The organism is Providencia sp. 2024EL-00732 (assembly GCF_044006275.1).
Classification (GTDB): Bacteria; Pseudomonadota; Gammaproteobacteria; order Enterobacterales; family Enterobacteriaceae; genus Providencia; species Providencia huashanensis.
Genome location: NZ_JBIPDG010000010.1, coordinates 1 through 115,343, shown reverse-complemented (window position 1 = coordinate 115,343; position 115,343 = coordinate 1). Strand labels below are relative to the sequence as shown.

The window sequence follows — 115,343 nt, the reverse complement described above, 5'->3', positions numbered from 1 at the left end:
AAGCCTGATTACTCGTATTTTCCATTGCATTCACCTGAGCGCCTTGTTATTGATCTAAAACAACGGGGCGAGATCATTGGGCTCCCCCTTAAAGTCCCCGCGGGTGATTTAGTTAAATTGGTGCGCTCGAGCCAACCGTCAGATAATCAACATAAAAGGGTCGTCTTGGAGTTGTCTCGGGCTGCAAAAACTAAAGTGCAACTTAAGCAAGTTTCTGGCCAATACCAATTAATATTTACCATTTATACCGGTAATTCAGCAAATTCAGCATCACTAAATCGGACGAGTAGTGCAGCGGCTCCAGTGGCAAATAGTGCGTCGGATAAACCATTAAAAATGAATAAGCCAGCCCCTGTTGCAACACCTGTTCCCGTTAATAATAAGCAACTGCCAAAAGGCTCTAAACAAGTTGTAATTGCGATTGATGCAGGGCACGGAGGAAAGGACCCCGGGGCAATTGGTAAAAATGGTTACAGAGAGAAAGATGTTACGCTCAGTGTTGCACGCAAGTTATATCAGCGCCTTGAGGCGGACCCAATGTTCAAGCCCGCAATGACGCGTGATGGCGACTACTTTATTTCAGTCAGCGGTCGCTCTGAGGTTGCACGTAAAAAAAGCGCTAACATGTTAGTGTCTATACATGCCGATTCTGCGCCGAATAGCCGTGCTCGTGGGGCTTCTGTATGGGTATTATCTAACCGGCGTGCAAACAGTGAATTAGGTAGCTGGTTAGAGCAACGTGAGAAACAATCGGAACTATTAGGTGGGGCAGGTGATGCGCTTAGTGGTGCTGATCCTTACTTAAGCCAAGCGGTTTTAGACCTGCAATTTGGTCATTCCCAACGAGTTGGTTATGATGTTGCGGTTAAAGTTATCGAACAACTACGGAAAGTTGGCAATATTCATAAAAAAACACCAGAACATGCAAGCCTTGGTGTACTTCGCTCTCCTGACATTCCATCAATTTTAGTTGAGACAGGGTTTATCAGTAATACAGCTGAAGAGCAATTGTTGAAATCCAATGAATATCAAGACAAAGTTGCTGAAGCTATTCATTTAGGGTTACGCCAATATTTCCTTGCGAATCCAATACAAGCGGCACCACGCTAAGGGGTTTTGGGTCATGGCAATACACATTCTCTCTCCTCAACTCGCAAACCAAATTGCCGCAGGTGAAGTGGTTGAAAGGCCTGCCTCAGTAGTGAAAGAGCTTGTTGAGAATAGCCTTGATGCTGGGGCTACACGGGTTGATATCGATATTGAACGTGGGGGAGAGAAACTGATCCGCATCCGTGATAATGGCTGTGGGATTAGCAAAGATGAGCTGATCCTCGCTTTAGCACGTCATGCAACCAGTAAAATCGCAACGTTAGATGACCTTGAAGCGATTATGAGTATGGGGTTCAGAGGGGAGGCTCTTGCTAGTATTAGCTCGGTTTCACGTTTGACCTTAACATCAAAACCAGCAGATCAAACAGAAGCATGGCAGTCTTACGCTGAAGGTCGGGATATGGAAGTGTTAGTTAAGCCCGCGGCCCACCCAAATGGCACAACCGTTGAGGTGTTAGATTTATTCTATAACACGCCAGCACGGCGCAAATTTATGCGTACAGAAAAAACGGAATTTGGCCATATCGATGAAATTGTTCGTCGTATTGCGTTATCTCGCCCTGATGTTGCTATTAACCTGACGCACAATGGCAAATTGGTGAAGCAATATCGTGCTGCCCATGATGAAACTCAACAAGAAAGGCGGCTTGGTACCATCTGTGGTACCGCTTTTATGCAAGGCGCATTGAGCTTATCTTGGGAACATAGTGACCTTGCTATTAAAGGCTGGGTGGTTTCACCATCGAATATGCCAGTTAGTGAAGCACAATATTGTTATGTGAACGGTAGAATGATGCGTGACCGGCTGATTAATCATGCAATACGTCAAGCTTATGAAGGGCACTTAGAAGAAAACCAGCAGCCTGCCTATGTCCTTTATTTGACCATTGACCCGAAACAGGTTGATGTTAATGTGCATCCGGCAAAACATGAAGTACGTTTCCATCAGGCTCGCTTAGTCCATGATTTTATTTATCAGGCTGTTCGTACTGTCCTACTAGAAGCAGCATCAATTGGTGAATTGCCTGGTATTGAACCTGCAAATGCAGAATTTGAAAACCGTACCTCAGCAGGGGATAATTATTTTTCTTCTGTATCTTCTTCAACGAAGCTTGCTGAAACTGAATATGACGCTCGGGAGCCACTGAAACCGTCGTACGAGTCGTACGGAAAGGAGAGCAGGGAAAAGCAAGTTGCAGAGCCTTTGCTATCACAGCCAAAAGCGACATATTCAGGGGCCATAAAGACAGAATCAAAAAACCTCGCACCGGCCTACGACAAAAAAGCAGGTAGCCTTTACCAAAGCTTAATGTCGATCCCTGTTGCCCCTGAAGATAAAAAAACGCTTTTTCCAGAAAGGCAAACTATAGATAACCCGCAAGTTACGTCACAATCTGTAGCAAAAAATGCGGATGACTACCTTTTTGGCAAAGTATTGACAATTTACGCAAAAAACTTTGCATTAATTGAGTCTTCATTAGGGTTAATCCTGCTATCCTTAACGGAAGCTAATTATTTATTGAAACTTGCGCAATTGTCACCTGCGGAAGGTGGTTTAAAGCCTCAACCATTGTTAATCCCTCTAAAATTGTCACTTAAAAGTGATGAAATAGAGGTTTTACAGCGGTACAAGGAACAATTGACAATATTTGGTATCGAAGCCACGATATTTCATGGAAAAGTAACAATTCATACGGTATCGTTACCACTAAGAACACAAAATTTATCACAGCTTTTTTCTGACTTGCTCGGTTTTTTATCGACAAAAGAAAGCGTAACCGATGAAGATATCGCACAATGGCTCGCTAAAGCGATTTCACAGGTGAAACCAGATGAAAGCTGGAGTTTAGCTCAGGCTGTCCAGTTGCTGGCTGATGTTGAGCGGGTTTGTCCGCAGTGGGTGAGAAATCCTCCATCAACATTATTACAATTAATTAATTTACAATCCGTGGTAGCTACACTAACAAATGAGTGATTTAGTAACTCAGAAAAAACCTGATGCAATATTCTTAATGGGTCCAACGGCCTCAGGTAAAACCGCTTTAGCGATAGAACTTCGCAAGCATCTGCCTGTGGAAATAATTAGTGTCGATTCGGCATTAATTTACCGTGGAATGGATATTGGTACAGCAAAACCAACGGCAGAAGAACTCAGCCAAGCTCCCCACCGTTTGATTGATATTCTCGATCCAGCTCTCCCGTATAGTGCTGCCGACTTTCGCCGTGACGCATTAAATGTAATGGGGGAAATTACAGCACAAGGTAAAATCCCATTATTAGTAGGCGGTACGATGCTGTATTTCAAAGCATTGTTGGAAGGGCTTTCACCATTACCTTCTGCAGATCCTGCTATTCGCTCAGAAATCGAACAAATTGCACAAAAACAAGGGTGGGATGAAATTCACCGTCGTTTGGCTGAGGTGGACCCGGTTGCGGCAGCAAGGATCCACCCTAATGATCCACAAAGATTATCCCGTGCTTTAGAGGTATATCTCATTTCGGGACAAACTTTGACTGAAATGACACAAACAGCCGGTGAAGAATTGCCTTATAATGTGTTTCAGTTTGCTATTGCGCCACAAGATCGTAAAATTTTACATGAGCGTATAGAACAACGTTTTCATCAGATGATAAACGCGGGCTTTGAAGATGAAGTGCGAGCGCTTTATCAACGAGGTGACTTACATGTCGATCTCCCTTCAATTCGTTGTGTGGGGTACCGGCAAATGTGGTCATACTTAGATGGCGAAATTAGCCATGATGAAATGATTTATCGGGGGGTCTGTGCAACTCGCCAATTGGCAAAACGCCAGATTACCTGGTTAAGAGGCTGGGAAAATATTCACTGGTTAGATAGTGAACAACCTCAGCAAGCGCTTGACACAGTTATGCAGGTTGTATGTGCATAGGACTGATGTTTGTGTACAATTAGAACGTTAAGCGCAATTTTTGAGTAGTTAATTTTGGAATCTTAAAGATTCTCTTTTAAAAACAACAAAATAAGGAAAACATAGAATGGCTAAGGGGCAATCTTTGCAAGATCCGTTCCTGAACGCATTACGTCGTGAAAGGGTTCCGGTCTCTATTTATCTCGTTAATGGCATCAAATTGCAGGGGCAAATTGAATCTTTTGACCAATTTGTCATTTTATTAAAAAACACAGTTAGTCAGATGGTTTATAAACACGCTATCTCTACTGTTGTCCCTGCTCGCCCTGTCTCCCACCATAGCGGTACTGGTGGCAGCACTGGTACTGGTAATGGTAATTACCATTCAGGTGCTCCGGCAGCGCAAGATGGCGAAGTAACTGAGTAAGTTTGTACGCTAAAAGACAAGGAAAGCATGGGTAGGGAGACTATACCTATGTTTTTCCTTTGCAATTATTGTTTAGCCTAAGAGGTTACACCTTGTTTGATAGGTATGAAGGCGGTGAACTAGCGGTATTAGTCCATGTCTTTTTTTCTCAAGAAAAAGACGTTGATAATCTGGCAGAATTCGAGTCACTTGTGACATCTGCTGGGGTAAAGCCAGTACAAATAGTTACGGGCAGTCGTAAAGCTCCTCATCCAAAGTTTTTTGTTGGTGAAGGAAAAGCAGAAGAAATAGCCCAAGCCGTTGAGGAAAGTGGTGCAGATGTGGTGTTGTTTAATCATACTCTAAGCCCTGCTCAAGAACGTAATCTCGAAAGGATTTGCCAATGTAAGGTGGTTGACCGTACAGGGGTAATTTTAGATATTTTTGCTCAACGCGCACGCACGCACGAAGGTAAACTTCAAGTTGAATTGGCTCAATTACGGCATTTATCGACTCGTTTAGTGAGAGGATGGACGCATCTTGAGCGACAAAAAGGCGGGATTGGCTTACGTGGTCCCGGTGAAACTCAACTTGAGACAGACCGGCGGTTATTACGGGACAAAATCAAACAAATTTTATCTCGTCTTAGCCGGGTGGAAAAACAGCGTGAACAAGGGCGTCAAGCGAGAAGCAAGGCGGATATTCCAACTATATCCCTTGTGGGTTATACCAACGCAGGTAAATCCAGCCTGTTTAACCGTATGACGGCCGCGGATGTTTATGCTGCTGATCAGCTATTTGCAACACTTGACCCAACGCTTCGCCGTATTGATGTAGAAGATGTTGGCGGCGTGGTTCTTGCAGATACTGTGGGTTTTATCCGTCATTTGCCACATGATTTGGTTGCGGCATTTAAAGCAACCCTGCAAGAAACACGTGAAGCAACGTTATTGCTGCACGTTATCGATGCAGCAGATAATCGTTTGGATGAAAATATCCATGCGGTTGAAAGCGTGTTGGAAGAAATAGAAGCGGATGAAATACCCGTACTTTTAGTGATGAACAAAGTGGATATGCTGGAAGATTTTATCCCGCGTATCGACAGAGATGAGGATAACAAACCTGTTCGTGTCTGGGTCTCAGCACAAACGGGTGATGGTATCCCGTTGCTGTTACAAGCATTGACGGAACGTCTTTCAGGTGAGATCGCACATGTTGAATTGCGTTTACCACCTAATGAAGGTCGTTTGCGAAGCCGTTTTTATCAACTCCAATCTATCGAACGTGAGTGGTTGGAAGAGGACGGCTCAATCGGCCTTGAGGTGCGTATGCCAATGGTGGATTGGCGACGTCTATGCAAACAAGAGCAGCAATTACCTGACTACGTTATATAATTGTATAGTTAGGCAATGGAATTGATATTAAGAGCCCTATCGCTCTTAGCCCTGAAAATCAATCATAAAGAATGGAGCTAAAACATGGCGTGGAATCAGCCCGGTAATGACGGACAAGACCGCGATCCGTGGGGAAGCGGCAATAAAGGCGGCAACTCTGGCGGGAACAAAGGTGGTCGGAAACGTGGGGCTTATGATCTCGACGATCTCTTTCGTAAACTAGGCAGTAAGCTTGGTGGAAATAAAGGCAGCGGTGGCGGTGATGGTGATAACAAACAATCATCACCAATTAGTGGCCGTTTAGGTATGTTAGCTCTTGCTGCCATCGTTGTTGTATGGGCCGGCTCAGGTTTCTACACCATTAAAGAAAGTGACCGTGGTGTAGTTTTACGTTTTGGTGAATATAGTGGCATTGTTGGGCCTGGTTTGAACTGGAAACCTACGTTTATTGATAGGGTTATACCTGTTAACGTAGAAACTGTTCGTGAACAAGCTACAAATGGCATGATGTTAACATCAGATGAAAACGTGATCCGCGTTGAAATGAACGTTCAGTATCGTGTTACCGACCCAGCACAATATTTATTTAGTGTAACGAACCCAGACAACAGTTTACGTCAGGCGTTAGATAGCGCAGTGCGTGGTGTTATTGGTCAGTCTGCGATGGAGCAAGTACTGACTACGAATCGTGCTTTTATCCGTGATGTCACACAAAAAGAGCTCGAAGCAACAATCGCACCATACAAAATGGGTATCACATTACTCGATGTCAACTTCCAAGCCGCGCGTCCACCAGAGGATGTTAAAGCAGCCTTTGATGACGTAATTGCAGCAAGGGAAGAAGAACAAAAAACAATTCGTGAAGCTCATGCTTATCGAAATGAAGTTCTTCCATTGGCAAAAGGTAATGCTCAAAAGCTGATTGAAGAAGCAGAAGCTTATAAAGCGAGTGTGGTCTTCAAAGCAGAGGGTGAGGTGGCAAGCTTTGCCAAAATGTTACCTGAATATCGTGCTGCGCCAGAGATAACTCGTGAGCGTCTCTATATTGATACGATGGAACGAGTTCTGAGCAATACACGTAAAATCATCGCGAATGATAAGAGCAACAGCATGCTAGTTCTGCCGCTTGATCAAATTATGCGTAATGGTAATGCAGCACAAGCACCAAAAGTGGCTCCATCAGCAAGAATGACGACACCAAGTAATAATTCGTCATCTTCAGGCGCAACTTCTACGCAGCCAAATAACGCTGTCCGTGGTGATGCAGTTAGAGTAGGGAGACAATAATCATGCGTAAATCGCTAATTGTTATCGTTATTGCCATTTTGGCAGTTGCATACGCATCTATCTTTATTGTGCCTCAAACGGATCGCGGTATTGTTTTGCGTTTTGGTAAGGTTCTGCGTGACTCTGAAAACAAGCCGATCATTTATGAGCCGGGTCTACATTTTAAAGTGCCATTTATTGAAACGGTTAAAATGTTAGACGCACGTATTCAGACGCTGGAAATTCAAGCTGACCGTTATTTGACGAGTGAAAACAAAGATTTAATGGTGGATTCATACCTGAAATGGCGCGTTACTGATTTCAGCCGTTACTATGTAGCGACGGGTGGCGGTAACCCATATCAAGCAGAAACACTATTAAAACGTAAGTTTAGTGACCGTTTACGTTCTGAGTTTGGTCGTTTAAGCGTTAAAGATATCATTACAGACTCTCGTGGTCGTTTAACTATTGATGTCCGTGATGCACTGAATAAAGGTTCTGCTACAGACGAAGCAACGAAAGATGCGGATGCAGCGATTGCTGATGCAGCAAAACGTGTAGAAGAAGAAACTAACCTGAAGCCACTGGTTGTTAATGCAAATAGTATGGCTGCATTAGGTATTGAAGTCGTTGACGTACGTATTAAACGTATTGAACTGCCAAATGAAGTTTCTGAAGCTATCTATGCTCGTATGCGTGCAGAGCGTGAAGCGGTAGCTCGTCAGCATCGTTCACAAGGTCAGGAAGAAGCGACTAAAATTCGTGCAGTTGCAGATAAAACTGTAACTGAAACCCTAGCAGAAGCTGAACGTACTGCTCTGACTTATCGAGGTGAAGGCGATGCAATGGCAACGAAACTGTTTGCTGATGCATTCAACCAAGACCCAGAGTTCTATGCATTTATTCGTAGCTTGCGTGCTTATGAGCAAAGCTTCAAGAGTGGTGAAGACGTGATGGTAATGAGTCCTGATACCGATTTCTTCCGCTTTATGAAAGCACCTACTAAGCTTCGCGCGACAGATTAATAAATAAGCTAAGTTGCGTGCAACCTAGCAAAATAACTGTTAAGCTATTAAAGAAAAGCCCGCTTCGGTGGGCTTTTTTTCGCCTGTCGTTTTAAGTGTAGGATTTTTCAGGGAAAATTTAAGCTGCTCAACTGATGATATTCACTTTGAGTTTACGGCAGAAATAAAAATACCATTTTACTTGCTTTCCAGAAAAAAATTTTTGTAATGCCAAAATATCACTGGAACAGTTCATTTTTGATGGTAGAATTCATTTTTAAGCAACCGAGTGTATTTCAAAATGGGTAAGAACGTTGTCGTACTGGGCACCCAATGGGGTGACGAAGGGAAGGGCAAGATCGTTGACTTGCTGACAGAGCGTGCTAAATATGTAGTTCGCTATCAGGGCGGCCATAATGCTGGCCATACTCTTGTTGTAAACGGTGAAAAAACCGTTCTCCACTTAATTCCATCCGGTATTCTTCGTGAAAATGTCATCAGTATTATTGCTAATGGTGTAGTTCTAGCGCCAGATGCATTAATGAAAGAAATGAAAGAATTGGAAGACCGCGGTGTTCCTGTTCGAGAACGCTTACGTCTTTCTGAAGCCTGCCCACTGATCCTGCCTTATCATATTGCATTAGATAATGCGCGCGAAAAAGCACGCGGTTCTAAAGCGATCGGTACAACGGGTCGTGGTATTGGTCCTGCTTATGAAGATAAAGTTGCACGTCGCGGTTTACGTGTTGGTGATTTGTTTGATAAAGCAACGTTTGCAGAAAAATTAAAAGAAATCGTTGAATATCATAATTTCCAACTGGTTCATTACTATAAAGAACCTGCTGTTGATTACCAGAAAACGTTAGATGATATTATGGCTGTTGCTGACATCTTGACTGGCATGGTAATTGATGTTTCTGATCTGCTCTATAAAGCCAATCAGAAGAATGAATTAGTGATGTTTGAAGGTGCGCAAGGTACATTACTGGATATCGACCACGGTACTTACCCTTATGTGACGTCTTCAAATACAACGGCTGGTGGTGTTGCGACAGGTTCAGGCTTAGGTCCGCGCTATGTTAACTACGTACTGGGTATCATTAAAGCTTACTCTACACGTGTTGGTGCTGGTCCATTCCCAACTGAACTATTTGATGAAGTGGGTGACTTCCTGCGTGAGAAAGGCCAAGAATTTGGTGCGACTACAGGTCGTAAACGTCGTACAGGTTGGTTAGATATCGTTGCTATTAACCGTGCGGTACAGATCAACTCATTGTCAGGTTTCTGCATGACTAAACTGGACGTGTTAGACGGTTTAGAAGAAGTTAAACTTTGTGTCGGTTACCGTCGTCCAGATGGCCAAATACTTGAAACTACGCCTTTGGCGGCAGACGAGTGGGATGGTTTAGAGCCAGTTTATGAATCAATGCCGGGTTGGAAAGAAACAACTTTTGGTGTGAAACAAAGAGAATTACTGCCACAAGCTGCTTTGAATTACATTAAACGTGTTGAAGACTTAACCGGTATTCCAGTTGATATTATTTCAACCGGTCCAGATCGTTCAGAAACAATGATCTTACGTGACCCATTTGACGTTGAGTAATAACACTGACAGCGCCTAATACAGGCGCTGTTTTTTTACTGCCTTATCCACATTTCCTGCCTTGTGATGTATCTTCTTTGATAAAGCATTCCAAATTTCACATAATATCCGCATAATGATTGATAAAATTGAATCTTCTGTATGTATTTTGTGCAATTAAGTGCATATTTGATTTGGGTAATACGCTAAACTGTATTTAAGTCTATATAATTTACTTACGTGCTCTATTTTATGCAGAAAGTAACGTTTCTGGGAGTAAAATAGAAAATATGCATTTTAAGGTAAGTCACATTTTTTAAGCCAAAAGCTTTTTTAGACTAATCGCTTTGTGGCCAAATGCGTTAAAGCCAAAATTTTGAGGTGATTGTGCAACTAACGAGTTTTACAGACTATGGATTACGAGCTCTGATTTATCTGGCTTCTCTCGGTGAGGGGAAGATGACCAGTATTACAGAGGTCACCGAAGTTTATGGTGTATCTCGTAACCATATGGTGAAAATTATTAATCAACTCAGTCACCTAGGTTATATAAAAGCCACCCGAGGTAAAAATGGCGGGATTACACTTGGGCAACCAGCTGAATCTATTCGTATAGGGGATGTGGTTAGGGCATTAGAGCCCCTAACACTTGTTAATTGTAGTGGTGAATTTTGCCACATAACACCTGCGTGTCGTTTGAAAGGTGTATTACACCAAGCAATACAGCAGTTTTTACAAGAACTTGATCAATATACGCTGGCGGACATGGTAAAAGATAACAGCCCGCTCTATCAATTACTGCTTGATTAATATTCGCAGTAGTTATGAATTCTGATGACAACGGAGGTAACGATGTCACAAGATCCTTTTCAGGAAAGAGAAGCAGAAAAATACGAGTCACCAATTCCAAGTCGAGAATATATTCTTGACCTTATCTCTAAACGTACAGCTCCTGCCAAACGCGAAGAAATCGCACAATTATTGAACTTATCAACTGAAGATGAACTAGAAGCTTTACGTCGCCGGTTAAGGGCGATGGAGCGTGATGGTCAACTGGTCTTTACACGCCGCCAGTGCTATGCGTTGCCAGAACGCCTAGATTTATTAAAAGGAAAGGTAATAGGCCACCGTGATGGTTATGGCTTCTTACGCGTTGATGGTAAAAAAGAAGACTATTATTTGTCTCAAGATGAAATGAAACGCGCTTTGCATGGCGATATCATTTTGGCTCAACCTTATGGGCAAGATCGCAAAGGGCGCACGGAAGTCCGTGTTGTCCGCGTGTTAGAACCCCGTAATAACCAAATTGTTGGCCGTTATTTTATTGAGTCAGGCATGGGGTTTGTTGTACCTGATGATAGCCGCCTTAGCTTTGATATTTTGGTCCCTAAAGACAAAATTAATGGCGCTCGTATGGGGAATGTTGTAGTTGTTGAGTTAGTCACTCGTCCACAACGCCGTTCTCAAGCTGTCGGTAATATTATTGAAGTACTGGGTGAAACGATGGGAACCGGAATGGCGGTTGAAATCGCATTACGCACCCATGAAATTCCACATTCTTGGCCACCTCAAGTTGAAAAACAAGTTGCTGACCTCAGTGAGCATGTCCCTGAGTCAGCCAAAAAAGGGCGCGTTGATTTACGCGACTTACCTTTAGTGACAATTGATGGTGAAGATGCCCGCGACTTTGATGATGCCGTTTATTGTGCACCGAAGAAAGGCGGAGGTTGGCGCTTATGGGTCGCAATTGCGGATGTTAGTTACTATGTTCGTCCGCAGACAGCTCTAGACACCGAAGCGCGTAGCCGCGGTAATTCGGTATACTTCCCATCTCAAGTAGTCCCTATGCTGCCTGAGGTGCTATCAAATGGTCTGTGCTCATTAAACCCAGGTGTTGACCGCTTGTGTATGGTGTGCGAAATGACGGTGTCTGCATCAGGAAAACTGTCTTCATACAAATTTTATGAAGCTGTTATGAGCTCTCATGCAAGGTTAACTTATACAAAAGTATGGAAAATCTTAGAAGGTGATGAAGAGCTACGTGAACACTATAAAGCACTCGTGCCACATATTGAGCATTTGCACCAACTATATAAAGCATTAGATTCCGCACGTATTGAGCGTGGTGCGATTTCTTTTGAATCTGAAGAAGCGAAATTTATTTTTAATGCTGAACGCCGCATTGAAAGTATCGAGCCGGTTGAGCGTAATGATGCACACAAATTGATTGAAGAGTGCATGATTTTAGCTAATATTGCGGCAGCTCGGTTTGTTGAGAAAAACGAAGAGCCCGCGTTATATCGCGTGCATGATCGCCCGAAAGAAGAGAGCGTGATGAATTTACGCTCTGTTTTCAGTGAATTAGGTTTAACTTTACCCGGCGGAATGAAACCTGAGCCAAAAGACTATGCTCAGGTCATGAATGAAGTGGCAGAGCGCCCTGATCATGAATTGCTGCAAACTATGATCCTGCGTTCAATGAAACAAGCTATTTATGACCCAGAAAATCGCGGTCACTTTGGTTTAGGTTTAAAATCGTACGCCCACTTTACGTCGCCAATACGCCGATACCCGGATTTAACATTACACCGTGGTATCAAGTATTTGCTGGCTAAAGAGCACGGTCATTCGGATAAACGCTGGACTGAAACGGGTGGCTGGCATTCTGATATGGACAGTATGCTACAATTAGGTGAGCATTGTTCGATGACTGAGCGCCGTGCTGATGAAGCAACTCGTGACGTCGCAGACTGGCTGAAATGTGACTTTATGCAGGATCAAGTTGGTCAAGTTTTCACAGGGTTAATTACCAGCGTGACCGGTTTTGGTTTCTTTGTTCGTCTGAATGATTTATTTATTGATGGCTTAGTGCATATTTCTACCTTGGATAACGATTACTATCGTTACGATGCTATTGGTCAACGTTTAATTGGTGAGTCATCGGGTACGACCTATCGTCTTGGTGATGAAGTGGAAATCCGTGTTGAAGCCGTGCACATGGATGAGCGTACAATTGATTTTGCTTTGATTTCAACAACTCGCAAGGCTAAAAACCCTGGTAAAACGACTCGGGACAGAATGAAGAAAGATGTCAAAAATGCGACGCGTTCAACCCGTAAAAAAGGGGATGCAAGCAAAGAGAAAAACTTCGAGCCTGATTCTGCATTCCGTCGTTCTGAGAAAAAAGCCAATAAAGGTGATGCTAAGCCAGATGTGAAAGGTAAAGGAAAGAGTAAAAAACCTTCCGATAAAACCAAGAAAATTACGGCTAAATTAAAAGCAAAACGTGTTGCAAAGAAAATACCAAAACAAGATGGATAGGTCTTTCTTAGCTGTAATACTTTGTTAATTAACGAAAGTGGCGTAAACGCGCCACTTTTACATTTTTATCAATACATAAGAAATTTATGAGCGAAATGATTTATGGCATTCACTCTGTGAAAGCCTTACTTGAGCGTTCACCGCAACGCATTAAAGAAGTGTATATTCTGAAAGGCCGCGAAGACCGTCGATTAATGCCACTCGTGCGTGAAATCGAAGCCTTAGGTGTTGTCGTTCAAGTTGCCAATCGTCAGTGGATGGATGGGAAAACTGAAGGGGCGGTTCACCAAGGTATTATTGCGAAAGTGTTGCCGGGTAAGCAGTATCAAGAAGGTGACTTGCCCGACTTACTCGACAATACTGAGTCGCCATTCTTATTGGTACTCGATGGCGTGACAGACCCTCATAACTTAGGGGCTTGTTTACGTAGTGCGGATGCGGCTGGTGTTCATGCAGTTATTGTACCGAAAGATAAGTCTGCTCAATTGAATGCAATAGCCAAAAAAGTTGCTTGTGGAGCGGCCGAAAATGTACCGCTTATCCGAGTTACAAATTTGGCAAGAACCTTGCGCTTGTTACAAGAGTACAATGTTTGGATTGTGGGGACAGCGGGAGAAACTGACCATAACTTGTATCAAAGCAAGCTAACGGGGGCTATTGCTCTAGTGATGGGAGCAGAGGGCGAAGGTATGCGCCGTTTAACTCGGGAGCATTGTGATGAGCTAATCAGTATCCCGATGGCAGGTTCAGTTTCGTCACTGAATGTCTCCGTTGCAACAGGGGTTTGCTTGTTTGAAGCCGTTCGCCAACGTCTGGCGGGTGTTAGCAAATAAATATTATGGTAATAACTGCATCCATCACTTGAGTTTTATCTCAGGGATGGGTATAGTTACGCGTCAATTTTTTAGCCGCACTCAATAAGTTCCTTGCCTCCGCGGGCCGCGGTTAACCCAGACAGGAGGCTAATAATCCGTAAGGAGCAACTACTAATGCGTCATTACGAAATCGTTTTTATGGTCCATCCTGACCAAAGCGAACAGGTTCCGGGCATGATCGAGCGTTACAGTGCTGTTATCACTAACGCACAAGGTCAGATCCACCGTCTGGAAGACTGGGGCCGTCGTCAACTGGCTTACCCAATCAACAAACTGCACAAAGCTCACTATGTTCTTCTGAACGTAGAAGCTCCACAGGAAGCGATTGATGAGCTGGAAACTAACTTCCGCTTCAACGATGCCGTTATCCGCAGCATGGTTATGCGCTTAAAACACGCAGTAACAGAAGCTTCTCCAATGGTTAAAGCTAAAGACGAACGTCGTGGCCGTGACCTATCTGATGAATATCAGGAAGAAGAAGCTGAAGAAGCTGGGGATTCTGAAGAGTAATTGCGCAGGTGACCACCAATCGTTTAGTGCTCACAGGCATAGTCTGTAAAGCATTGATTCGAAAAGTGAGTCCGTCAGGCATTCCTCACTGCCAGTTTGTTTTAGAACATCGTTCGAAGCAACAGGAAGCGGGGTTGTCAAGGCAAGCATGGTGCAGAATGCCCATTATCGCCAGCGGACAAACCTTACAAGCCCATACTCACAGTATAACGGTCGGCAGTTGGATTACAGTAAGCGGTTTCATTAGCACTCATCAAGGGCGCAATGGAATTAGCAAGATAGTCCTCCATGCCGAGCAGATTGATTTGATAGATTCTGGAGACTAGCCATATGGCACGTTATTTCCGTCGTCGCAAGTTCTGCCGTTTCACAGCGGAAGGCGTTCAAGAGATCGACTATAAAGATATCGCAACGCTGAAAAACTACATCACTGAAAGTGGTAAAATTGTACCAAGCCGTATTACCGGTACTCGTGCAAAATATCAGCGTCAGCTCGCTCGTGCTATCAAGCGCGCTCGCTACCTGTCTCTGTTACCATATACTGATCGTCATCAGTAATTGGTACAGTCCATTAACGACTTAAGAGGATAAGGTAATGCAAGTTATTCTGCTTGATAAAGTAGCTAACCTAGGTAGCCTAGGTGATCAGGTTAACGTTAAATCGGGCTATGCTCGTAACTTCTTAGTTCCACAGGGCAAAGCTGTTCCTGCAACTAAGAAAAACATCGAATTCTTCGAAGCTCGCCGCGCTGAACTGGAAGCTAAATTAGCTGACGTTCTAGCAGCAGCACAGGCTCGTGCAGCAGCAGTTACTGCGCTGGGTTCTGTAACTTTAGCTTCTAAAGCTGGTGACGAAGGTAAACTGTTCGGTTCAATCGGTACTCGTGATATCGCTGATGCAGTTACTGCAGCTGGCGTTGCAATCGCGAAAAGCGAAGTTCGCCTACCAAACGGCGTTCTGCGTACTACTGGTGACCACGAAGTTCACTTCCAGTTACACAGCGATGTTTTCGCAGAGCTGAACGTTATCATCGTTGCTGAGTAATCAAAAATGATGGTATGCACTGTTGATTTATCAGTGGTGCAATAAAAAACACCGGCATAGCCCGGTGTTTTTTGCTTTCTAGGGGATCTATTTCCCTATAACCTATATTCTAAGTAATTCATTGGAATTAGCTTTAATGTATTTAAACGCTAAACTTTATTGATTTGCTAAACATTGGTAGTCGAGTATTTCCCCCGCTGAACCTAAATTCAACTCTGTGATATCCAACCGATTTGCTAGCAACACCTTTGAGCCATCTTTCAGCTGTACCATCGCTAAACCATAATTTCCCATCTCGTCGTGATGTTTCACAACATAATCATACAGTTGATTGAATGGATTTTTTGCATCGTTAAATTCAGATTGAAGTTTTTTTGCTAAGTAATGATGGCCAACGAGCTCAGTTGGTAGAAAAGCCCAGTCTGTTGTTATCGTTGACGAAAATTGGTTTAGTTTCTGGTGGACTTCTTGTTTTAAACAGGCAAGGTGAATATGTAATTGGTCTTGTGAACGCCCATATTGCGAATTAACGGCAATAGCTAATAAATCATCAGGGATCTCTTTTTTTGATTGTTGCAATAAACTGGCCCGTTCTTGCCAAGCTAAAGCGAAATAGTTAGGCACATTTGCCGTTATTAATTGTTTTGCTTCAATCCCTTTAACCTTACTGGTAGGGATAACTAAGTTATGTAATGGCCCTTTTTTGTCTTTAAATAACACATACTGATTTTCCGTATCGACTTTTAGGCAAGGGGGAGTGATTGAGTGAGTTTGTTGTTGGGGAATGCATTGGCTATTAATGATATTCCAGAGTGCATTAGCATTGAGTTTAATCCAAGAAATATAACCAATAATGATGGCTAACAATAGGAAAAAAAGCCCTAAAAAAAGTTTAACCCATTTGTTTTTTAGCATAATAATTTGTTAATGTGTATATTTTAGGTTGAAAGAACTTTAAGTATACAGCAAAAGCAGGTAGGTGAGAGGGAAATAGTGGTTGGATGTCGCTTATCGGGCAGCTTAATGACAGTGAATTAAGCTGCCCATCGTTATTTACTATGGCGTACGGTAATAGCCACCGTCACTTAACCTAGCAAAGCTATAAGTTTTCCCATCAGATGCGGTAATTTCCAATAGTTGGACTTCGCCTTTTGCATTTGCTTTCAAACGAATTTTTTGCCCTTGGCGCAAATTACTTAATGGCTTTTCTGCGCCTTCAACGCGAGCCATGGTAAAGGCATCATTGGCTTGCAGGTTATTATCACGAAATAGTTGGGCGAGTGTTTTGCCTTTTTGTACGCGATAATTCTGCCATTTATTGGCTGATGGGCTCACCGTATTAGGTTCTTCACTTGGCGGTTGCGTGGTTGCCGTTGGTGGATCAACCGGTGCAGGGTCAATGGGTTCAGGCACTATTTCGGGCTCTGAGGGTAACGATTGTGGTGCGCTTTCTCCTTGGGTTTCAGGTTCTTGGGTTGGAGAGGGGATGACTGGGTCAGGTGTAATATCAGGTGTGGTTGGCGGTGGGACCACAATAGGTTGATTCTGTGCAGTTGTGTTTAACGGTTTATCTTCCGCGGGCCAAAGTAGGGCTACCACGACAATGAGAACTAAAGTAGCAATACCATAGCGGTGAAATTTTGAAAGTTTAAACATCACTCCTCCTTGATGAGGCAATGAGTAAATTTGTTCATATTTCCACGATATTAACACCATTTTATTGTATTTTAAGGGCCTGACTCGATTTTTCAGAGAACACTGAGTTAATTTATCGCTAATCAGCTGCTTTTATTATTTAGATCGATTGTTTGGGTTTACCCATAAGTGTCAGGCTGCTATCCTTGCTTTTTTCTCAAAACCATATGGGTGTTTTCATGGCAAACCAAAATTTCGATTCAGTAGAAGCACAAGCGAGTTATGGCATTGGTCTACAAGTTGGGCAGCAATTATTAGAGTCAGGCTTAGAAGGTTTAGTGCCAAATGCGATTTTGGCAGGGCTTGTTGATGCTTTAGAAGGCAATATGCCATCAGTGCCTGTTGAAACACTACATAAAGCACTGCGTGAAGTTCATGAACGCGCCGATGCTGTTCGTGTTGCACGTCAGGCTGCATTAGCAGAAGAAGGCCAACAATTCCTTGATGAGAACCAAAAACGTGAGGGTGTTTCAACCACTGAATCTGGTTTGCAATTCTCAGTAATTAACCAAGGTGATGGTGCAATTCCTTCACGCACAGACCGTGTTCGTGTTCACTATACGGGTCGTTTAATTGATGGCTCAGTATTTGATAGTTCAGTTCAACGTGGTCAGCCAGCAGAATTCCCAGTGAGTGGCGTGATCCCTGGGTGGATTGAGGCATTAACACTGATGCCTGTAGGGTCTAAATGGGAGTTGTATATCCCTCATCAATTAGCATATGGTGAGCGCGGTGCGGGTGCTTCTATCCCTCCATTTAGCACATTAGTGTTTGAAGTAGAATTATTGGAAATCTTATAATTTAAGTAAATTTGCTTAAGTTTTAGATAAATGCCTCATTGTTGGTTCAACGGTGAGGCTTTTTTTATAGCGTAAACTTTTCACGCTTGCTAATCTTGCTGTAAAGGGTGATTGAGAGGTGATTAAAATGCTACAACAAATTTGTGAACTAGCTCAAGAAGCAGGCTATGCCATTATGGAAACCTACAATGCACAAGAGCCTTTGCAGGTTGAACATAAAAGTGATAATTCCCCTGTAACAGAAGCGGATATTGCAGCTCATAAAGTCATTGCAGCAGGGCTCACTCGTATTGCTCCAGATATTCCACAACTTTCGGAAGAAGACCTTGTTGACTGGTCAGTTCGTCAACATTGGCAACGCTATTGGCTAATAGACCCACTTGATGGCACAAAAGAATTTATCAATCGCAATGGGGACTTTACCGTTAATATTGCATTGATTGAAAATGGAGTGCCTGTGATGGGGGTTGTGTATGCCCCCGCGAAAGGGCTGTTATATTACGCAGAGGGGAGCCAAGCATGGAAAGAAGAAGGTGGTCATAAACAGCGTATTCATGTTCAGGATATGAAACCCCCTGTCATTGTGATCAGCCGTTCCCATCAAGATAGCGAACTGATGGATTATTTAACCCAAATGGGCGAACACACTACGGTGGAAATTGGTTCCTCATTAAAGTTTTGTTTAGTTGCAGAAGGCAAGGCGCAGCTTTATCCACGCTTTGGGCCAACCAATATTTGGGATACTGCGGCAGGTCATGCTGTGGCTATTGGTGCGGGTGCGAAAGTGGTTGATTGGCATGGGAAAGTACTGGATTACACGCCAAGGGAATCATTTTTAAACCCAGGTTTTCGTGTTATTTTATTCTAGATAATTAAAACCAATAGTTGGCGCTTAAACATTCAAGTGCCAACTATTCGGAGTGCTAGTTGTCTAATTGCAGTACTTTAGCCGTTGCTGCCCGGATATCTAAACAGGCTTTTGCATCTTGTTTTAAATCAACCCCATAAGTTGGAATAATTTGTTTTAAGCGTGTTTCCCATCCCTCTGCTTTAAGTTGCTCATCGAAACAGGTTTTTAGTACGTTTATCGCAATAAAAGCAGCCGTTGACGCCCCCGGAGAAGCCCCCATTAATACAGAGAAGGATTTATCTGCACTGGTAATTAGTTCAGTACCGAATTCTAAAACCCCTTTCTTATCGTGATCTGGTTTTATAATTTGCACTCGTTGCCCTGCAACGACTTCTTTCCAATCTTCATGTTGAGCATCAGGGTAGAATTTTTGCAACATGGCAAACTGGTGAGCAGAAGTTTGTAGCACTTGCCCCACCAAATATTCAGCAAGTGACCAGTTATCTTTGGCGACCGCTAACATGGGTTCGATATTATTGAGATGAACCGATTCAAATAAATCGAGATAAGAACCATGTTTTAAAAACTTACTAGAAAAGCCTGCATAGGGCCCAAATAATAATGAACGTTTACCCCCAATTATACGGGTATCCAAATGAGGTACTGACATTGGTGGCGAGCCTTTATCCGCTTTCCCATAAACTTTAGCATGATGGCGCCCTGCAATTTGTTCGTTATCACAACGTAACCAGATACCACTGACAGGGAAACCACCAAACCCTTTACCTTCGGGGATGCCTGATTTCTGTAATAATTCAATAGCACGCCCACCGGCTCCTACAAAAACAAATTTTGCCGAAGTAACTTGTTTTTCATGAGTAATTAAATTTTTTACTTCTACATTCCAGCGACCATCTTTTGTTTGTTTAACATCAATGACTTCATGCTTATAGTGAAGAGAAAAACCGGTTTGTTCGCTAAGTTGTGCAATTAATAGGTGGGTGAGAGCGCCGTAATCGACATCGGCTCCTGTCGCGACACGAGTGACCGCAATTTTTTCATCGCTTTCACGCCCTTCCATTAATAATGGAGCCCAGTCATCGATCTGCTTGGGGTCATCACTGTACTCCATATTATGGTAGCAATGGTGAGCGGACATCTGGCGAAAGCGTTGCTGTAAAAATTTCACATTGTCTTCACCCCAAACGAAACTCATATGTGGGCAAGGGTGAATAAAATCGCGAGGGTTTTTTATTTTGCCTTTTGTGACAAGGTATGACCATAGTTGGCGCGATAAATCGAATTCGGTGTTAACCTCAAGTGCTTTACTTATATCTACAGTGCCATCGGGGTTAGGTGGCGTATAGTTCATTTCGCAGTTTGCCGCATGGCCGGTTCCTGCGTTATTCCAAGGATGAGAGCTTTCCTGAGCACAATCGTTTAATCTTTCAAAAATAGAAATTGTTAACGAAGGCTCTAACTCTTTGAGAAATGTAGCGAGGGTTGCGCTCATAATACCAGCGCCGATGAGGGCTATATCGACATTCTCTACAATAGGTTTATCCATTATGACCTCTAATTTTTAGTCGGGGTGAAGCAAAGCTGAGTATCTTCTTGATAGACAACATAAGCACGACGCCATGGTTCATCACCAATAAGCCGCCACTTATGACCCGTCCCAGTATTATCTTGCGCTAACAGAATATCACCTGGGTTAATGACAAACTTAGAGCCATCTTTAGTTTCAAACTCTAAAGTACCGGTAAGAGTGATGACATAACGAGGAACGGGGTCCTTATGCCAATCGAAAGATCCGCCTGAAACGGTTTCACGAAAAGAAAGTTCACTAACAGCTATAGGAAGAGTTTGGTTATCACCATCTGCATTAGGAACACGACCAAGCTCTAGAGTTCCTTCTTCAAATAGAGAATTTCCATCTTCTCCCGTCCACATACGAACACAGCGTATCATTTTGTTTAGCTCCTTAATGACGTACAGAAATGTATCACAACTATTCGATATTCATTAGATATAACAAGCAAAGCTCTTAAAAAGATAATATTTAAATTTGATATAGTTTTAAATTTAAAGTGTTTTAGGCTTCAGGTCAAAAATATTATCTGATTATCTAAATATAGCTTAATAACAACAGTGAAACTTAGTTTTTTACCATTAATATTAAATAAATTTAATTTTTAAATCTTAATTTGATTGTCTTTTTAGGATGGTGTTAAATATGTCTTGGATAGATTTTCTATGCTTAGAAAATATCTTTAAGTATATTTACATTAGGTTTTTCTATGGTTGGGTTGTGGTTTGATTATACAAAATATAATATTTTTGATGTTTTATATAAGAATTTTTATATCCATAATGTATTGTAAAAACCAAATGTTAACTGATTTTTAAAAGTTAGATAATGGATAAAATATCATATAAATCCTCATTGCGAAGTAATGAAACTAGTATTTTTGATAAGATAACTAATGCAATTTCATCTTTTCCTTTAATAATTAAAAATATAACTAATACTACACATTTTCCTAACAGAATAAACTTAAATGGGAGAATAGTAAAAAAATCCGAGAAGGTTGATGCTAATAAGGCATTAAAAGAAATTTTAGATATTGGGAAACATATCCATCGCGAAGCTATTGAGGTAACTCAATCTCCAATTCAAACTCAGCCTAATATTAATCATAAATTATCGTTGAAAGGTAACAAGGGGTTAATAGTTGGTAGCTTATTATTATTGGATCTGCAAAAAAATAATGCCATTCATCGTAGTGGTCATGAGGAGAATACAACAAATTTGATGGGGATGGAAAGGGGTGAAAGAAATTATAATGATACTATTCATTTTCATAGGAAAAGACGAAGTGTTTCCGAATCACTTAACCTAAAATTTGATATGAAAACAAATGCATACCTAGATCACTTAAGGGAAAGAGAAACTGGTTTTATAGGTAAAAAAAGTTATATTGGCTCATTGGTTTTTAAGTTAGAGGCTAAAGGCTGGCCATTAGATTTTAACTTATTAAAAAATAGATTTGAAAAGGACAAGTCACGTAGAATAAAAATAATAAATAAGTCTAAAAATATGTTAAAAGAAGCAGAGGCTAAAGCTTTTAGCCATAGGTTTAAAGCATTATTTGGACAGCCAATAAACTATTTAGGTCGAGAAAATAGTAGGTTAGTAAACAATGAAGGTAAAATAAAAAAATTAAAGCAGCATATCGCTAGGGAGGAAGCAAGGTTAACCAAAGAAACTGAAAATTTGTCTGTGCTTAATTTATTACTTCACCCTGATAACCCCAATTTTTCTACAGCTTGGATGGGGTTCTATAAAAAAATAGATTACTTGTATGCAGAAAAAAATAAAATTGATTTAGAATGTAAGGAATATAGCCAGCATTTGGAATCATTGCCTAAAAATAGTAACCCAATTGCCTTTAGGTATATTAGTTCTGAAAAATATAGTACAGAAGTAAAGCTAGCTAATGCAAGAAAAGAATATAAATTGCTCACTGCTAAAATTAATTCTATGGAAGCAGCGGCAAGTATTGAGATGTCTCAAAATGATTTAAAATCGCAACTTAGTCTAGAGACTCAAATGGAAAGAATAGCTGCTGAATTAAAAGTAACGCAGGTAAATGAATTGGAGCTAGAAAATAATGTTAAGAATGCTAAAGAAGAGTTAGATAAGCTAATATTATCTGGTTTATTAGTTAATGGCATAAGTATTGATTGTACTGATCTCGATAAAGTTTGGCAGGTTCATTTTTATCAGGGAGCTAACTTTAAAGGAAGTATTTCGTTTTCTAATACAATAAAAGAATTTAGCTTAAGGAAGGTTTTGCTGGGGGAAGCAGATCGTTCTATTTTTATTCATGTGGGAGGCTCTCAAAGTATTTTAAAAATAAATAGTAAAAATAATGATGCGAAGAATGAAACATTACTCAAATTATTAAATGATAAAAAAAGCCGATTAAATATTGCGGACTCAGTTATGTCAGAAATTGAGAATTCTGCATTTAAAAAAATAGATGACATTGATTTTATTGATGATTTTAAATTCAGTGTACATGGTAAAATTTTGCATGTTTTATCAAAATCATCTCAACAATTATCAAAAGAACCTAAGATCTATCAACATATTATTGAAGGGTTTATTAGTGGATTAATCAAGCCTAGTGTCGTTTTATTTGAGGGTAAAGTTGTTCCTGGTTTACTTTCTCTTGGAAGTGAACATCATAACCTAATTTTTTCACTTCCAGATAATGACCTTATTATTTCTAGTACATTCCACGAAAATAAGAAGTTAGCTAAATTTATTCATAAGCATTTAACTAAAATTGACCAAGAGGGGTTTAGCAAAAATAATTTAGAAAATATTAAACATATAGATAACCGACTAAATCAGAAGTGGCAGCATAGGTTAACCTTTATTGAAAGAAGCCCCAATATTCAGTTTAAAACTGAGCCTGAGATTGACCCTTATCGATTGCTACTAAAAAGTGGAGTTGAAAAAAATTTTTCTGATCTAAACGGTGTTATTTATACATCATATGAAAAAACAGCAAAATTAAGTAATGACGTCAAGAAAATGTTGATTGAGTCTGCTGAAGTTATCATGATGTTAACAACTACAGGGGTATCATCACCTTGGATTATATCCGCTGAATTTATGGCGGGCATTTCTTTAAAATTAGCAAACATATATTTAGATATGCAGCTAATTGAAAACTCAGATCGTGGTGCCGATATAGAGCAGGCAAAGAAAAATTTGATGGTTGGAAAAATATATTTATCACTTAATCTTGCTAAAGCACCAAGGTTGATGGTGCAGGTTATCGGCAAATGGTTAGATTTAATTAATACATTAGAAGGTATTGCGGCAGAAAGATTATTCAATCCATTAGCTAAATATTCAAAGTTTAGGGTAAATCGAGGAGGAGACGATTTAGCAACAACCGCATTTCGATATGCTAAATTAGATCAATTTAGTTTCCCTAACCTATTAAAGAAAAAACACCCTGATGGCTTATGTCATGGGTTATCTTTAGAGATCTTGCAACGGTTAGAAGAAAGCGTTGACCCACAAAAACACTTATTTTCTGTTGTTGCTAGCTTAAAAGAGGATTTAAAAAAGCCTGCTTCTTTCTCAGGGAAGGTATTTGATAGTATAGAGAGAAAACAAACTCAGCCTTCTTTATTTAAAACCCAGAAATATCATAGAGAACCGACTGTAAGATATAGGGGAGAGCACCATGATTTAGTCAAAAAATTAGAGGATGATGTGATGGAGCTAAATCCGGGTGATACTGCACTAATAAGGGCGTATATAAGAAAGTCAGATGGTTCAATTCTTTCTGAAGGGCACATAATTATGGTTCAACGTATATCTAACCAACAATTTGAGTTGTTTGATTCTAATAATGGTGTTTTTTCATACTCGACAGAAACGGGGTTCAAAAAAGCATTAATGAATTATTTTAATTTGGCTTATCGTGACCACGGTTTGTTAATCCCTGGAAGTTTTACTCGTTTTATCTTATAGCTATAGTAATAAAGGCTTTTAGCTCTTTATAAAAATTAATATTTTAGAATTGAATTCAATGCTAGGTGTTGTATTAACATAATAGTCTTACCATCAACAATTTCGCCAGTTTTGATAGCTTCTAACGCTTTAGGAAATGGCCATTCTAAGACTTCAATATCTTCACCTTCTTCAGCTAACCCGCCACCTGCATTGCTGCGGTTATTGTCGTTGTACTCAGCAATATAGAAATATAGCTTCTCGGTAACGGAACCGGGGCTCATAAATGCTTCGAAGACTTTTTCTATTTTGTCGACTTTAAAGCCAGTTTCTTCCTCTGCTTCGGCAATGATACGGGTTTCCGGTGAAGCATCGTCAAGCAAGCCTGCGGCAGCTTCAATCAGGAAATGCTGGTAACCATTTATGTACATAGGCATACGGAATTGGCGTATCAAGATAATGCTGTTTTTTATTTTATTATAGAGCAGAATGACTGCGCCATTGCCTCTATCATAGACTTCACGCTCTTGTTGTTGCCAGTTTCCATCTCTTCTTTGTAATTCATAGGTGTATTTTTTTAAGATATACCAATTATCGGAAAGCAGTTTTTCTTTGATATTACGTAGTTGGGGGTGTTTCAGTGACATTGGATGATCCAAAATAACAATTATATTTATGTCTAATCTAGCATTGTTAATATTGGTATAAAATAGGATTTTGGCGATGAAGTAATAGCATACTTCAGGTACAACCCTGAAGTATGCTAACGAAGGGATATGATGGGTTATTTAATGATCTGAATTTGTTTAACTTCAACTTCCCTTGAATTCCAATCTTTATCGATTTTACCGCGGATTTCGACTTTATCTTTTGGTGTGACATTAACACCATTCCAACGTTTTTCACTGATTTCAAGGTTGATGGTGCCTGTGCCATCAGTAAATTCATAATGTTTATAGTCAAGTTGTTTAACGATATTACCACGTAAAATAACCCAGCTATCATCAGACATCTCTAGTGCTTTTGCGACGGTTGTTTCTCCGCTATTAGGGCCAATAAAGCCCCCATTTTGATTGGTTTGCGTTGTATTATTAGTGACAGCACCCGGACCGTCAAAACCGCCATTTGCAGCAAAAACAGGGGCTGTTGCAAGAGCTGCAATTAATGTAATTAAAGGTAATTTTTTCATGATCAGTTTCTCCAAATAAGACGTAAACTTGTTTATATGGAAGTTATTAAAGCAGGTAAATCTTAACAGGATCTTAAGAAACTTAATTGATGCATTATATTTTTAATTTAATAAATAATAGCTAGTCATTTCATTACTGATGGGATAAATATAATAATATTCTGATACGGAGGGGTTATGCGTATTCTATTAATCGAAGATGACAGGCTAATTGGTGATGGGTTAAAAGTAGGGTTAACTCAACTGGGCTTTTCTGTTGATTGGTTTATGGATGGAAAACTGGGGCAACTTGCTCTTTTTGATGCTCCCTATGATGCCGTGGTACTTGACCTCTCATTACCGAATATTGATGGCATGGACATTTTGGCACATTGGCGCAAACAGGGGCGTGATGAACCGGTATTAATTTTGACAGCCAGAGATGCTCTGGAGCAGCGGGTACAAGGCTTACAACGTGGAGCGGATGATTATCTGTGCAAACCTTTTGCCTTAATGGAAGTTATGGCTCGTTTGCAGGCATTGATCCGCAGACGAAGTGGTCAGTTAACACCTAAATTGACTCATGGAGATGTGGAAATGGACCCGTCTGGGATGACGGTAACTGTTAAAGGGGAGCCTGTTCAACTTAAAGGGAAAGAATTGGCATTATTATCTCTATTTATGCATAACCCAAATAAAATTCTATCGCGAGGCTTAATAGAAGAGAAACTGTATAACTGGGAAGAGGAAGTATCGAGTAATTCAGTTGAGGTACATATTCACCATTTAAGACGCAAGTTAGGTAATACGTTTATTCGTACTGTTCATGGTGTCGGTTATCGATTAGGTGATGATGAATAATGAAAACATTTAGTCTTCGGCTAAAACTTACCTTAATGTTGCTGTTATTAGCATTGGTGACATGGGGTATCGCGAGTTCACTAGCTTGGTATCAAACGTATAAAACCATTAATGAGCTATTTGATACACAACAAATGGCATTTGCTAAACGTTTGTCTGTATTGCCTTCAGATCTTGAATTGTCTAAACCTTCATTAAAGAAAACAAAAAAATTATTGCGGAAAAATCGAGGCGATCAAGATGATGATGCATTAGCTTTTGCTATTTTTACGCTTAAGGGGCAGATGGTTTTAAATGATGGTGATAATGGGAAAAAGATTGTATTTAACTTTGCAAGGGAAGGCTTTTCTGATGGGAGAGTTACAGGAAGCGATGACTCGTGGCGCTTTGTTTGGTTAAAATCTCAAGATGGGCAATATGTTATCGTGGTTGGCCAAGAGTGGGAATATCGGCAAGAAATGGCAACGGATATCATGGTGGCGCAATTTATGCCTTGGTTGGTGGCATTGCCGTTGATGCTAGTCGTATTTCTATGGCTTTTAACCCGTGCTTTGCGGCCTTTAAAAGAAGTTGCAAACCAATTGCGCTATCGTCAGCCTGATGAATTAACACCTATTGAAGTATCACGTATTCCAACCGAAGCAAAGCCAATCATAGACTCAATGAATGGTTTGTTTGAGCGAATCAATAATATGTTTGCGCGTGAAAGGCAGTTTACATCTGATGCTGCCCACGAGCTGCGTAGTCCTCTCGCAGCCTTAAAAGTGCAAGCGGAGGTGGTACAAATTGCAGGGAATGATACTGATATTCGTCACCATGCAGTAGCAAACTTATCCGAAGGGATTGACCGTGCATCTCGTCTTGTTGACCAATTGCTCACATTATCGAGGTTAGAATCGATATCCCAACTTGAAGATATTACTGAATTATCTTGGTTATCTCTGATTGAAACTGCAATCAATGATATTCAGCCGGAGGCGCAGGCTCAAGGAACCACGGTGATCAGTATTATTAAAGGCGAACCGCCGACATTAAAAGGCCAAGCACTGTTATTGAGTGTACTGCTCAGAAACCTACTTCATAATGCAATACGCTATGGCAAAGCGAAAGGGCGAGTAACGCTAACGTTGTACGCAGACCACCTTGAAATTGAAGACGATGGTGATGGGGTGACCCCAGAAGTTTTACAACGCTTGGGAGAACGTTTTTATCGGCCTGCGGGGCAAGAAAAAACAGGGAGTGGTTTAGGGCTATCTATTGTTAAGCGAATTGCTCAATTGCATAACTTACAGGTTATTTTTGCTAACAGTGATAAAGGCGGTTTTTGCGTTAAAGTATATTGGTTGGTTTATTAAATTTATGTGAGTTACAGCGTCGCTAAGATATAACGCGTTATTATTAATTAGGTAGAATGGGGTAATGCAAAGAACACAACCACCTTGGTTATAAATTGTTTTTATTGGGAAGTTTTTAAAGCAATATGTGTTGGTTAATAAAACTATCAATAAACCATATAATAATGAGTAGTTATTAATGAAATGGTTATAATTATGCATATGGCATATTGAGGAATTTTAGAATAACTGACTATTTTTGTGTTCGCTGTTTTATGATTGCTAATGGGCTTATGTAGTGTGCACTTAAGGGACACTACATAAGATGTATGTCATGTTACTGATTTAAGCTGGAAACAAGTAAACTCATCACTTTTTCAATTTCTTGAGGGGGTAATTCACCATCTTTGAAAAATAATACTTTCCCTTGGTTATTCAATACGATAATTGCGGAGCTTTCAGGTTTTAACCCCCATGCATTTTTGACGACACCGTCACTATCAACAATAAATTGAGAGTAAGGAAACTCTTTTTTACTGTCTTCAACACTATTTTTAACAAATACACCTGTACCGAAAATAGCGTCATCCGCATTCACGATAGTCGTGGTTTGATAGGCATCGTGAGGGAGTTTGGCTTGTTTGATAGCTTCTATTAACGGTGCATTAAGTTCTTTCGCTGAAGAGCGGCCCGCAATATGTTGGATAGTGCGTACCTTGCCAATTAATTGCTGGCTTTTCCATGGCTGATTATCCAGTTTCCCTTCATCGTTTATGATGAGCTCCCCCTTGTCAGATACAGAAACGGCAGGAACTGTTTGGTTTAATTGAATATTAGCAGCAGTGGCGGCGGTTGATATTCCGAGTAAAAAAATCGACACTAAAAGATTTTTAATCATATATACCCCTTAAATTTTGCTTTAGCCTTGTTAGAGAGGTGAACCTAAGTACCAATTCTATAATTGATACTTATAGCATAGCTCATCGGATGAGTTTCAAAAGAGAATTTAACATTTTTTTAAAATTCAGAATAAAGACAAGGTTTGTAAGGATTTAACAGTTATTTGACACTGTCATGTTATGTCAGCAAATTGAATAAAACTGCAATTTTAGAACCAAAATGGAAATTTCTGGTCTATGATTATTGTACGGTATGAGTTATTGAATATCGTAAGAACAAAGGGGAGGCTAAGTTCTAATGAAAATTTTTAACCGTTATAACCCATTTAAGATTGCTCTTTACGTCAAAACGTTATTCCGTGGCAGGCTCTATATTAAGGATTTTGGGGCATTTGAGTTTAATTATGGGAAAATTTTACCACCTAAAGTCAGTGATAAGCGCCATTACAATGTGATGAGTGAGGTTAACAAACAGGTATTATTATTACAGGCGGAGTTAGGGTAGCGTTAATCAAACTTAGGTTTGGTTAACAATAGCGCCACTCAAGGTGGCGCATTGAAATGAAACGGCTTTGCAACTAAATATTAGTGTTCAGTATCTTTGGTTTGTCGTTTTGCATCAGCCGTTTCAGTCGTGTTTTTTCCCGGTTGTACAATTACTGGTGCTGGTATTGCCGTGAGGCGAGTTACCAGTAGTTGGTCGATTTTGTAGTTATCAATATCGACAACTTCAAACTTATAACCCGCATATTTAACGTAATCTGTACGCTTTGGCATCCTTCTTAACCGGTACATCATAAAGCCTGCGATGGTTTCATAGTTGCTAAAGTCAGGGAAATCATCGATATCTAAAATGCGCATGACATCTTCAATAGGGGTTCCCCCTTCAACTAACCAAGAGTTCTCATCACGTACCACAATTTGTTCTTCTTGCCCTGAGCCAACTAAATCGCCCATTAAAGTAATCATCACATCGTTGATAGTAATGATACCCATAACAAGCGCATATTCATTAAGAATAACGGCGAAATCGACAGCATTCGTTTTAAATGCTTCTAGTGTATCTGACAGGGAAAGGGTATCCGGTATCATTAGCGTATTACGAATATGTACACCGTCTTTTAAACTTAGACTTTGCCCATTCAATACGCGATTAAGTAGCTCTTTGGAATCAACGTAACCAATGACATGGTCAATACCTCCAGCACAAACGAGGAATTTAGAATGTGGTTGAGTTGAGATTTTATGTTTAATACTTTCTTCTGATTCGTCTTTATCAAAATAGATAATACTTTCACGTGGTGTCATCGCTGATGGCACAGTACGAGATTCAAGCTCAAAAACATTCTCAATTAATTCATGTTCTTGCTTACGTAATACCCCAGCGACCGCGCCTGCTTCAACGACGGCAAAGATATCATCAGAGGTGATATCTTCATTGCGCGATATAGGTAACTTGAATAGCTTGAAGATGAGGTTGGCAAGGCCATTAAAGAACCAGACAAAAGGGCTGAGAACCACCAAACAAAAGCGCATTGGATTGACAATACGGATGGCGATTGCTTCGGGTTTCACCATGCCAATACGTTTTGGTGTTAAATCCGCCACTAAAATAAATAAACTAGTCACAATGGTAAAAGAAATGATTGAAGCGATTTGTTGTGCCCAGTTAGGGGATAAAAACTGAATAAATACATCATACAATGCAGGTGAAAAAGCTGACTCGCCCACAATACCTGCAAGAATGGCAACGGCATTTAAGCCAATTTGCACGACGGTAAAAAACATACCAGGCATTTCTTGTAATTTGAGTACTCGGGCCGCGTTAATATTCCCTTCGTCTGCCATTAGCTTAAGTTTAATACGGCGGGAAGCCGCCAATGAAATTTCAGACAAAGAAAAGAATGCGCTAATTGCACATAATAAAAGAACGATCAATAAGCTGTTAATCATAGGTTTTCCTGACACCCTTCAACACTAAGATTGATTCATTTTTAATGATCTCAGTAGGTATCATCTCGGGTAGAAAATATATTCAATAAGTAAATATACAGTAGCGCACTATGCGCAAAATAATTGATATGTTCGATGAGTATAGCATCGGGTATATTTATCTGGCTAGATATTCATCATAAATCATGTTGTAGGGCGGTGTTTACTTTATTGCCTGAGCCGTGTACTCGATTATGCTCAGGTAATTTATTATCTATCTACAACATGATTTATCTAGAATGAAAAACAAATTAAAACTAATAATTTATGTTTTAATTATTTAATGAGGGGGGTAAGCAAACACCAATACCCCCTAAGCCACAATAACCATTTGGGTTTTTGTATAAATACTGCTGGTGGTAATCCTCTGCGAAATAGAAGGTTTCCAATGGCGTAATCTCAGTTGTAATCTGACGTACATCATTTTGTGCTTTCATTGCTGCTTGGTATGCTTGCAAGGTCTTCATTGCTTGCTGGTCTTGTTCATCGGAAACCGTATAGATGGCCGAGCGGTATTGGCTGCCAATATCGCCACCTTGGCGCATCCCCTGAGCAGGGTCGTGATTTTCCCAAAATAAGGTTAATAATTGGGTGTAATCGATCGTTTGTGGGTCAAAAACGACCCGGACGGCTTCCGCATGCCCTGTTAGCCCTGAACACACTTCCTCATAGGTTGGGTTTGGTGTTAACCCACCACAATATCCTGCTGAAGTGGAATAAACGCCAGATTGCTGCCAAAATAGACGCTCTACACCCCAGAAGCACCCCATAGCAAAATAAGCGATTTCCATATTCTTAGGAATAATCTCAATCGAATGATGGTTAACCGCATGATATGGTGAGTAAGTTATAGCGGTTGCTCTGCCGGGCAGAGGTTGTGCAATATTTGCAGAGTGAAATTTATTAAATGGCATAATGATTCCTATGTATATTGACCGCACAAAAAAACTAAAAATAGGGATAAAAACTTGTGTATCCGGCTAATTTTACTCAAAATAAATTGATATGAAGTATTTAGTCAATCGAATAACCACCTTAGGAGTAGGCGTGTCGAAATACCCACTAGCTTGTTTTCTCTGCCTAACTGCGGCACTACCAGTGGCACACGCAGCGAACCTTCGCCTTAATATTGAAGGGCTTGAAGGCCAACTTAATCAAAACGTGCGAGTACAACTTTCTAATATATCTCAAGATGAAGTTGTACCCAATGGTCGTTTTCGAGCCCGTGTTGAGAAAGCAATTCAAGAAGGTTTAAAGCCTTTAGGTTATTATCAACCTTCCGTTGAGTTTAGTTATGAAGAAAAAACCCCGCCTGCTCGTTCTGTATTGACTGCTAAAGTAACTCCTGGAGAACCCATTTTATTGAGAGGGGTGACAGTTGAATTACAAGGTGGTGCAAAAACCGACCCTGACTATGAAAAGATGGTTAAAAAATATACACCAAAACTGGGTATTATCCAAAATGATGGTGAATATGAAGATTTCAAAGGTCGTTTTAGCAGCCTAGCTATTCGTAAAGGTTATTTTGATGCAATGATGGAGAAAAGCCAATTAGGTATTTCTCTTGACCACCATGCTGCTTATTGGGATTTTGATTTTAATAGTGGGGAGCGTTATCGCTTTGGCGCCATTTCTTATCAAGGGTCGCAAATTCGTGAAGATTATTTGAATAATCTCGCTCCGTTTAAAAAAGGGGAATATTACACCTCCGAACAACTCGCTGAGTTTAACCGTCGGTTAGCAGAAACTGGCTGGTTCTCTTCTGCGATTGTCACTCCGGACATCGCAAAAGCGCGTGAGGCGGATTCCGATGTGTTACCTATGGAGGGTGTGATGGTCCCCCGCGCCAAAAACTTTATTGAACTTGGTGGCGGTTATGCAACTGATGTCGGCCCGCGCGTTAAAGCGACATGGAATAAACCTTGGGTCAATTCAAGGGGGCAAAGTTTTACATCAAGTATCAGCCTTTCTCAACCAGAGCAATTGATTGACGCTAGTTATAAAATTCCATTAAAAGCCAATCCTTTAGAGCAATACTATGCCGTTCAAGGCGGTTTTAAACGCACCGATTTAAATGATACACAATCAAATACTACGACTTTAAACGTATCTCGTAACTGGGACTACTCTTCCGGTTGGCAATATGGCGTGAATATGCGTTGGATGCTGAGTAACTTTACCCAAGCTGATGTCACTAATACGACAATGCTATTGTATCCAGGGGCTTATGTTAGTCGTATTCGTCAACGTGGTGGTGTGATGCCAAGTTGGGGGGATAGCCAACGTTATTCAATTGATTATTCGAATAAAATTTGGGGTTCAGATATCGACTTTGCTGTATTGCAAGCTAAAAATGTATGGATAAGAACCCCATGGGAGGGGCACCGTTTTGTGGTGCGAGGTAATATAGGTTGGATTGAAACCAATGATTTTGACAAAGTCCCGCCAGACTTGCGTTTCTTCGCTGGTGGTGATGGTAGTGTACGTGGCTATGGATATCAAAAAATCTCCCCAGAAGACAGTAAAGGTAAACTGACAGGGGCATCTAAGCTGGCTGTTGGCTCTGTTGAATACCAATATAATTTCACGGGTAATTGGTGGGGCGCCACTTTTATTGATAGCGGCGAAGCAGTAAATGATATTAAAAAGAGTGATTTTAAAACTGGCGCAGGTATAGGTGTTCGCTGGGTTTCTCCAGTAGGACCGATTAAATTTGACCTTGCAACACCAATCGGTGATTCAAATAACGACAAAATACAATTTTATATCGGTTTGGGGACTGAATTATGAGGTGGTTGAAATGGCTAAAATGGATAAGTCTTTCCATTTTATTAATTCTAGTTCTTATTATTGCGGCATTAAGTTGGGTAATTGGCACCCAATCCGGTCTTCATTTTGCTTTAAATTCAGCGACTCGCTTTGTTCCTGAATTAACGATTGATAAAATAGATGGTGATATCAGTAATTTAACGTTGACTGGCGTGAAGTATCAAATGCCAGGCATTGATGTTAATGCAGGGGAATTACATTTAGCATTACGCCTAGGCTGCCTGAAAAGCCGTGAATTATGTATTGATAACCTTAGCACTGATAATGTAATGGTAAATGTTGATACGGCGCAGTTACCGCCATCAGAAGAAGCACCTGCTTCAGAGCCACTAACTGAACTCAAAGCACCGCTAACCATTCGTTTAAACCAGCTTTCGTTAGTTTCAACTCACGTCAATGTTGATGGTATGGATATTGATTTAGCTAAATTTACCACAGGGGTAACGTGGGAAGATAAAGCTATCACAATTATTCCGACAGATATTATTGACTTGGCAATTCATTTACCTGAAACGCAACAAGATCAGGCGACGGAAGACAAACAACCCGACCCTGTGCCGATTAACGAGCAAAAATCGTTAGCAGATGAACTAAAAGAATTGTTCTCAAAACCGCTACTGGCTGAATTACCTGAAATAATTTTACCTGTTAATTTAAATGTTGAGGGGATTAATGCATCGAACTTTCAATTAACTGGTGGGGCTGACGTTAAGATTAACCAATTACATCTTAGCTTGTCTAATGAGGGGCAGCAGGTACTGGTTAAACAGTTAAAAGTTGATGCGCCACAAGGTAATGTGGCTTTATCTGGAACAGCAATGTTGAAAGATAAGTGGCCAGTATCTTTATCAATATTGGGAGAGAGCCGTTTAGAGGATTTAGATGGGCAAAAAATAGATTTGTCTTTAAAGGGCGGCTTAATTGATGAACTAAAATTGGCATTGAATCTGCAAGGCCCAATTAATGCGACGTTAGATGCAGAAACTGACTTATCACAAGCGGATTTGCCAATTTTATTAACACTAAAAAGCGATAAGCTGACATGGCCTTTAGTCGGTGATGCACAGTACCAGTTAGATGGCACACGCCTACGTTTAAATGGCCGCCCATCCGCTTATGATATGTCTTTGCGTTCTGCTATTACTGGGCAAGATCTTCCTCCATCAACCTTACTCTTAGACGCCAAAGGTAATGAAGAGCAAATTAACCTTACGCGTTTACGCTTATCCGCTTTACAAGGGAATGCGGACATCACAGGGGTGGCTGACTGGAGTAAAGCAATCAGTTGGAATGCGGTGCTAACCTTGTCAGGTATCAATACCGCTAAACAATATCCCGAGTGGCCAGCGAAGGTTGACGGTAAAATTGTTACGCGCGGTAGCCTATACGGTGGGAGCTGGCAATTGCAAGTCCCTGAAATTATGCTGGATGGTAATGTAAAAAATAACTTACTGAAAGCGCGTGGGCAGGCAAAAGGCAATGCAGCCGGTCAGTGGGACATCCCTAATTTTAATTTAGCACTAGGCAAAAATAATATTGATGTAAAAGGGACGCTTGCTGATAAATGGAATCTTGATGCAAAAATTAACGCACCTGGGCTTAATGGTCTACTACCCGGTTTAGGGGGGGTGATTGTTGGTGATGTGAAATTACGGGGTAATTTGCAAACGCCAGAAGCGTTAATTGACTTAACCGCTCGCGGTGTGAAATGGCAAAATGATCTCGCTATTGATAACGTGGTTATTAAGGGTAATGTTGCTACTGGTGAGCAGATAAAAGGCGATTTATCCGTTGTCTTACGCCAATTAAAGCAAGGTGATATGGTCATTAGTAACCTGAATCTTGACGCGAAAGGTAGTGAAAAGCAGCATACACTGAAGCTGAATGTTAAAGGTGAACCTGTCTCAGGGCAGTTATCACTCGCAGGGAGCTTTGACCGCCAAACAGAAGTGTGGAAAGGTAACCTGACCAATACGTTATTTGATACTGTTGTCGGTGAGTGGCGCTTGAATCAAGCCATGTCACTTAATTACGCTAATCAAACGCAAGAAGTGACAATTGGTCGTCATTGCTGGGTAAATCCAGATGCGCGTTTATGTGTGCCAAAACCAATTAAAGCAGGTAAAAGCGGCAGTGCTGACATTGTATTAGAACGCTTTGACTTAGCAATGATTAAACCGTTTATGCCTAAAGATACACGTGTTAGTGGTGTCTTTAGTGGCAAAGCAAACGCTATTTGGAAAGACGATGGCAGTATGCCGCAAGTGAAGTTAGATTTACGTGGCAATGACGTTAAAGCAACACAGTTTGTTGAAGGGACGCGCTTACCTATCGCATTTGATACCTTAACGTTAAGTGCAGGGCTCAAAAATGGTAAGGCAGACGTTAATTGGTTGTTTGGTTTGCAGAATAACGGCCAGATGCGCGGCAATATTCAAATTTCAGATATTGAAAAACGCCGTCTGTTAGCGGGTAATGTAGAAATCAATTCGATTACTTTAGATTTAATTAAACCGCTGCTTGGTCAAAAAGAAGTGGCTAATGGCCGCTTGAGTGCCAATTTACGGCTAGGGGGCTCAGCAAATAACCCATTATTAAATGGTAATTTATCGCTTTCTAGCTTAGAAGTTCGCTCAGCGATGATCCCATTTGATATTAAAAGTGGTCATTTAGGTATTAATTTTAATGGCACTAGCTCTGTGATGAATGGGCAAATCAATACACCGGAAGGTTATTTGAATATCGATGGTGATGCTGATTGGCGTAACATTGATGCGTGGCGAGCTAAAATAATGGCGCGTGGTAATAACTTACGGGTTTCTCTGCCACCAATGATTAAGATTGATGTACAGCCGGATATTGTGTTTGATGCATCGCCATCCTTATTAACCTTGAATGGTTCTGTGACAATCCCTTGGGCAAGAATTACTGTTCAGGAATTACCTGAATCTGCGGTTAGCGCATCATCTGATGTGGTTATGCTAGATAGTGATTTAAAACCAATAGAAGAAAAAGCGCCATCAATCCCAATTCAAACCAATCTAGATATTAAAATTGGTAATGATGTTCGGTTAGATGCGTTTGGTTTGAAAGCTCGTTTGACTGGCTTGTTGAAAGTGATTCAAAATAAGCATGGCCTCAGTTTGAATGGTCAAGTTGATATTCCTGCAGGGCGTTTCCGCGCTTATGGGCAAGACTTAATCGTCCGCAAAGGCCAAATACAGTTCTCTGGCCCTGCCGATCAGCCATTCTTAAATTTAGAAGCTATCCGTAACCCAGATAACACTGCTGATGATGTTATTGCGGGTGTTAAGGTAACAGGGCTTGCAGATAAGCCGAAGGTAGAAATATTCTCTGAACCTGCCAAAACGCAACAAGAAGCACTCTCTTATCTGTTAAGAGGGGAAGGGTTAGATAGTGGTGATGCAAATGGTTCACAAATGACATCAATGCTTATTGGCCTTGGTGTTGCACAAAGTGGGCAATTAGTTGGCAAGATTGGTGAAACATTTGGGGTATCTGATTTGGCTGTTGATACCCAAGGTGTGGGGGATAGCTCCCAAGTTGTGGTGAGTGGTAAGATCACTAATGATTTACAAGTGAAGTATGGTGTTGGTATCTTTGACTCATTGGCGACGTTAACGTTACGTTATCGATTGATGCCAAAACTGTATTTAGAAGCGGTGTCTGGTGTTAACCAGGCCTTGGATCTCCTTTACCAATTTGAGTTTTAGATTATGCGTGTAATTGTTTATGGCAGCTTAAGGCAAAAGCAAGGTAATCATCACTGGATGACTTATGCTCAACTGTTAGGGGAGCATAAGCTAGAAGGCTATGAACTGTATGATCTTGGGTTTTATCCTGCGGTGGTTAAGGGGGATGGGGTGATAGAGTGCGAGGTATATCGCATTAACCCATCTATCTTAACGGAGCTAGATGAGCTAAAGAAAAACTCCCAAGATTATGCGAGGGAGCTAATTTCGACGCCATATGGCAATGCTTGGATTTATCTATATAAACATTCTGTTGATGGTCTGCGCCGCATAAAAAGTGGTGACTGGCTTAAACGTAATGAAGAAGAATAAACGTTTAGCCATTTAGGCTTTGTAGTTTGTTAATAAAATAAAAAAGCTCTGGTATTTACCAGAGCTTTTAACAATCAATGACCCTAAGGGAAAATTATTTTTTTGCAGCGCGTTCGAAAGAAGAAATAATTTCTGCTTTAGCGGCTTCTACGTTATCCCAACCGTCAACTTTAACCCATTTACCTTTTTCTAAATCTTTGTAGTGTTCAAAGAAATGGGTAATTTGTGCTTTCAGTAGTTCAGGGATATCGTTCACATCTTTAATGTGGTCGTATTCTTTGCTTAATTTAGTGTGTGGAACAGCAACTAATTTAGCGTCTTCACCTGATTCGTCAGTCATTTTTAAAACCCCAACTGGGCGACAACGAATAACTGAACCCGGCTGTAATGGGTATGGAGTAGGGACTAACACATCAACTGGGTCGCCATCTAAAGACAGAGTATTGTTGATGTAACCGTAGTTGCATGGATAGAACATTGCTGTTGACATAAAACGGTCTACAAACAGCGCGCCAGATTCTTTATCAACTTCATATTTGATAGGGTCTGCGTTAGCTGGAATTTCGATGATAACGTAGATATCTTCTGGCAGATCTTTACCTGCCGGTACATTGTTCAGGCCCATTTAAGTGTATCCTTTGTGTGAATAATGAATTTACCTGCTGACTTTTAAGCTGCTGGTGGAAACGGTATTAATGACTTATTTCCATGCAAGTTAAATCTCAGGGTAGATAACGTGGGGACATTATAGCCGTAAAAGGGGGAAAAACTCACTAGTTGGAGAAAAAAAGGGGCAAAAAAGGCGGGAAGCCCCGCCTATTAGCTAGTTATATGAATTATTCGGTGTCAGGGAACTCACGCATGAATGATTCTGCTTTCTCCACCATTGACTCTGTTCCTACGAAGAAAGGAGCACGTTGGTGTAATTCACTAGGGATAATATCCAGGATGCGGTTAGCGCCATCGCTTGCTTTACCGCCGGCTTGTTCAGCTAAGAATGCAATAGGGTTGCACTCATACAGAAGACGCAGTTTACCATTTGGATGGCTTGCTGTACTTGGGTAAATATAAATCCCCCCTTTAAGCAAGTTACGGTGGAAGTCTGCGACTAAAGAGCCAATATAGCGGGTGGTATAAGGACGGTTTGTCGCTTTATCTTCTTCTTGGCAGTATTTAATGTACTTTTTAACACCTATTGGGAACTTGATGTAGTTACCTTCGTTGATAGAGTACATTTTACCTTCTGATGGGAACATGACTTTCTCATGAGAAAGGCAGAAAACACCTAAAGAAGGATCGTAGGTAAATGCATGGACGCCAACGCCAGTGGTGTATACCAACATAGTAGAAGAACCGTAAACAACATAACCGGCAGCAACTTGGCGATGACCTGGCTGTAGAAAATCCGCTTCAGTAACTGGTTGCCCAATTGGTGTAATACGGTGATAAATTGAGAAAATTGTCCCAACGGAAACGTTTACATCGATATTTGAAGAACCATCTAATGGGTCCATTAAAACGACATACTTTGCGTTTTCAGCACGATCTCCTTCGAAAATGACAATTTCGTCTTCTTCTTCAGAGGCGATACCGGCAACTTCTCCGCGGGCTTTTAAAGCCGCTTTCAGTTTTTCGTTTGCATACAGGTCTAGCTTCATCTGGACTTCGCCTTGAATATTCGAAACACCATTGGTGCCAAGAATATCTACCAGCCCAGCCTTGTTAATATCACGATGGATAATTTTAGCGCCCAGTTTGATTGCTGATAGTAATGATGTCAGCTCACCTGTTGCATGAGGAAAATCTTGTTGCTTTTCGACGATGAATTCGCCTAATGTTTTCATGACGAAGGTCCTGAATAAAATTGACAAAGGTTTTGCGGGGTATTGTACCCTCGCGCGCAGAGAGTTTAACTAAATAAAAAAAAGATTAATAGGTTAATGCATTTATAAACCTGCTATTGATGGGTAGAATAGTGACAAACCTCATGCTAATTGGATGAAAAAGAATGCACATACATATTTTAGGTATATGCGGTACCTTTATGGGTAGCTTAGCAATATTGGCTCGTTCTCTAGGCCATAAAGTCACGGGCTCTGATGCAAATGTGTATCCACCAATGAGCACTTTGCTTGAAAATCAAGGCATTGAACTCATTCAAGGTTATGACCCTTCACAACTCGACCCAGTACCGGATATGGTGGTTATTGGTAACGCCATGACGCGTGGTAACCCTTGTGTTGAAGCTGTATTAGAAAGAGGCTTACCTTACACTTCAGGTCCTCAGTGGCTACATGACCATGTATTACCAGAACGCTGGGTGCTCGCGGTGGCAGGGACGCATGGAAAAACCACTACCGCGGGTATGTTAGCGTGGGTGTTAGAAGATTGTGGTTATAAGCCTGGTTTCCTAATTGGTGGTGTCCCCGGTAACTTTGATGTGTCGGCAAAAATAGGGGAAAGCCCATTTTTTGTTATTGAGGCAGATGAATATGATTGTGCATTTTTTGATAAGCGTTCTAAATTTGTTCATTACAGCCCGAGAACGTTAGTCCTGAATAACCTTGAATTTGACCATGCGGATATTTTCGAAAGCCTTGAGGCGATACAAAAGCAATTCCACCATCTGGTTCGTATCGTTCCAGCCAGCGGCAAAATTTTCACACCAGATAATGACAATCACTTAAAACAAGTCATTGGTATGGGCTGTTGGAGTGAACAGGAGCTTGTTGGTGGTGAGCATGGTGAGTGGCAGGCAGTAAAATTGAATCATGATGGTAGCCATTTCGAGGTTTACTATCAACAAGAGAAAGTGGGTGAAGTCACTTGGTCACAAGTGGGCAATCACAATATTCAAAATGCATTGATGGCGATAGCCGCAGCACATCATGTCGGCGTCCCCGCCAAGGAAGCTTGCCTTGCTTTGGATAAGTTTATCAATGCACGTCGGCGGTTAGAGCTGCGTGGTGTTGAGAATGGTGTGAGTGTTTATGATGATTTTGCTCATCACCCAACCGCTATCTTGGCAACATTAGAAGCATTACGTAGCAAAGTGGGGGGGACTTCACGCATTATCGCCGTACTCGAACCTCGTTCGAACACCATGAAAATGGGGATTAACAAAAATGATATTGCGCCAGCCTTGGGCCGTGCAGATGAAGTCTTTTTATTCCAACCTGCTAATATTCCGTGGATGGTAACGGATATTGCAGAGAAATGCGTGCAACCTGCTCGTTGGAGCGCTGATATTGACGCTTTGACAAATATGGTCATTGAGACGGCTCAACCTGGCGACTATATTCTCGTGATGAGCAATGGCGGGTTTGGTGGCATTCATGGCAAATTGCTTGCGGGTTTAAAGGCGAAAGCCGAAATAGAATTAGATGAGTAATGGTTTAAACCGTATTTATCTGTAAATAAGCCCCCTATCATAGTTTGTGAGATAGGGGCTTTTGGTTAATACTAACGTTCGTTAAAACCCTATTTCTTGCCGCCATTGTTGAACGCCTCGCATACTACGTTCATATTTCCTCAGCGGTGTCATAACAGTATTAAAAAACTGAAAATAGCCTTCACATAACTTATTTTTCCCCATCGAATTGATATGCGCTGGGCATCCGCCTTGGCAAACCGCTTTTACCGTACAAGATTGGCATTCTCTGCGGGTGCTTTTATTTTGCCCAAAAGGTAGCTCTATAGAATTGAGGACGAGTTCACTCAAAGGTGTTTGTTCTAAGATGTTGCCAATGTGATGGCTACTATTGATTTGGTGGTCGCAGGCAAATATTTGCCCTTGAGCTTCCATGACCAAGTTAGTACCACAGCGTTCTGAGTGGACACAAGTCTGGCTAACATGGGTAAAATACTGGCTGTAAACGTGCTCAATGTTCATCACATGTACATTTCCAACGTGGCGTTGAGATTTCCAGTGTAAATAGATATCAGTTAAAAATTTTCCCCAATTATGAGCCGTCAATGTAAATTGATGTTCAAGCGCACTACCTTCGGTCATTAATGGTTGGAATTGAATAAATTTTACACCAAGCTGAATAAAGTGCTCATAGATGGTTTGTGCTTGATTGGCTACGGCATCATGTACAACCGTCAAGATGTTGAATTCAATATCAAACTCTTGTAGAAGCCTTATGCCCTTTAGGACGGCGTTGTAACTACCTTGCTGGCCTTTTTTGTCTAAACGATAGCGGTCATGTATTTCTTTTGGTCCATCTAAACTCACACCAATAATAAAATTATGCTGCTTTAAAAAGCGGCACCATGCAGGGGTGAGCAAGGTACCATTGGTTTGTAGACTATTAGAGATTTTCACATGCTTTGGTGCATATTTTTGCTGCAAATCAATGGCCTTTTTATAAAAATCTAACCCAGCAAGTAGGGGCTCTCCACCTTGCCACACAAAATTAATTTCTTTGCTGTAGGTTGGTTGAGAAGCAATATAATTACGGATAAAAGGTTCTAACATCTCTTTTATCATGGGTTTAGGTCTAGGTAATTGGTCTTCTGGATAATAACAATAATCACATTTCAGGTTACAACCCGCCCCAACAGGTTTAAGCAAAATATGAAAAGGGACAACCGCCCTTGTGGGCGGTGAAAACGAAGAAAGGCTATCATAAAAGGCGATTTTCATATTATTCCCCTGATTGATTCACTGAGGGAATAATACGTTTATGCGTTTTGGGGTCGATACCAATATAGTTACCTGTTTTTTCATCATAACCAATATAATCAATGGCTTCTCCTTTGGCTTCAATCACCATGCCAGTTTTAGCAAATTGTTCATATTGCTGACGAAGTTTCTCAAGGATCTTCGGATGTTGTGTTGCAACGTTTTGCGTTTCTAGCGGATCATTTTTTAAATTAAACAACTCCCATGGCGCCATTTCTGCTTTTGCCGAGTTTGGAACAAGGCGGCGTAGTTTCCAATCACCTTCAACCAAGGCTGCCTGATTATGTAATTCCATGGCAAATGAATAGCGGGTTTTAACGGGGATATCTTGGGTAAAATGTTGTTTAAAGCTAACTCCTCTAATGGGGACTGGGTTGATATTTTTAATTTTTTTATTGGGGTCAATATTGGCAAATTCATATAAGGTTGGCGCGATGTCATAAACGGCCATAGGGGTATTATCAATACTACCCGCTTTATGGATACCAAGGCCTTTGATAATGAAATTGGTATTAATGCCACCCTGTGCGCTAGTAGTTTTATGGTAATTGGCATACGGAGCATTGCTAACATTAGCCCAATGAGGGCCTGCTGAAATAAATGAATTTTTACGACCTAAGTTTTCGTAGCTATTATCAAATTGCGTCCAAAATGCAGGGTCGCCCTCGTAATAAAAGCCTTGAGCAGGGTTAGCTCCATTATCAGTGGCAAAAATAATGATGGTGTTTTTATCTCGCCCAGTTTCTTTTAGCGTCTGGAATACATTGCCAATTTGCTCATCCATATTAGCTATCATGGCGGCGTAGACTTGCATGGTTTTAGCGGCATAGCGTTTTTCTTCGGGGGTGAGTTGTTCCCATTCTTTATCTAAATCAAGGTGAGGCATCGGCGTTTTATCTGTAATAATCCCGATTTCTTTTAATCGGTTGATTCTCTGCCGGTAAATTTTCCCATAGCCTTCATCATATTGACCGTCAAAACGCTGGGTCCAGTCATCTGGTGCTTGTAGGGGGTCATGGGGAGCCGTGAAGGCTAAATAAGCAAAAATGGGCTGTTCACTGGGTGTTTCTTTGATCCATTTTTCAAGTTGTTGTGCATAAGCTTCGCTGGAGTAAAAATTCGCAGGTAAAGCGGTTTTCTTACCATTTAACGTGTAATAGGTATGGAAACTTTCAACGGTACCAAGAGGAACTGCATCATCAAAATGGCTAGTGCCACCTCCCATAAAGGCAAAAGCTTGGTTAAAACCCCTATCGGTTGGCTTGGAGCCAGAACTGTAGCCTAAGTGCCATTTCCCTGACATCAGTGTGTTATAGCCAGCATCTTGGAAACGCTCGGCCATGGTAACAACGCGATCAGTTAGCCGTAATTCATAGCCTGGTTCACCGACTGTATTTTCGTACCACCACATTCCACCGATACCAGCTTGCTGATTGGTGGCGCCAGTGAGTAGCATGGAGCGTGCAGGTGCAGACATCGGTGAGGTGTAATACTGGCTCATTCTGACACCTTGTTCTGCCATTGTTTGTAAATTAGGTGTCGGGATCTCACCGCCAAAAGGACTGATATCGGAATACCCCATATCGTCGGCGATAATGATTAAAATATTAGGTTTTTCAAGGGGGGCGCTGTAAGCAAAGTTTGATATTGCACTGCTTAATGCAACGGCTAATAGTGTTTTTTTGATCATTCCACGGCCTCAATTGTTAATAAATTGTTTCATTAACATTAGATATTGTTGCTATGGATGACTATCGTTCTTTGGAATTATATCTATGGTATAAATGAAAGCTTAATTAACACTCAAGGAAGGCATAGAAATAGGGCATTGTGTGACAGCTAAGCTCAACGTGATTGGGGCATTCATTTCTTTTTTGAGACTGCCCATATAACAATCTAATGAATCTGTAAAAAGATGGAATAAGCAACCTACAGCGACAGCCTTGAGCTTCCATGAAGGCATAAATAATAACACCACATAAGCAATAGCAGCCCAAAGGGAATGAAGAGGATGAAAGCCAATACCGCAACGCTCAGGGTCGAAAATTGGATCTGCTAATAGGTGGTCTAAATCGATAGCCATAGTCGCTATCATGATTAACGCTGCGATCTTCCAATTTTTTCGCCAAAATAAATAAGCAAATAGAATTGGCATCAAAAAATGGAAACCATAATGTACGAGGTTACGGAAAATGTCGAATAACACAGCGAAGTCCCAAAGCAGTTAGGGGGCAGAAAAAACAGAGGGAAATAAGACTTCCCTCTTGATATCAATGAATATCGATAAAATTATAATTCTTGTTCAAACAACGCTAAGATAGCTTCATACAGTTCTTGCGTTGTGAAGTTATTTGCAGGCGTAGAGAAAATCGTGTCATCTCCCGCGATACTGCCTAAAATCCCCTCCGCTTTCCCCAAAGAGTCTAGTAAACGTGCAATAAGTTGTGCGGCACCTGGGCTAGTTCTAATGACGACAACTGAAGGGTTATAGTCAATATCCAACACCAAATTTTTGAGAGGGCTGGTAGCAGTAGGAACACCGGGCTCTGTCGGTAGGCAATACACCATTTCCATTTTTGCATTACGGGTGCGAACCGCACCAAATTTTGTCAGCATTCTGGAAATTTTTGATTGATTGATGTTTTCGAAGCCTTCTTCTTGGAGAGCTGTGACAATTTCAGCTTGTGAGCTGAATTTCTCTTCTTTCAATAGGGCTTTAAAAGCCTTAACCAAGTCTTCTTGTTTAGACGGAGTGCGCATAATTAACCCATTCTTCGGCATTAAACTGAGTTGTATTATCCGTAAAAGTGCATTTTTATGCAACAAAATTGCGTTATGATGATTTTATAAACAGTATTCAATGTGCCCTTGAGTTAAAGAGCCATGGAGAGGTTAATGATAAACATTAATTTATCTTGTTTGCCCATAGTTAAGCGTCAGCATAATAGGCTAATGAACTTACGCAATAAATATTGTAAAATTGTTGTTAATAAAAATGATTTTGTTTGAATAATAAACAGTAAAAACAACTTATTGTGCGAAAATCAATAGTAAGAAAAACTATTTGTTAAAAAAGTGCCCGTTATCTCATTAACAGATAAGGAATTTGTTTAGAATACTGGCAATTAGTAGACAAGTTCTCTAGCGTTAAACTCTCTCTCTATCTGTTAACAAATTGTTTTTTATACGTAATGTGTTAAGTGTATAACAAATAAAGTGATATCTTTTTAAAGTACAAATTAAGGAGTTTCAGAATGAAAGTTGCAGTCCTAGGTGCAGCAGGTGGTATCGGTCAGGCTCTAGCCCTTCTTCTCAAAAACCAGCTCCCAGCAGGTTCAGAACTCTCCCTCTACGACATCGCACCAGTAACGCCAGGTGTTGCTGCTGACTTAAGCCACATCCCTACTGATGTTAAAGTAACAGGTTTTGCTGGTGAAGATGCAAAACCGGCGCTAAAAGGTGCAGATATTGTTCTTATTTCAGCGGGTGTTGCGCGTAAACCAGGCATGGATCGCTCTGACCTGTTTAATATTAACGCGGGTATTGTTCGTAATCTGGTCCAACAAATCGCTGAAACTTGCCCGAAAGCGTTAATTGGTATTATTACTAACCCTGTGAATACTACAGTTGCAATTGCAGCAGAAGTACTGAAAAAAGCAGGTGTTTATGACAAGAATCGTTTATTCGGTGTGACAACACTGGATATTATTCGTTCTAATACTTTTGTTGCTGAATTAAAAGGCAAAAATGTCAATGACATCGAAGTTCCTGTAATCGGCGGTCACTCAGGTGTGACAATTCTTCCTTTATTATCACAAATTGAAGGTGTTAGCTTCACTGACGAAGAAGTTGCAGCTCTGACTAAGCGTATCCAAAATGCAGGTACAGAAGTTGTTGAAGCTAAAGCCGGTGGCGGGTCAGCGACTCTGTCTATGGGCCAAGCAGCAGCACGCTTAGGCTTATCTTTAATTCGCGGCCTACAAGGCGAAAGCAATATTGTTGAATGTGTTTACACCGAAGGTGATGGTGAGCACGCACGCTTCTTCGCACAACCAGTTGTTTTAGGTAAAAATGGTATCGAAAAACACTTACCAGTGGGTAAATTAAGTGCGTTTGAAGAAAATGCGCTAAAAGAAATGTTAAGTGTATTAAAAGCAGACATTGAGTTAGGCGAAAAATTTATTAACGGCTAATGCCAATTAATTTTTTCTAACTAAAAAAAGGTTGAGTTCAAGTCTATAGAACTCAACCTTTTTATTTTTTGTCACGCCACGCCAGGGTATTCTTCACCTCATGTACTGACTCCAATGAAGATCTATGAGTACTTATTTCCCATAGTAATGGATGCAAAATAGACGCCAGCCAATATTGTATAGGGGCTAATTGTTTTACTCATTTATAATCGATGATGTAAGCAAGTGGTTTTTGGCTGCTTAATGATATGGGGCATCTTATTGTTAGTTAATGGGCTGTAGGGGAAATATTGAGATTGCAAATCGAGTGAAGAAATATAGATGACTTAATATAACGCCCCATCAATAAGGTTTTTGGGTTTAGATAAAAATTGTCTCAACTTAATCAATTAGTATTAATCAGTTAGTATAAGAATATAAAGCCACCGATAATAACTCATAACAATGGCTTTATATTCATTATTTTTTTTAGCTTTCTACTTGTGTTTTATCTCTGACTTTCCTTTCTAATAAGTTCCCCGAGATAGGGTCATAATACCGACTAGGCCAAATTTCAGAAGGATGGATACCTAAAAAATTGGCAATGATCCATTCCCCTTTAGGCCAAGGGCGTGATAGTGCATTCGCTAACGTAGAAGAGCTAAGACCTGCCTCTCTAGAAATAGCGGCCAGAGTTGTTCCACGCTTACGTAAAGCGGCGATGATGTCTGCTGGATGCCAGTCCGACTTCCGTAAAATCATTTTTTAGTCCTTTTTTCGCTCAGAATAATGTAGAGTTAATGGTACGAGTAACGGGAAACTGTGATACATTCAGTACAAACTCCCTGTTATTGGAAATAAAATAACAGAAATTTCCCAAAATAATTTCCAGTTTTTTCTAAAAACTTCATTTTATGAAACTGTCGGGGTTTTTGTGAAACTAAATAGAAAGTCAGTGTTAATAATTGTGAATTAGGATAAAACTTTGAAATTAAAACTAACTCTTTCGAGTTAGTAGTGGAAATGGCGTATTTAATGTTATCCGTTACTTGTATTAGTAATATATATAAATTACTCAATAAAATTAGTTAAATTATTAGCGAGTAAATCATTTAATTATCTGTTATTAAAAGAAATTAGAATACTAATAACAAATATTATTTGTATATTATTATTTGCAGTTATAAATAAAATGAATGAGTTAATGTTTTTAAGAAAATATAGATAGTTTTCAGCAACTAGAAATAAATTGTCATCATGACTAGGAGGGTCAGCATGTACAAGGAATGGCTAACTGCAAAGGAGTTGGTTGGGTTGCAAGGGCTTCCCATGACGACTCAAGGCATAAATGCGATGGCAAGGCGAGAAAATTGGGTCAGCCGTAAAAGGCGGGGGATTCAAGGAAAAGCGTTGGAATATCATATTAGTTCTTTGCCTATCGATATTTTTGAAAGCCAGTTTGTGAATGAAACTTCTGCACCTTATCAAGTCAAACGAAATGATAATTCGTTTATTTGGCAGGAGGCATATAACCAGCTTTCTAACGAGGAGCGTGACATTATTTTGACATTCATTATGCGTGAAGGGGCTTTAGCACTAATCGATTTAATTAATAATAAATAGTTTACAAATACTTAAGATGCAAATAATTAGTATATAAAAATAATATTATATTGAGTCTAAAATTTTTTAACAGTTGACGATTTGGTAAAGCTGCAACAGCAGGTTTCATAATATAAGCGTGAAAGTGAAAATATGAAAAAATTGTGGTTCACTGCAAAAGAATTAGCAGGGCTAGAAGGTCTCCCTACATCGCCTCAGGGGGTAAACCTAATGGCAAGACGAGAAGGCTGGAAGCATCGTCGCAAACGGGGCGTTCAAGGTAAGGCTGTTGAATATTATGTAGAGAGCTTACCTGATGAAATTCAAGGGCAACTCAGTTTATGTGAGCCATCGGTGACTTACCAAAGCCAAAGAATAGATGCACTGCAAATTTGGTCAGAAGCCTATTACCAATTGACGGAGGCTGAACGCAATAAAATTGTCAAACATATCTTGCGTTACGGCTTATCATCACTTCTTGCTCAAATTGGTGAAGAAGAGAAAGAGGAAAAATAACTCCTCTTTCTCGCATCGCATGAGTGAATCTTAGGAATGGCGTTGTATGGCAATGTGCGCTAGGCCAATTAATGCTTCTTTATAGATAGAATCATCAATAACATCTAGCATATCAATGGCTTTTTGTGCCTCTTCTTGTGCGCGGGCATAGGTATACTCAAGGGAGCCACAACGTTTCATCGTTGCGAGGACGGTATCTAATAAGTGGCGTCCATTGCCTTGCTCGATCGCTTGGCGGATCAAAGCAGATTCTTCTTCATTACCATGTTGCATGGCGTGAAGAAGAGGGAGCGTTGGTTTACCCTCATCAAGATCGTCACCTGTATTTTTACCTAATTGCGCATTATCTGCATCGTAATCCAAAAGATCATCAATGAGTTGAAATGCCGTACCAATATAACGACCATAATCTTGCAAGGCTTTTTCTTGCTCTGGCGTCGCATTGGCTAAAATAGCAGAAGCATGAGCTGCAGCTTCAAATAAACGCGCCGTTTTACTGTAGATCACTTGCATGTAGTTTTCTTCAGTAATATTGGGATCGTTACAGTTCATCAACTGTAATACTTCCCCTTCGGCGATCACATTAGTCGCTTCAGACATCAGCTTTAACACCCGCATTGAATCAAGATCTGTCATCATCTGGAAGGATCGAGTGTAAATAAAATCACCGACAAGAACACTTGCCGCATTACCAAAAACGGCATTAGCGGTTTGTTTTCCACGACGCATATCGGATTCATCGACAACATCATCATGCAATAACGTTGCGGTATGAATGAACTCGATCAAGGCTGCGACTTGGGTATGCTTATGACCAGAATAGCCGAGTGCTCGCCCTGCAAGCACAGCGATCATTGGCCGGATCCTTTTGCCACCACCACTGACAATGTAATAACCAAGTTGGTTAATTAGCGCAACATCTGAATTCAATTGACTGAGAATAGCCTCGTTTACCGCAGACATATCTTCAGTTGTTAGTTCAATAATAGATTCTAAATTCATCGTAATTTATTCATATTATTAGTTTTTGGTTCATTCCCTGAATAAAAAATCGGGAGACCGATATAACAGTTATGGTATTAGCATAACATTATTAATAATAAGATTATCAGGTGTGATGCAAAAAATGTTTAAATAAGTAACAATTGAAGCAATAAGCGTGAAATCAATGCTCAAAAACGGTTATTGAGAAAAAAGTCGTATTTTTTGTCATCTAACCGCATTATAGGCTTGTGTTCTGATGCTTTTTTGCGTAGAATTCGCGCCCTATTGTGAATATTTTATAGCGTGCTCTGGAATTGAGATATTTAACGGGTACGCGGAAAGCGGAGTTAATATGTACGCGGTTTTCCAAAGTGGTGGTAAACAACACCGAGTTAGCGAAGGTCAAACTGTCCGCCTAGAAAAGCTGGACATCGCAACAGGTGAAACTGTTGAATTTGATCAAGTTCTGATGGTTGCTAATGGCGATGAGATCCAAATCGGCGCTCCTGTCGTTGAAGGCGTTAAAGTGAAAGCGGAAGTTGTTGCACACGGCCGTGGCGAAAAAGTAAAAATCGTCAAGTTCCGTCGTCGTAAACATAGCCGTAAACAACAGGGTCATCGTCAGTGGTTCACTGATGTTAAGATCACTGTCATCGCTTAAGATTTAGGAGAGCAGATTAATGGCACACAAAAAGGCTGGTGGTTCGACTCGTAACGGTCGTGACTCAGAAGCAAAACGTTTAGGTGTTAAACGTTTTGGTGGTGAAGCTGTATTAGCAGGTAGCATCATCGTTCGTCAACGTGGTACTAAGTTCCACGCAGGTAACAACGTAGGTTGTGGCCGTGACCACACTCTATTCGCATTAGCGGATGGTAAAGTTAAATTTGAAGTTAAAGGTCCAAACAATCGTAAATTTATCAGCATCGAAGCTGAATAAGTTTTCTGATCTTTAATTCAGAATTAAAGCCCTGCAAAAAACTTTTGCGGGGCTTTTTATATTCAGGCATTTTGTTTCTAATGAAGTGCACTCGTATTAAAAAATACGCCATCTCTGAGTAAAACAGCCATCCAGCGTTATATGGCTCAGAAACGGAGAGAGAATTATGAAATTTGTAGATGAAGCCAAAATATTAGTCGTGGCAGGAGATGGTGGCAATGGTTGTGTCAGCTTCCGCCGTGAAAAATACATTCCGAAAGGGGGACCTGACGGAGGTGATGGTGGTGATGGTGGTGATGTTTACTTGCAAGCAGATGAAAACCTCAACACCCTGATCGACTATCGCTTTGAAAAATCATTTCGTGCAGAACGTGGGCAAAATGGTCAAAGTCGTGAGTGTACCGGTAAGCGTGGTCAAGATATCACGGTTAAAGTCCCTGTAGGAACGCGTGTACGCGATTTAGGCACTAATGAAATCCTTTGTGACATGACCCGCCATGAACAGCGCCATATGGTTGCTAAAGGCGGCTTTCATGGCCTTGGGAATACACGTTTTAAATCTTCAGTAAATCGAGCTCCACGTCAACGTACTATGGGGACGAAGGGCGAAACTCGCGAAATACTGTTAGAACTGATGCTATTAGCTGACGTAGGCATGTTGGGTATGCCAAACGCAGGTAAATCAACATTTATACGTTCTGTATCAGCCGCTAAGCCAAAAGTAGCTGATTATCCATTCACAACTTTAGTGCCAAGCCTAGGTGTGGTGCGTATGGATAACGAACAAAGTTTTGTGGTCGCGGATATTCCTGGGTTGATCGAAGGCGCTGCGGAAGGAGCAGGTCTTGGGATCCAATTCCTGAAACACTTAGAACGTTGTCGTGTTTTATTACACTTGATCGACATCTGTCCTATTGATGAATCAGATCCTGTCGAAAATGCCAAGATCATCATCAGTGAACTAGAAAAATACAGTGAAAAACTGGCTGCGAAGCCTCGCTGGTTAGTCTTTAATAAGATCGATATCTTAGGTGAAGAAGAATCCGCACAACGCGCAGCAGAAATTGCTAAAGCAATGGGTTGGGAAGATAAATATTACATGATATCAGCAGTTAACCATGAAGGTGTAAAAGCACTTTGTTGGGACATCATGGAATTTATGAATACTCAGCCACGCGATATGGCAACCACTGAAGATGCTCCGCAACCAGAAAAAGTCGAGTTCATGTGGGATGATTATCACAAAGAACAGCTTTCTGGTGCTGAAGATATTGACGATGACTGGGATGACGATTGGGATGAAGATGACGACGAAGGCGTCGAAATCATTTACCAGAAATAGTTATCGTTGAGACATAAAAAAGGCGCAAAGGCGCCTTTTTTAATTACCAAATTTTGATTGATCAATTTTTCTGGTACAGATCTTTATACAAACGGCTTTCGAAGCGCACTAACGGTACACGACGACTGCGTTGTTGGCTCTGTGGTACGGCATAAGCAGAAATAAACTGTACGAATGCTACGCGTTGCCCACTGGCTGTTGTAATAAAGCCGGCTAGGTTATAAACCCCCTGTAATGCACCTGTTTTGGCAGACACTTTTCCATTAACGCCCGCCTCATCAAAACCACCACGATAGCGTAATGTCCCATCATGACCTGCTAAGGGGAGCATAGAGATAAAATCGAGCTGTTGATCGTTTTTAGCGACAAACTGCAAAACTTCCATCATCGTTGCCGGGGTGATTAAATTATGGCGTGATAACCCTGAGCCATCGACCATGACAGTATTGCCAAGATCGATCCCCGCTTTTTGTTTCAAAACTTGCCTTACGGCATCAGACCCTGAGCGCCATGTTCCTGGAACACCATAATATTCGCGACCAATGGTACGAAAAACGGTGTCGGCAATCATGTTATCGGATTTCTTTAACATTACTTTCAATAAGTCATGTAAGGGCTTAGATTCTGTTTTGACTAACACTTGTGATTGAGCTGTTGGCTGAGTCCGTTTTTTTATATGACCGACTAATTCGATGCCTGCGGTAGTGAGCTCATTTTTGACAATTGCCCCTGAGTAGCTAGCTCCATTTTGCACCGCAAAAGCGAGAGGTAACGGGTCACTACGTTGAGTAAGGCAACCTGTTAAAGTATAGCGATTTAACTCACCGGGTACGACGTCAAGTTCGCAATAACGGGCTTCGGGAGAGCCTTTTGCCAATGTTTTGACTTCACTGAACATGTTAACAGGATAAAAACTAGCTGTTTTGATAAAGGCAAAATCACCTGCTTTTTCAGCAGGGTATAGGGATACAGAAAAACAATTGCGGTCGATAATAGCGGCAGCAGGTGGCGCACTGAAGCATTGGGTCATATCATTCCATACCCAGCCAGGTGCTTTATCGTGGCTGGTAAATGCGGAAATATCGACGATCAAATCCCCATCAATTTTTTCGATCCCTAGCTGTTTTAACGCATTTGCCATGTTCCGAATTTGCTGGCGAGTTAACGTTGGGTCACCACTGAAGCGGATGACTAAGTCACCTGTCAGTGTATTGTTGCTCAGTTTTGCACTCGTTTCAAAATTGGTAACAAAACGGTAATCTGGCCCCAATTGCAACAATGCTGCAAGTGCCGTCACCACTTTTTGGGTGCTCGCTGGAAGAGCCATTTGCTGGGCGTTATAATCAATTAATGGGGTATTACTTCCCACCGTTTGCGCGACCAGAGCAAGGTTAGTGCCGTCAGGTAGATACTGCTTGTATTCATCAATTGGGATCGCCAAAGCTTGGCTACTGGCTAGGGTGATCCCTAAAGTGATTATCCATTTTCTGGTTAAAGTTAATAATGACATATATTTCACGCATTAGGGTGGACATACAGCACATACTAAAGTGTAATGCCTAATAAAGTAAACGGTGACCCGCTATTAAGTCTCAGTTAAAATAGCGTACATTATGATAAGATAAATGAGTACATAAGTCTGATTGAGTTTTTTTTACCTAGAACACCCCCCTGTTATACAGAGGTGTTCGGTGTGCTGTTGTTACAAAATCAGGAAGATACTTATTTTTAGATAGGATTGAACCGAGGTATTTATTAATGAAACAGATCCCGATGACAGTACTTGGTGCGGACAAACTAAGAGAGGAACTGGAGTTCCTGAAATCTGTTCGCCGCCCAGAAATTATCGCCGCAATTGCTGATGCGCGGGAGCACGGTGATTTAAAAGAAAATGCAGAATATCATGCGGCTCGTGAGCAGCAGGGCTTCTGTGAAGGCCGTATCCAAGAAATCGAAGGTAAACTTTCTCACGCACAAGTGATTGATGTAACCAAAATGGTTAATAACGGTCGAGTGATCTTTGGCGCAACAGTGACAGTATTAAATGTTGATACCGACGAAGAGCTAACGTATCGTATTGTTGGTGATGATGAGGCTGATATTAAAGTTAATCTGATTTCAGTCAATTCACCAATAGCACGTGGTTTAGTCGGTAAAGAGGTTGACGATGTCGTCTCAATCAAAACCCCAGGTGGGGATGTAGAGTTCGAAATTCTTAAAGTTGAGTATATCTGATTCCTATTTTACTGAATTGGTTATATTATTTCCCCGGATTTAAAGAAAAAGGCCGCAGGCGGCCTTTTTCAACATATAAAACATGCTTTCAATGGCATTTTTATATAAATGATGGGTTATTATTTAGGTAAAATGATTTTGCGATCCGCCGAAGGGCGGTAAATAACAAGAATTTTACCAATGATTTGTACATTTACTGCACCAGTTTCGCGAACAATCGCATCAGCGATCAAATTTTTAGTATCACGGTCTTCGCCTGCGATTTTGACTTTGATAAGCTCATGATGCGCTAGTGAGAGTTCAATCTCAGCTAAGACACCTTCGGTTAAACCGTTGTTGCCAATCATAACGACAGGGTTTAAGTGATGAGCGAGACTTTTTAGGTGCTGAATTTGTTTTTTATTAAGATTCATCGATTTTTTGCTTGGTTAGTATTGAAAATGGCTTATTCTACCGCCATCTGATATCTATCACCATCAATTATATCTGTTCGATGGTAAAGAAGCAGCAACATAGGTGTAGATCTTTTAGTATAGTTGGAAGACACAATGGCCAATAAAAAACGTTCGGCAAGCTCAAGTCGCTGGTTGCAAGAACATTTTAGTGATAAATATGTTCAGCAAGCACAAAAAAAAGGGCTACGCTCACGTGCATGGTTTAAACTGGAGGAAATCCAGCAAGGTGATAAAATATTTAAACCAGGTATGACCGTTGTTGATTTAGGAGCAGCCCCTGGTGGTTGGTCACAATATGTTGTCAGCCAAATAGGTCATAATGGGCGTGTTATTGCTTGTGACTTATTACCGATGGACCCAATCGTTGGCGTTGATTTCCTTCAAGGGGATTTTCGTGACGAGGCAGTGCTCGCCGCTTTGCTAGAACGAGTAGGCGACAAAAAAGTACAGGTGGTCATGTCAGACATGGCCCCAAATATGAGTGGGACACCTGCGGTCGATATTCCTCGCTCTATGTATCTGGTTGAATTAGCATTGGATATGTGCCGTGCTGTATTGGCGCCTGGGGGGAGTTTCATTGTTAAAGTGTTTCAGGGAGAAGGCTTTGACGATTACCTTAGGGATATCCGCTCCCTGTTTACGAAAGTAAAAGTTCGTAAACCTGAATCTTCGCGGGCACGGTCACGTGAAGTATACATTGTAGCGACAGGGCTAAAACTATAGTACCCTGAGCGTTATTTGTTAACACAGTTGTAATATGAGGTTAATCCCTTGAGTGACATGGCGAAAAACCTGATTCTCTGGTTAGTCATCGCAGTTGTTCTGATGTCCTTGTTCCAGAGTTTTGGCCCAAGCGATTCGAATAGTCGCAGAGTTGATTATTCTACGTTTATCAATGAGTTAGCCCAGGATCAGGTACGTGAAGTTCGTATCACAGGTCGTGAACTGAACGTCAGAAAGGCTGATAATAGCCGCTATACAACTTATCTTCCTATGCAGGATGAGAAGCTGTTAGACACCATGCTGAATAAGCATGTGACTGTCGTTGGTGAACCACCAGAAGAACCTAGCTTACTGACATCTATTTTCATTTCCTGGTTCCCAATGCTTCTGTTGATTGGTGTCTGGATTTTCTTTATGCGCCAGATGCAAGGTGGCGGCGGCAAGGGGGCAATGTCATTCGGCAAAAGTAAAGCCCGCATGTTGACGGAAGATCAGATAAAAACAACATTTGCAGACGTTGCAGGGTGTGATGAAGCGAAAGAAGAAGTCGGTGAAATCGTAGAGTTTTTACGTGAACCTGCTCGCTTCCAGAAACTTGGCGGTAAAATTCCTAAAGGCGTCCTGATGGTAGGGCCTCCTGGTACAGGTAAAACATTACTTGCAAAGGCTATTGCGGGTGAAGCAAAAGTCCCATTCTTTACTATTTCCGGTTCAGACTTCGTGGAAATGTTTGTGGGGGTTGGTGCTTCTCGTGTTCGTGATATGTTCGAACAAGCGAAAAAAGCTGCGCCTTGTATCATCTTTATTGATGAAATCGATGCTGTCGGTCGCCAACGTGGTGCAGGTTTAGGTGGTGGTCACGATGAACGTGAACAAACCCTGAACCAGATGCTAGTTGAAATGGATGGTTTCGAAGGTAACGAAGGTATTATTGTTATTGCCGCAACTAACCGTGCAGACGTACTTGACCCAGCGTTATTACGTCCAGGTCGTTTTGACCGTCAGGTTGTTGTTGGCTTGCCAGATGTTCGTGGCCGTGAGCAAATTCTGAGAGTGCATATGCGTCGTGTTCCTATCGACCCAAGTGTTGATACTTTCATCCTTGCTCGTGCAACCCCTGGTTTTTCTGGAGCAGAATTAGCCAACCTAGTGAACGAGGCGGCATTGTTCGCAGCTCGCGCAAATATGCGTGTCGTTTCTATGGTCGAATTTGAAAAAGCTCGTGATAAAATTTGGATGGGTGCTGAGCGTCGTTCTCTGATGATGACTGAAGAACAAAAAGAATCAACGGCTTACCATGAAGGTGGCCATATGATTATCGGTCATTTAATGCCAGAGCATGACCCTGTTCACAAAGTCACAATCGTTCCACGTGGTCAAGCGCTGGGTGTGGCATTCTTCTTACCAGAAGGTGATGAAGTTAGCCGTAGCCGCTTAAAACTGGAAGGGATGATTGCGACAGCATATGCGGGTCGTATCGCAGAAGAACTGATTTACGGGCGAGATAAAGTCACCACGGGTGCCTCTTCTGATATTCAGTTTGCAACGAATACAGCGCGTAACATGGTGACTCAGTGGGGCTTCTCAGACCGTTTAGGTCCAATGCAATACTCAAAAGAAGAAGGCCCTGCATTTTTAGGTCGTTCTGCGGGTAATGGTTCAGGTATTTCTGATGAAACAGCGCGTATTGTTGATGAAGAAATTAAGAAAATCTTAGACCACTGCTACCAATTGGCTTATAAAACACTGGAAGACAATATTGATATTCTGCATGCAACGAAAGACGCATTGTTGAAATACGAAACTATCGATATGCCAATGATTGATGATTTAATGAATCGTCGTCCAGTACGTGAACCAGCAGGTTGGGATGAGGACAAAAAAGTCAGTAACGTGACTGGAACATTTGGCAAAGGTGCGTCAAATGGCGATAAAGTTGCTGATAAACCTCAAACTGAAGAACCAAAAAATAATGCTGAAGAGCCAAGCAACAATACTGATGAATCAAACCCATCAGACAATAACGATAACAAGCCACAATAAGTTATCGGAAAAGTAAGGTAATCGAGAGCCCCAGTTCGCTGGGGTTTTTTTCGTTAAGGAAAATAACAATGCAAATCAAAGCGAGAGGCAGTGTCCTTGATTTATCCACACCGCAAGTGATGGGGATTCTGAATGTTACTCCTGATTCGTTCTCAGATGGTGGCACTCATAATCGTTATCATGATGCATTAGAGCATGTAGCTAGGATGGTGCAAGAAGGGGCAACCATTATCGATATTGGTGGTGAGTCAACTCGTCCTGGGGCAGCTGAAGTTTCTGTTAGCGAAGAACTCGATAGGGTGATCCCTGTAGTAGAGGCTATTGCCCAACGTTTTGATGTGTGGATTTCTGTTGACACTTCGAAAGCGCAAGTGATGTCTGAAGCGGCAAAGGCAGGGATGCATATGATTAATGATATTCGCTCACTTCATGAGCCGGAAGCATTAGACGTTGCTGCTCAAACTGGGTTACCTGTGTGTATTATGCACATGCAAGGCCAGCCACGAACAATGCAAGCCGCCCCAAATTATGAGAATGTTGTGCGCGAAGTTAAAGACTATCTAGAGGCCGAAATTGCACGTTGTGTGAATGCTGGAATAGATAGGCAGCAAATTATCCTTGATCCAGGCTTTGGGTTTGGTAAAAACTTGTCGCATAATTATCAATTATTGGCAAACTTAGAACAATTTCATAATTTCGGACTACCGCTATTGGCAGGTATGTCACGTAAATCTATGATTGGGCAATTATTGAATGTTCCACCTCAAGAGCGTCTCGCAGGCAGCCTTACTTGCGCAGTTATTGCTGCAATGCAAGGAGCGCACATCATTCGAGTTCATGATGTCAAAGAAACAGTGCAAGCGATGCAAGTGGTACAGATGACTCTGTCAGAAAAGGAAAAGTAAGCGTATGAGTGAGCGTAAATATTTTGGTACCGATGGTATCCGTGGCAAAGTGGGTGATAGCCCAATTACTCCTGACTTCGTTTTAAAATTAGGTTGGGCAGCAGGGAAAGTCCTTGCGCGTCATGGCTCACGTAAAATTATTATCGGTAAGGATACGCGTATTTCTGGTTATATGCTGGAGTCTTCTCTAGAAGCTGGGCTAGCGGCCGCTGGGCTATCAGCATCTTTTACAGGGCCAATGCCGACGCCAGCGGTGGCTTATTTAACACGTACTTTCCGCGCTGAAGCGGGGATCGTTATTTCCGCTTCCCATAACCCTTATTATGATAATGGCATCAAATTCTTTTCAATTGATGGGACTAAGTTACCTGATGAAGTCGAAGAAGCCATTGAAGCTGAAATGGAAAAACCGATCACTTGTGTCGAATCAGCAGAATTGGGTCGCGCTAATCGGATTGTAGACGCTGCTGGGCGTTATATTGAGTTCTGTAAAGGGACGTTCCCAAATGAGCAAAGCTTATCCAGCCTAAAAATCGTTATTGACTGTGCTAATGGTGCGACTTATCACATTGCCCCCAATGTATTTCGTGAGTTAGGTGCGGAAGTCATTACTATTGGTTGTGACCCGAATGGGATCAACATCAATGAAGAATGCGGCGCTACTGATGTTCGACAACTACAACAAAAAGTATTAGAAGAAAAAGCAGACGTCGGCCTAGCGTTTGATGGTGATGGTGACCGTATTATCATGGTTGACCATATGGGCGAAAAAGTGGATGGCGACCAAATCTTATTTATTGTCGCTAGAGAAGCTCTACGCCAAGGTCAATTAAAAGGCGGGGTAATCGGTACATTAATGAGCAATATGGGCTTAGAAATAGCCCTGAAACAGTTAGGCATTCCATTTGAACGAGCTAAAGTGGGTGACCGCTATGTGCTCGAAAAATTACAGGAAAAAGGCTGGCGCATGGGCGCGGAAAACTCAGGCCATGTAATTTTACTGGATAAAACCACCACGGGTGACGGTATTGTTGCTGGCCTACAAGTTTTGAGCGCTATGGTACGTAACCATATGAGTTTGCATGACTTATGTAGTGGTATGAAATTATTACCTCAAGTGCTGGTTAATGTTCGGTTCAAAGGCACACACGACCCTCTACAAAATGAGGGGGTTATTGCTGCTAATGAAGAAGTTGAAAAGCAACTGGCAGGTAAAGGCCGCGTGTTACTCAGAAAATCGGGTACAGAGCCGTTAATTCGTGTCATGGTTGAAGGCGAAAATGAAGCGGATGTAACTGCAATGGCGAATCGTATTGCGGATGCAGTTAAAGCCGCAGGTTGATTGTAATAAATAAAGCTGAGCAATATTTCGAAAATTTGTTGTTTTTTTCCGCAAATAATCGATAGAGTTTAAAATAGACTTGCTTGTCGGCTCAGCTTTGGGTAGTATTCGCACCTGCTCAATCCTGTAAGAGTGTCCTTTTGCGGGGAATTGGGCGGGTGTGCAGTGATAAAGGTCATAGCATTAGGCTATGCACCGTAACTGAATAGGTAACTCAAATGTACATAGCTCTTTTAATTATTTTCCTGCTAGCAGCTATCGGGCTTATTGCTCTGATTATGTTACAGCAAGGTAAAGGTGCTGACATGGGTGCATCATTCGGTGCGGGTGCTTCTGCAACACTGTTTGGCTCATCGGGTTCAGGTAACTTCATGACTCGTATGACTGGAATCTTGGCTGCTGTGTTTTTCATCATCAGTTTAATACTTGGCAATATGACTGCAAATAAGTATGGAACTGGTAGTGGTAGTAAGTGGGAAAACATTAGTGAACCTGCGAAAGTCGAGCAACCAACAGACGTGCCGGCAGCACCAGCTACACCAACGAGCGATATTCCTCGTTAAGTGTTAAAGATTCCGAATGAAGGCAGTTATTGTCATCATTGAGTAGTAAGCTCAGAAATGAGTAAGAAGTTAAAAATTTGAGGTTATTGATTTTAAATTGATAACCTCGCCTCAGTGCCGAGGTGGTGAAATTGGTATACACGCTACCTTGAGGTGGTAGTGCCTACAAAACGGGCGTACGGGTTCAAGTCCCGTCCTCGGCACCATTATTTTGATAGCTTGTAGTTTACGAGTTATCAGTGTAGAATATGTCACGTTTTCGAACGCGGGATGGAGCAGCTTGGTAGCTCGTCGGGCTCATAACCCGAAGGTCGTCGGTTCAAATCCGGCTCCCGCAACCATTTCTTATTCAACATACCTTGTCAGTATCGTAGTCAGAGTTGTTGTCAGATGTAGCAATCAAGTGTAGTTATCTAATAGCTCCCAAAATTTCTCATCGATTTCTCTAGACTTTGCAGGTATAATAAGAATATGGTGAACCCGTGCACTACAGGGTCCAGTTGCATAAAGCCCCGAATTTCGGGGTTTTTTGTTATTTGACAATCGAATTAACTGGGCTTTTATAGCCCTTTTTTTATGTCTGGGGGTGGGCTTGTCCACATTAGAACAGCAATTAACAGAGATGATTTCAGCACCTGTGGAGGCGCTAGGCTTTGAATTTGTTGGCTTAGAGTTTGTCCGTGGTCGCACATCGACACTGCGTGTCTTCATTGATAGTGAAGAAGGCATCACTGTTGACGATTGTGCTGATGTCAGCCATCAGGTTAGTGCAGTATTGGATGTCGAAGATCCAATTTCTGTTATTTATAACCTTGAAATATCGTCACCTGGGCTTGAGCGCCCATTATTCACAGTCGCTCATTACGAGCGTTTTGTTGGTGAAGAGGTGGCGTTAACTTTGCGTATAGCAATGCAGAACCGCCGTAAATGGCAAGGAATTATCAAAGCCGTAGACGGTGAAATGATTACGGTTACTGTAGATGGTAAGGATGAGGTGTTCGCCCTCGGCAACATCCAGAAAGCTAACTTGGTACCCCACTTTTAATAAAGTTCAATGAGGCAACTAGGATGAATAAAGAAATTCTGGCTGTTGTAGAAGCGGTTTCTAACGAAAAATCCCTCCCTCGTGAAAAAATCTTCGAGGCTCTGGAAACGGCATTAGCGACGGCAACCAAAAAGAAATATGAGCAAGAAATCGATGTTCGTGTTGAGATTGACCGTAAATCCGGTGATTTTGATACGTTCCGTCGTTGGTTAATTGTCGATGAAGTGACAATGCCAACTCGCGAAATCACATTAGAAGCAGCGCAATACGAAGACCCTGCACTGCAACTAGGTGAGTATGTTGAAGATCAGATCGAATCTGTTGTGTTTGACCGCATTACAACACAAACTGCAAAACAAGTTATTGTTCAGAAAGTTCGTGAAGCTGAACGTGCTATGGTTGTTGACCAATTCCGTGAGCAACAAGGCGAAATTATCACTGCTCAAGTGAAGAAAGTTAACCGTGAAAACATCACGTTAGACTTAGGTAATAACGCTGAAGCGGTTATTCTGCGTGAAGATATGTTGCCACGTGAAAACTTCCGCCCAGGTGACCGCATACGCGGAGTCCTGTATGATGTCCGTCCTGAAGCTCGCGGCGCACAACTTTTTGTTACGCGTTCTCGCCCGGAAATGTTGGTTGAATTATTCCGCATTGAAGTGCCTGAAATTGGCGAAGAAATTATTGAAATTAAAGCCGCTGCGCGTGATCCAGGTTCTCGTGCAAAAATCGCTGTAAAAACTAACGATAAACGTATCGACCCAGTTGGTGCTTGTGTTGGTATGCGTGGTGCGCGAGTTCAAGCCGTTTCTAGTGAGTTAGGCGGCGAGAGAATCGATATTGTGTTATGGGATGATAACCCAGCTCAGTTCGTTATTAATGCAATGGCTCCGGCTGATGTTGCATCTATCGTCGTCGATGAAGACAAATGCACGATGGATGTTGCCGTAGAAAGCAGTAACTTGGCACAAGCAATAGGGCGTAACGGTCAAAACGTTCGTCTAGCTGCTCAGTTGCTGAAAAAACACCGTGGTGATGACAAATGGGAACTGAATGTCATGACCGCAGAAGAGCTAAATGCAAAACATCAGGCAGAAGCACATGCTTCTATTGATACATTCACCAAGCATCTTGATATTGATGAAGAGTTCGCCACTGCACTTGTTGAAGAAGGCTTCTCTACGTTAGAAGAACTGGCTTACGTGCCTATTAATGAACTTCTGGAAATTGACGGTCTTGATGAAGATACCGTTGAAGTTCTACGTGAAAGAGCGAAAGCTGCCCTCACCACAATTGAGTTGGCTCAAAAAGAGAGCCTAGGTGATAATCAGCCAGCAGAAGATTTGTTGAATCTTGACGGTATGGATCGTACTCTTGCCTATAACTTGGCTACTCGTGGAATCTGTACACTGGAAGATCTTGCTGAGCAGGGCATCGACGACCTGATTGATATTGAAGGTCTGGATGATGAGAAAGCAGGTACGCTCATCATGGCCGCACGTAATATTTGCTGGTTCGGTAACGATGCGTAAACACTGTAGCAGGAAGGAACGGCATGACAGAAACTGTAAAAACATTGGCAACGGAAATTCAAATCACAGTTGATCGCCTGGTACAGCAATTTGCTGAAGCAGGGATCAAAAAAAGTGAGAATGACTCTGTTAGCCAGTCAGAAAAAGAAGCTTTACTGAACCACCTAAACCGCGAACAAGGCGGGGCGGCGGGTCAGCCAAGTAAGTTAACACTACAACGTAAAACTCGTAGTACGTTGAGTGTTCCGGTCACCGGTGGCAAAAGCAAATCGGTAAATGTTGAAGTCCGCAAAAAACGCACTTATGTGAACCGTGACGCTGAAGAAGCGAAAGCGGAAGAGCAGGCACAGCGTGAAGCGGAAGAGCAGGCACAGCGCGAAGCTGAAGAACTGGCACAACGTGAAGCACAAGCTAAGCGATTAGCAGAAGAAGCTGCAAAACGCGAAGCAGAAGCAAACGCAAAACGTGATGCCGAAGATAAAGCAAAACGTGAAGCAGCAGATAAAGCTACGCGCGAAGCAGCGGAAAGAGAAAAAGTGAAACCAAGCGAAAATCATCAAAAAGCAGGCAAATCGTCTGAAACTAATGCCGACAAACAACGCCGTGAAGCTGAAGCTGCAGAGCTAAAACGCAAAGCTGAAGAAGAAACTCAACGTAAAGTTGAAGCAGAAGCGCGTCGTGTTGCTGAAGAAGCCCGTAAAATGGCTGAAGAAAATGGCGAAAAATGGACGGCTGAAACTAAAACTGAAGAAGACAGCGATTATCATACAACCACTTCTACGCACGCTCGTGCCGCTGAAGATGAAAATGATGCGAAAGAAGAAGGCCGTCGTTCTCGTAACCGTACCGCTAAAGCACCTCGCCAGAAAAAAGGTAACAAGCTTTCAGAGAAAGCTGATCGCGAAGAAGAGCGTGCAGCAGGTCGTTCAGGTCGTACTAAAGGTAAACAACGTAAAGGCAGTTCCTTACAGCAAAGCTTTACTAAGCCAGCTGCTGCGGTAAACCGCGATGTTATCATTGGTGAAACGATCACTGTAGGCGAACTTGCTAATAAAATGGCGGTTAAAGGCTCTCAAGTCATCAAAACAATGATGAAGATGGGCGCTATGGCGACTATCAACCAAGTGATTGACCAAGAAACTGCACAGCTTGTTGCAGAAGAAATGGGTCACAAAGTTATTCTGCGTCGTGAAAATGAGCTAGAAGAAGCGGTAATGAATGACCGTGATACAGGCTCTGCATTACAAGAACCACGCGCACCAGTTGTTACTATTATGGGTCACGTTGACCATGGTAAAACGTCTTTACTTGACTACATTCGTTCAACGAAAGTGGCATCAGGTGAAGCCGGTGGTATTACTCAGCATATCGGTGCGTACCACGTACAGACCGATAAAGGTATGATTACCTTCTTAGATACCCCAGGTCACGCCGCGTTTACCTCTATGCGTGCTCGTGGAGCTCAAGCAACAGATATCGTTATCCTTGTTGTTGCTGCCGATGATGGTGTTATGCCACAAACAATTGAAGCTATTCAGCATGCGAAAGCAGCGGGTGTACCAATTGTGGTTGCAGTCAACAAAATCGATAAGCCAGAAGCTGATCCAGACCGCGTCAGAAATGAGTTATCTCAATACGGTGTTATTTCCGAAGATTGGGGTGGTGATACTCAGTTCATTAGCGTATCAGCTAAGAAAGGTACAGGCATTGATGACCTACTGGATGCTATCTTACTGCAAGCTGAGGTTTTAGAACTGAAAGCAGTTTATGCAGGAATGGCAAGCGGTGTTGTTGTTGAATCCTACTTAGACAAAGGTCGTGGCCCAGTGGCAACTATCTTAGTTCAAGAAGGTACACTGAACAAAGGCGATATCGTCTTATGTGGGTTTGAATATGGCCGTATTCGTGCAATGCGTAACGAATTAGGTAAAGAAGTTCAATCTGCAGGCCCTTCTATGCCAGTTGAAATTTTGGGGCTATCAAGCGTCCCATCTGCTGGTGATGAAGCGACAGTAGTTCGTGATGAGAAAAAAGCCCGTGAAGTTGCTCTATATCGTCAAGGTAAATTCCGCGATGTTAAATTAGCGCGCCAGCAGAAATCTAAACTGGAAAATATGTTTGCGAACATGGAAGAAGGTAAAGTTTCTGAACTGAATATCGTGCTGAAAACTGACGTTCAAGGTACTTGTGAAGCGATCACTGACTCTCTGATGAAACTGTCAACTGATGAAGTTAAAATTAAAATCATCGGTTCTGGCGTTGGTGGTATCACTGAGACAGATGCAACATTGGCAGCGGCATCAAATGCTATCATTCTTGGCTTTAACGTCCGTGCAGATGCATCTGCGCGTCGTGTCATTGAAAGTGAAAGCGTTGATTTACGTTACTATTCCGTTATCTATAGCTTGATTGATGAAATCAAACAAGCAATGAGCGGTATGTTGGCACCTGAATACAAACAACAAATCATTGGTCTTGCAGAAGTCCGCGATGTATTTAAATCACCGAAATTTGGTGCTGTTGCAGGTTGTATGGTTACAGAAGGTACCATCAAGCGTAATAACCCAATTCGTGTACTGCGTGACAACGTGGTTATCTACGAAGGTGAGTTAGAGTCTCTGCGTCGCTTTAAAGATGATGTTGCTGAAGTTCGTAACGGCATGGAATGTGGTATCGGTGTTAAGAACTACAACGATGTTCGTGTCGGCGATATGATTGAAGTCTTCGAAGTTATTGAAGTTAAGCGTTCGATCGACGGTTAATTTTATAGATACCCGTAATATCACTTTGTTATAAAGCGAATCGGGTAAATATCTTCATACTTTATTTTCCATTGGGGGGCTTAGCCCCCCAATTTGTCAGGAGATAGAACAATGGCAAGAGAATTCAGTCGTTCTCAGCGCGTTGCACAAGAAATGCAAAAAGAAATTGCAATCATTTTGCAACGTGAAGTGAAGGATCCTCGCATTGGTATGGCAACGGTTTCTGGTGTTGAGCTGTCTAGGGACTTGGCATACGGTAAAGTATTCGTTACGTTTTTAAATATCTCTCATGAAGAACATGAGTCTGATATGGTAAAAGAAGGCATTAAAGCGCTGAATGAAGCTTCAGGTTTTATTCGTTCTTTATTAGGTAAAGCCATGCGCTTACGTGTTATTCCTGAACTGACATTCTCTTATGATAGTTCTTTGGTTGATGGTATGCGTATGTCTAACCTCGTTTCGAATGTCATTCGCGATGATGAAAAACGTCGTGCTGATGCAGATGATAAAGAGGAAAAATAATGGGGCGTCGTCGTAGCGGCCGTGATATCGACGGTGTAGTGCTGCTGGATAAACCTACGGATATTTCTTCTAATGATGCGCTGCAAAAAGTGCGGCGCTTTTTTAATGCTAATAAAGCTGGGCATACAGGGGCGCTTGATCCGTTAGCAACAGGTATGTTGCCCGTTTGCCTTGGTGAAGCAACGAAGTTTTCCCAATTTTTACTCGATTCAGATAAGCGTTATCGTGTAGTAGCTCGTTTAGGTCAACGTACTGATACATCGGATTCTCATGGCGAAATCATCAGCGAGCGTAACGTTGAGTTTACGCCGCAACAGTTAGATGACGCCTTAGCGTTTTTCCTAGGCGATACACTGCAAGTACCTTCGATGTATTCCGCATTAAAACACCAAGGTCGTCCATTGTATGAATATGCACGTAAAGGGATTACGGTTGAGCGTGAAGCCCGCCCAATTACTGTGTATGAACTACAGTTTATTCGTTTAGAAAATAATGAGTTAGAACTGGAAATTCATTGCTCGAAAGGGACTTATATTCGTACTATTGTTGATGATTTAGGCGAAATGTTAGACTGTGGCGCTCATGTGATTTATCTACGGCGTATTCAAGTCGCTAATTACCCATATGAGCGCATGGTAACATTAGAGCAATTAGCCGCTTTGCGGGCACAAGTAGATGCAGGAGAAGGTTCTTTTGAATCATTACTGGATAGCTTGTTATTGCCAATGGATACCGCAGTTGTTCATTTCCCAGCTATCAATATTACTGAAGAAACAGCGGCTTACTTTAAACAGGGTCAACCTGTTAGGGCGAATGTTGAAGGTCTCATTGAAGGGGACATGGTCCGAGTGACTTGCGGTGAAGAGCAGCGTTTTATCGGTATTGCTCTGATTAGCGAAGATGGCCGTGTGGCACCAAAGCGTTTGGTTGTGGAAAATGAACAATCCGCATAGTGGCGCTTATTGCTTTGCTGTTATAAGCAGCGTAGAATAGCGGCGCTTAATCTTGAGATGCTAAATTAGAGATTGGCTCTCATCACTTACATTAATCATTTTGGAGTTTATTATGTCTCTAAGTAATGAAGCGAAAGCTAAAATCGTTGCTGAGTTCGGCCGCGGTGAAAATGACACTGGTTCAAGCGAAGTACAAATCGCTCTGCTGACTGCACAAATCAACCATCTGCAAAGCCACTTTGCAGAGCACAAAAAAGATCACCACAGCCGTCGTGGTCTGTTGCGTATGGTTGCACAACGCCGTCGCTTACAAGCTTACTTGAAAGGTAAAGATATCGCACGCTACACTGCTCTGATTGAGCGTTTAGGTCTGCGCCGCTAATCTTACTCTAGATAATTCCAGTTGCGGCTAGGCGACCAATGAGTGAGTGGCTAGGAATGTACATCAGTATGTGACTAGTACGAGTGAGTGTAGTCAACAACGTTGCAACTTGAAGTATGACGAGTAGAGTCAGTTTCAGAGAAAAGGGGCCACAGGCCCCTTTTCTTCTAAAAGTTATTTTGAAAGTTGAAGTAATACTCGAATTGTTCTTAACTTAAATGTTAAGCTATGGTTTGTAATTAGTTGTTTTAATAATGCCTCTTCGCTACATCCGATTCGCGCGGCTAATGAGAACATTGATGACTTGAATATCAATCTTCTCATTAGTCGCGAGGCTGTAGGAAGAATAAGCCAATGCTATCCGAGATGCTCAGATAGCCTTACAAAAAGGGTAATATTGTGTTAAATCCTATTGTTCGTAAATTCCAATATGGTCAACATACCGTTACGATTGAAACGGGAATGATGGCGCGTCAAGCGACAGCCGCTGTTATGGTTAACATGGATGACACTGCGGTATTTGTTACTGCGGTTGCTCAGAAGAAAGTTAAAGAAGGTCAAGATTTCTTCCCTTTAACTGTTAACTATCAAGAACGTACATACGCAGCAGGCCGTATCCCAGGGAGTTTCTTCCGTCGTGAAGGTCGTCCTGGTGAAGGCGAAACGTTAATCGCACGCTTAATTGACCGTCCACTGCGCCCTCTGTTCCCAGAAGGTTTTTTAAACGAAATTCAAATCATTGCTACAGTTGTGTCTGTTAACCCACAAGTTAACCCTGACATCGTTGCGATGATCGGTGCATCTGCAGCTCTTGCGCTGTCTGGCACGCCATTTAATGGCCCAATCGGTGCTGCTCGTGTTGGTTTTATCAATGACCAATATGTTCTTAACCCAACAGCTGATGAGCTGAAAAACAGCCGTTTAGATTTAGTGGTTGCAGGTACCAATAACGCGGTCTTAATGGTTGAATCTGAAGCTGACTTGTTAAGCGAAGAACAAATGTTAGGTGCGGTCGTATTTGGCCACGAACAACAACAAATTGTTATTCAAAACATCAATGAGTTGGTCAAAGAAGCAGGTAAAGAAAAATGGGATTGGCAGCCAGAGCCAGTTAACCAAGCATTAAATGACCGCATTGCGGCATTAGCAGAAAGCCGTATGGGTGATGCTTACCGCATTACTGAGAAACAAGAACGTTACGCGCAAGTTGATTTAATCAAAGATGAAGTCATTGCTACATTAGTCGCTGAAGATGAAAACGTTGATGTTTCTGAAGTTGCTGATATTTTAGGTAACTTAGAAAAACAAGTTGTACGTAGCCGTGTTATCCGTGGTGAACCTCGTATTGACGGTCGTGAAAAAGACATGGTTCGTGCACTTGATGTGCGTACTGGTGTTCTGCCACGTACTCATGGGTCTGCATTGTTCACACGTGGTGAAACTCAGGCACTGGTAACTGCAACTTTAGGTACAGAGCGTGATGCACAGGTTATCGACCAGTTAATGGGCGAATACACTGACCGTTTCTTATTCCATTATAACTTCCCTCCATACTCTGTTGGTGAAACTGGTATGGTAGGTTCACCGAAACGTCGTGAAATTGGTCATGGTCGTTTAGCGAAACGTGGTGTGTTAGCTGTAATGCCAGATCACGCAGATTTCCCATATACTGTCCGTGTTGTATCTGAAATTACTGAATCTAACGGTTCATCATCTATGGCTTCTGTCTGTGGCGCTTCACTCGCATTAATGGATGCAGGTGTGCCAATTAAAGCTGCTGTTGCTGGTATTGCAATGGGGCTGGTGAAAGAAGGTGACGATTTTGTTGTCCTATCTGACATTTTAGGTGATGAAGACCACTTAGGTGATATGGACTTTAAAGTTGCCGGTAGCCGTGATGGTATCAGTGCACTGCAAATGGATATCAAAATCGAAGGGATTACCAGCGAAATTATGCAGGTTGCTCTGAACCAAGCGAAAGGCGCACGTTTGCACATCTTGGGGACGATGGAACAAGCTATTAATGGTCCTCGCGAAGAAATCTCTGAATTTGCACCACGTATCTATACGATTCGTATCAATCCAGACAAAATTAAAGATGTCATCGGTAAAGGTGGTTCTGTCATCCGTGCATTAACGGAAGAAACAGGCACTACGATTGAAATCGAAGATGATGGTACAGTGAAAATTGCTGCAACTGATGGTATCAAGGCGAAAGAAGCCATTCGCCGTATTGAAGATATTACTGCTGAAGTTGAAGTTGGTCGTATTTACCCAGGTAAAGTGACTCGTATCGTTGACTTTGGTGCATTCGTTGCTATTGGTGGCGGTAAAGAAGGTTTAGTACACATTTCTCAAATCGCAGATAAACGTGTTGAGAAAGTGACTGATTATCTGCAAATGGGTCAAGAAGTCCCAGTTAAGGTATTAGAAATCGACCGTCAAGGCCGTATCCGCCTTAGCATGAAAGAAGCGGTAGCAACTGAGGAACCAAGTTCGCAACCTCAGGACTCAGCAGAATAAGTTGACCTAGCTGCGCTCTATTTGTTTAGAGCGCTATCAGCCTAAATTTGCTGAAACCATAATTTGTTGTAAATGCGTGGTAATGTAAGGGCGGAGTATGTTGAACAGTATCTGTCTTCGGGTAAGAGATTATCGCACGTTACCGCGTGTGCTCTTGGCGCTTATCTTTTTTGTTATTATTGGATGTAGCAGCAAAGATTGGCGAAAGAACGAGGTTTTTGCCGTTCCACTTCAACCTTCATTGCAACAAGAAGTGATATTGGCTCGTATGGAACAAATCCTTGCGAGCCGGTCTTTAACCGATGACGAATACGCACAGCTTTTATATGAGCGCGGTGTGTTGTATGATAGTCTAGGTTTAAGGGCGCTGGCGCGTAATGATTTTTCAACTGCGTTAGCCATACGTCCTGATATTCCTGAAGTTTTTAATTTTTTAGGGATATATTTTACGCAGGCAGGGAACTATGATGCTGCCTATGAAGCGTTTGATTCTGTTTTAGAGCTTGATCCAACTTACAATTTCGCGCGGATGAATCGTGGCATCGCTTTATATTACGGTGAACGGTACAAACTAGCGCAGGATGATCTGCTGGCGTATTATCAGATAGATCCAAATGATCCTTTTCGTGTTTTATGGCTTTATCTTGTAGAAAAAGACATAGACCCGCGTACGGCACAAGATAATCTTGCTGCTCGTTACAACCAAGCGGAGAAAGGGCAATGGGGCTGGAATATCGTAGAATTCTATCTTGGCAATATCAATGAAACAACATTGATGGAGCGTTTGAAAGAAACGTCTACGGATAACACTTCGCTCGCTGAGCATCTCAGTGAAACTAACTTCTATTTAGGTAAGCATTACCTAAGTCTGGGGGATAAGAATAGCGCAGTTGCGTTATTCAAACTGACGGTAGCTAACAACGCTCACAGCTTTGTTGAACACCGCTATGCATTGTTGGAATTGGCGCTGTTAGGCCAAGAACAAGACGACCTTTTAGAATCGGGCCAGCAATAGCTGACGAACATTTCATGATTAATTTTTAAGTCATCATCCCTCGGGGTGACGGCCTATTTGTTCGTTTAATAAACACAATTTGAGCCAGTTCACATTTTAAATGAAAATGACCGAAATGATTTTCGCATGGTTATGTAAACTGGCTGCCATTATGTATGAGGCACCTTTACATGACTACTGAGACCGATATTTCTTTTGCTGATTTAGGTTTATCAGCATCTATTTTGACAGCACTGAACGACCTGGGATACGAAAAACCATCACCAATCCAGCAACAATGTATTCCATTGTTAATGGATGGTAACGATGTATTAGGTATGGCACAAACCGGTAGTGGTAAAACCGCTGCATTTAGTTTGCCATTACTGCAAAACATTGACCCAGATTTAAAAGCTCCGCAAATTTTAGTTCTGGCACCAACTCGTGAGTTGGCTGTTCAGGTAGCTGAAGCGATGAGCGATTTCTCTAAACATATGAGCCGCGTTAACGTCGTTGCTCTATACGGTGGCCAACGTTATGACGTGCAATTGCGCGCGTTACGCCAAGGTCCACAAATCGTTGTGGGTACACCTGGCCGTCTTCTTGACCATCTGAAGCGTGGTACTTTAGATCTTTCTAAATTAAAAGGCTTAGTCTTAGACGAAGCTGATGAAATGCTACGAATGGGCTTTATTGAAGATGTTGAAAACATCATGGGCCAAATTCCAGCAGAGCACCAAACCGCATTGTTCTCTGCGACAATGCCTGAGCCAATTCGCCGTATTACGCGTCGCTTTATGAAAGAACCTAAAGAGATTCGTATTCAGGCAAGCATTACCACACGTCCTGACATTGCTCAAAGCTACTGGACTGTTTACGGTATGCGTAAAAATGAAGCGTTGGTTCGTTTCTTAGAAGCAGAAGATTTTGATGCGGCGATTATTTTCGTCCGTACTAAAAATGCAACATTAGAAGTCGCAGAAGCATTAGAGCGTAACGGCTATAACAGCGCAGCGCTGAATGGTGACATGAACCAAGCTCTGCGTGAGCAGACATTAGAGCGCCTGAAAGATGGTCGTTTAGATATCTTGATTGCGACTGACGTGGCAGCTCGTGGTTTAGACGTTGAGCGTATTAGCTTAGTCGTTAACTATGATATCCCTATGGATGCTGAGTCTTATGTTCACCGTATTGGTCGTACTGGCCGTGCAGGTCGTGCGGGCCGTGCCTTACTGTTCGTTGAGAACCGTGAGCGTCGCCTGTTACGTAACGTTGAACGTACGATGAAACTGACTATTCCTGAAGTTGAACTGCCAAATGCAGATTTGTTAAGTCAACGTCGTCAGGAAAAATTTGCTGAAAAAATCCAGCAACAATTAGAAAGTAGCGATTTAGACCAATATCGTTCACTGTTAGCGAAAATGTCTCCATCAGAAGATGTTGATATGGAAACTCTAGCAGCAGCGTTACTGAAAATGGCTCAAGGCGAACGCGCCCTGATCCTACCACCAGATGCACCTCGTCGTCCGCGTCGTGAATTCAACGACCGTGATGATCGCCGTCGTGACCGCAATAGCAATGGTAATGGTTTTGACCGTGCAGAGCGTGGGGAGCGTGGCGGTCGTCGTGAGCGCCGTGATGTTGGCGATATGGAAATGTATCGTATCGAAGTTGGTCGCGATGACGGTGTGGAAGTTCGTCATATTGTTGGGGCGATTGCTAACGAAGCGGACATCAGTAGCCGTTATATTGGTAATATCAAACTGTTTGGTACTCACTCAACCATTGAGTTACCAAAAGGTATGCCAAGCGAAGTGTTAACTCACTTAAGCCGTGCACGTGTATTAAATAAACCAATGCAAATGCAACTGATTGGTGATGCACAACCGTTTGAGCGTCGTGGCGGTGGTGAGCGTCGTGGTGGTCCTCGTCGTGAAGGTGGTAGCGAGGGAGGTTTCGGTGCAGGTCGTCGCAATGACCGTGGTGGTGAGCGTCGTAGCAATGGTGGTGGTGAACGCCGTGGCGGTGGTAACCGTGGCAATGCAGCACCTCGCCAAGATGGTGCTAATGCGGCACCTCGTCGTCGTAGCAGCAGCCATAACGCGTAATAGCTAGGTTTTGGGGAGTTTAATCCCAATAAAACGAAACCCGTACTTTGAAGTGCGGGTTTTTTTATTAGTCATTTTTATTTAAGTATATAGTGGCGATAAAGCGTTTTTTCTAAATCTTGTGCTGTGCTAATAAAAAGTAGGATAACGACGTTATTTGTTTGCTTATCAAATTCATATAAACAGCGATATTGGTTAGTTATATCGATTCACTCTCGAATAAGTAGACCATTATCGGCTAACATTTGATTTGGGCGATAAGGTTTAGGATCTTCTGATGTTGCTTTTACGGATGATAAAAGTAGCTCATCAACAAACGCTGCAGCTTGAATACTACTCATAAAATTGATTTTTAAACGATTCTACATCCTGTAGTGACCATAATGCAGTTTCTGCGAGGGTGAGCGTATATGGTTGTTCCATCACAATTTCCTTTCATTATTTTCTTGCTGCACGTAATTTTTCTAGCGTTTCTTCTGGTGATAAGGTTCTTTTATTTTTAACATCATCTTTTGCTGCCATCACCAATTTTAGCAGTGCATTTGCTTGGCGCTCTCTTTCTCTTTCTTTTAGCTCTATTTCACGTTCCACACTAGTTTGAATAAAAAGCTCGGACTGCCCATTTTTTGTTACAAAAACGCTCCCCTTAAAGAGCTCAGGGTTACCAAGGCCTTCACGTGCTGCTTTTTGCGACATTGTATTAGATATATTTTGTTCCTATAAATGGTGAACACACAACACGGAATACAGAATAACGTATTGTGTGTTTTTTAAACTTATGTTTCTGTTTATAGAAAAATTGTTTTGATGTACAAATTTATTATTAATTTATACACCAAGTGCATGTGTGAGAAGTCGAAGAGCCATTTAGACCAAACCCAATGCCTCTTTTAGTGGTTTGAGGTAACGGCGGCTAACGGGGATGCGTTCGCCAGAGCTAAGCACTAACTCGGCTTGCCCACTATCGCCAAATAAAATTTCATTTAATTGGGTCATATTGACTAAGTATTGGCGATGGCAGCGCACTAGCGGTGTACGAGTTTCTAAGGTGCGTAATGTGAGTTCAGTAAAGCCTTCTTGCCCTTGTGTACTCATGACGTAGACGCCACTCAAACGAGAAGTTGCATACAATACTTCATCGAGTTTCATCAAATAAATACGGCTATGACCAGTACACGGAATAAATTTAAGTGGTTCATTATTACCCAGTAGCTCAAGGTTTTGTTTTTGTTTACCTTGACGGAGCCGGCTTAATGTTTTCTCCAATCTTTCTGGCTCAAGGGGTTTTAATAAATAATCAAAAGCATGTTCTTCAAAAGCCTGAATAGCAAATTCATTAAAAGCGGTTAGAAAGACAATATAGGGGCGGTCTTCAGGATCTAACATGCGCACCATTTCAAGGCCAGTTAAGCGCGGCATTTGGATATCGAGAAAGACCACATCAGGCTTTTTTTTATGGATTATCCCAATAGCTTCTATCGCATTGGCACATTCGCCAATGATTTCAATATCATCGTGTTCTTCGAGGAGGCAACGGACGTTTTCCCGCGCAAGTGGTTCATCATCAACAATTAATACATTCATAGGGTTACATTATCATTATTATGGTGCCGCCAAATACGGTAGGCGGATTTTCATTCGTGTGAATTTTTCTGGCTCATGCTCTACGCTAATGCCGTATTGTTCGCCATATTTTAAACGCAAACGTTTATCGACCAAGCCCATCCCTAAGCCATCACTTTGCTTCGCAGATTGGTAGAGCCCTGCGTTGTCTTCAATTTCAATATAGACGTGTTCGCTACCGATATAACTACGTATTGTAATATATCCCGTCTCTAATAACTGTGAGGTACCGTGTTTAATTGCGTTTTCAACAAGAGGTTGTAAGGTAAATGCAGGGAGTTCAACATGTTTAACTTCCTCTGGAATGTCGATGTAAATCTGTAAGTTTTCTTGAAAACGAGCTTTTTCTATTTGTAAGTAAGCATTGATATGTTCAATTTCTTCTCCCAAAGTGGCATTTTGTTCCGGACGTTTTAAGTTATTACGGAAAAAGGTCGAAATATATTGCACTAATTGCCCCGCTTGTTGGCTGTCTTTGCGGATCACGGCCTGCAACGTGTTGAGTACATTAAATAAAAAATGAGGGTTTACTTGGGCATGGAGCAATTTTACTTCTGATTGTAGCAGCGATTGTTTATTGCGTTCGTATTGCCCTGCCAAAATTTGAGCTGAAAACAAGCTGGCAATCCCTTCACCTAATGTACGGTTGATTGAGCTAAATAGGCTATTTTTGGCTTCATAGAGTTTTATGGTCCCAATCACTCGGTCATTTTCGCCTCGTAGGGGAATGACGAGTGCCGAGCCAAGTTTACAAGTTGGGCTGAGGGAACATTTATACGGTGTTTCATTCCCATCGGCATAGACAACCTCATTATTATCAATGGCTTGTCTTGATTGTGTCGATGAGATTGGTGTTCCAGGTCGGTGGTGGTCTGCCCCAATACCAATAAAGGCGAGTATTTTCTCGCGATCGGTAATGGCAACAGCTCCAATTTCCAGTTCTTGGTAAATAATTTTGGCAACTTTCATGCTGTTATCCGCATTAAAGCCTTTACGTAGAATACCTTCGGTCGTTAAGGCAATTTTAAGGGCCTGTGCGGAAAAAGCGGTGGTGTATTTTTCAACAATTGCGCGTCGGTCGAGTAGAATACGAATAAACATGGCTGCACCAATGGTGTTAGCGACTAACATCGGTGCGACAATACTTCTCACCAGCTCAAGGGCTTCATCGAAAGGGCGCGCAAGTAATAGAATAATCAGCATTTGTAGGACTTCAGCTACAAAAGTCGCACAACTGGCAGTAACTGGGTTAAAAATTTTATTAATTTCGCCACGTTTCATATAGTAACGATGGACTAAGCCACCAATGAGCCCCTCGACAATGGTCGAAACCATGCAAGCAAATGCACTCATCCCTCCTAATGAATAACGGTGTATTCCGCCAGTAAAACCAACGGCAAACCCGACAGCAGGGCCGCCAAGTAGCCCACCTAATACCGCACCAATTGCCCGAGTATTGGCAATGGAATCATTGATATGTAAGCCAAAATATGTCCCGATAATACAAAATACGGAAAAAATCAGGTAGCACATCACCTTGTGGGGTAAGCGGATAGTGACTTTCAATAAGGGAATGACGAGTGGGGTGCGGCTGAGCGCCCATGCGATAACAAGGTAGACGCACATTTGCTGGAGTAGGAGTAATATTAAATCAAATTCGTACATGCTCGTCATATTTCACATTGTGGGGGTGTTGACTTTGTCATCTCACCCTAGTCACATACTACTGTATGCTCCTAGGGTCTCGTTTCCTCGTCGCCTACCCACAATGCGAACTATTTAGAGCATGGCTCGTCATGTGCACGTTATGGGATGTTGACTTTGTCATCTCGCCCTAGTCACATACTACTGTATGCTCCTAGGGCCTCGTTTCCTCGTCGCCTACCCACAATGCGAACTATTTAGAGCATGGCTCGTCATGTGCACGTTATGGGGTGTTGACTTTGTCATCTCGCCCTAGTCACATACTACTGTATGCTCCTAGGGCCTCGTTTCCTCGTCGCCTACCCACAATGCGAACTATTTAGAGCATGGCTCGTTATATTTTACATTGCGGGAGTTATTCACTTTAGCGTCTATTTTTAGTCTTTATTTGGCGAGTGATTATACCGTAAGTCATTGGTTAAGTAATCGACATTTGAGTAAAGGACATTCATCATTATTTGACATAAGAAAAAAATCGATTCAATATTAGACAATGCCCTACCTTTTCGTGATCTTGCGCACGAATTTATTAACGCTGTATTTAATTTTCTTGTCATACTCTAGGGATGATAGTTTCCCCCGTTATTATTTAAGGTTCACATAAATAATGAAAAAAAGAACAATAGTACTGATTTTGCTGATGCTCATTTTAATAGCAGCAGCTGCACTTTTTCATTCCCATAATCAATATTTATTGTTGCAGGGAGAAGTGGATGCACCTGAAGTTATTGTCACCTCAAAAGCGAAGGGGCGAGTGGTTGAACGCCATGTCGAGCGTGGGGACGATGTCAAACAAGGGCAGCTTTTATTAACATTAGAAAGCCCTGAGTTGCAAGCGCAATACGAAGCCTCAAAAGCGGCAAGGGACCAAGCAAAAGCTCAGCTCGAACAATCGATTAACGGGACCCGAGCAGAGACTATTCGGGACCTTAAAGCCACATTAGCGCAAGCAAACTCACAATATCAAAATGCTTCTCGCGAATATGCGCGTTTGAGTAATTTAAAAAGCAAAGGGTATGTTTCAGCAAATGAACTTGATAATGCCCGTAAAGCTAAAGATGTTGCATATTCTCAAGTACAAGGTGCAAAAGCTCGGTTAGAAGAGGGGCAGAATGGGGATCGTGTTGAGTTACGAAAACAATACGAAGCAGCTCTGAATCAAGCAGAACAAAAACTTACAGAGCTACAAGTACAGGTTGATGACCTACAAGTTAGAGCGCCTGTTGACGGTGAAGTCGGCCCTATCCCAGCAGAAATAGGTGAACTATTCAATGCAGGCAGCCCGTTAATTTCATTAATTCGCTTACCTCAGGCTTATTTCATTTATAACTTGAGAGAAGATATTTTAGTCAATGTGAAAAAAGGCGATAAAGTTCAACTTGATGTGCCCGCATTAGGCAATAAGGTGATTGAGGCTGAGGTTCGTTATATTGCACCAAAAGGTGATTACGCAACAAAGCGTGCAACCCGTGCAACTGGTGACTTTGATTTAAAAACGTTTGAAATTCGTTTATATCCATTAGAGCCAATTGATGGGCTGCGGCCCGGTATGAGTGTGCTATGGCACTGGGATAAGTAAAAGGTGTTGCCATGAAATTAAAGTTCGCTTGGCAAGGCTTCGAGCATGCTTTTAGCCGTGAAACTAAAATGGCTATCCGTAGCCCTGTTTTTCACTGGTTGAGCTGGTTGTTTCCATTGATGTTGTTTACGTTGGTGAGTTCTAACTTTTCAGAAGGAACGCTGATGGATTTGCCTGTGTCAGTGGTAGATGACAACCATAGTCCAGTATCTCGGCAAATTATTCGCGACTTGAATTCAGGCCCTCACGCAGATGTAAAAACTATCGATGACAATCTGAATACATCCTTAAAAAGATTAGGCAGCTCAAAAGATTATGCATTACTGTACATCCCCCATGATTTTGAAGAGGATGTGTTAAGAGGGCGCCAACCTGAACTGCGTATGTACTACAACGCTTTATTTTACGCATCGGGAAGTTATGCAATTCAAGACTTTAGCGGCTTAGTTGCGGAGCTAAATGCAAAGTATCGCCAAGAACTGGCGAGGTCGATGGGGAAAGCACTACCGCCGTTGGCGCAAGTGACACTTTCTTATGACAGCTTGTTCAATCCGAGTGGTAGTTATATTTATTACCAGCAGTTTGCTGCGACTATTCATATGTTACAGCTGTTTGTCGTCACAGCGACTATTTATACTATGTCGCGAGGGAGCACTTTACAAAGCGTTAAACCTTTCGCTACTGCCCTATTAGGGAAGATGGCCCCGTATACGTTATTTTTCACGACATTGTTGGCAATTGAACTTGCTGCACTCGTGACCATTTTTGATGCTAAAGTGGTGGGTAACCCATTGTATATGCTGGTGGTAGGCTTCTTTTATGTGATAGCGGCACAAAGTATTGGGGTATTACTATTTAGCTTTACCTCTAGTGCTATTATGGCTTATAGCTTAATAGGGATGCTAGTGAGTATCGCTTTAGCGTTCTCAGGAATGGCTGTGCCTGAATTATCGATGATTTTACCCGCGCGAATTATTTCTAATATTGAACCCCTTACGCATACACTTAATGCAATGTTCGATATTTTCTTACGGGAAATTTCGTTTGGTCGAATTGTAGAAGTTTGTTTGTTTTTATTAATTTACCCTGTCGTAATTGCCTTTTTAGTTCGTAAACGCTTGGTTAAGCGGCTTGCAACTCAAGGAGGGGAAGTTTAATGGCGGTCTATTTTGCGACTTTCCGTAAAGTGCTACTGGGTATGTTAGAAAAGCCGATGTGGCTACTACTTTTAGTCTCATTGTGCGTGATGAGTTTGGTCTATGCAAAACCTGTTTTATGGGATTTGCCTGTTGCCGTGATTGATATGGACCATAGCACTGCTAGCCGCGAACTAATCCGTGATTTAGACGCGACGCCAAAAGTACAATTGCATGGTTATGATAACCTTGCGCAGGCTCGTCAGGATATGATCGCTAGAAAATTATTTGCGATAATTATCATTCCAACCGATTTTCAGCAGCATTTACTAAGTGGTAAAAGCATTACTGTCCCTGTCTATGGTGATGCGACTAACCGCCTCGCTAGCGGCCAAATTCAACAAGAGCTTTCAAAAGCATATCAAACTCTTTTAAACGCTTATAATACGCAATTACTAACAAAAGCAGGTTATAGCAAAGAACAAGCCAAAGTTATCATTACCCCAGTCCGCAGTGAAACTGAGCCGTTGTATAACCCCGGAGTCAGCTTTGCGGCCATTGTTTTCCCAGGTTTATTGGTGATGTTGTTACAGCACTCCTTGTTGATCGCTTGTGTGCGCGTCAGTATTGCGATCCGTTCAACACCGAAAGGTAAACCGCCTTTAGCCGTTTATTTGGGAGCATTATCTGCGTTAATACCCATTTGGTTGTTTTTATCTACGGTCTTTTTTGCACTTTGGCCATGGGTATTGGGCTTCCGGCAAGAAGCACCGCTGTACTTAATTTGGATATTTACCTTCCCGTTCCTATTAGCGGTTATTGGCCTAGGCAAGTTGGTAACAGAATGCTTGCGCAGTGTTGAAATGATCTATTTAACGTTAGCGTTTATCACTACGCCAGTGTTTTATATGTCAGGCACTATTTGGCCATTACAAGCGATGCCAGATTGGGTACGTATGATTGCTTCAGCATTGCCATCAACATGGGCCACAAACGCCATGGCAGGCCTTAACCAAATGGGATTGCCGTTTAGTGAGGTGTTGATGGATATCGTTATGATGCTAACACTTGGTGTAATTTATACGGTTATTGGTGTGTTTATTGGCATGCTAAGAGATGGAGAGTTACGCCATATTAGCCATATGTTTAACCGTTGGCGTAGGCATCGGCATTAATCGTTATTTTTGAGTAGGAAACCTATTGCTGAGTTAGGATCAACGGCTTTTGTTGCCATTTTTGCTTCTTGGCTTAAGGTTTCCCAGTCATCAGGAGGGCTTAGCATTGAGGCAAATACTTGATAGGCATCATTTTTGGAACTATATGAACGTAATGTACTGAAATCATTTACCCAACTAATAATGATGATTTTATCTTTTTCACTGCAACGAAAGAATAAACGGAACTGCTGTAAAAATTTAGCCCGAAACCAATGTTTGTGTTTCGTTCCTAAGGTATTGCCTTGGTAAAAAATTGGGTCAAGTGGGTTGACTGCAATTCGTTCTGTTATCACTTTATTAATTGCAGCGAGTAATTTTGTGGGAGCTTTCTTTTTATAGCCTATTGGGGCAGATTTTTTTAAGGTTTGTACTGTACTGACTAATGCAACTAACTGTTCTAAGAAACATGAGTGAAAAAAATTTTCCATCCGTTAATTTCTAACTTTCCCTGTGACTCCATGATTAACTATCAGTAAGTGGTGCATCTAAATCAATGTCGATATCCGCAGTAAGCTCATTGACCTTATTCCATAATGCTACAGGCACAGGATAAATGTGTCGTGGATTTTCTTTCATATCTTTTTCTAGGAAATTGAGAAACTATAGGGTCCTCATGGGCGTTTGTTTGCCTAGAAATAATGACATTACCATCTGCTAATAGCGAATATTCAATTATTTCACCAGGTTGTAAGTGTAAAGCATCATGTATGGCCGCAGGGATAGTTGTTTGACTGCGTTCGGTAAGGCGGGATTTTGCACGTAAAGAAACAGTGCTTGGGTTTATATCAATCATTTTATTTACTTCAAAAATTTCCAGCCTATCCTCAGTGTAATGCAAATGCATTGTGCAATGCATTTGCATTACACTGAGGATAGGCGGTTATGAGGTGGGTAATAGGCTTAAGGCACCATCGACAACCCTGCAATTTGTCGCCAGTAACCATTGCAATTTTGGTTGATAATATTCAACGGGATCTCCCCATTTTCATTGGCTTTAAACTGCTTGATTACCTCAAGGGTCTCAATGCCTTCAGGTGAAATGCGCACAATATCCACAAGGTCATGCATTGAATACAGGTCATTGCCGAGGTTATAGCAAGCGCCACTGAGTGTTTGAATACCATTTAAGGTAAATACTTGCTGCTGTTCTTGAGAAAGAACCTTGCGCCCTTGGGGGTAGTTAATACAGCAAGTCTCACATTCGTCTTTTTGCCGATTTTCTGAACGAGCCGTAAAACAGCGGGCAGAGTAGGCCAGAGGTAAATGACCGTAGCTCATCACTTCCACCTCAAATTTACCGTGGATACCAATATCATCACATTGATTGAGCAAATTAATTAGCCAATCACGAGATAGCTCTACAGGCATACACCAGCGCGTCATACCTTGGCGTAATAAAATATTTAAAGTTTGTGCGTTATAGCAATTTAACCCGTGCCCAGCGACAAAAGGAAGGTTTCTTTCGACTAACATGTTGACCACACCAAAATCATGGGCTTCAACGAGAAACTCACCATTATCAACTAACTTGCTGATTTCTTTAAGTTCGGAAGGGGCTTGAAGAAGGGCAAGGGTACTCAGAACAATTTGTTTGCCGCTCTTGGCCAGTTGTTGGGCGAGCTCTATCCAATCATTGGGTTTCATTTCTCGGCGCTTACTGCAAACCGTTTCTCCAAGGTAGATAATATCGGCTTCACTTTCGATTGCGCACTGATAAAATTCACTTAATGTGTGTTTTGGCCAGTAATAAAGAACCGATCCTAATGAGTACTGCATAATATTTACCTTTTCAATTACTGCCACTTGCGATGATAAGCACCCAAAGTCGTCTGGCTGCCTTCTGAAAGCCCACCTAATACTTTTAGCCATTTAGGGTCGGTGGTGAAGTTATCAGGGTTGGCTTTGTAACGGTCAATCGCTTGGCGCCAAATCCGTGTTACCTCCGTGACATAAGCAGGGCTGCGCTGGCGGCCTTCAATCTTAACCGAAGCAATACTAGCGGCCATGAGTTCTGGTAACAGTTCAATCGTGTTGAGGCTAGTTGGTTCTTCTAGGACGTGGTATTTTTGACCATCGACAAGGTAACGCCCCTTACACAAAGTAGGGTAGCCTGCATTTTCATGTTCTTGGTAGCGGTCGATTAAGACGTCATTCAGGCGAGACTCCATACCATTTTCTGTTTGCTGCCAACGAACAAAACGAGCTGGTGAGCAAGCGCCTACGGTGTTTGGTGATTCGCCCGTTAAGTAAGAAGATAAATAACAACGGCCTTCAGCCATGATGCATAAACTACCAAAAGCAAACACTTCAAGCGGCACAGGGCTATTTCTAGCGAGTTGTTTTACTTGATGAATAGATAAAACGCGTGGAAGGACAACACGATGTACTTGAAAGTTTCGCTGATAGAAGCGGATCGCTTCTGTATTGGTGGCTGAAGCCTGAACCGATACGTGTCTTTCGATATGCGGGTACTTGTTTGCTGCATACTCTAACATCGCGATATCGGCTAAGATTAACGCATCAGCCCCTAAATCCGCAGCAAGATCGACGGAGTTTTGCCAACGTTCATAACCGGTAGGGTGTGCAAATGTGTTAATCGCAATATGCAATTTGCGATTATGGTTATGAATGTAGCGCTCTGCTTCATGCAGCTTTTTTTCAGTGAAATTGAGCCCTGCGAAGTGGCGCGCATTGGTATCGTTTTTTAACCCAATATAAACAGCATCTGCGCCGTTATCGACAGCGGCTTTCAACGCAGGCAAATTCCCTGCTGGGCAGAGTAATTCCATTGGCCTATCCCTGTATAAAATTTAACAACGGACATTCTAGTCAAGGGAACTGTTATAGATTTTGATTTAGAGCAGAGAAATTGTTAATGGATATCAGTATTCGTTAATTAAGGCTGTGGGTGACTGAATTAGTGAGTGACTTTTTTGTGAGTTAGGGCACTAAAGAATAAAATGAGACCCGTTTCATAAATCTGGATATTAAGTCATTTTTGGTTATTTATTGATCATGATTCGTGGTAAAAGCCACCAATAGAAACTATCCATTTTGTTAAAAATAAATATGGGTGACATGGGCAAAAATTGATATAGGATCAGACCAATAAGGTGTTTTTTTGGCAAGATAACTCATCGTGAGCTAAATAGTGTATTGATGATCTCAATAATTGGGGTTATTAACTACAAATATTTTGTTTAACTAATTGAATATACAATATGTTACCCTAAATAATTCGAGCTGCTACTGTTGTTGAGTAGTTACCCGAAAACGGGCAGACAATTAAGACGGGAGTCAGTACTGTGCTAGGTAAAATTCGTTCTCAACTCATCACAAAAGGTCCTTCATTTTTGAAATTACCTTTAAAAGTGACCCCATTTGCTGTGCAACGCCATGTGCTTGAACAGCTACTAAGTTGGCAATTTCGTGAGTCAGTCAAAGAAGGGGAACTCGATTTTCTCGAGGATAAATGGCTAAAAGTTGAAGTTCGTGACTTATCATTGGTGTGGTTTATCAGTTTGCAAGATGGCCAATTAGCCGTTAAACAGAACGCACAAGCTGATGTCAGCGTTAGTGGTAATGCAAACGACCTTATTTTGATAGCGGCACGTAAAGAAGATCCCGATACTTTATTTTTCCAACGTCGCTTGGTGATTGAAGGGGACACCGAATTAGGTTTATACGTTAAAAACTTAATGGATGCTTTTGAATTGGAAAATATGCCGGCTCCGCTGCGTTTTGCTTTATTGCAATTGGCTGAGGTGATTAAAACGGTTCATGATAGCGAGGACGTAGAGCACAAATCGCCTGCGTTAACTTCATGTTAATTCGAGTTGAAATCCCAGTCGATGCAATGGGAATTGATAAGCTATTGCGTGAAACTTTTCCAACAGAAGCGGAAGCTAACCTTGTTCAGCACTTGCGAGAAGACGGCTTATTAACGCTTGGTGTTGTTGCGACCAATGACAACGGCGAAGTCATTGGTTATGTAGGCTTTACACCTGTTGATGTCAATGGTGAAGACGTACAATGGGTTGGGTTAGCTCCTTTAGCGGTTAGTAAAGCTCACCAAGGCCAAGGCATTGGTGAAAAATTGGTTTATGAAGGGTTAGATAGCCTGAATGAATTTGGTTATGGTGCTGTCGTCGTTTTAGGGGATGAGCGTTACTATTCACGTTTTGGTTTTGAACCAGCCTCAAAACAAGGAGTGAATTGCCAATGGCCTGAACAACAACCCCATTTCCTGATATGTGGGCTCGAAAATGGCGAAATAGGGGCTCATCAAGGCCTAGTGACTTATTCTTCACACTTCAGTAATTTATAGTTAGCTAAGTAATCAATGAGATTATCAGGCTGGTCAATGACCAGCCTTTCTTTTACCTTTTTATTCAACTTCTTAATTTGATATTCCACTTGTGAGGCAGTTGATCGTGAACCGACAAAACACGAGAAAGCTAATATAAGTGGCGTTTTCCCTTTCAATGCTTTTGCGCCTGTACCCGCTTTATGTTGTTCAAAACGGCGTTGCACATCTGTCGTGATACCACAATACAAGGCATTATTTTTCTCTCTTACTAAGTAAAGATACCAATTACTTTGCTGATCTTCGCTTTTTTTTGATGTGTTTTTTATCATTTTGTGCTGGCGTGTTGAGATAAAACAATAGGTTAACAACGAATATATTCGTTAAGAAAGATGTTTATAACATATTAAATTTTAAATGAAAAATGATATAAAACTGTCACAAATCCGTAACCTCAAGTTAGGTTTTGATTCAAATAATTTGAATAACTATAGCAAAATTAGCTAATTTTCATTCTGAGTTAAAGCGCATAATATGATCCATATCACAGAGGGACAGTAAAAATCCCAACTAAAAATCAAGTTTGTTAAAAGGAACATACCATGAAAAAATCAACATTATTCGCTGCTGCTTTAGCTTTAGGTGCTGTTTCATTTGGTTCAATGGCAGCTGATGAAGTTCAACATTCTAGCCAACCGGCTGCAGGTTATGTATCTGTAACAGGTGCTGTGAGCGTAAATGACCTTACCGCACAATTAGCCAAAAAAGCTGATGAAGCTGGTGCGACCTCATTCCGTGTCATTTCTGCTGGCGGTGAGAATTCAATGAGTGGTACAGCAGCTATCTATAAATAAATTTACTCGTCATACTTCGAGCCGTAGCGTTGTTGGCCGTGTTTATTCGCACTAGTCACATACTTATGTATGCCTCTAGCGCCTCGTTTACTTGCCGCCTAGCTACAACTTGAATTATTTAGAGTAAAGACTTAGGTGAGATAGCCTAAAAAGCCAAGTTAATTAGAACCATTTTCTAATTAGTTAGGCTATAGTAATAGCGAATTTACGCCTACGTTCAGAACATTTTAAGCAAGCTCACGGGGTTATCTCCAAGAGCTTGTTCTGAACGGGTTTATATGGAAACCGCTATGACCCCTGAACAAACCTTACAACACATCCAGCGCTATATCGCCCGCCAACACGTTTTTTCCTTATTTGCTCATCATCACAATGATATCTGGCCTGCCAGTTGTTATTATGCATTTGATGCGAAAACTATGTCGTTGATTTTAATGACTGATGCCAGTTCGAAGCATGGACAATTGATGGTAGCTAACCCACAAGTCGCTGGGACGATTTCGACACAATCGAAAACGGTCAATCAGATACAAGGTATTCAATTTATCGGTAAAATAGCAAGGTTGGAAAGTAAACCAGAACAACTAGCTAGAACAGAGTACTGCCGTCGTTTTCCTGTGGCATTGACAGCGAAACTGCCTATTTGGCAGCTTCACTTAGACAATGTCAAAATGGTGGATAATAAATTGGGATTTGGTACAAAATTACATTGGACCCGAGAAGCTTAGCGCAAATGGTGGATCACCTGATTTGCGCTGCCACGCCAAATTAAACGTGGGTCGTGCAAATTTTGCTCAAACTTACCGTCAATCAAGGTATTCACAAAACTGACCACCTTTTGTTGCTCAAGGGTAAGCTCATTCAATTTGTATCCCGTCCATACCCAAATGTCTTTATCTGGGCAGACTGTTTTTACTCGCTTCACTAGCTTGAGTATCGCTGGCAAATTGGCGGGATGTAGCGGGTCTCCACCGGACAGGGACAAGCCCTGCCGACGAATACGCGTGTCTTGCAAATCTTGAATGATTTGATCTTCCATTTCTTGGGTGAATGGTACGCCGGAATCCACCCGCCATGTGCTTTGGTTATAGCAACCGCGGCACTGATGCACACAGCCAGAAACAAACAGTGTACAGCGGGTACCTGGACCATTAACAACATCAACGGGGTAATATTGGTGGTAATTCATCATATTAACCTAATTGACCATTACCTAGATGCTTAATACGACGTTTCACCTCTTCTTGTTTCCCCGCATTGAAGGGCCTAGCATCTGGGCTACCTAAATAACCGCAAACTCGGCGAATAACAGAAACTCGGTTGGTGTCATGGTTTCCGCAAGCAGGGCAAGTAAACCCTTTACTGGTACAGGAAAACTCACCAGAGAAGCCGCATTCATAGCATTCATCTATTGGTGTGTTGGTTCCATAATAAGGGACGTGCTGATAGCTATAGTCCCACACATCTTCCAGCGCCCTAACATTATGTTGTAAGTTCGGGTATTCGCCGTAACAGATAAAACCGCCATTCGCGAGAGCAGGGTAAGGGGCTTCAAAGTCAATTTTGTCGTATGGGTTGACTTGTTTTTCAACATCTAAGTGGAAGCTGTTGGTGTAGTAGCCTTTATCTGTGACACCAGCAATAACCCCAAATTCAGCGGTGTCGATACGGCAAAAACGGTCACACAGGTTTTCACTTGGTGTGCTGTATAAGCTGAAACCGTAGCCTGTTTGAACTTTCCATTCATCAGTAGCTTGGCGTAAGCGGTTGACGATAGCCACTGCTTTTTCGCGCAGTTTTTCGCTGTCATACACATGCGTTTCTGAACCAAAGAGTGCATTGATTGTTTCATGTAACCCAATGTAACCTAAGGAAATTGATGCTCGTCCATGCTTAAATATTTCAGCAACATTATCATCAGCTTTTAACCTTACACCACAAGCACCTTCCATATAGAGGATTGGGGCAACGCGGGCTTTCACTGTTTCTAAGCGGGCAATACGAGTCATTAAGGCTTTTTTCGCGATAGCGAGGCGTTCATCCAGTAATGCCCAAAATGCATCTTCATTGCCTTGTGCTTCGATAGCAATACGAGGCAAGTTGAGGCTGATAACCCCTAAATTGTTGCGTCCATCATGAATTTGTTGCCCATTTTCTTCATATATACCCAGAAAACTGCGACAACCCATTGGTGTTTTAAATGAGCCAGTGACATCAACAACACGATCGTAATTAAGAATGTCGGGGTACATGCGCTTACTGGCGCATTCTAAAGCGAGTTGTTTGATATCGTAATTAGGGTCACTTAGCTTATGATTTAAGCCATCTTTAATCGCAAATACGAGTTTAGGGAAAACGGCTGTTTTACGGTTTTTACCTAACCCTGCAATACGATTTCTGAGGATAGATTGCTGAATTAATCGGGCTTCTTTTGATGTGCCAAGACCAAAACCAAAGGTGACAAATGGGGTTTGGCCATTCGCGGTGTGTAGTGTGTTAACTTCATATTCTAATGATTGGAAGGCGTCATAACATTCTTTATCGGTACGGCTTTGGGCATAGCCTTCTGCGTCTGCAATTCCCCATTCTTTGGCGACTTTTAGGTGTTTTTCGTAGCTGATTGCGACATATGGCGCTAAAATTTCGTCAATACGGTTAATTGTTGTACCGCCATAAATATGACTCGCAACTTGTGCAATGATTTGTGCTGTTACTGCTGTTGCGGTAGAAATAGATTTCGGGGGTTCTATTTCGGCATTTCCCATTTTAAAGCCGTTAGTTAACATGCCTTCAAGGTCAATTAACATACAGTTAAACATTGGAAAGAAAGGGGCATAGTCGAGGTCGTGATAGTGGATTTCGCCTTTTTCATGAGCAATCACGACATCACGAGGTAAAATATGTTGTTTAGCATAGTGCTTTGCGACGATCCCTGCGAGTAAATCACGCTGAGTTGGGATGACCTTACTGTCTTTATTTGCGTTTTCATTGAGTAACGAGACGTTACTTTGTTCTATAAGGCCTCGAATATCATGAGTCAGCTGGCTACGTTTTTCGCGTTCGCTGTCCCTATCGTGGCGATATTCAATATAAGCGCGTGCTAAGTCCTTATACGGCCCAGCCATCAATTGGTTTTCTACGGCGTCTTGGATCTCGGCAATATCCACTTGGTTTCGGCTGCAAAGTTGCTCTTTAACTATAGTTGCAACTTGAAGACAGTAATCGTCATCCTTAACATTTACTGCGGCAGCAGCACGTTTAACGGCTTCCTGAATTCGTGGAAGGTCAAAGTTGACCTGACAACCATCTCTTTTAATCACAACCGTTCCCACTGTCATTCTCCTTGCTAAGTTATCCACAGCGTTAATCAAAGTATTTTTGATCTTGATTATTACGACTCTTCTGTGGATAAAATGTGAATAAATACTACATATTGTGCCAATTGATATAATTAAAGCACAATATGTAGGATATTGCTTTTTTTTAGCAGCAATAAGTTTGATCCAAAACAAGGAAAAAAATTAATTGTATGAATATCAAAAGCGGGGAAGTTAAAAATAAATACTTATCATCAGGGAGTGCTAATTTAACTTAAATTATAGTTTTGTTCGCTAGACTTAAGAAAGGATAAGCTGTATCGGTATTATCAAAATAACACCCCATATAAAGATGATGGGGTGTTTAAAGCAAATTAGCGGTTACTTACGAACAGCAATAGCTTCGATTTCAATTTTGACATCTTTAGGTAGGCGGGCTACCTCGACGCAAGAACGAGCAGGGAATGGCGCATTGTGTTGTTTGAAAAATTCTTCATAGGTGGCATTCACTGTCGCAAAGTCATTTAAATCTTTTACAAACACCGTTGTTTTCACGATATTAGCTGCACTTAAGCCCGCTTTTTCTAAAATAGCTTTGACGTTAGCTAGGGATTGACGTGTTTGTGCGGCAATATCTTCCGGGACTTCACCTGTTTTAGGGTCAACAGGAATTTGGCCTGATGTCATCACTATACTGCCCAAATCTACGCCTTGAACGTAAGGACCGATCGCTGCTGGTGCATTTTCTGTATTGATTTCGAATGACATAATTACTCCGTTTCATCACGTAAAGAGAAGATACTCATGTTATTTCAACCTGCGGCTATATGTGCGGATTTGAATATAATTTGAGTATAACTGTATGGGTCATCAGGCGCTATTATAAACATGGATCACGCCTGAACAACACCGCAGTCTACGCTGAAATATCCTATTGGTTATTGATCACAGCGTCTCTATCGAATTCTTTTTCGCAAAACTGGCAAGTCAGAGCCACTTCTTTGTCGATTTTTTTCACACGAAAACTGCTGGATACCGGCTCATTATGGCTAATACAGTTACTGTTTGGGCAAATCAGTACGTTATCGATATAGTCAGGCAAGGTGAGTTCTAATTTTTCCACCACTTGGTAGTCTTCAATACGATTGACGGTGGCTTCAGGGGCATACATTGCTAATTGGTTAGCTTGTTCTGGAGTTAAAAAGGTATTTTCAATTTTAATAATATCTTTTTTGCCCAGATTGCTAGAAGGCAGGTTTAAGCCAATAGTGATACGCTCATCGGTTTTTGTCAGTTTAAATAATTTCAGGAGCTTGAAACCAATTTGAGCAGGAATATGGTCGATAACGGTGCCGTGGCTGATCGCTTCAACTTGTAATTTATGGTCGTGTGTCATGGTGATTTCCTCCTCAGATAGCTAATTCTTTATTTAAAACCAGTGATAACAATGCTTGTCGTGCATAAATCCCATTGCCAGCTTGTTGGAAATAGTAAGCGTAAGGTGTGCTATCGACATCGACAGTGATCTCATCGATTCGTGGCAGAGGGTGTAATACTTTTAAGTTCGGTTTCGCACAATGTAAATCAGCAGCATGAAGAATAAATTGGGCTTTAACATTGGCGTATTCTGATGGGTCCAGACGCTCTTTTTGTACGCGTGTCATGTACAGAATATCGAGCTCTGGCATGACCTCATCAATATTATTATGCAGGCTATAAGTTGCGCCTTTCTCTTCTAATATATGCAAAATATGATTTGGCATAGACAGAGCTTCAGGTGCAATAAAATAGAAGTGGTTGCCTTCAAATTTTGATAACGCTTGGGTCAGAGAATGCACTGTTCTGCCATATTTGAGGTCACCAACCATGGCGACTTGTAGATTTTCTAACCTACCTTGTGTTTCTTGAATAGTGAACAGGTCGAGTAAGGTTTGAGTAGGATGTTGATTCGAGCCATCCCCTGCATTGATGACAGGGATATGGCCTGCAAACTGGCTGGCTAGTCGAGATGCCCCTTCCTGTGGGTGGCGCATTACAATTGCATCAACATATTGGCTAATCACCGAAATGGTATCTGCCAGCGTTTCGCCTTTCTTGCCTAATGATGTATTGGTACTGTCAGAAAAACCAACAACCGAAGCGCCTAAGCGGTGAATAGCGGTTTCAAATGATAAACGTGTCCGCGTTGAAGCCTCAAAAAAACAACTTGCGATGACTTTATGTTTTAGAAGTTCAGGTTGTGGCTGTTTTTTCAGGGAAGCGGCGACGTTGAGTACGAGTTCAAGGTCTGAACGATCTAAATCATTAATTGAAATGATATCGCGTTGGTATAAAGGGTTCGGCATTGTTGTTCTCCTGTGTCAGCAAGACATGTTAGGTCTATAGGCCAAAAAAAAGCCCCTCAATTGAGGGGCTTTCTTGGAAATACGAAGGGGAAAAACAGGCTGTCCAAACCGCCTGAAGGCAGTGTGTTGGAGGTGTTCTCTGTAAAAAATACAGCAGCAGCGTTCATAGTTTCTCCCGGCAAATTGTGGCGCATTATACGCATCTCATTCTTTGACGCAAGCGTTTGCATAAAGAAAAATAAATTTTTTTAATTTTTGCATTTAGAGCGAAAACTCGCCTACTGAATAAAAGCGGAAAAATCAGCGAGATGAGGGTGGAGTTACTGATTGTAGTTATTGTTTTTGTATTACGGGTAATCTACCGCTAAGTTCCCTGCAATGTTAAATGAGTGCTCACCGTAGTCGCCGGTATCATTAGGCGCAACCCTGATTATAGTGGCATCGATATAATAACTTTTTTGATTTTTTATCATCGTAATATCAACGCTTTTATTCGGGAGAATAGGTGCTCCTTGCCAACTTAATTTCACACCAAACGCATGACTTGAAGTTTGAAATAGTGTATTTGAATTGGCGGCCGGTGCTGCGTTAAACGATAGCTTCGCGTTGACGGTAGCATTACAGTCAATATTGAGTGCGATTTTATGTGGTGCGGTTTCTTCGCCTATACGATTACTATGGCTAACAGATAATGAGCGATGGCTTGCGATTGTGTTGTCAGAAATATGACATATAGTGGGTGTCATTGAAAATGAGCCACTAATATGGATAGGTACATTTTGCGTTGCCGCTTGTGAAATAGAAATAGCGCTGAGGAGTAGCCCAAAAGAGATGAAAACTTTAAAAAAAATAACGGAATTCATAATGTCTCTCAAATGATAAATCATGCATTTTATCTATTTTCATATAAATTATTATTACGTGGCTGAGTAATGAATTAACCCAGCCACAATCATATAGAGGAGTAATAAATATTACTGATAGGTAATTGCTAAGTTAGCCGTAATGTCAAAGGTATGATTACCAAAGTCATTGGGACCATTAGCGGTTAAACGGGTTAGGCTGGTAGAAAATGAAATACCGTTCCCACCTTTTACCACTTTAAAGTCATCACTTTGACCAGGTTTAACTATAATATTGTTATATTTTAATTTTACACCGAATGCATCACTTGATGTTTTAAATGTTTCAGGTGAATTTGGTGCGTTATTTGCGACAAAAGTGAGTTTAGCATTAGCAGGGAATTGGCATGTGAAGCTTAAATAGCCAGAACTATGGAATGCAGTTTCATCGCCGACTTTTTCTAGTGTATTGATCGCACCAAAATCTGTTCTGTTTTCAAGCTTTGCATCATTACAAGGTTGGGTGACATTTGAGAAGGTGCCTTTAATATTAATTGGCATATTTTGAACAGCTGATAACGCAGGTAAAGAAACACACAGTAATAGCGCTAAACCACTTTTTTTTAGCAAGTGCATAATAAAAATCCTTTTATTGATTTTGAGAAGTATTTTATTTTAATGAAGTTATTAAAAATATTAAATAGACGATATTTAAATAAACATTTAATTTTGTTTTAAAAAATAATTCCCATTAAAAGACTCTTTTTAAACTGTAGTGGTTTATGTGTTTAATTATTTTAAGAGTAAATGCTTAGGTAATATTTTGATATAAATAATTTATATTTTAATAACTATGTTTGTTTACTTAAGTATTATATTTAATATTGCATTTGTATTTTTTGGTTAATAACCATTTTAATGTTAATGAATTTGTTATTAATGTTAATTTAAATGATGAACTGAATATATAATTATAATTTTGGTAATATCAAAATATTGAAAAATGAATAAAAGCTCATTGCGAGCTTTTATTGGGGGTTGCTCTTATTTTTGACTTAACTTAGTCGCTATTTTTTCTAGCTTGAACATTAATAATAAGGTGATGGCGACCAGTACAATGGTCAGTGCTGAGCCATCTGCGATATTACCACGGTCGGTTAAGCTAAAAATTGAGACGGGCAGGGTGGCCCAACCGGGGGGATATAACATCATCGTTGCGCCTAACTCCCCTAAAGATAGGGACAGGCTTAATGCTAATGCTGAGATCATCCAAGGCATCAAGAGTGGTAGAGTGACGTGACATAGTCGATACCAAGGTGAAGCACCTAAACTAAAGGCGACATTTTCAATATCAGGGGAAATGCGGGTTAGCCCAGTAGAAACATTGCTAAATGTGAAGGCTGAAATTAATACAAAGTGGGCACTGAATACAATCCAAAATGTCCCGTTCATTTGTAGATATCCTTGGCTAAATGCAACAAGGATACCAAGACCAATAGAGACTGAAGGTATTGCGCTTGGTAAGTAAAATGCGATACCGAGTAATTTTTGCCATTTCCCGCTCTGTCGTCTGAGCGCCAATGCGGCCCAAAGCCCACAAAATAGGGCAAATAGGCTGGCACAAAACCCAATAATTAAACTAGAAAGAATAGCATCCCAAGCTGGGCCACTGAATGCATTGACAAAATGCTCAAATGTAAACCCTGAAGGCAAGATACCATTCCATTGCTGGCTGAAACTCGACATTAAAATCATCACTAACGGTAGCAAAAATAATAATGAAAACAAGCTAATAGCAATCAAGGTTGCGATGGCTCGACCTTGTTTAGACCAAATCAACATAGTTAATTCCTTACTCCGAGGCGAGTTGTAGCCATTCTATAGAGAAAAAATAACCCGAGAGAAAGTAAGATGTTTACTAAAGCAATCATACAGGCAACCGCATAATCAGACTCTAGTATGGCTTTGCTGTACACCATCATAGGTAAGGTATTCACGCCTTTTGCGCCGATAAATAAAACGATCCCAAACTCATTGGTGGTTAATAGTAAGCAAAGACTGCCGCCAGCAAGTAAGGCGGGAAGTGCGGCTGGAAAAATCACTTGAGCAATAACACGAGCGGGGTGCGCACCTAAAATACTCGCAGCTTCTAATTGGCTTTTATCTATTTGCCGTAGAGCAGCCATCAATGGACGCATAATTAACGGCGTGAATACGGTGATCTCGGCTAAAATGACCCCATTGATAGAATATAGGAAATCAACTGGCGGTAGTTCGAAATCAAATAATGCCATTAACGTGCCATTTAGTAGCCCAGCGGAACCATAAATAAAAGTAAACGCGAGAGTAATCAAAAAGGTGGGTAATGCAATAAATGTATCAATAACTTGGGTAATAAAACGGCTACCAGGAAAGGGGATAAACACTAATATCAGGGAAAGTATGCTCCCTACGATAAGGCAGCCTAAGGTAGCAAAAAACGCGATTTGCAGGGTGTTCCATAGACCATTAATGAAACGTTTAGATTCAATTAGTTGCCAGAGTGCATCTAGCCCCCAGACACCAGTTTCATTTTGTAGTGCTTGTTGGGCGATTAACAATAACGGATAGAAAAAGAGTGTGGCTAACACCAGCAATGGCGGTATTATCCAATAAATGGGTTTTAGAGAGATACTTGACCGTTTTGGCACACTGATATATGACATGTCATTCCTCAATCAATACGGTATCAGTAGGCGAAAACCATAAGGTGAGTTTATCGCCTACTTTGGGCTGTGAAGCTAAGTGCGTTACCGCAACACTGACTGTTTCGCCCGCAACATCACAGACTAAATGAGTCAAGTCCCCCTGCCAGCGAATTGATCGTAAAACAGCCTGCAATTGATTGCTCGTTTCGTTTCTTGGCGTTAGCGTAATATGTTGTGGGCGGATGCATACCCATTTGTGTGTGCTTGCTCGCATACCGGGGGTATAAGCTTCCAGCAATGTACCACTACAGCTCACATTGACAATTGCTGGGTTGGCTGAAAAACCGAGGGCGGTAGTATTTAAAATATTGGCACGGCCTAAAAACTCAGCGGAAAAACGGTTTGGTGGGCGGTGATATAAGGCATTCTTTTCACCATGGGCGACGAGATAGCCCTCCTTCATGATACCAATTTTGTCGCCTAGGGCGAGGGCTTCTGTTTGATCGTGGGTGACATAAAGAATAGTTAATTCAGGTAGTTCACGGTGTAAGCGTGCAATTTCTTCTACCATATTATGGCGAATCTGTGCATCAAGCGCAGAGAGAGGTTCATCGAGTAATAAAACGCGAGGACGTACCGCAATCGCTCTAGCAATCGCCACCCGCTGTTGTTGCCCTCCCGATAATTGATGAGGGTAGCGAGTCGCATAATCTGTCATCCCAACAATCTTCAAAGCCTCGGTGACCCGTTCATTGATCAAGATTTTAGGTTGTTTCTGGGCGCGTAATCCAAACGCTACGTTATCCTCCACCTTCATATGAGGAAAGAGTGCATAGTTTTGTACCACCATCCCAAGCCCGCGTTGATAGGGAGGGAGGTGGGTGATATCGGTATCACCTAATAATATCCTTCCACTATCGGGTTGAGCAAACCCTGCAATAGCACGCAATACAGTGGTTTTTCCTGACCCTGATGGGCCAATTAGTACTAATATTTCTCCGGGGTCAATGGTTAGGCTTAACGGCTTAAGCACGACATTGTTATGATAGGAAACACGCAAGGACTCTAGTGTGATCCCTGAGTGTTCTGTTTGCTGCATTGCGGCAGTGAGTTTACGTTTCATTAGCATCACAAATTACTCACCATCAGTGACTTTTTGCCAACGTGAAATATCGCTGGAAAGTGAAACTTCGACTTCATCCCAATTTGGTTGCCATGTTTTAACACCTTCAAGCATTTTCACAGCTGTACGGTATTGTTCATCGGAAGGCGTGATATCGGAACGAACAGGCATTCCCCATGACAACTCACTCACACGGCCTTGTGATTGTTTATCTAACAAAAAGTTAATTAATTTTTTGCCATTTTCTGTTTCAGGCCCGTTTTGTACTAGGCCAACAACATAAGGCAAAACGAGCGCACTACGCTCCCCATTATCATCTTTTGGCCAGAAAATTTGTACATTTGGGTTGCGCGCCATTTGGGATAAATTCATTTGTAAATCGCCATTGGCAATATAAAGCTCACCTTTGTTAACTAGTGCGGTCAGTTTACCGGTAGAGGCGGATGGGCCTACGTTATTAGCTTGTAATTTACCGAGGTAATCAAACCCTGCATCTTTGCCATTAAAACTATGAAAAACTTGCAGCATGACAGCCGTACCGTCACCGGCTTGCCCTGGCGTAGAGTATTGCAGCTTATTTTTAAAACGCGGGTCGAGAAGAGAAGCCCAATTTTCTGGTGGTGATTTTAGTAACTTAGCATTATAGATAAAGGTTAAATAATTATTGACCAATGGCGTGTAATAGTGATTTGAAGTTGGAATACTGGCCGCAGCCTCTGGAGTAAATTTTGCTAACAGTTGAGTTTTAGCGGCGCGTTGGATAAACGGAGGAACAGTGATTAGCACATCGGCTTGTGGGTTGGTACGTTCTTTCGCTAAGCGTTCAACTATTGCACCAGAGCCACTTTCAACATATTGCACTTTGATGCCTGTTTGTTTGGTGAAAGCTGCAAATTGGTTTTTATACCAACTATTATTACCGTCATGTAGGCCATCAGCTGAGTAAACCGTGACAACATTATCGGCAAATACTGTTGTTGAACAAAAGGTTGCCATCAATAGGCAGGCTAAGTGAGTTTGTTTCATTGTCTTCTCCTGTTAGGGTAAAATGCACTCTGGTATATACCAGATTCTTTTACGCTAACGGGTTTATATGACAAAAAGATGAAACAGAGCTAAATAGTGAAAATATTTTACTGATGTTGGTTTTACAATGTATCGACTTCAATTCTCAGGCTGTCATGACGCCAATATTCCACATCGTAATCTAGAACTCTTCCGTATTGATCATAGTTCAAACGCTGCAGTAGTAATGCGGGACGACCCACCGCGACCCCGAGTGCATAAGCGGCTTGAGGAGGCATGGCTGTTGGGTAGAATGACAAGTGCATACTGGTATATATCAACCCGAAATGGGTTTCATATACCTCGGTTAAACTGCCATTGAGATCATGGCGTAGTAACTCGGGGACTCGGGCTGGTAGGCAATGATTTTCACAATAACAAACAGGCCTTTCATCGGCAAAGCGTAGGCGTGTGAGTAAGTATATTTGCTCGAAAGGTTGGAGCTGCAACGGACTCATGGCGTCAAGGGGGACAGTGACAACTCGGCCATCTAACAAGGTCGTTTTAGGCTGGCGGTTTTGCTCAAGGCAAAGTTTATGAAAATTAGTATTTTGTGTTGGGTCTAACCAAAGGCGTTCAGGAGTGACAAACCAGCCACGGCGTTCAGAACGATAAATTGCGCCGCTTGATTCTAATTGCGCCAAACTTTCACGGATAGTGACCCTCGTGGTACCAAAAATAGCACAAAGCTCGCGCTCAGAAGGGAGCTTATCGCCACTTTTTAGTTCCCCATTCTGAATTCTTTTTTGTAATTGAGCCTTAATTAGCAGGTACTGAGGCATTTCATCCGTTGATAATTTCATTGTTATTTCCGCTGATTATTTCTTCCACATTATACATAGTTATATGAATTTTTTGTTGCACGGGCACTTTTCCTTTGACCTTTTGATCTCCCTAAGACCATTATAATAGAAATCTGGTATAGACCAATAGGTGAATTGAATGACAACCAAAAATTATTTGCTGTTAACACCGGGTCCGCTAACTACCTCTAAAACGGTGAAGCAGGCCATGTTATTTGATAGTTGTACATGGGATGACGACTATAACTTAGAGGTAGTACAAAAGGTCCGCCAACAGCTAGTTGCCCTATCAACGGCGCAGTCAGGCTACTCATCGGTATTATTACAGGGCAGTGGCAGCTATGCGGTGGAAGCGGTTTTAGGAAGTGCGATACACCCAGAAGATAAATTATTGATTATCAGTAATGGTGCATACGGCGCACGGATGGCTGAAATGGCACAGCGTTTAGGGATTACACATCATCTCTATGATTGTGGTGAGGTGGTAAAGCCAGATATTGAATGGATAGAACAATTACTACAACAAGATAACCAGATCACACACATTGCGATGGTACATTGTGAAACGACGACGGGGATTTTAAACCCGATAGAGCAAGTCGCCGCGCTAGCGAAGCAGTATCAAAAACGCTATATCGTTGATGCCATGAGTAGCTTTGGCGGTATCCCAATGGATATTGGGCAACTAAATATTGATTTCTTGATAAGTTCGGCAAACAAATGTATTCAAGGAGTACCGGGCTTTGCATTTGTGATAGCACGCACTGAAGCACTTGAAAATTGTAAGGGGCGCTCTCGCTCATTATCTCTCGATTTGTATGCCCAGTGGCGTTGTATGGAGGATTTCCATGGTAAATGGCGTTTTACCTCACCAACGCATACGGTATTAGCCTTTGCTCAGGCTCTTAAAGAGCTTGAAGCTGAAGGGGGCATTGCCGCTCGTTTCCAACGTTATCGGCAAAATCAGCGAAAACTAGTCGCAGGTATGCGAGCTCTCGGATTTAAAACATTATTAGATGATAGCAACCATTCACCGATTATCACCGCATTTTACTCACCAAGTTCAGTTAATTACCAATTTAAAGAGTTCTATCAGCGATTAAAATCGCAAGGTTTTGTTATTTACCCAGGTAAGGTGTCACAGAGTGATTGTTTCCGTATTGGAAACATTGGCGAAGTGTATGAAACAGATATTGACGCATTATTGTTAGCGATAGAAAAAGCCATTTACTGGAAACAATAAGGAAGAATTATGAACCGCATTCAGGCTGTTATTCTGGATTGGGCAGGTACTACGGTGGATTTTGGATCTTTTGCCCCCACGCAAATTTTTATTGAAGCATTTAAGCGTGTGTTTGATATTGAGATCACCTTAGCACAAGCCCGTATTCCTATGGGGTTAGGTAAGTGGCAACATATTGAAGCACTTGGGAAATTACCTGAAATTGACACTTTATGGAAGGTGAAATTTGGGCGCTCAATGACCAGTGAAGATATCGATACAATCTATGCGGCATTTATGCCATTGCAGATTGCCAAAGTTGTCGACTTTGCAGCACCAATAGCTGGAGTTTCCGACACAATCACTACTTTACGCCAGCAAAATATTAAAATTGGTTCTTGTTCTGGTTACCCTCGCGCAGTAATGGAGAAATTAGTACCTGCAGCACAAAAACTCGGTTATCACCCTGATTACTGGGTCGCAAGTGATGATATCCCAGCGGGAGGGCGTCCGGGGCCTTGGATGGCATTGCAAAATGTGATTGAACTAGGCGTAGAAGCAGTATTTTCCTGTATAAAAGTTGATGACGCAGTGCCCGGTATTGAAGAAGGACGCAATGCAGGAATGTGGAGTGTTGGGTTGTCTGTTTCAGGTAATGAATTTGGCAAAACATGGGAGGAGTACCAAAGTATGCCAGAAGAGGCCGTTAGCCAACTGAAACAGCAGGCGGCTGATAAACTTTTTGCCGCAGGAGCTCATTATGTTATTGATACTTTAAACGATTTACCTTCAGTTATCGATTCCATTAACCAGCGTTTAGCAAAAGGTGAGCGCCCTTAACGCTTGATTATGGCACCATCGGCATGATATTCGTGCCGATGGTGATTGCCAATCTTAGAAGATATTTACCGGTAGTTCAGGGGCTAATGTTGCGACCATTACGGCTTTGATAGTATGTAAGCGGTTTTCTGCTTGGTCAAAGACGATACTATAAGGGGATTCAAAGACTTCTTCCGTGACTTCTAGCCCACCATACATATTGAACTCTTTCGCTAGCTGAGCCCCAAGCGTGGTATCTTCATTATGGAAAGCGGGTAAGCAGTGCAGGAACTTCACATTCGGGTTGCCTGTAAGCTTAATCACATCCATATTCACTTGGTACGGCTTTAATAAATTAATACGCTGTGCCCAAGCCTCTTTGGCTTCTCCCATCGAGACCCAAACATCAGTATAGATAAAGTCAGCTCCTTTAACGCCTTCAGCCACATCTTCAGTGAGCGTAATTTTTGCACCTGTTTTTTTCGCTATCTCTTGGCAAGCATTGACCAGCTCTTCTTCCGGCCAGCAGCTTTTCGGGGCGACTAAACGCAAATCTAAACCTGTGAGAGCCGCAGCTTCTAACATCGAGTTGCCCATGTTATTGCGTGCATCGCCTAAATAGGCAAATTTAATTTTTGAGAATGGCGTATTTGGTCGGTGTTCTTGAATGGTCAGCAGATCGGCTAATAACTGTGTGGGATGGAATTCGTTGGTTAATCCATTCCATACAGGCACTCCCGAGTGCGCGGCTAATACTTCTACGGTTGATTGAGCAAATCCCCGATATTGAATGCCGTCGTACATCCGCCCTAGCACCCGTGCGGTATCTTTCATGGTTTCTTTATGACCGATTTGGCTACCAGAAGGCCCTAAATAGGTCACTCTAGCGCCTTGGTCGAACGCACCAACTTCGAATGCGCAACGTGTGCGAGTAGAGTCTTTTTCAAAAATGAGGGCAAAGTTTTTACCTGCGAGGAGAGGGTGTTCTGTACCGGCTTTTTTTTCTGATTTTAACCAAGCTGAGAGTTTTAACAGTGAATGAATTTCGCTAGATGTAAAATCAAGTAGCCTTAAAAAATGCTTGCTATATAAGGGGTTCATAAATTACGGCCTTTTTATGTTGAATTAATATTCAATTTATATCCATAAAAATTCAAAATCAACCCCAAGTGAAAAAGAAATTATTTTTAAATGTATGGTTTCACTGTCAACCCTATGGGAGAATGGGGCGAGACTAGCGATAATGGAACAAGGGGTGTGGATATGGTAGATAAAGCTGAACTCGATGCGCAGTATGAAGAAACTCGTTTAATTATCGAGGAACTGTTAGAAGATGGTAGCGATCCTGATGCATTGTATGCAATTGAGCATCATTTCTCTGCGGACAACTTTGCGTTATTAGAAAAAGCAGCAGTTGAAGCATTCAAGCTAGGTTATGAAGTGACGGATGCGGAAGAGTTAGAAATTGAAACAGGTGAAACGTTGATGTGTTGCGATGTGATCAGCGAAAGCGCATTAAACGCAGAACTTATTGACGCACAAGTTGAACAGCTAATGAAGCTGGCGGAAAAAATGGGTGTCAACTATGATGGTTGGGGCACTTATTTTGAAGACCCAGACGCAGAATATGATGACGAAGACGGTGATGATATCGAGCCCGAAGATCGCGTTCATTAATTCTAACATCTAAGACTGTGATAATGAGCCTGCCTTTGAAAAATGACCAAAAGCAGGCATTTTAAAATAAAATAGTTGAACTGGATGTACAAAAGTTTATTTCAACAAGGCGTTTGTTATTCATGCCCTTAAAGATTGACTAATATTCAATAACCTATTCGATTTTTCGCCAAACATAATATGTTTGTCTGCAGTCTGAAATATATTAGCTATTACTCCCTACTAAATTATTTAGGATCTGCCGGGTATCCCGCGGTGCTGAGCGCTGTACGGAAAATACTTTCATCTATATGGCTGGTAATTAGCACTTTTTTTGTCGTTGGGTCCGTTTCTACCTGTGCATTAGCATCAATATCTAACACAATTTTGGTAATTGATTTAGCGCAGCCACCACAAGCCATTTTAGGTATTGTAAGGTTAATCATTTTCTAACTCCTATTATTAACATTTTGATAAATATACAGCTTTACCCTATTGGAAGGTCAATCAGTTTTTTACTGAATAATTTGCGAGTTGTCCTTTTTTAGTGACTGGAGTTTCAAGGTATTCGGCTGGATTCACTAAGTTTTCAATGATAGGGCAGTCAGGATCACTATTACCGTGGCAATGTTTTGTCAGTACTTCGAGAGTATTTGCGATACCTTGTAGATCATTAATTTTTCTTTTTAATTCATGAAGATGAGTAAGTGCCATATTTTTAACATCAGCACTAGCACGTTCTCTATTGCGCCATAAGCATAGTAGAACTGAAATCTGTTCAGTCGGGAAACCTAGGGCTCGGGCGCGACGAATGAGGTTTAGGCTATCAATATCTGTTTGACTATAATAGCGATACCCTGCATTAGTCCGTTTTGCTTTGGGGATTAACCCAGTCTGCTCATAATAGCGGATCATTTTTGCTGAGATGCCAGAAAGTTTAGCGGCTTGACCGATATTCATAATCTTATCTCCTCAATAGAATAGGTATTTTAGAAATAAAATACCTAGCTATTTTCTTTAGGTAGTTTGAGTGCTGCTAATATGTTTGGTTTTTGCGATGAAAAAGTACCGTAAAAAATATGTTCCCCAATGATGATAATGGGAGCAACACGTACACCTGTTCGAGCTTTAGCTTCAGCCATAATTTTGGGGTCGGTAAGGTCTCGTTCTTCAAAAGAGAGCTGTTCTTTAGCTAACCAATCCTTAAGTTGTTGACAGTCAGGGCAAGTTGGCGTGGTGTAAATCAATATTTGTTCTTTTGATGAGAGTGTCATAGCTAACTCCTTTCTACGAGTAAAGCCAGACTTTATAAAGTCTGGCGATTAAGTCCTTTATTGAGTTTGAGCCATACTATCTTTCATAGGGGCTTGGAAGCGTTTTAGACGTAAGGCATTACCTAATACGAATACGCTAGAAAGTGCCATTGCGGCGGCTGCTAAAATAGGTGAAAGCAAAGTTCCGTTAATTGGGTATAGCAAGCCTGCGGCTACTGGGATCAATAGCGCATTGTAAGCGAATGCCCAGAACAGATTCTGTTTTATGTTACGAATAGTTGCTTGGCTTAATGCAATGGCATCAACAACACCGCGTAGATCTCCTGACATCAATACGACATCTGCGGCTTCAATAGCGACATCTGTTCCTGTACCAATTGCTAATCCAACATCTGCTTCGGCTAATGCTGGGGCATCGTTGATACCATCACCAACAAATGCGACTTTATTACCATTGTTACGGAACTGTTTTAGGGCTGAAACTTTACCATCTGGCAATACTTCTGCGGCAACTTCATCAATCCCAAGCTGTTTAGCGATAGCTGCGGCAGTCGCTGCATTATCACCAGTGATCATGGCAACTTTTAAACCTAAAGCGTGTAACGCGTTAATAGCCTCTGGTGTTGTTTCTTTAATGGGATCAGCTACGGCGATAATTGCAGCTAAGCGACCATCAATAGCTGCGTACAATGGGCTTTTTCCTTGCTCTCCTAGTCGTAGCGCAGATTGCTGGAAGTGACTGACATCTAATCCGAGTTGTTTCATAAAGCGATCGGCGCCAACAGAGACTGCTCGACCATCTACTCTGGCTGAAATACCAAATCCTGGGACAGCTTCAAATTCTTCAATTGCCGCAAATGTCAGACCTTTTTCGTTTGCTGCGTTGACAATTGCTTCCGCAATCGGATGTTCAGAACGGGTTTCAATTGCAGCGACCAAGGATAAAACTTCATCATATTCAAAGCCATCTGCAGGGACTAGGTCAGTGAGCTCTGGACGTCCTTTTGTTAATGTCCCCGTCTTATCAAGAGCAACTACAGTGACATCGCGTAGAGCTTGCAATGCTTCGCCTTTGCGGAATAGAACACCTAATTCAGCCGCTCTTCCTGTTCCAACCATGATAGATGTCGGTGTTGCGAGGCCCATTGCACATGGACATGCGATAATGAGTACAGCAACAGCATTAATTAATGCGAAGGTCAGGGCTGGGTCTGGGCCAAATATTAGCCAAATAAAGAATGTGATCACGGCACCTGTCATAACGGCAGGTACAAACCACATCGTGACTTTATCAACTAACGCTTGAATAGGTAATTTTGACCCTTGTGCCTCTTCAACTAAACGAATTATCTGGGCTAATACAGTGTTTGAACCAATTTTAGTGACGCGAAAACTAAACGCGCCTGTTTTATTTATTGTGCCGCCAACAACTTCAGAACCTACTTCTTTAGATACAGGAACAGGTTCTCCTGTGATCATGCTTTCATCAACATAGGAAGCGCCTTCGATGACTTCACCATCTACAGGGATTTTTTCACCAGGGCGAACGAAAACAATATCATCCGTTATAACTTGATCCAGAGGGATCTCAATCATTTTTCCATCGCGTTCTACACGAGCCGTTTTAGCTTGTAACCCTACAAGGCGTTTAATCGCTTGGGAGGTTTTTCCTTTCGCTCGCGCTTCTAATGTGCGACCAAGTAGAATTAACGTTACGATAACGACAGCTGCTTCAAAATACACATTTGCGGTGCCAGCTGGGAGAACTTGGGGGATAAACGTTGCTACTACTGAATACCCATAAGCCGCGGCAGTACCTACAGCAACAAGTGAGTTCATATCAGGCGCAGCGCGTAATAGTGCTGGAACTCCTTTTTGGAAAAAGCGCAAACCAGGACCAAACAAAACAAGGGTTGCTAATATAAATTGGATATACCAATTGAGTTGCTGCCCAAGGTTTTCTGATACCCAGTGGTGAATACCTGGAATAAAGTGTGAACCCATTTCAATAATAAATACTGGTAAGGTAAATATAGCCGCAGTGAACAACGCACGACGTAGAGAGCGCTCTTCATTTTCACGGCGCTCATTGGCTTGGTCATTTGCATTGGTCGTTGTATCTGATAAACGGCGAGGTTTATAGCCAGCTTGAACAATGGCTTCTTCCAAAGTGGCGATAGTGACCACTTCAGATAAATGGCGAATACGGGCGCGTTCTGTTGCTAAGTTAACATTCGCTTCAATTACACCCGGTATTTGTAATAATGCTTTTTCAACGCGACCGACACACGATGCGCAGGTCATCTCTTCGATCGCCAGTTCGGTTGTTTCTTCCCGCACTTTATAACCTGAGCTTTCTATCGCGCGGATTGCTACGTCTGGATCAACATCACCTTTAAAGGTGATATCAGCACGTTCTGTTGCTAAATTCACCACAGCCGTATCAATATTTGTAACCGCTTTTAATGCCTTTTCAACACGACCAACGCAGGATGCACAGGTCATGCCTTCTACTGGCAAGCTCAGTCTATTGACTGAGGTATTAGAGATATTTGTTGTCATGGACCTACCCTCTTGAATGTCTTTATTGAGTAAAGACTAACGTTTACCTTAAGGGTAAGGTCAAGTGCTATTTTTTAATTTTTATTTATATTAATGATAATTTCCTTTATTTTTTTGTTTTATAATGAATTTTATTTGGTGATTAAATAGAAAGCTCACCAAACTACTTGTGCTTAGTGAGCTTCCTTATCGGATAAAATATACGTTATGTTGATTTCTTGGACGTTAATCTCCGTATCGTCATATAAAATACAGGGGTTAGCAATAAGCCGAAGAAGGTGACGCCTAACATGCCGAAAAATACCGCGATCCCCACTGCTTGTCTCATTTCAGAGCCTGCTCCAGTGGCTAGTACCAGTGGAATAACTCCAGCAATAAAGGCGAAAGATGTCATCAAAATAGGGCGCAATCTTAGGTGCGAAGCCTCCAATACAGCGGTTAGTGGATCTTTTTCTTGCTTCTCTTGCACTATTGCGAATTCAACAATCAAGATAGCATTCTTCGCCGCAAGACCGACCAGTACAATAAAGGCAATTTGTGTGAAAATATTATTATCCCCGCCGAGCAACCAGACTCCCGTAATTGCTGACAGTAGTGCCATTGGGGCTATTAGTAATACTGAGAATGGTAACGACCAACTGTTATATTGGGCAGCTAATATTAAGAAGGCAAATAGTACAGCTAATGGGAAAATATAGAGAGCAGAATTACCCGCTAATTGTTCTTGGTAAGTTAAATCTGTCCATTCAAAATCCATTCCTTCAGGTAAGGTATCACGTAAGATTTTCTCCATTGCGTTAGTTGCTTGACCAGAGGTATAGCCTGGAGCTGCATTGCCAGTAATATCAACGGAAGGATAGCCGTTATAATGGATCACGCGGTCTGGGCCATTTGTACGAGTAATAGTCACTAATGCACTTAAAGGGATCATTTCGCCATGTTTATTACGCACTTTGATCAGTTCAATATCTTTTGGGTCCATTCTAAATGGAGTATCAGCTTGAACAACAACACGATAGGTACGACCGAAGCGATTGAAGTCATTGACGTAGAGAGAACCTAAATTGATTTGTAAAGCATCGAAGATATCGGTCAGTGTTATTCCTTGAGACTTGGTTTTCTCACGGTCAATATCTACATCTATTTGTGGGGAATTAGTCTGAAAACTAGCCATCATTCCTGTTAACTCGGGTGATTGCATCGCTTTCATAAGGATTTGTTCTTGCACTTGTGCTAATGCATCAAAACCTAGGTCAGCCCTATCTTCGATTTGTACTTTAAAACCCCCCATTGAACCAAGTCCAGGCACAGGAGGTGGAGGAAATATACCAACAAATCCGTCAGGTATCTGGCTGAATTTGCCCATTAAGCGCTCTGCAATCGCATTTGCAGACAAGGAGGGGTCAGTTCGCTCATCAAAAGGCTTGAGCATGGCAAACATGAGGGCAGAGTTAGGCAAATTAACAGGCCCATTCACTGAGAGGCCAGGGAAAGCCACTACATTTTCAACTCCTGGTTCCATCAATGCAAGGCGTGACATTTCTTTGACAACGGCTTCTGTTCTATCGAGAGATGAACCGGATGGTAATTGAGCAACGCCAATCAAATAGTATTTATCTTGTGCGGGAACAAAACCATTAGGCACTACTTTGAAGCCTAATGCGGTTAGCCCAACAAACCCCAGATATAGCACTAGAACAATTAAGCTTCCTCGAATACAACGGCGTACGATTAGAACGTATTTGTTAGATAATGTATTGAAAAAAACATTAAATTTTGTAAAGAAACGACCAAATATTGCATTGATAATACGAGTAAGCCAATCTAACTTTGTATTTTTATCATGGGATTTGAGCAAAATCGCGCTAAGGGCAGGGGATAACGTTAGCGAGTTAATTGCTGAAATAATTGTCGAAATAACAATGGTTAATGAAAACTGACGATAAAATTCCCCTTGTAGGCCAGACAAAAATGCGGTGGGAATAAAAACGGCGGCTAGAACTGAGGTAATCGCAAGGATTGGGCCTGTAACCTCCTCCATTGCCTTAAATGCGGCTTCTTTTGGGGCTAAGCCCTCTGAAATATGCCTTTCAACGTTTTCGACGACGACAATAGCATCATCGACAACTATTCCTATTGAGATAACTAAACCAAATAAAGATAACGTATTTAGAGAAAAACCAAACAGGTACATAAAGGCAAATGTGCCGATTAAGGATACTGGTACAGCGACTAATGGAATAATAGAAGCACGCCAACTTTGTAAAAACAAAACAACAACCAGGACAACTAATATGGTGGCTTCAAGCAGTGTGATGGCGACAGATTTTAAAGAAGCACTGACAAATATGGTTGGGTCATAGGCGATTTTATAATCGATTCCTTCGATAAAGTTAGCTTGTAAACGCGCCATAGTTTCTCTGACTGATTCGGCAACCTCTAATGCATTTGCCCCTGGGCTCATCACAATTTGTAGCCCGACCGCATTTTGCCCATTCAGCAAACTACGAAGTGAATAATTATCGGCACCTAGCTCTAGCCTAGCGACATCTTTTAAATAGGTGGCTTGTCCATCTTCTCCTGAGTGAATAATAATATTGCCAAATTGTTCTTCAGTTGTGAGTCGTCCAAGGGCGTTTATACTAACTTGAAATGATGATGTTGCATTCGGTTGTTGCCCAATAGAGCCTGTAGCAACTTGGACATTTTGTTCTCGAATAGCGGCAACGACATCATTTGCGGTTAGCCCTAATGAGGCTATTTTTGTTGGGTCAATCCATGCTCGCATCGCATATTCACCTTCACCCCATACTAATGCGCTTGCCACTCCAGGTAGTCTTGCGATTTCATCACGGACATTGAGTAATGCATAGTTAGAAACAAACAGAGGTTCGTAGACATTATTAGGCGAATACATATGGACAACCATTAGTACGTCCGGTGAAGTTTTCTCTGTGGTAACGCCAATTTGCTGAACTTCTTGGGGTAAACGGGGAATAACGCGTGATACTAAGTTTTGTACTTGGATCTGCGCGATATCGGGGTCAACATCTTGTCTAAACGAGATTGTGAGCACCATTTTTCCATCGGTTGACATCTGTGAGCTCATATAGAGCATGCCCTCGACGCCATTTACTGCTTGCTCAATGGGGGAGGCAACGGTGTCTGCAATCACTTTTGGGGTGGCACCAGGATAACTCGCAATAACTTGAACTGTCGGCGGTGTTACCGATGGATATTCGCTTAGGGGAAGCTTATAAAAGCTTAATACCCCAGCTATCACTATAAATATTGATAAAACCATAGCGAAAATAGGGCGCTGTATAAAGAAATGAGGAAACTTCATTATTGTTTCTCCTCAACTTCATTGACGGTCAGATGTTTGTTGTTCGTGGTTGACTGAGTTGCTTCTGCTGCTAATGAGGGATGCATAGGAATAGGATTAGGCATGACTTCCATACCGGGTCTAATAAGGCCTTTAATAATAATTTTCTCACCAGCAGTTAAACCGTGATTAATGACTCGGAGGCCGCCAATCATGGCGCCTAGTTCCACAGGGCGATATTCTGCCTTATTATTTTTATCTAGAACGAGGACGTAGTTCTGCCCTTGATTAGAAGCAATCGCTTGGTCATCAATTAAAATTGAAGGTGTTTTTTCTCCTATAGGCAGTTGTGCACGAATAAACGTACCGGGTATCAATTTGCCATCTTTATTGGCGATAACCGCTCTGACTTTTACTGTGCCAGTCGTTCTCTCGATTTGATTGCCAATAAAATTAAGGGTGCCAGTATATTGCGTATGTTTTTCATTTGGTAACCGTATGGTCACTGGAGGTAAAGCTGTCGCGCTATTTTTTATTGTTGACGGCTGTAAACTTGTTAGTTTATGAAAGGTAGTTTCATCAATATCAAAGTAAGCATATATTGGGTCAATAGAAACAATCGTGGTTAAGCGAGTCGCCTCATTCGTATCCCCACCAGTCACTAAATTACCTTCAGTAATAAATGCTCTATCAACTCGACCCGCAATCGGTGAACGGATTTGGGTATAAGATAAATTTAATTTAGCGGACTCTACGGCTGCTTTGGCGGATTTTACTTGCGCATTATTAGCCGAAAGTATAGAAAGGGCATCGTCATAGTCTTTACGGGAAATCGCCCCTTTATTGACTAATCCTTTGAGGCGCTGGTAATTTCGCTGAGCTTGTATGGCTAAAGCTTCTGCTTGGCTTAATTTTCCTTCTGCATCAAGTAGTGCTATTTGAAAGGGTCGCGGATCTATATGAAAGAGTGAATCCCCTTTTTCAACCAGTTTCCCCTCTGGAATTTCTATCGAATTAATGCGTCCACCAACCCGAGGGCGTAAATCCACGATTTTGGGAGACGCTAAATAGCCTGTAAATTCAGAGGAAGGGACAATTTCTTGTTGAATAACTTCTGCTACAGGCACTTTGGGAAGTATGGTGGAACTTGCTGTTTCTGATTTGTTATCATTATTTGCGTCTTGAGCAATAACTAGACCACTTATGCCCATAGCTACAACAAATGTAGCGTATATCCCGATTTTTATTTTCATAATAAACCTTACCTAATTAATTGATCTCATTGTTAGCTTAAAACTTGAATAAGAAATATTTGGGCAGGGTAAAGGTTACAGTAGTTGTAAGGTCAACCGTTTTAATTTAATAAGGCTTTAATAGGATATTAAAAATCGAAAAGGAACCTTTAATTAATTCAATTATGATTAATTGACTAAAATATACTGTGCAAAAATAGAAATAAGCTATTGACCTTGTATCTACTTTAAGGTTTTTAATAATAATCATTAATTTAAATACATACTTAAATAAGGGTTAATGATGAAGAAGATGATAGTTTTATTAGCGTTAAGTTTATTTAGTTACCAGGGTTTGGCTTCCGGTAATAAGGTTAACTTTCAGCCGGTATCAAATAAAATAATTGAAAATAACTCCTCAACAGAACCTCACAGAAAAATATTAGTAACAAAGACTTTTGTTGGTGATGCTAGTTTGTCATCAATTGAAATGCAGGCTCAGCAAGAAGCTAAAAAGTTAGGAGCGAGCCGCTATAAAATTGTTGGCGCAAGCGGTGAAAATCAACTTCGAGGACATGTCACATTTTATCAGTAAAGCCATTCGGTTTTATTAAGGAGATGAGCGATGAGTCATCAAACCATTAGAGAAAATGTAATACAAGATATTCTTTTGTGGATCGATATGAATGTAGATAAACCACTACAGATAGCGGAAATCTCTGATAGAGCAGGATATTCAAAGTGGTATTTCCAACGTATTTTTAAAAATACGGTTGGTGTGAGTTTAGGACAATATCTTTTAATCAGCCGCTTGTTAAGGGTATCAACAGATTTGAAAGAAACCAATGATAAAATCATTGATATCGCTTTCAGGTATGGATTTGATGGTCAGCAAGGGCTAACACGAGCATTTAAGCGAGAATTGAAAGTGACCCCTGCTAAATATAGGAGAGAAACAATGCTAAGATATCATGCATAGTTTAGTGAATAGGTTTTAGAAGAAGGAATAGAATTAGCTAGTCATCTGGCTAATTCTATATACCAAAAGAACCAAAAAATACGATACTAATAAATTTAATTATATATTTTAATAATATAGTGGACAAATGAAAAAAATATGTTTTTTTCTTGACATTACAATGATGGTAAGGATTAGTATTATTGAAAGTTTACAATGGGCTGTATCCGTTTTTAGGTGGTCAATAATGAAAATAGGTGAATTATCAAAACTATTCAACATTCCAAGGGAGACTATACGTTTCTATGAAAAAGAGGGGTTAATTATTCCTCCTAATAGAAATGATAATAACTATCGAAGCTATAGTGAAAATCACATTGAGAGACTAAGGTTTATTAAAAACTGCCGTAGTCTTAATATGTCTCATCGCGAAATAAAAAAACTATTAGACTTAGTGGATAATAATAGTAATGATTGCCAATTAGTTGAATCTGTTATTAATACGCATTTAATTAATGTGAGAGAAAATATTGAAAAATTAATTAACTTAGAGAAGGAACTAATTATTTTACAAGAACATAGTGATGAAATAGGTTCTCGATATAAATGTGGGATCATAAAAAATCTATTATCTAAAGAATATTAGATAAATAAGGATAGCATATTGACTACCCTTATAAGCTTTATAATTACAACGCTTTTAACATACGAATTTCACAGTCGCTATGGCCTGTATTACCTAAAGGGGCATCAATAAATTCAAAACCTAACTTTTCGTATAGCTTAATTGCGGCTTGTAAGTCTTTGGTGGTTTCTAAATAGCAACGGGTATAACCTTGTTGTTTCGCAAACTCCAGTGACATCTGCACAATTTTTTTGGCTAAGCCTTTGCCACGTAATACGGAAGATAAATACATTTTCTGTAATTCCGCTGTTTCGTTATCGCCGCCTGCCAGTTGTGAAACACCGCCGCCACCGACAATTTCCCCATCCATTTCTACCACCCAATAAGCGCTACGGGGTTTGTTGTATACCTCAAATAAGGTATCTAAGATGGGGTCTGCAACGGCAAAGCCTTTATCTGCAGTTAAGCCATGTTCAGCAGAAACTTCACGGATCACCGCGGCAATCCCTGCATTATCTTGTTGTTCAATAAGTCGAACGTTATAGTTTTGTGTTGTCATGTGAAACTCTTGATTATTATTGTGTACAACTCAGTGTAGAGAGAACCAGAAGGGAACTTCAATCTGAGAACTGCGAACGCAGTCGTTTGATGATACTCGAATTATTCAGCAAGAAAAAGCCCTTATTAGTAAACCAATAAGGGCTTTCAAGTCGGCTAAATTAATGAACCGTTATAAAGAGGCAATTGTCACTTTTTGCGCTTCAATTTTCGCTTTCGCTTCAATATTAGCGGTTAAACGCTCACGCTCTTTTTCCACTACCGCAGCAGGTGCACGGCTTACAAAACCTTCATTTGCCAGTTTGTTTTCAATGGTTTCGATCTCTTTAATCACTTTTTCCAGCTCTTTATCTAAACGAGCCAGTTCGGCGTCTTTGTCTACTAGACCCGCCATTGGGATCAGTAACTCAGCACCACCAACTAATTTGGTGACAGATATAGGCGCTTCTTCACCTTCAGTTAATACTGAGATGCTTTCTAAGCGAGCCATTGACTTGATAAAGTTCTGGTTTTCATCGACACGACGTTTCGCATCGGCAGAAGCACCACGCAGCATTACATCGAGCGGTTTACCTGGGGAAATATTCATTTCAGCACGAATATTACGCACGGCGATAATCGCTTCTTTGATCCACTCAAGGTCACTCAGCGCGAGTTGATCCACTTTAGCCGCATCGAACTCAGGGAACGCTTGTAGCATGATAGTATCAGCGTCGATACCTTTCACTACTTTGACGCGTTGCCAGATGGTTTCAGTGATAAACGGAATGATAGGATGTGCAAGGCGCAGTAAGCCTTCTAATACCTCAATTAAAGTGAAACGAGCCGCACGAACTTGTGCTTCGTTACCTTTATGAACCGCAGGTTTAGACAGCTCTAAATACCAGTCACAGAACTCGTTCCATGTGAAATCATACAGAATACCCGCTGCGATATCGTAACGGTGAGTGTCTAACGCATCGCGGTAAGCTTTCACTGTCTGATTAAATTGTGCCATGATCCAGCGGTCAGCGAGTGAAAAGCTCATCTCTCCGCCGTTTTGGCCGCAATCTTGACCTTCCGTGTTCATCAACACGAAACGGCTCGCATTCCAGAGTTTATTACAGAAGTTACGGTAACCAGACAGGCGTTTCATATCCCAGTTGATATCACGACCTGTTGACGCTAATGCCGCTAAAGTAAAGCGCAGTGCATCGGTTCCGTGGGCTTCAATTCCTTCTGGATACTCTTTACGGGTGCGTTTAGCGATCTTTTCAGCCAATTGTGGCTGCATCATGTTGCCTGTGCGTTTTTCGAGTAAATCTTCCAGAGAAATACCGTCAATCATATCCAGTGGGTCAATAACGTTCCCTTTGGATTTCGACATTTTTTGGCCTTCTTCATCGCGGATCAGGCCTGTCATGTAAACAGTTTTAAATGGAACTTGTGGCTCGCCATTTTCATCTTTAATGAAATGCATGGTCATCATGATCATTCGGGCGATCCAGAAGAAAATAATATCAAACCCACTGACTAATACATCGGTTGGATGGAAAGTTTTCAGTGCATCTGTATTTTCTGGCCAGCCGAGGGTGGAGAATGTCCACAAGCCGGAAGAGAACCAAGTATCTAGAACGTCATCATCTTGACGTAGTGTGATATCTGCCCCTAAGTTGTTTTCACGGCGAACTTCGTCTTCGTCACGACCTACGTAGACGTTGCCTTTTTCGTCATACCACGCGGGGATGCGGTGACCCCACCACAATTGGCGAGAAATACACCAATCTTGGATATCACGCATCCACGAGAAATACATGTTTTCGTATTGGCGAGGAACGAACTGAATACGACCGTCTTCGACAGCTTTGATGGCATCACGGGCTAAAGGCTCAGTACGTACATACCATTGGTCAGTTAGCATTGGCTCAATAACGACACCACCACGATCGCCATAAGGGACGGTGAGGTCATGAGGTTTCACCTCAACGAGTAGGCCTAATTGCTCAAACTCTGCCACAATAGCTTTACGTGCTGCAAAGCGCTCCATGCCACGGTATGCTTCAGGCATTTCGCTGCTATAAGCGGTTGATGGGTTACCGTTAGTATCGAAAACTTCAGCTTCGCTACGTACGTTACCATCTAAATCCATCATGTTAATCATCGTTAACTGATGGCGCTTACCGACTTCGTAGTCATTAAAGTCATGAGCTGGGGTGATTTTCACGCAGCCCGTGCCTTTTTCCATATCGGCGTGCTCGTCACCAACAATAGGAATACGGCGGTTAACAATTGGTAGAATAATTTCTTTACCAATCAAATCTTTATAGCGAGGATCTTCTGGGTTAACAGCAACGCCAGTATCTCCCAACATGGTTTCAGGACGTGTAGTAGCAACGACTAAATAGTCTTTGCCTTCGGCGGTTTTTGCCCCGTCAGCTAATGGGTAACGCAGGTGCCACATAGAACCTTTAACTTCACGGTTTTCAACTTCTAAATCAGAAATTGCGGTGTGCAGTTTTGGGTCCCAGTTAACAAGGCGCTTACCACGGTAAATTAAGTTTTCTTTGTAGAGACGAACGAAAGCTTCTTTAACAGCTTTAGATAAGCCTTCATCCATGGTGAAGCGTTCGCGTTCCCAATCAACAGAGTCGCCTAGCCGACGCATTTGTTGAGAAATAGTGCCGCCAGATTCTGCTTTCCATTCCCAAATTTTGTCAATAAATGCATCACGGCCGTAATCGTGACGGTTTTTGCCTTCTTCTGCCGCAATTTTACGCTCAACGACCATTTGAGTCGCGATACCTGCGTGGTCAGTACCTGTTTGCCATAAGGTATTTTTACCTTGCATACGTTGGTAACGGATCATGGTATCCATGATGGTTTGTTGGAAGGCATGCCCCATATGCAGGCTACCAGTGACGTTCGGTGGTGGAATGACGACACAGAAGCTATCTTGGGTGGTATCCCCATTAGGTTTGAAATAACCGCTTTTCTCCCAGTGAGCATACAGTGATTGCTCAATTTCTGCGGGGTTATAGGTTTTATCGAGCGAAGGCTCATTCATTGGGCTATCTGGTTTCTTTTCCATTATCTTTTGTATTCAGTAAGTTGGCGGCGCCGCCATAGTCAAATTGAAGCCGACGCTACGGTATATTTTGTACCGCTCACGCGCCAACTGTTTTAAAGTTTCATCAATAGGTACGAAGTCTATCACTTCATGGAAAGCCGTGGCAAAATCTGCGAACTGATTTTGTAAATTAATCAGTATATCACGTGGCGTATTTCCCCGTTTGGCAGGCCAACAAATTTCAATAGGCGCACCATAACGAGGGCCTTCACCCGCTAAATTATGGGGAACAAACTGATGTGGGTCACGCTGCCACAAGGTTTCATCTATTTTTTCTGCCTGTTGCTGCGTTTCGCAAGCAATCAGAACTCGCTTCCCATTACGCCACAATTGAGCAGCAAGCTCGCAAGCTAGCCATTCATGGGCTTCAAGATCAGGAAGCGGTGAGGCTTGTGTTAGTTGGTAAAATGTACCTTTTTTCATATACCCATTATACCCGTCATACTTCAGTTTGTAGGGGTGTTGGCTACGCTCTTTCGCCTTAGTCACATACTTATGTATGCTCCTAAGGTCTCAGTCGCTTGCCGCCTACCTACAAACTGAATTATCTAGGGTATAGCTTAAATCGCTACCCTTCAATTTGCAGGGGTGTTAGCTATGTTTTTCGCCTTAGTCACCTACTTA

108 protein-coding genes, 2 tRNA genes and 1 pseudogene (1 of these 111 running past the window's edge) are annotated in these 115,343 nt (G+C 41.6%); 61 read left to right on the top strand and 50 right to left on the bottom strand.

The genetic code is table 11. The features are described from left to right. The 15 genes from amiB to rplI form a co-directional block, all read left to right on the top strand. A protein-coding gene (gene amiB, locus ACHB7C_RS15530) for an N-acetylmuramoyl-L-alanine amidase AmiB (protein WP_042845820.1) crosses the window boundary here: on the top strand, positions 1-1,110 show its 3' portion. It extends 177 nt beyond the left edge of the window; the window shows 1,110 of its 1,287 coding nt (coding positions 178-1,287); its start codon lies beyond the left edge, outside the window; it ends in the stop codon at positions 1,108-1,110. Between the two features lie 13 nt (positions 1,111-1,123). Next, complete coding sequence (mutL, locus tag ACHB7C_RS15525) at positions 1,124-3,085, top strand: DNA mismatch repair endonuclease MutL (RefSeq protein WP_210855480.1); 1,962 nt, start codon at positions 1,124-1,126, stop codon at positions 3,083-3,085. Next, the gene (gene miaA / locus ACHB7C_RS15520) at positions 3,078-4,019 is read left to right on the top strand and encodes a tRNA (adenosine(37)-N6)-dimethylallyltransferase MiaA (protein ID WP_042845818.1); all 942 of its coding nucleotides are present in this window, start codon (positions 3,078-3,080) and stop codon (positions 4,017-4,019) included. The genes mutL and miaA overlap by 8 nt, the downstream gene beginning before the upstream one ends. 106 nt (positions 4,020-4,125) lie before the next feature. After that, positions 4,126-4,425: an RNA chaperone Hfq gene (gene hfq, locus ACHB7C_RS15515; protein ID WP_042845817.1), complete on the top strand. Its 300-nt coding sequence runs from the start codon at positions 4,126-4,128 to the stop codon at positions 4,423-4,425. Positions 4,426-4,517: 92 nt separating this feature from the next. Next, the gene (gene hflX / locus ACHB7C_RS15510) at positions 4,518-5,798 is read left to right on the top strand and encodes a ribosome rescue GTPase HflX (protein WP_395347830.1); all 1,281 of its coding nucleotides are present in this window, start codon (positions 4,518-4,520) and stop codon (positions 5,796-5,798) included. Between the two features lie 84 nt (positions 5,799-5,882). Next, a complete protein-coding gene (gene hflK / locus ACHB7C_RS15505; RefSeq protein WP_042845813.1) occupies positions 5,883-7,085 on the top strand; it encodes an FtsH protease activity modulator HflK in 1,203 nt (400 codons plus the stop codon). Positions 7,086-7,087: 2 nt separating this feature from the next. After that, positions 7,088-8,089 (top strand): protease modulator HflC, encoded by a 1,002-nt coding sequence (hflC, locus tag ACHB7C_RS15500; RefSeq protein ID WP_042845811.1) that lies wholly within the window; start codon positions 7,088-7,090, stop codon positions 8,087-8,089. A 280-nt stretch (positions 8,090-8,369) separates the two neighbouring features. After that, on the top strand, positions 8,370-9,671 hold the full coding sequence (locus ACHB7C_RS15495) for an adenylosuccinate synthase (RefSeq protein ID WP_042845810.1): 1,302 nt from the start codon (positions 8,370-8,372) through the stop codon (positions 9,669-9,671). Positions 9,672-10,037: 366 nt separating this feature from the next. Continuing rightward, positions 10,038-10,460, top strand: coding sequence for a nitric oxide-sensing transcriptional repressor NsrR (gene nsrR, locus ACHB7C_RS15490; RefSeq protein WP_004907407.1), 423 nt, complete (start codon positions 10,038-10,040; stop codon positions 10,458-10,460). 42 nt (positions 10,461-10,502) lie between these two features. Continuing rightward, positions 10,503-12,971: a ribonuclease R gene (rnr, locus tag ACHB7C_RS15485; protein ID WP_129466638.1), complete on the top strand. Its 2,469-nt coding sequence runs from the start codon at positions 10,503-10,505 to the stop codon at positions 12,969-12,971. 86 nt (positions 12,972-13,057) lie between these two features. Next, positions 13,058-13,804, top strand: coding sequence for a 23S rRNA (guanosine(2251)-2'-O)-methyltransferase RlmB (gene rlmB, locus ACHB7C_RS15480; RefSeq protein WP_071548703.1), 747 nt, complete (start codon positions 13,058-13,060; stop codon positions 13,802-13,804). Positions 13,805-13,960: 156 nt separating this feature from the next. Beyond that, entirely contained in the window at positions 13,961-14,356 is a 396-nt protein-coding gene (gene rpsF, locus ACHB7C_RS15475; RefSeq protein ID WP_042845804.1) for a 30S ribosomal protein S6, read from the top strand. A gap of 8 nt (positions 14,357-14,364) precedes the next feature. Further along, complete coding sequence (gene priB / locus ACHB7C_RS15470; protein WP_042845802.1) at positions 14,365-14,682, top strand: primosomal replication protein N; 318 nt, start codon at positions 14,365-14,367, stop codon at positions 14,680-14,682. Between the two features lie 4 nt (positions 14,683-14,686). Continuing rightward, positions 14,687-14,914 carry a 30S ribosomal protein S18 gene (rpsR, locus tag ACHB7C_RS15465; protein WP_000135199.1) on the top strand — a complete coding sequence of 76 codons (228 nt, stop codon included), beginning with the start codon at positions 14,687-14,689 and terminating at the stop codon, positions 14,912-14,914. A 37-nt stretch (positions 14,915-14,951) separates the two neighbouring features. Next, on the top strand, positions 14,952-15,401 hold the full coding sequence (gene rplI, locus ACHB7C_RS15460; RefSeq protein ID WP_042845797.1) for a 50S ribosomal protein L9: 450 nt from the start codon (positions 14,952-14,954) through the stop codon (positions 15,399-15,401). A gap of 156 nt (positions 15,402-15,557) precedes the next feature. Here rplI and ACHB7C_RS15455 read toward each other — a convergent pair whose 3' ends face one another. Then, positions 15,558-16,316 carry a CDP-diacylglycerol diphosphatase gene (locus ACHB7C_RS15455; protein WP_042845795.1) on the bottom strand — a complete coding sequence of 253 codons (759 nt, stop codon included), beginning with the start codon at positions 16,314-16,316 and terminating at the stop codon, positions 15,558-15,560. Positions 16,317-16,457: 141 nt separating this feature from the next. Then, on the bottom strand, positions 16,458-17,057 hold the full coding sequence (locus tag ACHB7C_RS15450) for a LysM-like peptidoglycan-binding domain-containing protein (protein ID WP_042845792.1): 600 nt from the start codon (positions 17,055-17,057) through the stop codon (positions 16,458-16,460). Positions 17,058-17,275: 218 nt separating this feature from the next. On the opposite strand from ACHB7C_RS15450, the gene ACHB7C_RS15445 reads away from it, so the two are divergent. Both ACHB7C_RS15445 and cysQ read left to right on the top strand, forming a co-directional pair. Further along, on the top strand, positions 17,276-17,896 hold the full coding sequence (locus ACHB7C_RS15445; RefSeq protein WP_042845791.1) for a peptidylprolyl isomerase: 621 nt from the start codon (positions 17,276-17,278) through the stop codon (positions 17,894-17,896). Between the two features lie 127 nt (positions 17,897-18,023). Continuing rightward, positions 18,024-18,764 carry a 3'(2'),5'-bisphosphate nucleotidase CysQ gene (gene cysQ, locus ACHB7C_RS15440; RefSeq protein WP_042845789.1) on the top strand — a complete coding sequence of 247 codons (741 nt, stop codon included), beginning with the start codon at positions 18,024-18,026 and terminating at the stop codon, positions 18,762-18,764. Positions 18,765-18,819: 55 nt separating this feature from the next. On the opposite strand, the gene mqo is transcribed toward cysQ, so the two are convergent. Then, a complete protein-coding gene (gene mqo / locus ACHB7C_RS15435; RefSeq protein WP_131680921.1) occupies positions 18,820-20,313 on the bottom strand; it encodes a malate dehydrogenase (quinone) in 1,494 nt (497 codons plus the stop codon). A gap of 8 nt (positions 20,314-20,321) precedes the next feature. Further along, positions 20,322-20,717: a cupin domain-containing protein gene (locus ACHB7C_RS15430; protein WP_042845785.1), complete on the bottom strand. Its 396-nt coding sequence runs from the start codon at positions 20,715-20,717 to the stop codon at positions 20,322-20,324. 448 nt (positions 20,718-21,165) lie between these two features. On the opposite strand from ACHB7C_RS15430, the gene ACHB7C_RS15425 reads away from it, so the two are divergent. After that, positions 21,166-24,306, top strand: a complete 3,141-nt coding sequence (locus ACHB7C_RS15425) for a hypothetical protein (protein WP_272678269.1) — start codon at positions 21,166-21,168, stop codon at positions 24,304-24,306. Positions 24,307-24,341: 35 nt separating this feature from the next. Here ACHB7C_RS15425 and ACHB7C_RS15420 read toward each other — a convergent pair whose 3' ends face one another. Together ACHB7C_RS15420 and ACHB7C_RS15415 are read right to left on the bottom strand one after the other, a co-directional pair. Then, positions 24,342-24,932, bottom strand: a complete 591-nt coding sequence (locus ACHB7C_RS15420) for an NUDIX domain-containing protein (RefSeq protein ID WP_198860986.1) — start codon at positions 24,930-24,932, stop codon at positions 24,342-24,344. A 137-nt stretch (positions 24,933-25,069) separates the two neighbouring features. After that, a complete protein-coding gene (locus tag ACHB7C_RS15415; protein ID WP_042845781.1) occupies positions 25,070-25,474 on the bottom strand; it encodes a YgiW/YdeI family stress tolerance OB fold protein in 405 nt (134 codons plus the stop codon). A 177-nt stretch (positions 25,475-25,651) separates the two neighbouring features. Here ACHB7C_RS15415 and qseB point away from each other — a divergent pair, with 177 nt between their 5' ends. Further along, positions 25,652-26,314 carry a quorum sensing response regulator transcription factor QseB gene (qseB, locus tag ACHB7C_RS15410; RefSeq protein WP_042845780.1) on the top strand — a complete coding sequence of 221 codons (663 nt, stop codon included), beginning with the start codon at positions 25,652-25,654 and terminating at the stop codon, positions 26,312-26,314. Then, positions 26,314-27,669 (top strand): quorum sensing histidine kinase QseC, encoded by a 1,356-nt coding sequence (gene qseC / locus ACHB7C_RS15405; RefSeq protein ID WP_198860985.1) that lies wholly within the window; start codon positions 26,314-26,316, stop codon positions 27,667-27,669. The genes qseB and qseC overlap by 1 nt, the downstream gene beginning before the upstream one ends. A gap of 316 nt (positions 27,670-27,985) precedes the next feature. Here qseC and ACHB7C_RS15400 read toward each other — a convergent pair whose 3' ends face one another. Then, positions 27,986-28,546 carry a YtfJ family protein gene (locus tag ACHB7C_RS15400; protein ID WP_395347796.1) on the bottom strand — a complete coding sequence of 187 codons (561 nt, stop codon included), beginning with the start codon at positions 28,544-28,546 and terminating at the stop codon, positions 27,986-27,988. Between the two features lie 299 nt (positions 28,547-28,845). On the opposite strand from ACHB7C_RS15400, the gene ACHB7C_RS15395 reads away from it, so the two are divergent. Then, the gene (locus ACHB7C_RS15395) at positions 28,846-29,052 is read left to right on the top strand and encodes a DUF1107 domain-containing protein (RefSeq protein ID WP_042845777.1); all 207 of its coding nucleotides are present in this window, start codon (positions 28,846-28,848) and stop codon (positions 29,050-29,052) included. An 80-nt stretch (positions 29,053-29,132) separates the two neighbouring features. On the opposite strand, the gene ACHB7C_RS15390 is transcribed toward ACHB7C_RS15395, so the two are convergent. Both ACHB7C_RS15390 and msrA read right to left on the bottom strand, forming a co-directional pair. Then, positions 29,133-30,500 carry a hemolysin family protein gene (locus ACHB7C_RS15390; protein ID WP_042845776.1) on the bottom strand — a complete coding sequence of 456 codons (1,368 nt, stop codon included), beginning with the start codon at positions 30,498-30,500 and terminating at the stop codon, positions 29,133-29,135. 311 nt (positions 30,501-30,811) lie between these two features. Continuing rightward, positions 30,812-31,453 (bottom strand): peptide-methionine (S)-S-oxide reductase MsrA, encoded by a 642-nt coding sequence (gene msrA, locus ACHB7C_RS15385; protein ID WP_042845775.1) that lies wholly within the window; start codon positions 31,451-31,453, stop codon positions 30,812-30,814. Between the two features lie 133 nt (positions 31,454-31,586). On the opposite strand from msrA, the gene ACHB7C_RS15380 reads away from it, so the two are divergent. From ACHB7C_RS15380 to ACHB7C_RS15370, 3 genes are read left to right on the top strand one after another with little or no spacing between them, the layout of a single operon-like run. Then, positions 31,587-33,329, top strand: a complete 1,743-nt coding sequence (locus tag ACHB7C_RS15380; RefSeq protein ID WP_071548697.1) for an autotransporter assembly complex family protein — start codon at positions 31,587-31,589, stop codon at positions 33,327-33,329. Then, positions 33,326-37,102: a translocation/assembly module TamB domain-containing protein gene (locus tag ACHB7C_RS15375; RefSeq protein ID WP_181468824.1), complete on the top strand. Its 3,777-nt coding sequence runs from the start codon at positions 33,326-33,328 to the stop codon at positions 37,100-37,102. The genes ACHB7C_RS15380 and ACHB7C_RS15375 overlap by 4 nt, the downstream gene beginning before the upstream one ends. A gap of 3 nt (positions 37,103-37,105) precedes the next feature. Further along, positions 37,106-37,453, top strand: a complete 348-nt coding sequence (locus tag ACHB7C_RS15370; protein ID WP_042845772.1) for a gamma-glutamylcyclotransferase — start codon at positions 37,106-37,108, stop codon at positions 37,451-37,453. Between the two features lie 94 nt (positions 37,454-37,547). Here ACHB7C_RS15370 and ppa read toward each other — a convergent pair whose 3' ends face one another. Both ppa and fbp read right to left on the bottom strand, forming a co-directional pair. Continuing rightward, positions 37,548-38,078 (bottom strand): inorganic diphosphatase, encoded by a 531-nt coding sequence (ppa, locus tag ACHB7C_RS15365; RefSeq protein ID WP_042845770.1) that lies wholly within the window; start codon positions 38,076-38,078, stop codon positions 37,548-37,550. Positions 38,079-38,289: 211 nt separating this feature from the next. Next, a complete protein-coding gene (gene fbp / locus ACHB7C_RS15360) occupies positions 38,290-39,297 on the bottom strand; it encodes a class 1 fructose-bisphosphatase (protein WP_395347791.1) in 1,008 nt (335 codons plus the stop codon). Between the two features lie 164 nt (positions 39,298-39,461). Here fbp and mpl point away from each other — a divergent pair, with 164 nt between their 5' ends. Then, positions 39,462-40,844, top strand: a complete 1,383-nt coding sequence (gene mpl, locus ACHB7C_RS15355; RefSeq protein WP_042845766.1) for a UDP-N-acetylmuramate:L-alanyl-gamma-D-glutamyl-meso-diaminopimelate ligase — start codon at positions 39,462-39,464, stop codon at positions 40,842-40,844. Between the two features lie 81 nt (positions 40,845-40,925). On the opposite strand, the gene ACHB7C_RS15350 is transcribed toward mpl, so the two are convergent. The 4 genes from ACHB7C_RS15350 to argR form a co-directional block, all read right to left on the bottom strand. Then, positions 40,926-42,101: an anaerobic sulfatase maturase gene (locus ACHB7C_RS15350; protein ID WP_129466614.1), complete on the bottom strand. Its 1,176-nt coding sequence runs from the start codon at positions 42,099-42,101 to the stop codon at positions 40,926-40,928. Position 42,102: 1 nt separating this feature from the next. Further along, positions 42,103-43,827 carry an arylsulfatase gene (locus tag ACHB7C_RS15345; RefSeq protein ID WP_071548887.1) on the bottom strand — a complete coding sequence of 575 codons (1,725 nt, stop codon included), beginning with the start codon at positions 43,825-43,827 and terminating at the stop codon, positions 42,103-42,105. A 105-nt stretch (positions 43,828-43,932) separates the two neighbouring features. After that, positions 43,933-44,346 carry a DUF6122 family protein gene (locus ACHB7C_RS15340; protein ID WP_048605829.1) on the bottom strand — a complete coding sequence of 138 codons (414 nt, stop codon included), beginning with the start codon at positions 44,344-44,346 and terminating at the stop codon, positions 43,933-43,935. Positions 44,347-44,429: 83 nt separating this feature from the next. After that, positions 44,430-44,900, bottom strand: a complete 471-nt coding sequence (gene argR, locus ACHB7C_RS15335) for a transcriptional regulator ArgR (RefSeq protein ID WP_042845763.1) — start codon at positions 44,898-44,900, stop codon at positions 44,430-44,432. 494 nt (positions 44,901-45,394) lie between these two features. On the opposite strand from argR, the gene mdh reads away from it, so the two are divergent. Further along, a complete protein-coding gene (gene mdh / locus ACHB7C_RS15330) occupies positions 45,395-46,333 on the top strand; it encodes a malate dehydrogenase (protein ID WP_042845761.1) in 939 nt (312 codons plus the stop codon). A gap of 468 nt (positions 46,334-46,801) precedes the next feature. Here mdh and ACHB7C_RS15325 read toward each other — a convergent pair whose 3' ends face one another. Beyond that, positions 46,802-47,074 (bottom strand): helix-turn-helix transcriptional regulator, encoded by a 273-nt coding sequence (locus ACHB7C_RS15325; RefSeq protein ID WP_042845755.1) that lies wholly within the window; start codon positions 47,072-47,074, stop codon positions 46,802-46,804. A gap of 513 nt (positions 47,075-47,587) precedes the next feature. Between ACHB7C_RS15325 and ACHB7C_RS15320 the strand changes: the two genes are divergently transcribed. Continuing rightward, positions 47,588-47,935 (top strand): DNA-binding protein, encoded by a 348-nt coding sequence (locus ACHB7C_RS15320; protein ID WP_042845753.1) that lies wholly within the window; start codon positions 47,588-47,590, stop codon positions 47,933-47,935. A gap of 132 nt (positions 47,936-48,067) precedes the next feature. Next, positions 48,068-48,430, top strand: coding sequence for a DNA-binding protein (locus ACHB7C_RS15315; RefSeq protein WP_042845752.1), 363 nt, complete (start codon positions 48,068-48,070; stop codon positions 48,428-48,430). Positions 48,431-48,460: 30 nt separating this feature from the next. Here ACHB7C_RS15315 and ispB read toward each other — a convergent pair whose 3' ends face one another. After that, positions 48,461-49,432 (bottom strand): octaprenyl diphosphate synthase, encoded by a 972-nt coding sequence (gene ispB / locus ACHB7C_RS15310; protein ID WP_042845751.1) that lies wholly within the window; start codon positions 49,430-49,432, stop codon positions 48,461-48,463. A gap of 334 nt (positions 49,433-49,766) precedes the next feature. Here ispB and rplU point away from each other — a divergent pair, with 334 nt between their 5' ends. The 3 genes from rplU to cgtA all read left to right on the top strand — a co-directional run bounded on the left by rplU (position 49,767) and on the right by cgtA (position 51,694). Beyond that, positions 49,767-50,075 (top strand): 50S ribosomal protein L21, encoded by a 309-nt coding sequence (rplU, locus tag ACHB7C_RS15305; RefSeq protein ID WP_004905925.1) that lies wholly within the window; start codon positions 49,767-49,769, stop codon positions 50,073-50,075. A gap of 19 nt (positions 50,076-50,094) precedes the next feature. Continuing rightward, positions 50,095-50,352: a 50S ribosomal protein L27 gene (gene rpmA, locus ACHB7C_RS15300; protein WP_004905922.1), complete on the top strand. Its 258-nt coding sequence runs from the start codon at positions 50,095-50,097 to the stop codon at positions 50,350-50,352. Between the two features lie 166 nt (positions 50,353-50,518). Next, positions 50,519-51,694, top strand: coding sequence for an Obg family GTPase CgtA (cgtA, locus tag ACHB7C_RS15295; RefSeq protein ID WP_042845750.1), 1,176 nt, complete (start codon positions 50,519-50,521; stop codon positions 51,692-51,694). Positions 51,695-51,755: 61 nt separating this feature from the next. On the opposite strand, the gene dacB is transcribed toward cgtA, so the two are convergent. Next, positions 51,756-53,204: a serine-type D-Ala-D-Ala carboxypeptidase gene (dacB, locus tag ACHB7C_RS15290; RefSeq protein ID WP_042845749.1), complete on the bottom strand. Its 1,449-nt coding sequence runs from the start codon at positions 53,202-53,204 to the stop codon at positions 51,756-51,758. Between the two features lie 248 nt (positions 53,205-53,452). Here dacB and greA point away from each other — a divergent pair, with 248 nt between their 5' ends. Continuing rightward, positions 53,453-53,929, top strand: coding sequence for a transcription elongation factor GreA (gene greA / locus ACHB7C_RS15285; RefSeq protein WP_042845748.1), 477 nt, complete (start codon positions 53,453-53,455; stop codon positions 53,927-53,929). Between the two features lie 119 nt (positions 53,930-54,048). Here the strand turns inward: greA and yhbY are convergent, their stop codons facing one another. Then, complete coding sequence (gene yhbY, locus ACHB7C_RS15280; protein WP_004905914.1) at positions 54,049-54,342, bottom strand: ribosome assembly RNA-binding protein YhbY; 294 nt, start codon at positions 54,340-54,342, stop codon at positions 54,049-54,051. A 135-nt stretch (positions 54,343-54,477) separates the two neighbouring features. Here yhbY and rlmE point away from each other — a divergent pair, with 135 nt between their 5' ends. From rlmE to ACHB7C_RS15200, 16 genes are all read left to right on the top strand, one after another. Then, entirely contained in the window at positions 54,478-55,107 is a 630-nt protein-coding gene (gene rlmE / locus ACHB7C_RS15275) for a 23S rRNA (uridine(2552)-2'-O)-methyltransferase RlmE (protein WP_004905912.1), read from the top strand. A 57-nt stretch (positions 55,108-55,164) separates the two neighbouring features. Beyond that, positions 55,165-57,150: an ATP-dependent zinc metalloprotease FtsH gene (gene ftsH / locus ACHB7C_RS15270; protein ID WP_042845747.1), complete on the top strand. Its 1,986-nt coding sequence runs from the start codon at positions 55,165-55,167 to the stop codon at positions 57,148-57,150. A 68-nt stretch (positions 57,151-57,218) separates the two neighbouring features. Continuing rightward, entirely contained in the window at positions 57,219-58,055 is an 837-nt protein-coding gene (folP, locus tag ACHB7C_RS15265) for a dihydropteroate synthase (protein ID WP_071548692.1), read from the top strand. A gap of 4 nt (positions 58,056-58,059) precedes the next feature. Further along, positions 58,060-59,397, top strand: coding sequence for a phosphoglucosamine mutase (glmM, locus tag ACHB7C_RS15260; RefSeq protein WP_048605844.1), 1,338 nt, complete (start codon positions 58,060-58,062; stop codon positions 59,395-59,397). Between the two features lie 218 nt (positions 59,398-59,615). Continuing rightward, entirely contained in the window at positions 59,616-59,960 is a 345-nt protein-coding gene (gene secG, locus ACHB7C_RS15255; protein WP_042845742.1) for a preprotein translocase subunit SecG, read from the top strand. Positions 59,961-60,076: 116 nt separating this feature from the next. Continuing rightward, a tRNA-Leu gene (locus ACHB7C_RS15250) sits at positions 60,077-60,166 on the top strand. A gap of 58 nt (positions 60,167-60,224) precedes the next feature. After that, positions 60,225-60,301, top strand: a tRNA-Met gene (locus tag ACHB7C_RS15245). A 251-nt stretch (positions 60,302-60,552) separates the two neighbouring features. Beyond that, positions 60,553-61,005, top strand: coding sequence for a ribosome maturation factor RimP (rimP, locus tag ACHB7C_RS15240; RefSeq protein WP_042845961.1), 453 nt, complete (start codon positions 60,553-60,555; stop codon positions 61,003-61,005). A 23-nt stretch (positions 61,006-61,028) separates the two neighbouring features. Then, positions 61,029-62,537 carry a transcription termination factor NusA gene (gene nusA, locus ACHB7C_RS15235; protein ID WP_042845741.1) on the top strand — a complete coding sequence of 503 codons (1,509 nt, stop codon included), beginning with the start codon at positions 61,029-61,031 and terminating at the stop codon, positions 62,535-62,537. 23 nt (positions 62,538-62,560) lie between these two features. Next, positions 62,561-65,299, top strand: coding sequence for a translation initiation factor IF-2 (gene infB / locus ACHB7C_RS15230; protein WP_042845740.1), 2,739 nt, complete (start codon positions 62,561-62,563; stop codon positions 65,297-65,299). Between the two features lie 111 nt (positions 65,300-65,410). Then, entirely contained in the window at positions 65,411-65,821 is a 411-nt protein-coding gene (gene rbfA / locus ACHB7C_RS15225) for a 30S ribosome-binding factor RbfA (protein ID WP_042845738.1), read from the top strand. Continuing rightward, on the top strand, positions 65,821-66,774 hold the full coding sequence (truB, locus tag ACHB7C_RS15220) for a tRNA pseudouridine(55) synthase TruB (RefSeq protein WP_395347781.1): 954 nt from the start codon (positions 65,821-65,823) through the stop codon (positions 66,772-66,774). Before rbfA ends, truB begins: the two co-directional genes overlap by 1 nt. A gap of 112 nt (positions 66,775-66,886) precedes the next feature. Beyond that, positions 66,887-67,156 carry a 30S ribosomal protein S15 gene (gene rpsO, locus ACHB7C_RS15215; RefSeq protein WP_004905890.1) on the top strand — a complete coding sequence of 90 codons (270 nt, stop codon included), beginning with the start codon at positions 66,887-66,889 and terminating at the stop codon, positions 67,154-67,156. A 399-nt stretch (positions 67,157-67,555) separates the two neighbouring features. Beyond that, positions 67,556-69,679, top strand: coding sequence for a polyribonucleotide nucleotidyltransferase (pnp, locus tag ACHB7C_RS15210; RefSeq protein ID WP_272692679.1), 2,124 nt, complete (start codon positions 67,556-67,558; stop codon positions 69,677-69,679). Between the two features lie 97 nt (positions 69,680-69,776). After that, the gene (gene nlpI, locus ACHB7C_RS15205) at positions 69,777-70,694 is read left to right on the top strand and encodes a lipoprotein NlpI (protein ID WP_225833090.1); all 918 of its coding nucleotides are present in this window, start codon (positions 69,777-69,779) and stop codon (positions 70,692-70,694) included. A 170-nt stretch (positions 70,695-70,864) separates the two neighbouring features. After that, entirely contained in the window at positions 70,865-72,781 is a 1,917-nt protein-coding gene (locus tag ACHB7C_RS15200; protein WP_395347777.1) for a DEAD/DEAH family ATP-dependent RNA helicase, read from the top strand. 209 nt (positions 72,782-72,990) lie between these two features. Here ACHB7C_RS15200 and ACHB7C_RS15195 read toward each other — a convergent pair whose 3' ends face one another. The 4 genes from ACHB7C_RS15195 to ACHB7C_RS15180 form a co-directional block, all read right to left on the bottom strand. Beyond that, positions 72,991-73,122: a hypothetical protein gene (locus ACHB7C_RS15195; RefSeq protein WP_264403010.1), complete on the bottom strand. Its 132-nt coding sequence runs from the start codon at positions 73,120-73,122 to the stop codon at positions 72,991-72,993. Between the two features lie 97 nt (positions 73,123-73,219). After that, positions 73,220-73,489, bottom strand: coding sequence for a hypothetical protein (locus tag ACHB7C_RS15190; RefSeq protein WP_395347861.1), 270 nt, complete (start codon positions 73,487-73,489; stop codon positions 73,220-73,222). A 159-nt stretch (positions 73,490-73,648) separates the two neighbouring features. After that, the gene (gene btsR / locus ACHB7C_RS15185; protein ID WP_042845734.1) at positions 73,649-74,365 is read right to left on the bottom strand and encodes a two-component system response regulator BtsR; all 717 of its coding nucleotides are present in this window, start codon (positions 74,363-74,365) and stop codon (positions 73,649-73,651) included. Positions 74,366-74,383: 18 nt separating this feature from the next. Next, positions 74,384-76,069, bottom strand: a complete 1,686-nt coding sequence (locus ACHB7C_RS15180; RefSeq protein ID WP_048605862.1) for a sensor histidine kinase — start codon at positions 76,067-76,069, stop codon at positions 74,384-74,386. A 646-nt stretch (positions 76,070-76,715) separates the two neighbouring features. Between ACHB7C_RS15180 and ACHB7C_RS15175 the strand changes: the two genes are divergently transcribed. Genes ACHB7C_RS15175 through ACHB7C_RS15165 form a run of 3 tightly spaced genes read left to right on the top strand, consistent with a single transcriptional unit; the run spans position 76,716 to position 79,998 of the window. Next, positions 76,716-77,687 (top strand): HlyD family secretion protein, encoded by a 972-nt coding sequence (locus ACHB7C_RS15175; protein ID WP_042845733.1) that lies wholly within the window; start codon positions 76,716-76,718, stop codon positions 77,685-77,687. An 11-nt stretch (positions 77,688-77,698) separates the two neighbouring features. Next, positions 77,699-78,844 carry an ABC transporter permease gene (locus tag ACHB7C_RS15170; protein ID WP_042845732.1) on the top strand — a complete coding sequence of 382 codons (1,146 nt, stop codon included), beginning with the start codon at positions 77,699-77,701 and terminating at the stop codon, positions 78,842-78,844. Further along, the gene (locus ACHB7C_RS15165; protein ID WP_129466607.1) at positions 78,844-79,998 is read left to right on the top strand and encodes an ABC transporter permease; all 1,155 of its coding nucleotides are present in this window, start codon (positions 78,844-78,846) and stop codon (positions 79,996-79,998) included. Before ACHB7C_RS15170 ends, ACHB7C_RS15165 begins: the two co-directional genes overlap by 1 nt. Here the strand turns inward: ACHB7C_RS15165 and ACHB7C_RS15160 are convergent. From ACHB7C_RS15160 to ACHB7C_RS15145, 4 genes and pseudogenes are all read right to left on the bottom strand, one after another. Then, the gene (locus ACHB7C_RS15160; RefSeq protein ID WP_395347772.1) at positions 79,995-80,468 is read right to left on the bottom strand and encodes a type II toxin-antitoxin system YhaV family toxin; all 474 of its coding nucleotides are present in this window, start codon (positions 80,466-80,468) and stop codon (positions 79,995-79,997) included. The two genes, ACHB7C_RS15165 and ACHB7C_RS15160, sit on opposite strands and share 4 nt — an antisense overlap. A 34-nt stretch (positions 80,469-80,502) precedes the next feature. After that, positions 80,503-80,833: pseudogene (locus ACHB7C_RS15155) on the bottom strand (type II toxin-antitoxin system PrlF family antitoxin). A 107-nt stretch (positions 80,834-80,940) separates the two neighbouring features. Continuing rightward, positions 80,941-81,816: a U32 family peptidase gene (locus tag ACHB7C_RS15150; RefSeq protein WP_042845730.1), complete on the bottom strand. Its 876-nt coding sequence runs from the start codon at positions 81,814-81,816 to the stop codon at positions 80,941-80,943. Positions 81,817-81,833: 17 nt separating this feature from the next. Next, on the bottom strand, positions 81,834-82,829 hold the full coding sequence (locus tag ACHB7C_RS15145) for a peptidase U32 family protein (protein ID WP_042845728.1): 996 nt from the start codon (positions 82,827-82,829) through the stop codon (positions 81,834-81,836). 516 nt (positions 82,830-83,345) lie between these two features. Between ACHB7C_RS15145 and ACHB7C_RS15140 the strand changes: the two genes are divergently transcribed. Then, positions 83,346-83,870: an SCP2 domain-containing protein gene (locus tag ACHB7C_RS15140; protein ID WP_042845726.1), complete on the top strand. Its 525-nt coding sequence runs from the start codon at positions 83,346-83,348 to the stop codon at positions 83,868-83,870. Further along, on the top strand, positions 83,864-84,367 hold the full coding sequence (locus tag ACHB7C_RS15135) for a GNAT family N-acetyltransferase (protein WP_048605868.1): 504 nt from the start codon (positions 83,864-83,866) through the stop codon (positions 84,365-84,367). Before ACHB7C_RS15140 ends, ACHB7C_RS15135 begins: the two co-directional genes overlap by 7 nt. On the opposite strand, the gene ACHB7C_RS15130 is transcribed toward ACHB7C_RS15135, so the two are convergent. Continuing rightward, positions 84,340-84,678, bottom strand: coding sequence for a GIY-YIG nuclease family protein (locus tag ACHB7C_RS15130; RefSeq protein WP_048605870.1), 339 nt, complete (start codon positions 84,676-84,678; stop codon positions 84,340-84,342). The two genes, ACHB7C_RS15135 and ACHB7C_RS15130, sit on opposite strands and share 28 nt — an antisense overlap. A 270-nt stretch (positions 84,679-84,948) precedes the next feature. Between ACHB7C_RS15130 and ACHB7C_RS15125 the strand changes: the two genes are divergently transcribed. Together ACHB7C_RS15125 and ACHB7C_RS15120 are read left to right on the top strand one after the other, a co-directional pair. Then, positions 84,949-85,200 carry a DUF1471 domain-containing protein gene (locus ACHB7C_RS15125; RefSeq protein WP_042845722.1) on the top strand — a complete coding sequence of 84 codons (252 nt, stop codon included), beginning with the start codon at positions 84,949-84,951 and terminating at the stop codon, positions 85,198-85,200. Positions 85,201-85,478: 278 nt separating this feature from the next. Further along, on the top strand, positions 85,479-85,928 hold the full coding sequence (locus ACHB7C_RS15120; RefSeq protein ID WP_181468820.1) for a YhbP family protein: 450 nt from the start codon (positions 85,479-85,481) through the stop codon (positions 85,926-85,928). Here the strand turns inward: ACHB7C_RS15120 and nrdG are convergent. The 12 genes from nrdG to phnR all read right to left on the bottom strand — a co-directional run bounded on the left by nrdG (position 85,925) and on the right by phnR (position 97,382). Continuing rightward, positions 85,925-86,389, bottom strand: a complete 465-nt coding sequence (nrdG, locus tag ACHB7C_RS15115) for an anaerobic ribonucleoside-triphosphate reductase-activating protein (RefSeq protein ID WP_042845954.1) — start codon at positions 86,387-86,389, stop codon at positions 85,925-85,927. The two genes, ACHB7C_RS15120 and nrdG, sit on opposite strands and share 4 nt — an antisense overlap. A 4-nt stretch (positions 86,390-86,393) precedes the next feature. Next, entirely contained in the window at positions 86,394-88,538 is a 2,145-nt protein-coding gene (nrdD, locus tag ACHB7C_RS15110) for an anaerobic ribonucleoside-triphosphate reductase (protein ID WP_208291996.1), read from the bottom strand. Positions 88,539-88,898: 360 nt separating this feature from the next. Continuing rightward, positions 88,899-89,285 carry a 2-iminobutanoate/2-iminopropanoate deaminase gene (gene ridA / locus ACHB7C_RS15105; protein WP_042845718.1) on the bottom strand — a complete coding sequence of 129 codons (387 nt, stop codon included), beginning with the start codon at positions 89,283-89,285 and terminating at the stop codon, positions 88,899-88,901. Between the two features lie 163 nt (positions 89,286-89,448). Continuing rightward, positions 89,449-89,913, bottom strand: coding sequence for an aspartate carbamoyltransferase regulatory subunit (gene pyrI, locus ACHB7C_RS15100; protein WP_042845717.1), 465 nt, complete (start codon positions 89,911-89,913; stop codon positions 89,449-89,451). Positions 89,914-89,926: 13 nt separating this feature from the next. Then, positions 89,927-90,862, bottom strand: a complete 936-nt coding sequence (gene pyrB, locus ACHB7C_RS15095) for an aspartate carbamoyltransferase (RefSeq protein ID WP_042845716.1) — start codon at positions 90,860-90,862, stop codon at positions 89,927-89,929. A 347-nt stretch (positions 90,863-91,209) separates the two neighbouring features. Next, positions 91,210-91,725, bottom strand: a complete 516-nt coding sequence (locus ACHB7C_RS15090; protein WP_166685220.1) for a fimbrial protein — start codon at positions 91,723-91,725, stop codon at positions 91,210-91,212. 111 nt (positions 91,726-91,836) lie between these two features. Beyond that, positions 91,837-92,340 carry a fimbrial protein gene (locus tag ACHB7C_RS15085; RefSeq protein WP_129466602.1) on the bottom strand — a complete coding sequence of 168 codons (504 nt, stop codon included), beginning with the start codon at positions 92,338-92,340 and terminating at the stop codon, positions 91,837-91,839. A 408-nt stretch (positions 92,341-92,748) separates the two neighbouring features. Beyond that, positions 92,749-93,546, bottom strand: a complete 798-nt coding sequence (gene phnV / locus ACHB7C_RS15080) for a 2-aminoethylphosphonate ABC transport system, membrane component PhnV (RefSeq protein ID WP_166685219.1) — start codon at positions 93,544-93,546, stop codon at positions 92,749-92,751. Between the two features lie 2 nt (positions 93,547-93,548). Beyond that, positions 93,549-94,409: a 2-aminoethylphosphonate ABC transporter permease subunit gene (gene phnU / locus ACHB7C_RS15075; RefSeq protein ID WP_042845711.1), complete on the bottom strand. Its 861-nt coding sequence runs from the start codon at positions 94,407-94,409 to the stop codon at positions 93,549-93,551. 1 nt (position 94,410) lies between these two features. Then, complete coding sequence (gene phnT, locus ACHB7C_RS15070; protein ID WP_395347859.1) at positions 94,411-95,520, bottom strand: 2-aminoethylphosphonate ABC transport system ATP-binding subunit PhnT; 1,110 nt, start codon at positions 95,518-95,520, stop codon at positions 94,411-94,413. Positions 95,521-95,526: 6 nt separating this feature from the next. Then, positions 95,527-96,540, bottom strand: a complete 1,014-nt coding sequence (gene phnS / locus ACHB7C_RS15065) for a 2-aminoethylphosphonate ABC transporter substrate-binding protein (RefSeq protein ID WP_210855231.1) — start codon at positions 96,538-96,540, stop codon at positions 95,527-95,529. 122 nt (positions 96,541-96,662) lie between these two features. Then, complete coding sequence (phnR, locus tag ACHB7C_RS15060) at positions 96,663-97,382, bottom strand: phosphonate utilization transcriptional regulator PhnR (RefSeq protein ID WP_042845704.1); 720 nt, start codon at positions 97,380-97,382, stop codon at positions 96,663-96,665. A 139-nt stretch (positions 97,383-97,521) separates the two neighbouring features. Between phnR and phnW the strand changes: the two genes are divergently transcribed. Beyond that, the gene (phnW, locus tag ACHB7C_RS15055) at positions 97,522-98,625 is read left to right on the top strand and encodes a 2-aminoethylphosphonate--pyruvate transaminase (RefSeq protein ID WP_395347765.1); all 1,104 of its coding nucleotides are present in this window, start codon (positions 97,522-97,524) and stop codon (positions 98,623-98,625) included. Positions 98,626-98,634: 9 nt separating this feature from the next. Beyond that, positions 98,635-99,444, top strand: a complete 810-nt coding sequence (phnX, locus tag ACHB7C_RS15050) for a phosphonoacetaldehyde hydrolase (protein WP_042845701.1) — start codon at positions 98,635-98,637, stop codon at positions 99,442-99,444. A 54-nt stretch (positions 99,445-99,498) separates the two neighbouring features. Here phnX and argF read toward each other — a convergent pair whose 3' ends face one another. Further along, positions 99,499-100,524 (bottom strand): ornithine carbamoyltransferase, encoded by a 1,026-nt coding sequence (gene argF, locus ACHB7C_RS15045; RefSeq protein ID WP_210855233.1) that lies wholly within the window; start codon positions 100,522-100,524, stop codon positions 99,499-99,501. A gap of 162 nt (positions 100,525-100,686) precedes the next feature. On the opposite strand from argF, the gene rraB reads away from it, so the two are divergent. Continuing rightward, positions 100,687-101,100: a ribonuclease E inhibitor RraB gene (gene rraB / locus ACHB7C_RS15040; RefSeq protein WP_042845698.1), complete on the top strand. Its 414-nt coding sequence runs from the start codon at positions 100,687-100,689 to the stop codon at positions 101,098-101,100. Positions 101,101-101,327: 227 nt separating this feature from the next. Here rraB and ACHB7C_RS15035 read toward each other — a convergent pair whose 3' ends face one another. From ACHB7C_RS15035 to ACHB7C_RS15010, 6 genes are all read right to left on the bottom strand, one after another. Beyond that, complete coding sequence (locus tag ACHB7C_RS15035) at positions 101,328-101,525, bottom strand: heavy-metal-associated domain-containing protein (RefSeq protein ID WP_034782721.1); 198 nt, start codon at positions 101,523-101,525, stop codon at positions 101,328-101,330. A 61-nt stretch (positions 101,526-101,586) separates the two neighbouring features. Continuing rightward, positions 101,587-102,039: a Cu(I)-responsive transcriptional regulator gene (cueR, locus tag ACHB7C_RS15030; RefSeq protein ID WP_042845696.1), complete on the bottom strand. Its 453-nt coding sequence runs from the start codon at positions 102,037-102,039 to the stop codon at positions 101,587-101,589. A 44-nt stretch (positions 102,040-102,083) separates the two neighbouring features. Then, the gene (locus ACHB7C_RS15025) at positions 102,084-102,353 is read right to left on the bottom strand and encodes a glutaredoxin family protein (RefSeq protein ID WP_042845694.1); all 270 of its coding nucleotides are present in this window, start codon (positions 102,351-102,353) and stop codon (positions 102,084-102,086) included. Between the two features lie 57 nt (positions 102,354-102,410). Further along, the gene (locus ACHB7C_RS15020; RefSeq protein WP_042845693.1) at positions 102,411-104,915 is read right to left on the bottom strand and encodes a heavy metal translocating P-type ATPase; all 2,505 of its coding nucleotides are present in this window, start codon (positions 104,913-104,915) and stop codon (positions 102,411-102,413) included. Positions 104,916-105,120: 205 nt separating this feature from the next. Then, positions 105,121-108,261 (bottom strand): efflux RND transporter permease subunit, encoded by a 3,141-nt coding sequence (locus ACHB7C_RS15015; RefSeq protein WP_166685216.1) that lies wholly within the window; start codon positions 108,259-108,261, stop codon positions 105,121-105,123. Further along, complete coding sequence (locus ACHB7C_RS15010) at positions 108,261-109,493, bottom strand: efflux RND transporter periplasmic adaptor subunit (protein WP_395347760.1); 1,233 nt, start codon at positions 109,491-109,493, stop codon at positions 108,261-108,263. Before ACHB7C_RS15010 ends, ACHB7C_RS15015 begins: the two co-directional genes overlap by 1 nt. Before the next feature lie 283 nt (positions 109,494-109,776). On the opposite strand from ACHB7C_RS15010, the gene ACHB7C_RS15005 reads away from it, so the two are divergent. The 3 genes from ACHB7C_RS15005 to ACHB7C_RS14995 all read left to right on the top strand — a co-directional run bounded on the left by ACHB7C_RS15005 (position 109,777) and on the right by ACHB7C_RS14995 (position 111,076). Continuing rightward, positions 109,777-110,067, top strand: coding sequence for a DUF1471 domain-containing protein (locus ACHB7C_RS15005; protein WP_226619061.1), 291 nt, complete (start codon positions 109,777-109,779; stop codon positions 110,065-110,067). A 30-nt stretch (positions 110,068-110,097) separates the two neighbouring features. Beyond that, complete coding sequence (locus tag ACHB7C_RS15000; protein WP_042845689.1) at positions 110,098-110,451, top strand: helix-turn-helix domain-containing protein; 354 nt, start codon at positions 110,098-110,100, stop codon at positions 110,449-110,451. A 226-nt stretch (positions 110,452-110,677) separates the two neighbouring features. Further along, complete coding sequence (locus ACHB7C_RS14995) at positions 110,678-111,076, top strand: MerR family transcriptional regulator (RefSeq protein WP_042845688.1); 399 nt, start codon at positions 110,678-110,680, stop codon at positions 111,074-111,076. Between the two features lie 43 nt (positions 111,077-111,119). On the opposite strand, the gene ACHB7C_RS14990 is transcribed toward ACHB7C_RS14995, so the two are convergent. The 3 genes from ACHB7C_RS14990 to ACHB7C_RS14980 form a co-directional block, all read right to left on the bottom strand. Further along, positions 111,120-111,614, bottom strand: coding sequence for a GNAT family N-acetyltransferase (locus ACHB7C_RS14990; protein ID WP_042845687.1), 495 nt, complete (start codon positions 111,612-111,614; stop codon positions 111,120-111,122). 171 nt (positions 111,615-111,785) lie between these two features. Further along, positions 111,786-114,656 carry a valine--tRNA ligase gene (locus ACHB7C_RS14985; RefSeq protein ID WP_198861468.1) on the bottom strand — a complete coding sequence of 957 codons (2,871 nt, stop codon included), beginning with the start codon at positions 114,654-114,656 and terminating at the stop codon, positions 111,786-111,788. 36 nt (positions 114,657-114,692) lie between these two features. After that, the gene (locus ACHB7C_RS14980) at positions 114,693-115,142 is read right to left on the bottom strand and encodes a DNA polymerase III subunit chi (protein WP_034782118.1); all 450 of its coding nucleotides are present in this window, start codon (positions 115,140-115,142) and stop codon (positions 114,693-114,695) included. Positions 115,143-115,343 lie beyond the last annotated feature (201 nt).

Bases quoted from the DNA above. Each gene is read 5' to 3' on its own strand.
- mutL (WP_210855480.1), top strand. From the start codon at position 1,124: ATGGCAATACACATTCTCTCTCCTCAACTCGCAAACCAAATTGCCGCA.
- miaA (WP_042845818.1), top strand. From the start codon at position 3,078: ATGAGTGATTTAGTAACTCAGAAAAAACCTGATGCAATATTCTTAATG.
- hfq (WP_042845817.1), top strand. From the start codon at position 4,126: ATGGCTAAGGGGCAATCTTTGCAAGATCCGTTCCTGAACGCATTACGT.
- hflK (WP_042845813.1), top strand. From the start codon at position 5,883: ATGGCGTGGAATCAGCCCGGTAATGACGGACAAGACCGCGATCCGTGG.
- hflC (WP_042845811.1), top strand. From the start codon at position 7,088: ATGCGTAAATCGCTAATTGTTATCGTTATTGCCATTTTGGCAGTTGCA.
- ACHB7C_RS15495 (WP_042845810.1), top strand. From the start codon at position 8,370: ATGGGTAAGAACGTTGTCGTACTGGGCACCCAATGGGGTGACGAAGGG.
- rnr (WP_129466638.1), top strand. From the start codon at position 10,503: ATGTCACAAGATCCTTTTCAGGAAAGAGAAGCAGAAAAATACGAGTCA.
- rlmB (WP_071548703.1), top strand. From the start codon at position 13,058: ATGAGCGAAATGATTTATGGCATTCACTCTGTGAAAGCCTTACTTGAG.
- rpsF (WP_042845804.1), top strand. From the start codon at position 13,961: ATGCGTCATTACGAAATCGTTTTTATGGTCCATCCTGACCAAAGCGAA.
- rpsR (WP_000135199.1), top strand. From the start codon at position 14,687: ATGGCACGTTATTTCCGTCGTCGCAAGTTCTGCCGTTTCACAGCGGAA.
- rplI (WP_042845797.1), top strand. From the start codon at position 14,952: ATGCAAGTTATTCTGCTTGATAAAGTAGCTAACCTAGGTAGCCTAGGT.
- ACHB7C_RS15455 (WP_042845795.1), bottom strand. From the start codon at position 16,316: ATGCTAAAAAACAAATGGGTTAAACTTTTTTTAGGGCTTTTTTTCCTA.
- ACHB7C_RS15450 (WP_042845792.1), bottom strand. From the start codon at position 17,057: ATGTTTAAACTTTCAAAATTTCACCGCTATGGTATTGCTACTTTAGTT.
- ACHB7C_RS15445 (WP_042845791.1), top strand. From the start codon at position 17,276: ATGGCAAACCAAAATTTCGATTCAGTAGAAGCACAAGCGAGTTATGGC.
- cysQ (WP_042845789.1), top strand. From the start codon at position 18,024: ATGCTACAACAAATTTGTGAACTAGCTCAAGAAGCAGGCTATGCCATT.
- mqo (WP_131680921.1), bottom strand. From the start codon at position 20,313: ATGGATAAACCTATTGTAGAGAATGTCGATATAGCCCTCATCGGCGCT.
- ACHB7C_RS15430 (WP_042845785.1), bottom strand. From the start codon at position 20,717: ATGATACGCTGTGTTCGTATGTGGACGGGAGAAGATGGAAATTCTCTA.
- ACHB7C_RS15425 (WP_272678269.1), top strand. From the start codon at position 21,166: ATGGATAAAATATCATATAAATCCTCATTGCGAAGTAATGAAACTAGT.
- ACHB7C_RS15420 (WP_198860986.1), bottom strand. From the start codon at position 24,932: ATGTCACTGAAACACCCCCAACTACGTAATATCAAAGAAAAACTGCTT.
- ACHB7C_RS15415 (WP_042845781.1), bottom strand. From the start codon at position 25,474: ATGAAAAAATTACCTTTAATTACATTAATTGCAGCTCTTGCAACAGCC.
- qseB (WP_042845780.1), top strand. From the start codon at position 25,652: ATGCGTATTCTATTAATCGAAGATGACAGGCTAATTGGTGATGGGTTA.
- qseC (WP_198860985.1), top strand. From the start codon at position 26,314: ATGAAAACATTTAGTCTTCGGCTAAAACTTACCTTAATGTTGCTGTTA.
- ACHB7C_RS15400 (WP_395347796.1), bottom strand. From the start codon at position 28,546: ATGATTAAAAATCTTTTAGTGTCGATTTTTTTACTCGGAATATCAACC.
- ACHB7C_RS15395 (WP_042845777.1), top strand. From the start codon at position 28,846: ATGAAAATTTTTAACCGTTATAACCCATTTAAGATTGCTCTTTACGTC.
- ACHB7C_RS15390 (WP_042845776.1), bottom strand. From the start codon at position 30,500: ATGATTAACAGCTTATTGATCGTTCTTTTATTATGTGCAATTAGCGCA.
- msrA (WP_042845775.1), bottom strand. From the start codon at position 31,453: ATGCCATTTAATAAATTTCACTCTGCAAATATTGCACAACCTCTGCCC.
- ACHB7C_RS15375 (WP_181468824.1), top strand. From the start codon at position 33,326: ATGAGGTGGTTGAAATGGCTAAAATGGATAAGTCTTTCCATTTTATTA.
- ACHB7C_RS15370 (WP_042845772.1), top strand. From the start codon at position 37,106: ATGCGTGTAATTGTTTATGGCAGCTTAAGGCAAAAGCAAGGTAATCAT.
- ppa (WP_042845770.1), bottom strand. From the start codon at position 38,078: ATGGGCCTGAACAATGTACCGGCAGGTAAAGATCTGCCAGAAGATATC.
- fbp (WP_395347791.1), bottom strand. From the start codon at position 39,297: ATGAAAACATTAGGCGAATTCATCGTCGAAAAGCAACAAGATTTTCCT.
- mpl (WP_042845766.1), top strand. From the start codon at position 39,462: ATGCACATACATATTTTAGGTATATGCGGTACCTTTATGGGTAGCTTA.
- ACHB7C_RS15350 (WP_129466614.1), bottom strand. From the start codon at position 42,101: ATGAAAATCGCCTTTTATGATAGCCTTTCTTCGTTTTCACCGCCCACA.
- argR (WP_042845763.1), bottom strand. From the start codon at position 44,900: ATGCGCACTCCGTCTAAACAAGAAGACTTGGTTAAGGCTTTTAAAGCC.
- mdh (WP_042845761.1), top strand. From the start codon at position 45,395: ATGAAAGTTGCAGTCCTAGGTGCAGCAGGTGGTATCGGTCAGGCTCTA.
- ACHB7C_RS15325 (WP_042845755.1), bottom strand. From the start codon at position 47,074: ATGATTTTACGGAAGTCGGACTGGCATCCAGCAGACATCATCGCCGCT.
- ACHB7C_RS15320 (WP_042845753.1), top strand. From the start codon at position 47,588: ATGTACAAGGAATGGCTAACTGCAAAGGAGTTGGTTGGGTTGCAAGGG.
- ACHB7C_RS15315 (WP_042845752.1), top strand. From the start codon at position 48,068: ATGAAAAAATTGTGGTTCACTGCAAAAGAATTAGCAGGGCTAGAAGGT.
- ispB (WP_042845751.1), bottom strand. From the start codon at position 49,432: ATGAATTTAGAATCTATTATTGAACTAACAACTGAAGATATGTCTGCG.
- rplU (WP_004905925.1), top strand. From the start codon at position 49,767: ATGTACGCGGTTTTCCAAAGTGGTGGTAAACAACACCGAGTTAGCGAA.
- rpmA (WP_004905922.1), top strand. From the start codon at position 50,095: ATGGCACACAAAAAGGCTGGTGGTTCGACTCGTAACGGTCGTGACTCA.
- cgtA (WP_042845750.1), top strand. From the start codon at position 50,519: ATGAAATTTGTAGATGAAGCCAAAATATTAGTCGTGGCAGGAGATGGT.
- dacB (WP_042845749.1), bottom strand. From the start codon at position 53,204: ATGTCATTATTAACTTTAACCAGAAAATGGATAATCACTTTAGGGATC.
- greA (WP_042845748.1), top strand. From the start codon at position 53,453: ATGAAACAGATCCCGATGACAGTACTTGGTGCGGACAAACTAAGAGAG.
- yhbY (WP_004905914.1), bottom strand. From the start codon at position 54,342: ATGAATCTTAATAAAAAACAAATTCAGCACCTAAAAAGTCTCGCTCAT.
- rlmE (WP_004905912.1), top strand. From the start codon at position 54,478: ATGGCCAATAAAAAACGTTCGGCAAGCTCAAGTCGCTGGTTGCAAGAA.
- ftsH (WP_042845747.1), top strand. From the start codon at position 55,165: ATGGCGAAAAACCTGATTCTCTGGTTAGTCATCGCAGTTGTTCTGATG.
- folP (WP_071548692.1), top strand. From the start codon at position 57,219: ATGCAAATCAAAGCGAGAGGCAGTGTCCTTGATTTATCCACACCGCAA.
- glmM (WP_048605844.1), top strand. From the start codon at position 58,060: ATGAGTGAGCGTAAATATTTTGGTACCGATGGTATCCGTGGCAAAGTG.
- secG (WP_042845742.1), top strand. From the start codon at position 59,616: ATGTACATAGCTCTTTTAATTATTTTCCTGCTAGCAGCTATCGGGCTT.
- nusA (WP_042845741.1), top strand. From the start codon at position 61,029: ATGAATAAAGAAATTCTGGCTGTTGTAGAAGCGGTTTCTAACGAAAAA.
- infB (WP_042845740.1), top strand. From the start codon at position 62,561: ATGACAGAAACTGTAAAAACATTGGCAACGGAAATTCAAATCACAGTT.
- rbfA (WP_042845738.1), top strand. From the start codon at position 65,411: ATGGCAAGAGAATTCAGTCGTTCTCAGCGCGTTGCACAAGAAATGCAA.
- truB (WP_395347781.1), top strand. From the start codon at position 65,821: ATGGGGCGTCGTCGTAGCGGCCGTGATATCGACGGTGTAGTGCTGCTG.
- rpsO (WP_004905890.1), top strand. From the start codon at position 66,887: ATGTCTCTAAGTAATGAAGCGAAAGCTAAAATCGTTGCTGAGTTCGGC.
- nlpI (WP_225833090.1), top strand. From the start codon at position 69,777: ATGTTGAACAGTATCTGTCTTCGGGTAAGAGATTATCGCACGTTACCG.
- ACHB7C_RS15200 (WP_395347777.1), top strand. From the start codon at position 70,865: ATGACTACTGAGACCGATATTTCTTTTGCTGATTTAGGTTTATCAGCA.
- ACHB7C_RS15195 (WP_264403010.1), bottom strand. From the start codon at position 73,122: ATGAGTAGTATTCAAGCTGCAGCGTTTGTTGATGAGCTACTTTTATCA.
- btsR (WP_042845734.1), bottom strand. From the start codon at position 74,365: ATGAATGTATTAATTGTTGATGATGAACCACTTGCGCGGGAAAACGTC.
- ACHB7C_RS15180 (WP_048605862.1), bottom strand. From the start codon at position 76,069: ATGTACGAATTTGATTTAATATTACTCCTACTCCAGCAAATGTGCGTC.
- ACHB7C_RS15175 (WP_042845733.1), top strand. From the start codon at position 76,716: ATGAAAAAAAGAACAATAGTACTGATTTTGCTGATGCTCATTTTAATA.
- ACHB7C_RS15170 (WP_042845732.1), top strand. From the start codon at position 77,699: ATGAAATTAAAGTTCGCTTGGCAAGGCTTCGAGCATGCTTTTAGCCGT.
- ACHB7C_RS15165 (WP_129466607.1), top strand. From the start codon at position 78,844: ATGGCGGTCTATTTTGCGACTTTCCGTAAAGTGCTACTGGGTATGTTA.
- ACHB7C_RS15160 (WP_395347772.1), bottom strand. From the start codon at position 80,468: ATGGAAAATTTTTTTCACTCATGTTTCTTAGAACAGTTAGTTGCATTA.
- ACHB7C_RS15150 (WP_042845730.1), bottom strand. From the start codon at position 81,816: ATGCAGTACTCATTAGGATCGGTTCTTTATTACTGGCCAAAACACACA.
- ACHB7C_RS15145 (WP_042845728.1), bottom strand. From the start codon at position 82,829: ATGGAATTACTCTGCCCAGCAGGGAATTTGCCTGCGTTGAAAGCCGCT.
- ACHB7C_RS15135 (WP_048605868.1), top strand. From the start codon at position 83,864: ATGTTAATTCGAGTTGAAATCCCAGTCGATGCAATGGGAATTGATAAG.
- ACHB7C_RS15130 (WP_048605870.1), bottom strand. From the start codon at position 84,678: ATGATAAAAAACACATCAAAAAAAAGCGAAGATCAGCAAAGTAATTGG.
- ACHB7C_RS15125 (WP_042845722.1), top strand. From the start codon at position 84,949: ATGAAAAAATCAACATTATTCGCTGCTGCTTTAGCTTTAGGTGCTGTT.
- ACHB7C_RS15120 (WP_181468820.1), top strand. From the start codon at position 85,479: ATGGAAACCGCTATGACCCCTGAACAAACCTTACAACACATCCAGCGC.
- nrdG (WP_042845954.1), bottom strand. From the start codon at position 86,389: ATGAATTACCACCAATATTACCCCGTTGATGTTGTTAATGGTCCAGGT.
- nrdD (WP_208291996.1), bottom strand. From the start codon at position 88,538: ATGACAGTGGGAACGGTTGTGATTAAAAGAGATGGTTGTCAGGTCAAC.
- ridA (WP_042845718.1), bottom strand. From the start codon at position 89,285: ATGTCATTCGAAATCAATACAGAAAATGCACCAGCAGCGATCGGTCCT.
- pyrI (WP_042845717.1), bottom strand. From the start codon at position 89,913: ATGACACACGACCATAAATTACAAGTTGAAGCGATCAGCCACGGCACC.
- pyrB (WP_042845716.1), bottom strand. From the start codon at position 90,862: ATGCCGAACCCTTTATACCAACGCGATATCATTTCAATTAATGATTTA.
- ACHB7C_RS15090 (WP_166685220.1), bottom strand. From the start codon at position 91,725: ATGAATTCCGTTATTTTTTTTAAAGTTTTCATCTCTTTTGGGCTACTC.
- ACHB7C_RS15085 (WP_129466602.1), bottom strand. From the start codon at position 92,340: ATGCACTTGCTAAAAAAAAGTGGTTTAGCGCTATTACTGTGTGTTTCT.
- phnV (WP_166685219.1), bottom strand. From the start codon at position 93,546: ATGTTGATTTGGTCTAAACAAGGTCGAGCCATCGCAACCTTGATTGCT.
- phnU (WP_042845711.1), bottom strand. From the start codon at position 94,409: ATGTCATATATCAGTGTGCCAAAACGGTCAAGTATCTCTCTAAAACCC.
- phnT (WP_395347859.1), bottom strand. From the start codon at position 95,520: ATGCTAATGAAACGTAAACTCACTGCCGCAATGCAGCAAACAGAACAC.
- phnS (WP_210855231.1), bottom strand. From the start codon at position 96,540: ATGAAACAAACTCACTTAGCCTGCCTATTGATGGCAACCTTTTGTTCA.
- phnR (WP_042845704.1), bottom strand. From the start codon at position 97,382: ATGAAATTATCAACGGATGAAATGCCTCAGTACCTGCTAATTAAGGCT.
- phnW (WP_395347765.1), top strand. From the start codon at position 97,522: ATGACAACCAAAAATTATTTGCTGTTAACACCGGGTCCGCTAACTACC.
- phnX (WP_042845701.1), top strand. From the start codon at position 98,635: ATGAACCGCATTCAGGCTGTTATTCTGGATTGGGCAGGTACTACGGTG.
- argF (WP_210855233.1), bottom strand. From the start codon at position 100,524: ATGAACCCCTTATATAGCAAGCATTTTTTAAGGCTACTTGATTTTACA.
- rraB (WP_042845698.1), top strand. From the start codon at position 100,687: ATGGTAGATAAAGCTGAACTCGATGCGCAGTATGAAGAAACTCGTTTA.
- ACHB7C_RS15035 (WP_034782721.1), bottom strand. From the start codon at position 101,525: ATGATTAACCTTACAATACCTAAAATGGCTTGTGGTGGCTGCGCTAAA.
- cueR (WP_042845696.1), bottom strand. From the start codon at position 102,039: ATGAATATCGGTCAAGCCGCTAAACTTTCTGGCATCTCAGCAAAAATG.
- ACHB7C_RS15025 (WP_042845694.1), bottom strand. From the start codon at position 102,353: ATGACACTCTCATCAAAAGAACAAATATTGATTTACACCACGCCAACT.
- ACHB7C_RS15020 (WP_042845693.1), bottom strand. From the start codon at position 104,915: ATGACAACAAATATCTCTAATACCTCAGTCAATAGACTGAGCTTGCCA.
- ACHB7C_RS15015 (WP_166685216.1), bottom strand. From the start codon at position 108,261: ATGAAGTTTCCTCATTTCTTTATACAGCGCCCTATTTTCGCTATGGTT.
- ACHB7C_RS15010 (WP_395347760.1), bottom strand. From the start codon at position 109,493: ATGAAAATAAAAATCGGGATATACGCTACATTTGTTGTAGCTATGGGC.
- ACHB7C_RS15005 (WP_226619061.1), top strand. From the start codon at position 109,777: ATGAAGAAGATGATAGTTTTATTAGCGTTAAGTTTATTTAGTTACCAG.
- ACHB7C_RS15000 (WP_042845689.1), top strand. From the start codon at position 110,098: ATGAGTCATCAAACCATTAGAGAAAATGTAATACAAGATATTCTTTTG.
- ACHB7C_RS14995 (WP_042845688.1), top strand. From the start codon at position 110,678: ATGAAAATAGGTGAATTATCAAAACTATTCAACATTCCAAGGGAGACT.
- ACHB7C_RS14990 (WP_042845687.1), bottom strand. From the start codon at position 111,614: ATGACAACACAAAACTATAACGTTCGACTTATTGAACAACAAGATAAT.
- ACHB7C_RS14985 (WP_198861468.1), bottom strand. From the start codon at position 114,656: ATGAATGAGCCTTCGCTCGATAAAACCTATAACCCCGCAGAAATTGAG.
- ACHB7C_RS14980 (WP_034782118.1), bottom strand. From the start codon at position 115,142: ATGAAAAAAGGTACATTTTACCAACTAACACAAGCCTCACCGCTTCCT.